Here is a 114,380-nt window from a genome sequence, read left to right as displayed (position 1 = left end):
GGTGCCTAACGATCGTAAACAACTTTTTGCCTGAGCGGATACCCTCCTGAGGACATATTATGGTAGAGGCGCTTTTACTTGGACTGGTGGCGTTTATCGCCCAGTCTGAATATGCATTAGGGACGTCGCTGATTTCCAGACCTATCGTGACCGGACTGTTAACCGGACTGGTGCTGGGCGACATGGAAACCGGAATTGTGATGGGCGCGACGCTGGAGTTGGCGTTTATCGGTTCCTTTTCGGTGGGCGCGTCGCTGCCGCCGGATGTGGTCACTGGCGGTATTTTAGGTGTGGCCTTTGCGATTAATTCCGGCGCCGGGGCGGAAACCGCGCTGTTATTAGGTTTGCCTATCGCGACACTGGCGTTAATTGTGAAAAATATCTATAACGGAATGTTTATTCCGTTGCTCTGTCATAAAGCCGATGCTTACGCTGAGGTAGGGGATACCCGGGGCATTGAGCGTATGCATTTAATCTCCGGCATTGGGCTGTCGCTGACGTTGGGGATTATCGTCACGGTCTCTTATTTAGCGGGCGTGAATATGGTTAAAGGTTTTCTGGATGCCATTCCAGAGTTTATTAAACATGGATTAAGCGTTGCCACCGGTATTATTCCCGCGCTGGGTTTTGCCATGCTGGCGCGCTTATTAATTAATAAAAAGGTCGCCCCCTATTTTTTCCTCGGTTTTGTTTTAATGGCGTATTTAAAAATTCCGGTGACGGGTATTGCGATTCTTGGCGCGATCGTCGCCGTCGTGATGGTCAATATGCCGAAATTTGCGGCCTCGCAACCGGCACCTGCGCAAGGAGCGTCTCATGACGATGAAGATGATTTCTGATAAAGACCGCCAGCAGGCGGAAACCACTGGTCTGGTCACCGCGCGTGATTTACGCCGCGTCTTCTGGCGGTCATTCCAGATGGAGTTTTCCTGGAACTATGAACGACAAATGAACCTGGCGTTCGTCTATACGCTCATTCCGGTATTAAAGAAACTGTATAGCCGAAAAGAAGATCTTGCCGAAGCGCTAAAACGCCATCTGGCTTTCTTTAATACCACGCCGCACATTGTGACGTTGATCCTCGGAATTACCGTGGCGATGGAGGAGAAAAATAGCCAGCAGAAAGAGATGGACGCCAGTTCTATCGATAACGTCAAAGCGTCGTTAATGGGGCCGCTGGCGGGTATTGGCGACTCTTTTTTCTGGGGAACATTGCGTCTTATCGCCACTGGCATCGGTACCAGTCTGGCGCTGAAAGGCAATATTCTGGGGCCGATTTTATTTCTGCTGGTGTTTAACGTACCGCATATTCTGGCCCGATGGTTCTTTACCCGCTGGGGCTATGTGCTGGGAACCGGCGTACTGCAACGTATTCAGCAAAGCGGAATGATGGAAAGCCTAACCTATGGCGCCTCGATTATCGGTCTGATGGTGGTTGGCGCGATGACGGCCTCCATGATTGATATCACCATTCCCATTACGTTTGGTACGGGAGAGGCGAAAACCCATGTTCAGGACATTATTAACGACATCATGCCTTGTCTGCTGCCGTTAATTAGCTTCGCCATTGTGTACTGGCTGTTAGGGAAAAAAGTGAAACCGTTAACCATCATTGGCGGTATTGCGCTGGTGGGAATTTTCGGTTCCTGGATAGGGTTATTTTAAGAGGGATACACAATGTCACCAACCATGCTGACCTATATTAACGAAGAGTCTGACGTCCTGGCGAATATTATTCTCCGCCATCGCCAGTCGCTGGAAGAAGTATCGCGGTTCGCCAGCCAAAAAACGTTACGACGAATCCTGATATTAGCCACCGGATCGTCATTGAATGCCGCCTTTTGCGCCCGTTATTTCTTTGAGCGCTGCGGTATCTCTATCGATATTAAAGAGCCGTACACCTTTAGTCATTATGAGAATAGCGATCCGCAAGCCGATATGGTTATTGCTATTTCCCAGAGCGGGAAAAGCGCTTCTACCCTGGAGGCGATGCGTAAAGTTCAGGCGCAGGGACGTCCGGTATTCGCTCTGACCGCCGATCCGCAAAGCCCTTTTGGCAAGGCCAGCGATTATCCACTGGATATTCTGACCGGGATTGAGTCCGTCGGCTTTGTTACCCGTGGATTTAGCGCGACGGTACTGAATCTGTTGCTTATCGCGTTGTTAATTGCCCGTCAGCAGCAGCGACTGACGGAATCGCAGGTCGAGGAGTATGTGGCGCAGCTTCAACGCATCGCGGCAACCCTGCCGTTGGTTATCGTGCGTACGGAAGCGTTTATTCACCAGCACCAGTCCGTTTTACGAAACGGGACGCGTTTTGTGGCGATAGGCTACGGCGCGCTGGTTGGGGTGGCAAAAGAGTTGGAAACTAAATTTACCGAGACGGTGCGTGTTCCCTCAAGCGGGTTTGAGCTGGAAGCCTATATGCACGGCCCGTATCTGGAAGCCAATGCGGAACATGTGATGTTCTTCTTTGAGGACCGGCCCGATGCGCGCTCCAGGGCGCTACGGGAGTATATGACGCCTGCGGTCGCCAAAACCTTTACTCTCACGCTGGCGAAGGCGGCGCAGGATGACCAGACGCTTGCGCTGGATGTAGCGGTTGATCACCATTTCTCGCCATTGCTGTTGATTGTGCCGGTACAACTCATGGCGTTTCATATCGCCTCACTGAAAGGCATCGACCTTTCGGTACGCATTTTTGACGATTTCGATCGCGTTTTAAAAAGTAAAATCTGAACAATCAGGAGAAAAGTATGTTGGGTTTTAATCAGGACGAGTACCTGACGAGTGCTCGTGAGATCATCGCTGCGCGCCAGAAGGCAGAACAGGTTGCTGACGAGATTTATCAGGCCGGGTTCAGTTCTTTATTTTTCGCCTCTGTTGGCGGTTCACTGGCGCCAATGATGGCAATTAATGAATTTGCCAAAGAATTAACAACGTTGCCGGTTTATGTTGAGCAGGCGGCAGAATTAATTCATAAAGGAAATAAGCGGCTGAATAAAGACTCCGTGGTTATTACGCTGTCTAAATCCGGTGATACCAAAGAATCGGTGGCGATCGCCGAGTGGTGTAAAGCACAGGGAATACGCGTAGTCGCTATTACCAAAAATGCGGACTCTCCGCTGGCGCAGGCGGCGACATGGCATATTCCGATGCGTCACAAAAATGGCGTGGAATATGAATATATGCTGCTGTACTGGCTGTTTTTCCGCGTGCTGTCGCGCAATAACGAATTCGCCAGTTACGATCGCTTCGCCAGCCAACTGAAAATTCTGCCGGCGAATCTGCTGAAAGCGAAACAAAAATTTGATCCGCAGGCTGATGCTATCGCCAGCCGTTATCATAACAGCGATTATATGATGTGGGTCGGCGGCGCGGAGATGTGGGGCGAGGTCTATCTGTTCTCCATGTGTATCCTGGAAGAGATGCAGTGGAAGCGCACGCGCCCCGTCAGCTCTGCGGAATTTTTCCACGGCGCTCTGGAGCTGCTGGAAAAAGACGTTCCGCTCATTCTGGTGAAAGGGGAAGGGAAATGCCGCGCGCTGGATGAACGCGTTGAGCGCTTCGCCAGTAAGATTACCGATAACCTGGTGGTGATTGATCCGAAAGCGTATGCGCTGGACGGCATTGATGATGAGTTCCGCTGGATCATGGCGCCCTGCGTCGTCTCGACACTGCTGGTTGATCGGCTGGCGGCGCACTTCGAGAAATATACCGGCCACAGTCTGGATATTCGTCGTTACTACCGTCAGTTCGATTATTAACAGAAAGGGGCGTGTAGCATATACAGTGCCTGATGGCGCTTCGCTTATCAGGCCTGTGCGCCAGTTTATTGATAAAGATGATGTGTAGGCCGGGTAAGGCGCAGCCGCCACCCGGCATATATGACATTCTCTTTTAACCCTCAACATTCACCACTTTGATCTCCACCATGCCAATCCCCAATTTGCGCGGCGAATGGCCCAAAATATTACCTTCGTTGGTGGAGACGGGAGCGGGCGGCGCAATGACTAGGGTATTCGCGTCCGTCGGGTTGTTGAAATGCAGCGTGATAGTGGACACATCGTGACCCAGCACCAGCGTCTGTTCTTCGTTGCCTACGCGTACCGGAATCGGCCGATTCGCGTTGTCGCCGAAGGCTTTGGCGGTGATCACCAGATCAAACTTTTTCGGCAGCGGCGCTTTATATTCGATTTTAACCTCATCGCCCAACTGCGCATTTGACCAGCGCCCCCAGGACTCCGGCCGGGAAATGCCGCTAAACTGCTTCACCTCCTCCGGCGCGCCCGCCACGTTAAAGATAAAGCTATCGGCTTTATAACGAATATCGTTATCGACAATCTTTAAAGTATCGACGTTGCCTTTGTAGCGTTCCATATCGATCATCGTGTCTTTAAACGTCGTCTTACCCTGCCACTGCGCTTTATCGACATGCTGTACGGTTTGCTGCCCGCCAAGCTGCCCCTGCGAGACGCACCAGTCGGTGGAGAGCGCCAGCGCCGGCGCCCATAGCTGCGCCATTTTGTAGCAGCGATCGATCCAAACGAAATTATCGCGCGGGGCGAAGTCGGCCAACTGGAACCGCAGCGGAGCGGAGTATTCACTTTCCGGTAACGGTTCAACACGCTTATCCGATACGCGCAGTAGTAACGGCAGGCGGAAGTGGCTGCCGGAAAACGCGATCATGTTTTTGTCCCGATCGATAGTGAACGCTTTTATCTCTTTCGGAAAATTCCACAGGCGAATAATATCCGGCTTCATCGCCAGCACTTTCTCTTTTACATTCAGGAACACTTCCGACAGCGACTGCCCGGAAAGGCTGCTACGTCCCAGACCGATAAAATTATCGCCGCCGAGAATATCCAGCACCGTTGCGCCGTTGTCCATCGTGTTGCGTTTGACCGCCAGCGCCTCCTGCTGCGGTTTATCGCCGCGCAGAATGAAAAACAGATTGTTGCGATCTTGCTTATTCAGGTATTTCCAGGCGGTATTGTTCATCGCCAGATGGTCGGAAGAGACGACGATAACGGTATCTTTAAACCACGGTGACGCTTTGATTTTGTTGATAAACTCGGCGATGTTTTCCTGGCTGCAACTTACGGCTCTAAAGGACTGGTTGGGCTTGCCGTCGTAATCGTAGCGTTTGCGGTTGCAGGTGCGTGAGATAAACCCGTCCGGGTGGTGAGTATCTACGGTCAGCGTAAACAGCGAAAAACGCTGGCCTGAGCGGGAAAGCGCTTCAAATTTCTTCCATGCCTCATCAAGCACCGTATCGTCGTAGAAGCCCCAGTCGTTACGATAAGACGGGTCTGCCACCACCGTTTTCAGCTCTTCAGCGCCGTACAGATGATCAAATCCGTGTGATTTCAGGAACACGTCTTTCCCGGCAAAACGCAGGTTAGCGCCCTGCACGAAATAGTTCTGGTAGCCGGAGTTTTTCAGAATATCGCCGAGGCAGATATTCTGCGGAAAGAAGCTGGACACCGACGCTGAGGCATTGCCCTCAAACGGCGCAAAGAGCGGAATACCACACTGGGAAGCCACCATCCCGGCGATGGTGTAATCCGTTCCCGGCAGTTGCATGGTATGGCTGAAATCCAGCCCTTCATTTTTCAGCGCGCCCAACTCTGGCGTGAGATTGGGGAAAGCGTCATTATCAAAATAGGTCCGTTCCAGGCTCTCGCCGTAGATATAGACCAGATTGAGCTTCGGATTAGGAATGGTTTTTGCTGGTTCTTTATAATAAACGGCAAAATCCGGATCGCCATCGCGCATTTGTGATTTTACCAGTTCGGTGATCTGGCGAAACGCCGGGCTGGCGTCGACAGAACCCAACGCCAGCAGTAACGCCAGCAGGCTGTAACCGACATGATGCGGATGGTGACGGCGGCGGCGTAGTACCCATCCCAGCGCGCCGAATACCGCCACTAACGCCAGGGCAATGCCGATTCCCGGCAGAATATATTTGCCGACTCCCGCTCCCGTCAGACTATTCGTGAGCGTATAAAGCACTGCGTCGTTGATCCCGTCGCCGGTAAAATAGTCGCTGGCATACAGGGTAATATTCAGAATGACAAAAAGTCCCAGCACCGTGAGAGTGGCGGCAAACCACCAGGTGTTACGGCCCGCCTTCCAGGCATATATCAGCACAGAGGCGAGAAACAGAGCGACAGAGAGCAACTCGGACAACTGACGATCCTCAATAAACCAGGCTTATCGCTGGCAGGAAAAAATTTCTAACAATGTAATAGCGATGTCACATTGCTGCAATTCTAATGACTTTACACGGCGCTATTATTTAGAATGAGTTTAGAAAGTTGTTTTTTTGATCGGCATCACTTCCTGACATAGCGGTTAATAACAGGAAAAGACGAAAGGAAAAGTCGGGTTAATGCCGTGCTGGCGGGTAAAGGGCCAAAACACGGCTTTTATCAGGACGTCCCGGCGTGGCGCACGGTCAGAAAAACGCAGTCAGGAAAGGAAATTCAGCCCTTGCTGCAACACCAGATCGCAAGCTTTGGTTTTCACCTTTTCCGCCAGCGGCGTACTGCCGATATTATTGAGGTTCAACTGCTGGCCGTCCTTCGTCTTGAGCAACCCTTGCAGGCCGTTCAGGTAGTTAGTGTCCTGCTCCTGCTGTGTAGTATCCAACCCCAACTTGTTCAGAATCTGATTTTTAACGTTTTCCACGTTGGTAGCGGACGCCAGCTTCTGTTTGGCGCAGTACTGCAAAATTCCGGCGGCATTATTCATATTATCAGCGCTGAGCGACTGGGCGCCGTTGCTGAGCAGACCGGTTAGCGCCGAAAGCGACATCCCGCCCTGCTGTGCGTTCGCGCCCTGAGCGCTTAACTGACTGGCGGCGCTGGAAAGCGAATCCTGCCAGGAGGCGGCGATACCGCTGGTGGAAATCAGTACGCAGGCGACCGCCGCGCAGCACAGAACATGTTTCGCTGTATTCATGGTAATCACCTGTGTTATGCCAGCCAGGCGTTGTATCGCCCTGGCGCACGTTGCAATTTAATACTCTTTACCCGTCACCCGGCTGCGGTAACTGTCCCAGGTAAAATTAACCCATAAACTGTTGCCGAGACGCATACGGTCCATGACGCGTTCGCCAAGCATTTTCGTCATCTCTTCCATATTGCTGTTCGTCAACATGCCGGTGGGACGTTTTGACGAGGAACGACGATCGACAATTTGATTGATGATCACTTTTTCATAGCGGGATTCGGTCTGCACGCCGATCTCGTCGATCACCAGCAGATCAACGTTACTCAGATCGTTAAGCAACTGCTCTTCGCTGGTTTCCCGATTGCTGAACGTGTCTTTCATCGCTGACATAATATCCGCTACGGTGATAATCAGTACCGACTTTCCGCGCAGCAGCAGCTCGTTACAAATAGCCGCGGCGAGATGGTTTTTACCGGTTCCAGGCTTGCCAGAAAAGACAAAGCTGGCGATATTGCCGTCAAATTCATCAACGTACTGTCGGGCTTTGCTTAACGCGTTCATTTGTCCGTCGCACTCAACCCGATAGTTATCAAACGAGCAGTTTTGATGCAGCGGTCGAATGCCGGAACGGTTAAAGGTGCGCTGCATTTTCATTGCCCGGTTTTCCCGCGCCAGCGCCGCCGCCCGGATCTCGCCTTGCTCTTTCTGCCACGCCAGCAGTTCTTCGCCCGTTTTAAACGCCGGCGTAATATGCGCAGGCATCATTTTTTGTAGACGCTGCATCAGGTCGCCAACATTTTTCATCGTTACCCCCTAAAACCTGGTGGAATATGATTGTCAGGTTCGCTGACGCTATTGATGTCGCGCTGCGGCATTCCGCCATTGCTGGAACGGCTGATTTGCACGCTGCGCGCCAGCTTTTGCTGCCACTGGATATGGTGAAAAACCTTACCTTCCGCCTGCCAGTAGGCGATAAACGCCGCCAGCTCTTCTGCGGTGACCGGCTCCCGAAGCGCCACGCCCCAAAGGGCAGCCTGACGCTGAAAATCCGCATCCGGTTGCCAGGCTGGATACATGGCGAATTTTCCGCAGGGAATCGCAACGGGGGCGGCTTCGGGTTCTTCGTAAAATTGCGCGTCTAACGCCACATCGCTTCCCGGACGTGATAACTTTTCTTCAAGCGCCAGCAGTTCAGCCATGCGTGCAGGCGTCACGGCATAAAAGGCAGGCGCATTATTAGCGAATACCGCCACTGCGCCGCCCGTTGACTTCGCCAGCACAGCATGATGATCGTGTAAAAGGACGTCAATACCGATGACGTCCGACGTTAAAATTCTGGAAGACATAATGTTTCTCAATATGGAACAACAACCGAGAAGGGCGACTGTTTTTATAGTACCACACAGACCCGTAAGAACAGCAGGAGGCGTTCCACCGATCACACGCGGGGGCGTTTGCGGTACAGCCATAATCCCGGTACAGAGAGGCCAATTGAGAGCGCGCCAACAATGGAAGAGGCTTTCAGAAAATTGGTTAGCAGCGTAATCATCATTGGTTCGCTATAGCCCAGATGGCTAATTTTTACTGCGGAAATCATCGCGGTATAGGCGGAAATCCCCGGAAACATCGGGATCACGGCCGCGACGGTAAACACTTTAGGGTGAGCGAGATACCAGCGTGACCACTGAATACCAATACTGCCGACCAGCAGCGAAGCCATAAACGTCGACCATTCGATATTAAAGCCAGCGCTCATCATCAGCATACGCGAGCCATGACCCAGCGCCCCCAGTAGCGCGCACCACGGAAGTGCCCGGTGGGGAACATTAAAGACCATCGCAAACCCGACGGCGGGGATCGCAGACAAGATCATGTCCTGCATTAGCGCCAGTAAAAAGTCGATTATACCCATCCTCGTAGCCCCCATACTGTCATTGACATCACTACGCCCACACAGGTGGCCAGTGTCAACAGGCTGGCGATAGCCCAGCGCGCCAGCCCGGTATTAATATGTCCTTTAAACATATCTGCGACGGAATTAATCAGCGGAAAGCCCGGCACCAGTAGCAGTACGCTCGCCGCCATGGCGATAGTGGGCGTTTGGCTAAAGGCGGGGAGGGTGAGCATCAGCCCGGAAATCGTGGTAGCGACAAAGGCGGTAATGCAAAAATTGATCTGCGGATGTAAATGCCGCTGCGCCAGCATCTGGCGAATATACATGGCTATCATACTGGCGAAAAAGGTGATAACCGCGCCATCCCAGCCGCCATTATTCAACTTACAAAAGCAGGAGCAGGAAAGACCGACCATAAACGCCACCAGCCAGCGCGGATAACGCAGCGGGCGGAGCTGGCTAAAACGTTTTTCCACGCCTTTGCAATCCAGCAGACGATGTTCCGCGAGGATAACGATATGCTGAACCTCCGTGACGACGTGCATATTAATGCCGCGATCCTGGTTTTTACGTGTCGATGTCAGACATTGTCCGTCTTTAATGGTCGTCAGGACAATGGCGTTAGAGGAGATCGCGCTTTCGACGCTATCCATACCGAGCGCCAAACCGAGGCGGGTGGAAAGCTCATCAACCAGTGCGCTTTCCGCCCCGTGCTGCAATAAAAACAGCCCGCATTGAATACATAACCGTGTTACTGCTCGTTGAATTGATTGCTCTTCTTGCATGACTCGTCCTGTCCGAAAAGACATTCTATGCGCCGCCACTATGACAGAGGCTTTCTTTTTAACACGAAGCGCAGGCATGGTGGCGTTGGTTAAGATCAATTTCTTGTTGATAAAAACGTCAACCGCCAGGCGCAACGCATAAGTTTCCTGAGACGTGCGCTTCGTCACAGGCAGGATATCCTTATGGGCGACGGTTCTCGTATGTCCGTTTCCAGAATAGAGACATTATGCCAGCCTGGCCGTTCATTTTTGAATCAATTACGTGGTGAATTTTATCAACGATATGCATTAATCGTTTTACAACAATGGCGTGAGCAGCAGGTGTAAAAATAGGCGTGACTTAGTGTAATTTGCAGATATTACATGGATTTTATGGGTGACAGTCAGTATTGTTGGGCTTTTATTTCAGGATTCAGCAATATGAATGAAGGACGAACTCATATTTTAAATTTATTAATATGATGAGTTTCGTTAGAATTACTAATGTGCAAATTTAGTTAATTTAATTGTCTTGCTTCTGGTTTTATGAGTAACTATGCGATAGTGATTTTATGTTTTTGTGCTATGTGGATTGTAGCGCAATCAATGTTATATTTTTAAAAATAAAACAAGGATAATTAATCCACTCGGCTTATATTTCTTTGCGCTCATTGTTAATAGTATTTTTATTAATGGGACAATGAAAAGGGGCGGCGTGGGTGCGGAGGAATTATGCTGCCAGGATGCTGCAAAAATGGACTTATTATCAGTAAAACCCCCCTTATACAGGAAGGCCTTAAAGGGGCTATAACAGGTAATTTCCCCGATTATAAACTGGCGTATTGCCGTACGATAGAAGAGCTAACGCTGCTACAACTACGTCGAAGTAATTTAGTTATTGCTGATTTAGCAGTTAACAATGCCTCTCCCCGTGCTATCTGCGAATATTTTTATAGCTTACTCTCGCAATATCGCGACATACATTGGGTATTTCTGGTTCCTAAATCCAGCTATCCACATGCGGTTGATCTCCTGATGGGCCCCGTCAGCACCTTGCTTTCAGACGAAGAGCCAATCGAGAATCTTATTAGCGTTATCCATGCGGGAAACGCTCGTTCAGAAAGAATAAGCAAAACGTTATTATCGCCTCAGGTACCGTCTGAAATTCAGCAGTCCCACGACAGGCCGATTGTCCTTACGCTGTCTGAACGAAAAGTATTACGCCTTTTAGGAAAAGGGTGGGGCATTAACCAAATTGCGGCATTACTTAAAAAAAGTAATAAAACAATTAGCGCCCAAAAAAATAGCGCCATGCGACGCTTATCAATACACAGTAATGCAGAGATGTATGCATGGATAAACAGTTCTCAGGGAGCCAGAGAATTGAACCTACCTTCGGTATATGGAGAAACCATGGAATGGAAAACAGAATCAGCAAGAGAAATGTTGCGCTCGTAGAAAAATGCGTGATGAGCACCATTGGTATTAAAGGGCTATTTGATGCAATGCCGGATTGCCGACATACGCTTCATATTTTTTCAAAACCATCCGCGTTTTATAAGGCTGCGCTAAAGACGCCGTTTTCTGCCGTTATTTTTTCTCTTTCTGCGTTAAGAACTGAACGCCGGACAGGATTATCCAGCCTGACGGAACTGGCGATAAATTATCCCCATATGCGGCGTCTGGTGATTGCAGATGATGATGCTGAAGCCCGCTTAATCAGCGCGCTATCCCCGCTGCCGCTGGATGGGGTCATCAGCAAAGCGTCGCCGTTGGATGTTTTACAGGATGCCTTATTTACATCGCTTAATAGCGCCCGGCGGACAACGGAGCGTACAGATAATCTTTGGGAACTTCACCAGAATTGTATGCTTAGTCCAACCGAGCGGGAGATTCTGCGTTTTATGTCGAACGGCTACTCAATGCCGCAAATTGCCGTCCAGTTAGAACGTAACATTAAGACTATCCGGGCGCATAAGTTTAATGTGATGTCCAAGCTGGGCGTGAGTTCTGATGCCGGGTTACTCGATGCGGCGGATATTCTGTTATATCTGCGCGCCGGAGATGCTACCGCGCTCCAGCATCGGGTATAGCCCGCGCCGGATGCGCCGTGCTTGTTCGGGGAATCCGGGGGTCAGGCACGTTATTGGCACACGTCTACCCAGGTCGCCGATGTCAGTTCAGCCATTCTTTCCGGCGCGATGCGTACTGCGCTGTGCGTGGCGCCTGCGGCAGGCAATACTTCGTTATACCCCTTCAGAGAGATGTCGCAATAAACGGGCAGCGGGTGCTCCAGCCCAAAGGGACATACGCCGCCGACAGGATGTCCGGTTGCATTGACCACTTCATCGCTGCTCAACATACGGGCTTTTGCGCCGAAAGTGCTTTTAAGCTTCTTATTATCCAGGCGGGCATCGCCTTTGGCGACCACCAGGATAATAGTGTCTTTTACTTTAAGCGAGAGCGTTTTAGCTATCTGCCCTGGCTCTACATTGTGCGCTTTGGCTGCCAGTTCGACAGTCGCTGTACTTTGATTTAATTCGATAATTTCAATATCGGGAGCATGATCGGCCAGAAATTGCCGTACAGATTGCAGACTCATTCTTCTCTCCTGAGACCTTACCAATAGCCACGGTAGACCCAAAAATGGCAAAACGTAATTTGGCATACGGAGAGCGCAGCTGTAAATATAATAATGTGACAGGCCAGCAGCAGTAAGCCGTGACGATAACTGAAGGTAACGTAAAGCGGTTTACTTTAGCGTGCAGTCGCCGCACTGCTGTACATCAGGTAAGCGGTAACGTTGACAGCAGGTTCTGCGTACCAGAAGACCGTCGCGCATTACGACGGTCCGCCACAGCGGGTTATCCTGACCGTCGGATAGCTGCTTTTCAAAAAAACAGCGCTGGCGTAGCGTTGCCAGCAGAGCTTCGCCAAGCAGCGGTTTCATCTCAGTCAGATACCAGTTGATTAAATAACCGGTATTGCTCCAGATAAGTTTCGCGTTGATGTCGCCAGTCGCCTCCAGCGCCTGAATGACCGGCTGTAGTGCGGAGACTACCAGCGTTTCCATTCGTTCTTCCGGGGAATGCCCCGTTGCCAGGTTATCCTGATGCACATCAAGCCAGAAACACGCGGCGCGCCCGGTTTCATGAAATTCAACGTGAATATGTTCTGCGGAGACATCGATAGCGCGCGCTTGCGTCAGTAATGCCAGCATCTGCGGCGGCGCCATCAGCCCGATATACCATTGCGCCCACAGGGAGATTAACGGCTTATTTTCACGTGGCAGGCCTGGCGTGTGGCGATAGATGTGATCGGAATAGGCGGCCAGCAATGAACGAAACGTCGCGGGGCGCGTCCACTGGGCAAGAGTCATCGCCGTTGGCGGCGGCGTTTCATCCAGCCGAATAAAGTCCAACAGGTGCTCACGGGTAGAGGCGATCGTCTCGCGTACTGCGTCCGCCAGCGAGGCGTCTTCCGGCTGGGGAGCGGCTCGCCAGATAATATCGTCAGCAATCGGTGCGGAACGGTAGGCCATAGCGCAGTTTAATGATGTTAATCTAAATGATAATGATTGCTAATCCTATCGATAGCGATAAACGATGGCAAGCGGTTTATGGTTAACGCTGTTGGCGTAGCACGATTACGCCAGCAGGATTCATAGGGCGCGCATGTCGTCGCTGACCAGAATGTGGTTACGTCCAAGATGCTTGGCTTCGTAGAGCGCTTTATCCGCTTTTTCGATAGCGTTTCCGATATTGCGATCCGTCAGGGGCGCAATGCCTATACTGACAGTGACATTGGTGGCGACGCTTTCGTTAAACATATGCGGGATTTTAAGATCGTATACTTCCTGTCGGATACGTTCTGCGGTAGCGCGGGCTTGCTGTGGTTCGGCGGTGGTCAGCAACACCAGAAATTCTTCCCCGCCAAAACGGCAGACGACATCGCGCGATCGCACGGCGTCCCGAATTGCCGCTGAGACGCGAATTAACGCCTGATCGCCCATCATATGACCGTAGTGATCGTTATACGCTTTGAAATGATCGATATCCAATAGCAGAACGTAGTGCTCATGGCTGCCCGGCGCCTGTAACGTATCCAGCCGATTTTGCAGGCCACGGCGGTTATATAAGCCGGTTAATGGATCAAGCATACTCAGGCCATTGAGGGTTTCCCGCTCGGCCAGCAGCTTAAACATGAGCTGTTGGGCAAAATTATCGTAGCGTTTCTGGATAACATGTTGAATAGCGATTCCCACCATTGGCAGGGCCAGCAAATAGAGAATTCGCAAACCTTGTTCATTACCGTTCAGCCACAGGCAGACCGCGACTGGCGGTAGCGAATAGAGCGTAAACGCGACGATATTCGCGGCAAAGGCTATCGAGCCGATAAACAGAACGCTAAGCAGGGAAATCAGTAAAAAAGAGAAATCATAATGGCCTAACGCCGGATACTTTAGCGCAATATGCGCCGCCCATATTCCCCCAAAGAGTAGGGAGATAAAGGGGAGATTAATTCTTTTTTGCCCATATTTCCCATGCCATATCAACAGTAATACGCTCAGGACCACTATCCCGATCATTGGCGTGCAAAATACATTGATCTGATAAAGGGGGAAAACGAGAGTAAATAGCGCCGACACGGCGTTGAGAAACAAGAAAAGACGTAAAGAAAACTGATACTTCTTAATACGAAGCGACCGCCAGGATGGTGTTGTCATGGGTAATTGTCGTTATTTATCGGTGATATACACGGAATCGGGCGCCAACATGAAAATAACGTATGAGAAAAGGTCGCCTAAAGCGAGGTGTTGTTGTTTTTACGTTAACAGTCGGACAATTTATCACCTTACTGAATACGTGTCATCAACCGTTAAGTAAAACTCATCTCTTTAGCTTTCTCCCTGGCTGACAAATGAGAAAATATATCATATGATATTGGTTATCATTATCAATTCCAGAGGTGAAACCATGTTGCAGCGGACGTTAGGCAGCGGATGGGGCGTGTTATTGCCTGGAGTGATTATCGTTGGACTGGCGTTTATCGGCCTGTCAGCTTATGCGCTGAAGCTGTTGATTGTATCAGGATTGCTACTGTCTGCGCTGATGTTGTATCACAAACAATTACGGCATTTTGTATTGCTGCCATCGTGTATGGCGCTTATTGGCGGCATGATGTTGGCAATGATGAACTGGAATCAGGGATGAAAATGAAGAGACAAAGGAAGGATAAGATAATTGGTGCGAGGGGGGGGACTTGAACCCCCACGTCCGTAAGGACACTAACACCTGAAGCTAGCGCGTCTACCAATTCCGCCACCTTCGCATACCATCGATTCTTGAAAAGAATCACTACCACGGAGGCGCATTCTAGTGGTTTTCAGCTATTCGTCAATAGTTAATTGCATGGGACAGATTGATTGCTGCAAAAATGGGCGCGAGACGTAGGTTGGATAAGACGCCTGGCGTCGCCATCCGGCACATGCAACCAGATGGCGCTGCGCTTATCAGGCCAACTATTTCTTCGCCTGACGGGTCATCACGGTACGATAAACCTTAAAGCGCCCGGTTTGCGCGATGACTTCATGGAAGCCAAAAGTCTCATCCAGAATCTTAGGATAGGGCAGAAAGGCGTTCGCCACGATGCGTAACTCTCCGCCGCTGTTCAGATGGCGCACTGCGCCACGAATGAGCGTTTGCGCCGCATCGAGGCTGGTTTGCATTCCGTCGTGGAACGGTGGGTTGGAGATGATCATGTCAAAACGTCCTTTGACTTCCGAAAAGACGTTGCTGGCGAATACCTCGCCTTCAAGGCCATTAGCGGCAAGCGTGGCGCGGCTGGCTTCCACCGCCGGAGCGCTGACGTCACACAGCGTCAGGCGCACTTTCGGAGAATGGCTGGCCAGCGCGGCGGAAAGCACGCCAGCGCCGCAGCCGACATCCAGCACTTTACCTTTGGTGTGCGGCGTCAGCGTAGATAGCAGCAGTTGGCTACCAACATCTAGTCCGTCGCGGCTGAATACGCCCGGCAACGTTTTGATGGTCAGCCCGTCGATGTTGTACTCGGCCCACCAGGATTCAAGACTAAACTGCGGCTGCTTTTCCAGACGACCATGGTAAAGGCCGCAACGTCGCGCGCTATCTACTTTGTTCAGCGGAGCATAGTCCGCCAGCATCGGTTCGGCGCTACGCACGCCGCTGCGGTTTTCCCCCACGACGAAAACATCGACGCCCGACGGCATCAGCGACAAAATATTCATCAACTGGAACTGCGCTTCGGGTTTATTTTTCGGCCAGTAGTAGATCAGCGTATCGCAGTCAGCGACATCGCTGGCTTGCGCGACCAGGCTAAAACGGACGTTATCGCCCATCTGGCGGCTTAACGCCTGCCAGTGGTGAAACTGTTGCGTATACGCGCGGCTGGCGGCGCATTCAAAGCGCGCGGGCAGGTCATCCTGCAAATCTCCGGCAAAAAGAATACGGCTTTGTTCGAAATCATCACTGTGGCGCAGCAAGACTTCACTTGCCGGGGTAAAAGCAGACATGGAATGCTCCTTAATTCAGACTGGCGGCGATTATAGTAGTTTGATGGCGGAGATTCGACAGATTTGCTATATTTGCGCCCCTGATTACAGGAGCGTTTCGCTATGACATCCCGACGAGACTGGCAGTTACAGCAACTGGGTATTACGCAGTGGGCGCTGCGACGTCCTGGCGCGCTACAAGGCGAGATTGCGATTTCCCTTCCCGCGCACGTTCGTCTGATCGTGGTTGCAGAGGAATTACCCGCGCTGAACGAGCCGCTAATGCGCGATATTTTACGCGCGTTGACCGTGAGTCCCGATCAGGTTTTATCCCTGGCGCCTGAGCGCGTCGCCATGCTGCCGCAGGGCAGCCGTTGTAATAGCTGGCGGTTAGGAACTGACGCGCCGCTCCAACTCGAAGGCGCTCAGGTCACGACGCCGGCGTTTAATGAACTCCGGGCAAACCCGGCGGCACGCGCCGCACTATGGCAACAAATCTGCGAACATGAACACGATTTCTATCCTCAGCACGACCGATCTCCCCGCAGCCTGGCAGATTGAGCAACGCGCTCATGCGTTTCCGTGGAGCGAAAAAACGTTTTTCGGCAACCAGGGCGAACGGTATCTCAACCTTAAGCTGACCGCTGATGACAGAATGGCCGCGTTTGCCATTACACAGGTGGTGCTGGACGAAGCGACGCTGTTCAATATTGCCGTCGATCCGGATTTTCAGCGTCGGGGGCTGGGGCGTATGCTGCTTGAGCATCTGATTGATGAGCTGGAAAAGCGCGGTGTTGTAACGCTATGGCTGGAGGTACGCGCCTCTAACGCTGCCGCCATCGCGCTGTATGAAAGTCTGGGGTTTAACGAGGCGACGATTCGCCGCAATTACTATCCCACGGCACAAGGGCATGAGGACGCCATCATCATGGCGTTACCGATAAGCATGTAATAACAGAGGCAAGGTGTAATGATGAAGTGGGACTGGATTTTCTTTGATGCCGATGAAACGCTGTTTACGTTTGATTCTTTCACCGGCTTACAGCGGATGTTCCTTGACTATAGCGTCACCTTTACCGCTGAGGATTTCCAGGATTACCAGGCCGTGAATAAGCCGCTATGGGTGGATTATCAGAACGGCGCGATTACCTTATTACAATTGCAGCACGCGCGTTTTCAAAGTTGGGCTGAACGGCTAAACGTTGCGCCGGGGCTGCTGAATGACGCTTTTATTAGTGCGATGGCGGAGATCTGTTCTCCTTTGCCGGGCGCCGTTTCGCTACTTAATGCGATTCGCGGGCAGGCTAAAATCGGTATTATTACTAACGGTTTTACCGCGCTACAACAAACTCGTCTGGAGCGCACCGGGCTGCGCGAGTATTTCGATCTGCTGGTGATTTCCGAGCAGGTTGGCGTCGCGAAGCCCGATCCGAAAATCTTTAACTACGCCCTGGAGCAGGCGGGGAATCCTGACCGCTCGCGCGTATTAATGGTTGGCGATACCGCGGAATCCGATATTCTTGGCGGCATTAACGCCGGGCTGTCGACCTGCTGGCTTAACGCGCATCATCGCGAGCAGCCCGCGGGTATTCATCCAACCTGGACTGTGGCGTCATTAAGCGAACTGGAGCAGCTCCTGTGTAAACACTGATTGCCTCCCCCTGGTTGATGGGTAAAATAGCCGCATTTTTCGTATTCAACATGCGTGGTCAAACGCCGCGCTTACTCAAGAAGATTTGACTATGACGTTGTCTCCTTATTTGCAAGAGGTGGCCAAACGCCGCACTTTTGCCATTATTTCTCACCCGGACGCCGGTAAAACCACCATTACCGAAAAAGTGTTGCTGTTCGGACAGGCGATTCAGACTGCCGGTACGGTAAAAGGCCGTGGCTCCAGCCAACATGCAAAATCTGACTGGATGGAGATGGAAAAACAGCGTGGTATCTCTATCACCACCTCGGTGATGCAGTTCCCGTATCACGACTGTCTGGTGAACCTGCTGGACACCCCGGGGCACGAAGACTTCTCCGAAGATACCTACCGTACCCTGACGGCGGTGGACTGCTGTCTGATGGTGATCGACGCCGCAAAAGGCGTTGAGGACAGGACTCGTAAGCTGATGGAAGTTACCCGTCTGCGTGATACGCCAATCCTGACCTTTATGAACAAACTCGACCGTGATATCCGCGACCCGATGGAGCTGCTGGATGAAGTCGAGAATGAGCTGAAAATCGGCTGCGCGCCGATCACCTGGCCGATTGGATGCGGGAAGCTGTTTAAGGGCGTTTATCACCTTTATAAAGATGAAACTTATCTTTATCAGACCGGTAAGGGCCACACCATTCAGGAAGTGCGCATCGTTAAAGGGCTGAATAACCCGGATCTGGACGCCGCCGTCGGTGAAGACCTGGCGCAGCAGCTGCGCGACGAGCTGGAACTGGTGCAGGGCGCGTCTAACGAGTTTGATGAAGAGCTGTTCCTGGCAGGGGAAATTACCCCGGTATTTTTCGGTACCGCGCTGGGTAACTTTGGCGTTGACCATATGCTGGATGGTTTAGTGGCGTGGGCGCCCGCGCCGATGCCGCGTCAAACCGATACCCGCACAGTGGAAGCCTCGGAAGAGAAGTTCACCGGTTTTGTCTTTAAAATTCAGGCCAATATGGACCCGAAACACCGCGACCGCGTGGCGTTTATGCGCGTGGTTTCCGGTAAGTATGAGAAGGGCATGAAGCTACGCCAGGTCCGTACCGGCAAAGATGTGGTGATTTCCGACGCGTTAACTTTTATGGCGGGCGACCGTTCGCACGTTGAAGAAGCGTACCCGGGCGATATTTTGGGTCTGCATAACCACGGCACCATTCAGATTGGCGATACCTTCACTCAGGGCGAGATGATGAAGTTTACCGGTATCCCGAACTTTGCGCCGGAACTGTTCCGTCGTATTCGCCTGAAAGATCCGCTCAAGCAGAAGCAGCTACTGAAAGGGCTGGTGCAGCTTTCTGAAGAGGGGGCGGTGCAGGTATTCCGTCCCATCTCCAACAACGATCTGATTGTCGGCGCCGTGGGCGTTTTGCAGTTTGACGTTGTTGTCGCGCGCCTGAAAAGCGAATACAACGTTGAGGCGATTTATGAATCCGTCAACGTGGCGACGGCGCGCTGGGTGGAAAGCGCCGATGCGAAGAAATTCGAAGAGTTTAAGCGTAAGAATGAAACGCAGCTGGCGCTGGATGGCGGCGACAACCTCACCTATATCGCCCCCACGATGGTTAACCTGAACCTGACCCAGGAACGTTACCCTGACGTTCAGTTCCGTAAAACGCGCGAACACTGATCCCTTTCCGGGCGCGGCATCCGCCGCGCCTTCGTACTTTCCCTGCCTTTTTAACCGCTTACGGAATGTTCTTAAATCCCGCGTTTTTTCTCCGATCTGCCTGTTTTTTATACGCACCGACAAGCGATTTTAAAATTGTGATCTATATTTAACAAAGTGATGACATAAATGTCGGCTTTAATGCCTGTTCAATGCGTGAATATGAGAGCTTAAAGCTGAGATTTGTTTCAGTCACGATATTAATAACTGAAACGGAAGGGTGGCAGGCGACGCGTCGTTACAAATTCACGAATGTGATGCCAGTCATTGACTTCAGAAACCGGTGAGTTTCACCGCATTCAGCAATGCAACCTCGTGTTGCCTGAGCTCAAATTACGAGCAAACTATACAGGACAAAATCGATGACTATGACAAGACTGAAGATTTCTAAAACTCTGCTGGCCGTAATGTTGACCTCTGCCGTTGCGACAGGTTCTGCCTTTGCAGAAAACGCAACAACGGACAAGGCGCAAAGCGGAACCGAAACCGCAGGGCAAAAAGTCGATAGCTCTATGAATAAAGTCGGTAACTTCATGGATGACAGCGCTATCACTGCGAAAGTAAAAGCTGCGCTGGTAGACCATGACAATATTAAAAGCACCGATATTTCTGTCGAAACCAATCAGAAAGTCGTCACCCTGAGCGGCTTTGTAGAAAGCCAGGCGCAGGCTGAAGCCGCCGTGAAAGTGGCGAAAGGCGTAGAAGGCGTGACCTCCGTTAGCGACAAACTTCACGTTCGCGACAATAAAGAAGGTTCCGTGAAAGGTTATGCCGGCGATACGGCCACGACCAGTGAAGTCAAAGCCAAGTTGCTGGCGGACGATCTCGTCCCTTCCCGTAAAGTAAAAGTGGAAACGACCGATGGCGTCGTACAGCTCTCCGGTACTGTTGAAACTCAGGAACAAAGCGACCGCGCTGAAAGCATCGCGAAAGCCGTTGATGGCGTAAAAAGTGTTAAAAACGATCTGAAAGTTCAGTAATTCGTCGTAATTCGTCCTCCCGACGTTTGTCGGGAGGCGTAATGTGCACCACACTAAAAATATCGCGAATGAGTAGCCTGAGCGCTCATATTTAGCGGTCGACATTAACTATGGTAAAGGAGAGGCTTATGTTTCGTTGGGGCATTATATTTCTGGTTATCGCGTTAATTGCCGCCGCATTGGGTTTTGGTGGACTGGCTGGTACGGCTGCCGGCGCGGCGAAAATCGTCTTCGTCGTCGGGATCGTGCTCTTCCTGGTCAGCCTGTTCATGGGCCGTAAACGACCCTAGCAGGCAGCTGTAAAGATATATTGCTATCAAGCCAGTCCAGCGGACTGGCTTTTACGGTTTTAGCCGTTAACGTTTTGCGTTACCTTGTCAGCCTGGAAAAAAATGAAAAACAGGAAGGCAGAGGTGGGCCAGCGAATACCGGTTACGCTCGGCAATATTGCGCCGTTATCATTAACACCGTTCCGGCCAGGCCGTATGGCGCTGGTCTGCGAGGGCGGGGGGCAGCGGGGCATCTTTACCGCAGGCGTGCTGGATGAGTTTATGCGTGCGCAGTTTAATCCTTTCCATCTCTACTTCGGCACATCAGCCGGTGCGCAAAATCTCTCGGCGTATCTCTGCAACCAGCCCGGCTACGGGCGTAAAGTCATTATGCGCTATACCACCAGGCGCGAATTTTTTGATCCGCTGCGATTTGTACGCGGAGGAAACCTTATTGACCTCGACTGGCTGGTGGAATCCACCGCCGCCCGAATGCCGCTGCAGATGGATACCGCAGCGCGCCTGTTCGACAGCGGAAAATCCTTTTATATGTGCGCCTGCCGGGGGGATGATTACACGCCGGGCTATTTCTCGCCGACAAAACAAAACTGGCTTGATATCATTCGCGCCTCCAGCGCCATACCGGGTTTCTACCGTACCGGCGTTACGTTAGAGGGCATCAACTATCTGGACGGTGGCATTAGCGACGCCATTCCGGTTCAGGAGGCGGCAAAGCGGGGGGCGAAAACCATTGTGGTGATCCGCACCGTACCCTCGCAAATGTATTACACGCCGCAGTGGTTTAAGCGTATGGAGCGCTGGCTGGGGGAGAGCAGTCTACAGCCGTTGGTCAACCTGGTGCAGCATCATGAAACGTCCTACAGCGCGATCCAACAATTTATTGAAAAGCCGCCGGGTAAGCTGCGGATCATTGAAATTTATCCGCCGAAACCGCTGCACAGCATGGCGCTGGGCAGCCGTATCCCGGCGCTGCGTGAGGATTACAAAACCGGGCAATTATGCGGGCGTTATTTCCTTGCCACCGTTGGTAAATTGCTCGCCGCAACGCCGCCTCTCCTGCGCCATACGTCGCGGATTGCCGTGCCGGAAACGGTGGTCGTGCCTCCGGCGCCGGTGGCCAATGATACGCATGTGGCGGAGGTCATTAGCGCGCCGCAGGCAAACGACACCACATTTACCGACGAGGATCTGGCGTGAGCTGGCGCTTTATTGATACGCATTGCCATTTTGATTTCCCGCCCTTTACGGGCGATGAGCGCGCCAGTATTCAGCGTGCCGGTGAGGCGGGCGTTGAAAAAATCATCGTGCCGGCGACCGAGGCGGCTCACTTTTCCCGCGTGCTGGCGCTGGCGGCGCGTTTCCCGTCGCTTTATGCTGCGCTGGGATTGCACCCCATTGTGATTGAGCGTCATGCCGATGACGATCCTGATAAGCTGCAACAGGCGCTGGCGCAACAACAGAACGTCGTGGCGGTAGGCGAGATCGGTCTCGATCTTTATCGCGACGATCCGCAGTTCGCCAGGCAAGAGCGATTTTTAGACGCGCAGCTGCAACTGGCAAAACGCTACGATCTGCCGGTGATCCTGCACTCGCGGCGTACGCATGACAAACTGGCGATGCACTTAAAGCGCCAGGATCTGCCGCGAACCGGTGTGGTGCATGGTTTTGCCGGCAGTCTGCAACAGGCCGAACGCTTTGTGCGACTGGGCTATAAAATCGGCGTCGGCGGCACCATCACCTACCCGCGCGCCAGTAAAACCCGTGATGTTATGGCGCGGTTGCCGCTGGACGCGCTGTTGCTGGAGACCGATGCGCCGGATATGCCGCTAAAGGGGTTTCAGGGGCAGCCGAATCGCCCGGAGCAGGCGGCGCGAGTATTTGATGCGCTCTGCGAATTACGTCCGGAGCCCGCAGAGGTGATAGCCGATACGCTGTATCGCAATACCATTACCTTGTTTCGGCTCTGAGGGCATCGCAGCCGCCGTCCGGCAGGCGACGCTTACAAATATAGCGCCGGCAAAATCAGCTTCGCCACCCCACGCGCGCGCAATCCGTCTGCCAGCCGTTCCACCTCTTGCGGCGTCGCGCCTGGCCAGGCTTTCGCTTCGCCATAGACGCCATGCGCATGAAAGGCATTCAAACGCACCGGAACCTCGCCCAGCGAAGTAATAAACGCCGCCAGTGAATCGATATGCGCCGCATAGTCCACCTGACCCGGGATAACCAGCAACCGCAGCTCCGCCAGTTTTCCCCGCGCAGCAAGAAAGCGGATACTGCGCTTAATATGCGTGTTATCACGTCCGGTCAGACGGTGATGACACTCGCTCTTCCAGGCTTTCAGATCGAGCATTACGCCGTCGCAAACCGGCAGTAGTTTTTGCCAGCCGGTCTCGCTTAACTGACCATTACTGTCCACCAGGCAGGTCAGCCGTTGTAACTGCGGATCGGCTTTGATCGCCGTAAATAGCGCCACAATAAACGGTAATTGCGTGGTCGCCTCTCCGCCGCTGACGGTAATACCTTCAATAAACAGCGATGCTTTACGAATATGACGCAGCACATCGTCAACGCTCATGGTCTGCGCCATTGGCGTTGCCCGCTGTGGGCACATTTTCAGGCAGGTATCGCACTGCTCGCAGACGTCCGACCGCCATACCACTTTCCCGCCATCAACGCTGAGGGCGTGATGCGGACACTGCGATACGCATTCCCCGCAGTCGTTACAGCGACCCATCGTCCACGGGTTATGGCAATTCTTGCAGCGCAAATTGCAGCCCTGTAAGAATAATGCCAGGCGGCTGCCTGGCCCATCGACGCAGGAAAACGCAATGATCTTACTGACTAAAGCGCATCTGTTGTTCATGGCTGACTACGCGTGGCTGTCGTTCCAGGATGCGGGTATTACGTGCGGCTTCTTCTCCCAGCCAGGTGGTATTCGTGCGCGAGCCTTCGGCGCGAAATTTCGCCAGATCCGACAGGCGCACCATATAACCGGTGACGCGCACCAGATCGTTGCCGCTGACATTGGCGGTAAATTCCCGCATCCCGGCTTTGAACGCGCCAAGACAAAGCTGGACCAACGCCTGCGGATTACGCTTGATGGTTTCGTCCAGCGTCAGAATGTCGCTGATCCCGGCATGATAAAAGGCATGGTGCGGTGCGACGGTTTGCAAATGGGTGATAGGGTCCGGTTCATCGCCATACGGCAGACGCGCGCCCGGCGTAGTGCCGATATCGGAACTTATGCCAGACTGGGCATGGAGCAGCGCCCGTTGCTTCCAGCCATACTTCACTGGCGTATTTTCGACGAAATCCGCCAGTTGGGCGCTGATACGGTAGCCCAGCTCGTTCGCCGTTTCATTCTTGCCGTAACGGGCGTTCAGGCCCGCGTTTTCGCACAGCAGATTCACGGCTTCCGCCAGCCCGTACATACCGAACATCGGCGCAAAACGTTCGGGATCGATCAAACCTTCCTGTACAAGAAAGCTATTCTCAAAGAAATGTGACTTTTCATAGAGGAATTCACATCGTGAATTAATGATGGCGATCTGCTGTCGGCAGTAGTGCGGTAGCGTACGTGAAAAGAAGTCATCGACAGACGTACTGCGTTCTGCCACGGCTTTCAGGTTGAGACGTACCAGCGTACTGCCGCCGCCGCCAAGCGGTAGCGAGTTATAACAACTGACGATGCCATAATGGCCTTTTGTGAAAATTTTATCATTTACAGGGCCGTTGGAAATGTGTGGCTTACTGCATTCGCAAATGTTTTTGGCGACTTCCAGCAGCAGATCGTCCGGCGTAATTTCCGCATCGTAGATAAACGTCAGGTTAGGCGCCACCTGCTTTAGCTCGGCATCAGCGCGCAAAATCGCTCGTGTGACAGGCGTATCGGCAGGGCCAATATTGGCATGCATAAAGGCGTCTGGCAGCGTTCTGTCGAGATAACGCCAGAAACGTTTTATTCGAATATCGATCGCATCTTGTGTTAGAATTCTAACATACGGTTGCAGCAACGCATCAAGCTGGCCGAGATAAACCGGCATGGACGTCACGGAAGGTACGTGATGATACAGAATGGTGAGTAGGGATAACGCATCATCCAGATCTTTCGCGCCTTCCAGTTCCAGCCACTGTGAACCGTTAGCCAGAAATCGGGCGTAATCGGGCAACACGTAGCGCGGTTTGAAGGGGACGTGCCCCTCAAACATATCGCAAATGACGCCTTCATCCAGCGCCTGGCGGGCATCTTCCGGCAGGGTGGGATAAGGCAGGGCGTTTTCAGCTTCCAGCGCCAGAAAATGGCGTTTTTGTTCAGGCGTGAGCACCGGGCTGGTCACAATTTGCTGGCAACGCTGCTGGAGCGCAGTTTCGCATGAGGCAGGCATCTTCGTTTCCTCTTTATGCCGGGACGATGCGCTATTGTAGAAAATGGCGGCAAACCGACTTTGATCCTGATGCGCTTATCGCTCGAAGAACAGACGGTGACGGCGGGATAATTTGATTCAGATCTCATTACAGTAATGCAAATTTGTACGTAGTTTTCATTAACTGTGATGTATATCGAAGTGTAATCGCGAGTGAATGTTAGAATATTAACAGACTCGCAAGGTGAAATTTTATACGGCAATGCCGTTGGAGAATGTCATGACTGATTTAAAAGCAAGCAGCCTGCGTGCGCTCAAACTGATGGATCTGACCACTCTGAACGATGACGACACCAATGAAAAAGTGATCGCGTTGTGTCATCAGGCAAAAACCCCGGTCGGGAATACGGCGGCGATTTGTATTTACCCGCGTTTTATCCCGATTGCGCGTAAAACTCTGAAAGAACAAGGTACGCCGGACATCCGCATTGCAACGGTGACTAACTTCCCGCATGGCAATGATGACATCGATATTGCGCTGGCGGAAACCCGTGCGGCGATCGCCTACGGCGCTGACGAAGTGGACGTGGTATTCCCGTACCGTGCGTTGATCGCCGGTAACGAGCAGGTGGGTTTTGACCTGGTAAAAGCCTGTAAAGACGCTTGTGCCGCAGCAAACGTATTGCTGAAAGTGATTATCGAAACCGGCGAGCTGAAAGAAGAGGCGCTGATTCGTAAAGCCTCTGAAATCTCCATTAAAGCCGGTGCGGATTTCATCAAAACCTCTACCGGTAAAGTGCCGGTAAACGCTACGCCGGAAAGCGCGCGCATCATGATGGAAGTGATCCGCGACATGGGCGTTTCCAAAACCGTTGGCTTCAAACCGGCGGGCGGCGTACGTACGGCGGAAGACGCGCAGAAATTCCTCGCGATTGCAGACGAACTGTTTGGCGCTGACTGGGCAGATTCTCGTCACTACCGCTTTGGCGCATCCAGCCTGCTGGCAAGCCTGCTGAAAGCGCTGGGTCACGGCGACGGTAAGAGCGCCAGCAGCTACTAAGCTCTGATTTGCCGGATGGCGCTGCGCTTATCCGGCCTACAAATCCAGGCCTGTAGGCCGGATAAGGCGTTAACCGCCATCCGGCGATGTAAGCCTTCTACTCTTTTCCCTCAGGAGGGTACCGTGTTTCTCGCACAAGAAATTATTCGTAAAAAGCGTGATGGTCATGCGTTGAGTGACGAAGAAATTCGTTTCTTTATCAATGGTATTCGTGACAATACTATCTCTGAAGGGCAGATTGCCGCCCTGGCGATGACCATCTTCTTCCACGATATGACCATGCCGGAGCGTGTTTCGCTGACCATGGCGATGCGGGATTCCGGTACTGTCCTTGACTGGAAAAGCCTGAATCTCAATGGCCCGATTGTCGATAAGCATTCGACCGGTGGCGTAGGGGACGTGACGTCTCTGATGCTGGGGCCAATGGTAGCGGCCTGCGGCGGTTATGTACCGATGATCTCCGGTCGCGGCCTCGGACATACCGGCGGTACGCTCGATAAACTGGAAGCGATCCCGGGCTTCGACATCTTCCCGGACGACAACCGTTTCCGCGAAATTATTCAAGACGTGGGTGTGGCGATTATTGGGCAAACCAGCTCGCTTGCACCGGCGGACAAACGTTTTTACGCCACCCGCGATATTACCGCGACGGTGGACTCTATTCCGCTGATCACTGGTTCCATCCTCGCCAAGAAACTGGCCGAAGGGCTGGATGCGCTGGTAATGGACGTAAAAGTCGGCAGCGGCGCGTTTATGCCAACCTATGAACTTTCTGAAGCCCTTGCTGAAGCGATTGTCGGCGTGGCAAACGGCGCGGGAGTTCGCACTACGGCGTTGTTAACCGATATGAACCAGGTGCTGGCTTCGAGCGCCGGTAACGCGGTGGAAGTGCGTGAAGCCGTGCAGTTCCTGACCGGTGAATACCGCAATCCGCGCTTGTTTGACGTTACCATGGCGCTATGCGTGGAGATGCTGATCTCCGGTCAGCTGGCGAAAGACGACGCCGAAGCGCGTGCCAAACTGCAGGCGGTGCTGGATAACGGTAAAGCGGCAGAAGTCTTTGGTCGTATGGTGGCCGCGCAGAAAGGGCCGAGCGATTTCGTTGAGAACTACGATAAATACCTGCCGACTGCCATGTTGAGCAAAGCGGTATATGCTGATACCGAAGGGTTTATCAGCGCAATGGATACGCGTGCGCTGGGGATGGCGGTCGTCTCGATGGGCGGTGGGCGTCGTCAGGCGTCTGATACCATTGATTACAGCGTTGGCTTTACCGACATGGCCCGTCTGGGCGACAGCATCGACGGGCAGCGCCCGCTGGCGGTGATTCATGCCAAAGACGAAACCAGTTGGCAGGAAGCGGCGAAGGCCGTCAAAGCGGCAATTATCCTTGACGATAAAGCGCCAGCAAGCACACCTTCGGTCTATCGTCGAATTACTGAATAGTTGTATACTGATCTGATCAATTATTTTTGAAGCACTAAGTACGGAGAAGATATGAAACGTGCATTTATTATGGTGCTGGACTCATTCGGCATCGGCGCTACTGAAGACGCGGATCGTTTTGGCGACGTAGGTTCCGACACTCTGGGCCACATCGCAGAAGCTTGCGCCAAAGGCGAAGCTGACAATGGCCGTAAGGGCCCGTTGAATCTGCCTAACCTGACTCGTCTGGGGCTGGTGAAAGCGCATGAAGGCTCTACCGGTAAAATTGCCGCTGGCATGGACGGCAACGCGGACGTTATTGGCGCATACGCATGGGCGCACGAACTGTCTTCCGGCAAAGATACGCCGTCCGGCCACTGGGAAATCGCTGGCGTGCCGGTGCTGTTCGACTGGGGCTATTTCAGCGATCACGAAAACAGCTTCCCGCAGGAACTGCTGGATAAGCTGGTAAAACGCGCCAACCTGCCGGGCTATCTCGGTAACTGCCACTCTTCCGGCACCGTTATTCTGGACCAGCTCGGCGAAGAGCACATGAAAACCGGCAAGCCGATTTTCTACACCTCCGCTGACTCCGTGTTCCAGATTGCCTGCCACGAAGAGACCTTTGGCCTGGATAAACTCTACGAGCTGTGCGAAATCGCCCGTGAAGAGCTGACCGAAGGCGGCTACAACATTGGCCGCGTGATCGCGCGTCCGTTTATCGGCGACAAGGCCGGTAACTTCCAGCGTACCGGCAACCGTCACGACCTGGCCGTAGAACCGCCAGCGCCGACCGTGCTGCAGAAACTGGTCGATGAAAAACAGGGCCACGTGGTGTCCGTCGGTAAGATTGCCGACATCTACGCCAACTGCGGCATCACTAAGAAAGTGAAAGCGACCGGTCTGGACGCGCTGTTCGACGCGACCCTCAAAGAGATGAAAGAAGCGGGCGATAAAACCATCGTCTTCACTAACTTCGTCGACTTCGACTCTTCCTGGGGCCACCGTCGCGACATCGCGGGCTACGCCGCAGGTCTGGAGCTGTTTGACCGCCGTCTGCCGGAGCTGATGGAGCTGGTGGGTGAAGATGACATTCTGATCCTGACCGCTGACCACGGCTGTGACCCGAGCTGGACCGGTACTGACCATACCCGTGAGCACATTCCGGTGCTGATCTACGGTCCAAAAGTCAAACCGGGCTCTTTAGGTCACCGTGAAACCTTTGCGGATATCGGCCAGACGCTGGCGACCTACTTTGGTACATCGCCGATGGACTACGGTAAAAACATGCTGTGATACCCGTTGTCTTTCGCGCTGTAGATGCGTTGACTTCATTCGCTCACCCCGGTCACATAGTTCATCTATGCTCCCGGGGATTCACGAATTCGTCGCCTTCCTACAACGCGAAATCCTTAGGGTATTTCACTGTTTTTACAGACGTTTTGTAGGCCTGATAAGGCGTAGCCGCCATCAGGCAATAACAACAAATTTAAAGGGAACTGAAGATGGCAACTCCACATATTAATGCAGAAATGGGTGATTTCGCTGACGTCGTATTGATGCCGGGCGACCCGCTGCGCGCGAAGCACATTGCTGAGACTTTCCTCGAAGATGTTCGCGAAGTGAACAACGTTCGCGGCATGTTAGGTTTCACCGGGACTTACAAAGGCCGTAAGATCTCCGTGATGGGCCACGGTATGGGTATCCCATCCTGCTCCATCTACACCAAAGAGCTGATCACCGATTTCGGCGTGAAGAAAATCATTCGCGTCGGCTCCTGCGGCGCTGTGCGTATGGACGTCAAACTGCGCGACGTGGTGATCGGTATGGGTGCCTGCACCGACTCCAAAGTGAACCGTATCCGTTTTAAAGATCATGACTTCGCGGCTATTGCTGACTTCGACATGGTACGTAACGCAGTTGATGCGGCAAAAGCGCTGGGCGTTGACGCGCGCGTGGGCAACCTGTTCTCTGCAGACCTGTTCTACTCTCCGGACGGCGAAATGTTCGACGTGATGGAAAAATACGGCGTACTGGGCGTAGAGATGGAAGCGGCGGGCATCTACGGCGTTGCGGCTGAGTTTGGCGCGAAAGCGCTGACTATCTGCACCGTGTCCGACCACATCCGTACCCACGAGCAGACCACTGCCGCTGAACGTCAGACGACCTTCAACGACATGATCAAAATCGCGCTGGAATCCGTACTGCTGGGCGATAAAGAGTAAGATTGTGAAGGGGGCCAGAGCAGGCCCCCTTCATCGTTTATTTCGTCAGCACTTCCCACTGTAAATTGCTTTCTAGCATGACCGTATCGGTAGAATGTGTAAATTGATTATCGTTCAAGACAGGTGTTAATGTCAGCATGACGTTCATCATTTTCCCACTGACCTGCTGGTTATTATCCATCGCGATAATACCGTTGTTATTATGTAGCAACAGACTATCCAGGGCACTGTCATTGGGAGCAAAGCTCACTCTATCAAGGGTGCTGGCAATAGGATAACTTTTACCATCTACTATCATCTGACTAACACGTACGACGAGACCACCGTTATTTCCAAAATAAAATCGTCCCTTTTCCCCCGCAGAGGCCTGCACAAAAAGAGCAATATTCTGGCTTTTTGGGCAACTCACACTAACGTGAATCTCCTGTGAAGACATTTGATTCCAGCCTTGCTGAGAATTGACGATATCATCTTGCTTAAGCCAGCCAAAGCTGACGTTTGGCGAAGAGAACGTTATTTGGCAGTCATCGTCGGCACGGGCTGATGGAGGGAGTAGTGCGGTGAAGATACAACATATAGCAATCCTCAACCATTTGCTGTTGGATTTCATTGACAGACTCCCTTTGCCGTTTCATAAAATGCCTCTTTATCCTGGATTTTCTGCAGCGTGTAGTTGATGCGACACAGACGATTCATATTATCATCAGCGGCATATAACGCAGGATTATCCGCAACATCGGTGATAAATACGCGTCCGCTGTCGACAGCGCTGACCAAATAGTTATTTTTTTCATCTACAATGCTGGTGCCTTTAGGTAGCCATGAGCCGTCCGGACGCTTTACTGCCAGCATCACACGGCGTGTATTCAGCACGTTGAAATCCAGTACCCGAAAAGCGCTGTGCGCGACGGTAATATTCTTAATACCGTTTGCCAGTTCCATACTCTTTGGTAGCGTATTCGCATTAACCTCTACGCGGGATTTCCGCCATTCAGTTAGCCCCGGAATGACGGCCTGCCCCCAGTGGTCAGTCCAGATTCGCCCCTGTGGCGTGGCGATTTCAATGCCGCTTTCTGGTTCACTCAGGCGTGCGATAGCAAAGGTATTTTTGATGGTGTAAGGCGAGAACGTTATGCCATGTTCGTGTGCAGCGATGCCCCCGCTGAAGGTTGCGTTATAGTTGCGGTAATTATCGCCATCAGTGCCGCCGCCCACGCTGAGTTGAGTGTAATGGAGATTGCTATTGAGATTACCGTTGAAGCTATTTTGCTGGTTTTTTGCATCACGATCCGCAGAAATATAGTAATGGGTATCTTTACTCAGCGAACCATTATTTTGTAGCCCGTAGGTTGTTTTATCACCTTGATTACGCATATAAGCGCCGACGCGCTGCTCACCTAGTGGAATGCTGATGTTGATGTAAAACATATCATCATCATTACTGCCGTTATGATTCTCATCATCCTGATTAACAGCGTGCTGCCAGTTAGCGGTAATTGAGGCATATTTAAATGTTTTGCCCCAGGAAGCCATTATACTGCGAGAGTCGTTGTCATTATCCGTAGCCTGATAAGTGTAATAACCCAGAGAGAAGGTACCTAACAGATTATGGTTCCAGGCGATATTAGCACTGGAGCTGCTTTGGTATTCGTAAGCATCTTTATTGAGCGCATCCGTTAACTCTCGATATCCGTCGCTGTAACGGGCGGTACTGACGTCAAGGCTAATTTCCCCGGGCAGCGCCATGCTGGCGCGTAGTTCACTTTTCGCACCCTGCAGAGATTCGCCAAAGGACGCTTTACTGCCCAGCATTGAGCCGGAAAACGTCCATTTGTTGGTTGGAAGCCATTGCAGCATACCTCCTGCCGCTTGATAGTCTTGTGCCAGTACGCCAGACGCCTGCGCCAGCCAGTTTTCACTCAGTTTCCAACCATCGCTGATGTTATAGATCCAGGGGAGAGAATAGTCGCTGGTGGTATCACGTACGCGCCCTATGGACATTGTCAAGCCTGCGGGCGTGAGTTCGCGTAAATTAAAGGATACTGCCGGCACCGTGAAGGTTGTCGTTGAGCCATCGGTTTCAACGACGCTGACGTTAAGGTCGGTATTGCTGCGTATGATGGGGACATTTTCAAGGGTAAATGCCCCAGCGTTCACTGGTGCGGTATAAATAATCTGTCCGGACTGACGAACTTCAACGCGAGCCTGGTGGGTTCGGGCAATACCGTTAATGGTTACGCCTTGTGTATCCTGTGCCAGCCCTTGTTCAGGGATAAGCTGTACGCCGTTGATCGGCGCGCCACTGAATAGACTGGAGTTGACGTTGATCTGCCCAACTTGCGCACGCATTTTTTGTGCCTGAAATACGTGCTCCGCATAGGTATATAGACTATCGGTACGGTATTCTCCATCATTATTCGTCAGCATGTAGCGGCTGCGCAGCGTCCATTCCGCGAAGTTTAAGCCAGCTTCAAGGTTTGCCTGGGCATAGTTTCGGCTATCGCTACCTGATGACTCGCTGCGACTGGCGTACAGGTTATAGTTAAATAACCCGGCGGTGCCGCCTTTAATCACGTTGTTTAGCGAGAGTAAGTTATTATCCAGAGCCTGCGCCGGAACAAAAAGCTCCAGCGATTCACTGTTTGGCAGTGGGGTAATAATCGCTGAGGGATAATCTTCTTGTAGGCTATGGCATGTTTCTTTGGCGCTGATATTAAGCGGTACGAGCCCGCTGGCGCTGAGGAAATCGTCATCCACGCAAAGCTGGCCTTCTGAGTCGAAACGCGCGACCAACGACCCTCTATTTACGCCATTGATCTTTACCATGACGGTGTGGCTGCCTGGTAGAAAACGCGGCGCACGGGAAAAATATTGTGCCACGTTGGGGCTAATGCCTCTGGAGGTGAGAATACCCATGTCAAAATTCAGCTCCTCCGCCAGAGCCGAAAACGTCGTGGTCGCCAGTGAGCAATAAAGCGCAGTTTTGATGTATAGCGGCAGTTTTAAATACTTCACGTGCTAGCTCTCATCACGGCACCAGCGGTGAGGTAAAGCTGGGGACTTCAATGCCGTAACGGCTGGCAGGGTAAAAACGTACGGATGTATCAGCAGCAAGGGGCGTTTTTATACTGACGTTCAATGTTTCGCCGGGCAGAATATAGGTTTTTTTAATCGTGCCTTCGCCCCCGGAAGGTAAGAAGGTAATATTTTGGGCTAAACGTACAACGTAGGGAGACGGATTTTTGACGTTGATTGTTTGTCCGTTTCTGGACCAGGTTAATAATTTCCAGGCATCAGTAACGACCGGTAGATTTTTAGGACGAATTAATACCGGCAAATCCTGGCGTAGATTAAAACCTATTTTCATTCCCTTATTGGTAGATTTCGGAGGAATACCTTCAAACGTGACGCGTTTATAGTGCTCGACGGTGAGCGGTTCCGTGCTTTCCATAATAAAGCGTAGTTGCTGCTGCTGGCCTGCTTCAACGCGAACAACCGGTTGAGTGACATCCAGTTTCACACCATTGTCGTCAGGTAAATCAACGACGGTGGTATATAACAAAGCCGGATTGCTGTCGGTGTTTTTAACATTCATTACGCCGCTGTGTGTGGATTCTTCAATCACCAGTAGCGTAGTTTCCGGTACCATGCCGGCAGCGTTAGCCTGTGAAAAGAGTGCTGAAAAAACAAAGGGGACGCTGAGTAATAATAATGGAAGTTTAGTCACTGCTGGCATCAGAATTAGTCCTTTAATTTTAATCTGTCTCCCCATAATAAGGGAGACAGATCAATAACCTTTTTATACGGTCTGGATCAGAGATATTTAAGCGTGATGGTTGCCTGACCATCCAGAACAGTATCATCAGTAATGGCCAGCGTTGCAGTATCCTGAATGGCCAGTGAGGTTTTCAGCGGGAAAATGGCAAGAGTATACGGAACTGGTTCGGTGGTGCCTTTTGTAGCAACGGTAAACATTTCCATATTGCCGTTTTTGATAATCCCGGTGGTGGACTTCTGCCAGACTGGGCTATCAACGGTTCCTGAGATAGCGTCAGATTTTACACCATCAGCGGTAACGTTCGCGGTATCGGTATAAATAGAGAACGCGCCGATTTTTACACCTTCGGTTGTTTTGCCAACGCCGTAGGACATTGTGGTATCAGATACTATACCATTAGTCATATTGCCATTGGCTATGGAGATAACGGATGCGCCTGGGTGGGTGTCCGCACGGTCATCGGTAATAGTCCAGGCTGCTTTGGTTGCAGATGGACAAGAGATACTCAGAGAGACATCTTTAGTGCCCAGTTGGTTTACATCGGTTGCGGAAAGTGTGGCGAGGCGGATAGTACCGTAATCAACCACGCCGCCGTCGCTGAGTTCTGGGGTACAACCGCCAACAATCAGTTGACCGGTGACTTTTAATACGGCGGTGGTGTCAGCATTCACGCTGGTTGTAGCAAAGGCTGCTGCAATTGCAGTAATAAGCAAAATTTTTTTCATTATAGTTCCATTAAAGAGGTGTTGAATATTCCATGTGAATGCTGGAGTTACAGATATACGAGTGTAAAGGTCGCCTGACCATCAAGCGTGGTGTTATCGGTAATAGCCAGTGTGTCCGTTCCCTGTATAGCGGCAGCTACGCGTATAGGAAATGTTGCAATGGTAAAAGCGGCGGGGCCATTTTCATCGCCGACACTATATGTAGTGATATTTGGAAATGTATTTGTAAGCGCAACGAATTCGTTTCCTGTGATAGCCCACAAATCTGGATTATTACTACTTGACGCTACCATTTTCGTCTGAATTCCATCGGCGGTCGCATTATTCAAGTCCATAGAGAGGCCGAATGAACCAATGTTGATACCACCTGCTGTTTTACCCAGACCTAGCTGATAGTTTGGTATTCTATTGTTCTGATGTCTAAATGTTGCGTCATCGATAGTCAATGATGTTACCGAATCGGCATGATTATCGGTAGCGGTCCAGCCAACTTTTGCCGGTGCAAGACACTGAATCGTGAGTGTTATATCTTTGTATCCCAGTTGATTCGTCTCAGTTGGCAGCAGATCGCTAACGGCCTTAGTACCGAAATCTACAACCCCACCATCACTTAACTCTGGTATACATGCGCCGTTGGTTAAAACGCCAGTCAGTTTTAATACAGCAGTGGATTCAACCGCTTGCGCTGAAGTTGATAATCCTATTACGACAGAGGTCGCTATTAATAATTTTTTCATCAGTAATCCCTAACGATTAAGTATATTTCCAAAGAACATGTAATGCGCGCCGGGATTCTATGAAGAGAATGATAGGTTGTAAATTTAATAAAATTAAATCTTGCTTAAGAAAAACTTTAATCATCATTGGTGATGATAAAAGGTTTATAATTCGCTGGGTTTATGAAGTGCGGGGGAATAATATTAATTTTAAAGATTATAGTAGTTGGCGAGTGTGTTTTAACTATTTGTGCTATTCGCTCATTTTTCAGAATATGTTGTTATGTTTAAATAATATCAGAGACACATTCATCTCTCTGATATTATTCATTTAGCGCACTGCTCCGGCAATCCACGCCGATAATTCCCGCAGTTCTTTTTCCTGCTCCGGGAAATCAACCAGTAACGCTTCGCACGCCTGTTGCAGCATATCCGCGCGGTACAAACACCCTTGCAGTCGCCCCGCCAGCGCTTCCAGCGGTGCCGGGTTCAGGCTATCGGTAAACACCTGCGCACGGGTGATATGACCTTTCTCGACGTCAAAATGCAGCTCGACGCCGCCCCAGGTGAAGCGTTCGTCCAGCAGATGGCTGAACGCCGGTGCCTGGCCGAAATTCCACTCCCAACTGCTCTGGCGCGCAAAGGTTTCGGCAAAATTCGGCAGATCCGGCGTTTTATCCGGTGAAATCACTTCCGCGTCGACACGTTCGCCGTAATGAGCGAAAAAGGCTTCCGTGACCGCCTGGCAGACCTGTTGATGGGTGATACCCGGTAATAGCTCGGTAAGATTAGCCACGCGGGAGCGAACGGAGGTAATCCCTTTCGCCGCAAGTTTCTTTTTATCGGGATTCAGATAGTTCGCCAGACGGCTGAGGTCGGCGTTCAATAGCAGCGTACCGTGATGGAAACCGCGATCTTTGGTTTCGCGATAGGCTGAACCGGAGACTTTGCGATCGCCGTCCGGCGTTTTTACGACCAGATCGTTGCGTCCCGAAGCATCGGCCATGACCCCCAGTGAATTCAGCGCCGCGAGCACAATATGGGTGGAGATGGTTTTATCGTATTCCGGTTTACCGGCCATAAAGGTAAAACAGGTATTACCGAGGTCATGGAATACCGCGCCGCCGCCGCTGCTACGGCGGGCCAGACGGACGTTATCTTCTTCCATACGCCGCGTATTACACTCTTTCCACGGGTTTTGCGCGCGTCCAATGACCACCGTATCCGCGTTGCGCCACAGGAACAGCACGCGCTGGGTGGCGGGCATCTGGCGGAAAATGCACTCCTCGACCGCCAGGTTAAACCAGGGATCGTAAGAGTCAGAAATAAGCAGGCGTAATGTAGTCATGGTGGTTTTCCTTACCTTTATTAAGCCGTCATTTTACTCTTTTTCCTCACGCTCTTCCTCTTCCGGAACAGGCTTGCTGGCCGTTAACAGGAAGGGGGACTGCTGCCAGCGGGTGCGTTTACCTTGTAGCAAGGTGCGCGTCAGCACCACGCCTATCGCCAGCGAGAGTAGCAGCATCAGGCGTAGAATGTTGGTGGTGTTATCGACCTGCTTTGCTTCGGTGGCCAGCGTGTGGGTATCCAGCGTCAGACGCAGGTAGCCCAATGGGCCGTTTTTGCCCTGGATAGGCTCGACAATTTGTTGGTTAAAATAGCTGCCCGCTTTTTTGCCATCCAGCGCCAGCCTGTCGCGCACGTTGACGCTTTCGCCAGCGCGAGTAATAAGATCGCCCTGTTCATCATAGACGCCGGCATCCAGAATACGGCTCTCTTGCGTGAGCTGACGCAGCACGGCATTGATGCGATTTTCATCCGGTGTTTCGCTGCGCATCAGCGGGGCGATGTTGAGCGTCACCTGGCGCGCCAGCGTGCGGGCCAGCTCTTCCAGCTGCGGATTGCGCTGTCGCTGGTGGTTTTGACTAAACCAGGACGCGCCCTGCATAAGCGCGACGAGCAGTGTGAGACAGAACAATACAATGACTGCACGATGCAGCCGAAATTTCAGTTTTGCGCGAGCCATATTCCACCTGCTGAAAATTTGAGGCTTAATGTTGCCAGAAGCGATGGTTACAAGGTAGCCTCATGCGTTATTTTCCGCGGGGCGGTTACCGGCCTGAACGATTTACAGGAGCTTTAATGCCTAACATTACCTGGTGCGATCTGCCTGAAGATGTCTCTTTATGGCCTGGTTTGCCTCTTTCTTTAAGCGGCGACGAGGTGATGCCTCTGGATTACCATGCAGGCCGCAGCGGTTGGCTGCTGTATGGGCGCGGGCTGGATAAGCAGCGTTTAACTCAATATCAGACCAAACTGGGCGCCGCAATGGTGATTGTCGCCGCCTGGTGCGTGGAGGATTATCAGGTCATTCGTCTGGCGGGGTCGCTGACGCCGCGTGCGACGCGGCTGGCGCATGAGGCGCAGCTGGATGTCGCGCCGCTGGGTAAAATTCCGCATCTGCGCACGCCGGGGCTGCTGGTGATGGATATGGATTCCACGGCGATCCAGATTGAGTGTATCGATGAAATCGCTAAGCTGGCTGGTACCGGTGAGAAGGTGGCTGAAGTGACGGAGCGCGCGATGCGCGGCGAGCTTGATTTTACCGCCAGCCTGCGTAGCCGCGTGGCGACGCTGAAAGGCGCGGATGCCGATATTTTGCGCCAGGTGCGCGGGAATCTGCCGCTAATGCCAGGATTAACGCAGTTGGTGCTAAAACTGGAAGCGCTTGGCTGGAAAATCGCTATCGCCTCCGGCGGCTTCACTTTCTTCGCCGACTATCTGCGTGACCAGCTACGTCTGACGGCGGCGGTCGCCAATGAGCTGGAGATCATGGACGGTAAATTTACCGGTCACGTTATCGGCGATATTGTGGATGCTGAGTATAAAGCCAATACCTTGCTTCGTCTGGCGCAAGAGCATGATATCCCGCTGGCGCAGACGGTGGCGATTGGCGACGGCGCTAACGATCTGCCAATGATCAAAGCGGCAGGGTTAGGTATTGCCTTCCATGCCAAGCCAAAAGTAAACGAAAAGACGGAGATTACGATCCGCCACGCTGACCTGATGGGCGTGTTTTGCATTCTCTCCGGCAGCATGAACCAGAAATGATTAACCTGCCCAATGGCAAGGCGACCGTAGGCCGGATAAGCGTCAGCGCCATCCGGCAACAGCGTTAACGAAAGAGGTAAAACGTGGCAAAAGCTCCAAAACGCGCCTTTGTTTGTAATGAATGTGGTGCCGATTACCCGCGCTGGCAGGGGCAATGCAGCGCCTGCCATGCCTGGAACACCATTACCGAGGTGCGCCTTGCCGCATCGCCGACGGTGGCGCGTAACGAACGTCTGAGCGGATACGCCGGCAGTGCGGGCGTATCAAAAGTGCAGAAACTGTCTGACATCAGTCTTGAGGAACTGCCGCGCTTTTCTACCGGTTTTAAAGAGTTTGACCGCGTGCTGGGCGGCGGGGTGGTACCCGGCAGCGCCATTTTGATTGGCGGTAACCCCGGCGCGGGCAAATCAACGTTGCTGCTGCAAACGCTGTGCAAGCTTGCCGAGCAGATGAAAACGCTGTACGTCACCGGCGAAGAGTCGCTACAGCAGGTGGCGATGCGCGCGCATCGGCTTGGCCTGCCGACGGCGAATCTGAATATGCTGTCGGAAACCAGCATCGAACAAATTTGCCTGATTGCCGAAGAAGAACAGCCGAAACTGATGGTGATCGACTCCATACAGGTGATGCATATGGCGGACATCCAGTCGTCGCCGGGCAGTGTCGCTCAGGTCCGCGAAACGGCAGCCTACCTGACGCGCTTCGCCAAAACGCGCGGCGTGGCGATCGTGATGGTCGGCCACGTCACCAAAGACGGGTCGCTGGCGGGGCCGAAAGTGCTGGAACACTGTATCGATTGCTCAGTATTGCTCGACGGCGACGCCGATTCTCGTTTCCGCACGCTGCGCAGCCACAAAAACCGCTTTGGCGCAGTCAATGAGCTGGGCGTCTTCGCCATGACCGAACAGGGGTTGCGCGAAGTGAGCAATCCGTCCGCCATCTTTTTAAGCCGTGGCGATGAGGTCACTTCCGGCAGTTCAGTGATGGTCGTCTGGGAAGGTACGCGACCGTTGCTGGTGGAGATTCAGGCGCTGGTCGATCACTCGATGATGGCGAACCCCAGGCGCGTGGCGGTCGGTCTGGAACAAAACCGTCTGGCAATCCTGCTGGCGGTGCTGCACCGACACGGCGGTCTGCAAATGTCGGATCAGGACGTCTTCGTCAACGTGGTCGGCGGCGTGAAAGTCACCGAAACCAGCGCGGATCTGGCTTTACTGCTGGCGATGGTCTCCAGCCTGCGTGACAGGCCGTTGCCGCAGGATCTGGTGGTGTTTGGCGAAGTGGGGCTGGCAGGCGAGATTCGTCCGGTGCCGAGCGGGCAGGAGCGTATTTCCGAGGCGGCGAAACACGGTTTTCGTCGGGCGATTGTGCCTGCCGCCAACGTACCGAAAAAGCCGCCGGAAGGAATGCAGGTGTTCGGTGTTAAAAAGCTCGCAGATGCGTTAAGCGTGTTTGACGACTTATAATTCGCTGTATGCAGCGATGTTGTATAATTTGCCGGATGGCGATGCAATGCGTCTTATCCGGCCTACGGATTGATACGGATTGATGTTGTAGGCCTGATAAGCGAAGCGCCATCAGGCAGTGTTATGCGATTTTTCCAGCAGGAGGCTCTTGTGTCATCGTTCGACTATCTCAAAACCGCGATTAAGCAGCAAGGTTGCACTCTGCAACAGGTGGCTGACGCCAGCGGTATGACCAAGGGGTATCTGAGTCAGTTACTTAACGCCAAAATCAAAAGCCCCAGCGCGCAAAAACTGGAGGCGCTACACCGTTTTCTCGGGCTGGAGTTTCCCCGCCGACAGAAAAACATTGGCGTGGTGTTCGGTAAATTTTATCCATTGCATACCGGACACATCTACTTGATCCAGCGGGCCTGTAGCCAGGTGGATGAGCTGCACATCATTATGGGATATGACGATACGCGCGACCGCGGGCTGTTTGAGGATAGCGCCATGTCGCAGCAGCCCACCGTGTCGGATCGCCTGCGCTGGTTATTGCAAACCTTCAAATACCAAAAAAATATTCGCATCCACGCCTTTAATGAAGAGGGGATGGAGCCTTATCCGCATGGCTGGGACGTCTGGAGCAACGGCATTAAAGCGTTTATGGCAGAGAAGGGAATACAGCCGAGCTGGATCTACACTTCCGAAGAGGCTGATGCGCCGCAGTATCTTGAGCATTTAGGGATTGAGACGGTGCTGGTCGATCCTGAACGCACGTTTATGAATATCAGCGGGGCGCAAATCCGCGAAAATCCGTTTCGTTACTGGGAATATATTCCTACCGAAGTGAAGCCGTTTTTCGTGCGTACCGTCGCTATACTGGGCGGGGAATCAAGCGGCAAGTCTACGCTGGTCAATAAGCTCGCCAATATTTTTAATACCACCAGCGCCTGGGAATATGGCCGCGACTATGTCTTTTCGCATCTGGGCGGCGATGAGATGGCGTTACAGTATTCCGATTACGATAAAATCGCGCTGGGTCATGCACAATATATTGATTTTGCAGTGAAATATGCGAATAAAGTGGCGTTTATCGATACCGATTTCGTCACCACCCAGGCATTTTGCAAAAAATACGAAGGGCGCGAGCATCCCTTTGTCCAGGCGCTGATCGACGAGTATCGCTTCGACCTGGTGATTTTGCTGGAGAATAATACGCCGTGGGTAGCTGACGGACTGCGAAGTCTGGGCAGTTCAGTGGATCGCAAAGCGTTCCAGAACCTGCTGGTCGAGATGCTGAAAGAGAACAACATTGAGTTCGTTCACGTTAAAGAGGCTGATTACGATGGCCGCTTTTTGCGCTGTGTGGAACTGGTGAAAGAGATGATGGGCGAGCAGGGATAAGAACCAATGCCTGATGCGACGCTTACCGCGTCTTATCAGGCCTACAGTTTCACAACGTACTGGAATCGCTGGGTTTGTAGGCCGGGTAAGCGCAAGCGCCACCCGGCATTCAGACATTTATTTGGCAATACGCTTGTACTTGATACGCTTCGGCTCCAGCGCCTCGGCGCCCAGCGTGCGTTTCTTGTACTCTTCGTATTCGGTAAAGTTACCTTCGAAGAATTCCACCTTACCTTCATCCTGATAATCCAGAATGTGGGTGGCGATACGGTCAAGGAACCAACGGTCGTGCGAGATAACCATCGCGCAGCCAGGGAACTCCAGCAGGGCGTTTTCCAGCGCGCGCAGGGTTTCGATATCCAGGTCGTTCGTCGGTTCGTCGAGCAGCAGGACGTTGCCGCCCACCTGCAGCAGCTTCGCCAGGTGCAAACGACCGCGCTCACCGCCGGACAGTTCGCCAACGCGTTTGCCCTGATCGACGCCTTTGAAGTTGAAGCGGCCTACATAGGCGCGGCTTGGCATTTCAGTGTTGCCGATCTTCATGATATCCAGCCCGCCGGACACTTCTTCCCAGACGGTTTTGCTGTTGTCCATCGCGTCGCGGAACTGATCGACCGAGGCCAGCTTGACGGTTTCACCCAGCGTAATGGTGCCGCTATCAGGCTGCTCCTGACCGGACATCATGCGGAACAGGGTCGATTTACCCGCGCCGTTTGGCCCGATGATCCCGACGATAGCGCCTTTCGGCACCGAGAAGCTCAGGTCATCGATCAGTACGCGGTCGCCGTAGGATTTACGCAGGTTGCTGACTTCAATGACTTTGTCGCCCAGACGCGGTCCTGGTGGAATAAACAGTTCGTTGGTTTCGTTACGTTTCTGATACTCAACGCTGTTCAGTTCTTCAAAGCGAGCCAGACGCGCCTTACCTTTCGACTGACGGCCTTTCGCGCCCTGACGCACCCACTCCAGCTCTTTCTCAATGGATTTACGGCGAGCTGCTTCCTGAGACGCTTCCTGCGCCAGACGCTGATCTTTCTGCTCCAGCCAGGAGGAGTAGTTGCCTTCCCACGGAATACCTTCGCCGCGGTCAAGTTCCAGAATCCAACCGGCGACGTTATCGAGGAAGTAACGGTCGTGGGTAATCGCCACGACCGTGCCTTCGAAGTCGTGCAGGAAACGTTCCAGCCATGCAACAGATTCGGCATCCAGGTGGTTGGTGGGTTCGTCGAGCAGCAGCATATCCGGCTTTTCCAGCAACAGACGGCACAGCGCCACGCGACGGCGCTCGCCGCCGGACAGTTTTTCGACTTTGGCATCCCAGTCCGGCAGACGCAGGGCGTCAGCTGCGCGCTCAAGCTGCACGTTCAGGTTATGACCGTCGTGCGCCTGGATAATCTCTTCAAGCCGGCCTTGCTCTGCGGCCAGCTTGTCGAAGTCGGCATCCGGATCGGCGTACAGCGCGTACACTTCATCCAGACGTTTGAGGGCGTTAACCACTTCCGAAACGGCCTCTTCAATCGACTCGCGTACCGTGTGTTCCGGGTTTAGCTGAGGTTCCTGCGGCAGGTAGCCAATCTTAATGCCGGGCTGCGGGCGCGCTTCGCCCTCGATATCTTTATCGAGACCCGCCATGATGCGCAGCAGGGTAGACTTACCGGCGCCGTTAAGGCCCAGCACGCCGATTTTGGCGCCAGGGAAGAAGCTCAGCGAGATGTTTTTCAGAATATGACGTTTCGGCGGAACCACTTTGCCGACACGATGCATGGTATAAACGAATTGAGCCACGTTGGACTTCGCCTCTATGTTTATCGTGATGGTGAATAGATGTCAAAGGCGAAGTGTAGCCTTTTTCCCTGCCTAAGCCCAGCCAGCAGATCGCACTCGCAATAAAAGTAAAAAAGTGTCCGTAACGTGGCGCAAATGGCTATGACTGGTTAGCATAAATTCATTACGCGGCATGATGCTGCATTGGATAACAATTGAGGAAGTGCTTGTGGATAGAGCCAAACCATTTGTCTGGCGTCTCGTCGCCGCCAGCGTATGCCTGCTGACCTTTTGTCACCTCGCGCGGGCCGACTCACTGGAAGAGCAGCGTAACCGCTATGCGCAGATTAAGCAGGCCTGGGACAACCGCCAGATGGATGTGGTAGAGCAGATGATGCCGGGTCTGAAAGATTATCCGCTCTACCCGTATCTGGAATACCGTAAGATCACCGACGATTTGATGAACCAACCGGCGATTGCTGTCACGCAGTTTGTGCGCGCCAATCCTACGCTTCCGCCTGCGCGTACGCTGCAATCACGCTTCGTCAATGAGCTGGCGCGTCGTGAAGACTGGCGCGGCTTGCTGGCGTTTAGCCCGGAGAAACCCGGCACCACGGAAGCGCAATGTAACTATTACTACGCGAAATGGAGTACCGGGCAAACGGAAGCGGCCTGGCAGGGCGCGAAAGACCTTTGGCTGACCGGCAAAAGTCAGCCGAATGCCTGCGATAAACTTTTCAGCGTTTGGCGGGCCTCCGGCAAGCAAGACCCGCTGGCGTATCTGGAACGTATTCGGCTGGCGATGAAAGCCGGGAATACGGGGTTGGTTACGGTGCTGGCCGGACAGATGCCGGCGGAATATCAAACGATCGCCTCAGCGATCATTACCCTGGCTAATGACCCTAATAACGTGTTGACCTTCGCACGCACCACCGGCGCCACCGATTTTACCCGCCAGATGGCGGAAGTCGCGTTTGCCAGCGTCGCCCGCCAGGACGCGGAAAATGCGCGTCTGATGATCCCCTCGCTGGTACAGGCGCAGAAACTTAATGAGGAACAAACGCAGGCGCTGCGCGATATCGTTGCCTGGCGACTGATGGGCAACGATGTGACCGATGCGCAGGCGAAATGGCGCGATGACGCGATTATGCGCTCGCAATCGACGTCGCTTATCGAGCGGCGCGTGCGTATGGCGCTGGGGATGGGCGATCGTCGCGGTCTCAATACCTGGCTTGCCCGACTGCCAATGGAGGCGAAAGAGAAAGACGAGTGGCGTTACTGGCAGGCGGATTTATTGCTGGAGCGCGGTCGTGACGCCGAAGCGAAAGAGATCCTTCATGCTTTAATGCAGAAGCGCGGTTTTTATCCGATGGTCGCGGCGCAGCGTTTAGGCGAAGAGTACACGCTTAAAATCGATAAAGCGCCCGCCAACGTAAACAGCGCGTTGACGCAGGGGCCTGAGATGGCGCGTGTACGGGAGCTGATGTACTGGAACCTGGATAACACGGCGCGCAGCGAATGGGCGAATCTGGTAAAAAGCCGTAGTAAATCTGAACAGGCGCAGCTGGCGCGCTATGCGTTTAACCAGCACTGGTGGGATCTGAGCGTACAGGCGACGATCGCCGGAAAACTGTGGGATCATCTGGAGGAGCGTTTCCCGCTGGCGTATAACGATCTTTTTACCCGCTATACCCGCGGAAAAGATATCTCACAAAGCTATGCCATGGCGATTGCCCGCCAGGAGAGCGCCTGGAACCCGAAAGTAAAATCGCCGGTAGGGGCCAGCGGCTTAATGCAGATTATGCCGGGAACGGCCACCCATACGGTGAAAATGTTTTCGATTCCGGACTACCGCGGCCCCGGTCAACTGCTGGAGCCGGAGACCAACATCAACATTGGCACCAGCTATTTGCAGTATGTCTATCAGCAGTTTGGTAATAACCGTATTTTCGCCTCGGCGGCGTATAACGCCGGGCCGGGACGCGTGCGCACCTGGCTTGGCAATAGCGCCGGGCGTATCGATGCCGTAGCGTTTGTCGAAAGCATTCCCTTTTCGGAAACGCGCGGCTACGTGAAAAACGTTCTGGCCTATGACGCTTACTATCGCCACTTTATGGGGCAGAAAGAGGCCTTAATGAGCGACTCTGAGTGGCAGCGGCGGTATTAATGCAGACGGGTTATGTTATCATTTGTACTCGTGTAACAGTACAAACGGCGGTATAACATGACCCAGCATTCCCCTTATTCATCGGCTATCGCCGAACAACGTAATCAGGAGTGGCTTCGTTTTGTGGAGTTACTCCGTCAGGCATATGCAGAGGATCTGCATCTGCCTTTATTACAACTGATGCTTACGCCGGACGAGCGTGAAGCGCTGGGAACGCGCGTGCGCATTATTGAGGAGTTGCTGCGTGGCGAAATGAGCCAGCGCGAGTTGAAAACCGAGCTGGGGGCGGGCATCGCCACCATCACGCGCGGGTCAAACAGCCTGAAATCCGCGCCGGTTGAACTGCGTCATTGGCTTGAGAATGTACTGCTGAAAAACGCCTGATTTGCTCGTAGGCCGGATAAGGCGAAGCGGCCATCCGGCGACATCGCCGCGAAATGCCTGATGGCGCTGTGCTTATCAGGCCTACAACATAGCGCAAATAATTATCGATACACCGCGTTATGAAACGGGCTTAACGCCAGGATCACCGCCTGGTAGTAAACGCTGGAGCGCGTTAATTTTCCGGCGGTAAATACGCCAATGGCGCCCTCTTTGCGACCAATCTCGTCAATACCTGTGTACTGCGACATCACCGGGCCAAGCGCTTCCCCCTGGTGGACTCTGTCGAGAATGACGGCGGGCAGCGGCAGCGTGGCCGATCGCGCTTCACCGCGCTGAACGCCGTTATCAATCACCACCCAACTGAAGGTGGCGTCATCGTCAATTCCGGCTTCAATGGCTACCCAGAAATCAGCTTGTGGATGCAGGCGTCGCGCATTATCCACGCGATTTCGTGCGCCAGCACGCGTTTCCTCGCTTCCGAAGGGCTGCTCCGGTACGCCGCTCTCGACGGCGACGGGCGTAATATGGCACGATCCTTCGCCGAAAATCTCTTCAAATGCCTGTAGAATTGCCTGAATTTTGGCAGGATTGGTGGTCGCAGAGATAACCTGGTGCATAATTAAGCTCAGTTTTAAAAATTTATCGCAGTATAACGGAAAAAAAACATGTTACAGGTATACCTTGTTCGCCACGGTGAAACGCAGTGGAACGCCGAGCGACGTATTCAGGGCCAATCGGACAGTCCCCTGACAGCAAAAGGCGAGCAGCAGGCCATGCAGGTAGGAGAACGCGCCCGCAGCCTCGGCATCACCCATATCATCAGCAGCGATTTAGGCCGCACAAAACGCACGGCGGAGATTATCGCCCAGGCGTGCGGGTGTGATATCACCTTTGACTCCCGCCTGCGCGAGCTGGATATGGGCGTGCTGGAAAAGCGCCAGATCGATTCGCTGACGGAAGAAGAAGAGGGCTGGCGTCGTCAGTTAGTCAACGGCACGCAGGATGGCCGCATTCCCGGTGGGGAATCAATGCAGGAGTTGAGCGATCGCGTTCATGCCGCGCTGGCGTCCTGTCTGGAGCTACCGCAGGGCAGCCGACCTTTATTGGTCAGTCACGGTATCGCGTTGGGCTGTCTGGTCAGTACTATACTGGGACTACCCGCCTGGGCGGAACGCCGGTTACGTTTGCGCAACTGCTCTATTTCCCGCATCGATTACCAGGAAAGTCAGTGGCTGGCGTCTGGGTGGGTGGTAGAAACCGCAGGGGACGTTTCGCATCTGGACGCCCCTGCATTGGATGAGCTACAGCGTTAACGACGAATCGGGATCAGAAATTCGCAGCGCAGGTTGATAGGGCGATCGCCGGTTTTGGTATCTTCTGACGGGTAGTATCGCTCTATATCCTGTCCTTTACGACGGGTCAGATTCAGCATTGGCATACAGGTGCCGTAAACGGTCAGGATAAAATCCTGCACGCCGGTTCCTAACCCTTCATAGGTGAACATGACGTATTCACCGCCCTGCAACAGCACGGGATGCGCCGACTGAACATAGCCATCGGCCTGCTCTTGCGGCAGTGCGGTGGTATAGAATACTTCCTGCTCATCGTCTTTCTCCATGCTGGGGCGCGTTTCATTAAGCCCATAAAGCACTGGCGGAATAGTTGGCGAATGACCGAGGAAATCATGCCAGAATTGCACGCGCATTTCGTGGCGGAAGTCGGAAATCTGTTCCAGCGAGCAGGAATAGCTCTGCGTGACGCCAAGGAGCGGCGTATCTTCCAGCGTAACGAACTGATGTTCCGGCACGGTAAACTCGCCCAGCCGTAATGGCGGGCGAATGCCAAAGGCGCTCCATTCCGAGGAGCGACGATACAGCGCTGGCGTCTGGGAAAACTGTTTCTTAAAGGCGCGCGTAAAGGTTTGCTGAGAATCGAAGCGGTACTGAAGAGCAATATCCAGAATTGGACGCGCGGTCAAACGCAGCGCCACTGCTGATTTCGATAAACGACGGGCGCGGATGTAAGCGCCAATGGCGTGGCCCGTCACGTCCTTAAACATTCTCTGCAGGTGCCACTTGGAATAGCCTGCTTTTGCCGCCACATTGTCAAGTGACAGCGGCTGATCCAGATGACCTTCCAGCCAGATTAACAGGTCGCGAATTATGCCAGCCTGATCCATAAAATATCCCCATCCTTTCAACAACGAGCACCCGATATCAGGTAAGAGGATAATAGCATTTTTTGTTCTTTTAGCATTCAGTGTTTTTTTTGAGCTTAAATGCTTTTTTTAGGCAACGTGACAGGTAATTATTCTAATCCTGTGATCTATAACCATTTTATTTTAGAATGTCTAATAATTACGCAACGTAACTTTTATGAATGGTAACAATATGAAATACAAGAGCTTAGTACTTTTCTCAATTTTGTTGCTGCTGGGGCAGAGCGCCCGCGCGGAACAAATTGGTTCAGTCGATACGGTATTTAAAATGTTCGGTCCTGACCATAAAATCGTGGTGGAAGCTTTTGACGATCCTGATGTCAAAAACGTGACGTGCTATGTTAGCCGGGCGAAAACGGGCGGCATAAAAGGCGGATTGGGGCTGGCGGAAGATACGTCTGACGCCGCTATCTCTTGCCAGCAGGTCGGGCCTATTGAACTGAGCGACAAAATTAAGAACGGCAAGGCGCAGGGAGAGGTGGTTTTCAAAAAACGCACCTCATTGATATTTAAGTCATTGCAGGTCGTGCGTTTCTATGATGAGAAACGCAACACGCTGGCGTATCTGGCCTACTCCGACAAAGTAGTCGACGGGTCGCCGAAGAACGCCATCAGCGCGGTGCCGGTCATGCCGTGGCGACAATAACAGGGAAAGCGTATGCAGCAACCGCAGGTCTGGTTAGTCGAGGATGAACAGGGAATCGCCGATACGCTCATCTACACCCTGCAACTGGAAGGGTTTACCGTTGAGCTATTCGCTCGCGGGCTGCCCGCGCTGGAAAAAGCGCGTCAGCAACGGCCGGATGCGGTGATTCTCGATGTGGGACTACCGGATATCAGCGGCTTTGAGCTGTGTCGGCAGTTGCTGGAACGCCATCCTGCGCTGCCGATTCTTTTCCTGACTGCCCGTAGCGATGAAGTGGATCGATTGCTTGGTCTGGAGATCGGCGCAGATGATTATGTCGCCAAGCCGTTCTCGCCGCGCGAAGTGAGCGCCCGCGTGCGCACGCTGCTGCGCCGGGTGAAAAAGTTTGCTGCGCCGTCGCCGGTGGTGCGTACCGGACATTTTGAACTCAATGAACCGGCGGCGCAGATCGCCTGGTTTGGTACGCCGCTCTCGCTGACGCGTTATGAGTTTCTGCTCCTTAAAACCCTGCTGCTGTCGCCGGAGCGCGTGTACTCGCGCCAGCAATTGATGGATATTGTTTGGTCTGATGCCCAGGAGACCTTCGATCGGACGGTCGATACACACATCAAAACCCTGCGCGCTAAGCTACGCGCGATCAACCCGGATCTCTCGCCAATTAACACGCATCGTGGAATGGGATACAGCCTGAGGAGCGTCTGATGCGCATCGGAATGCGTTTGCTGCTGGGCTACTTTCTTATTGTCGCCGTCGCCGCCGTGTTTGTGCTGTCTATCTTCGTTCAGGAGATAAAGCCGGGCGTCCGCCGCGCGACGGAAGGGACGCTGATTGACACCGCGACGCTGCTGGCGGCGCTGGCCCGCGACGATCTCCTTTCCGGCAACCCGACTGACGGCCAGTTGGCGAAGGCATTCGCCCAGCTGCAACATCGCCCGTTTCGCGCCAATATCAGCGGGATCGTCAAAGTGCGCAATGAATACCATGTCTACATGACGGATGCGCAGGGGAAGGTGTTGTTTGATTCGGAAAACAAAGCGGTGGGGCAGGATTATTCTCGCTGGAATGACGTCTGGCTTACGCTGCGCGGACAGTATGGCGCCCGCAGCACGGCAAAAGATGCTGCCGATCCCAATAGCACCGTGATGTACGTAGCCGCGCCGATAATCAGCGATGGACGGATTATCGGCGTCCTGTCTGTAGGTAAACCGAATGCGGCAATGGCGCCGGTGATTAAGCGCAGCGAACGGCGCATTCTGTGGGCCAGCGCCGTTTTACTGGGGATTGCGCTGGCGATTGGCGCGGGGATGGTCTGGTGGATTAACCGCTCCATCGCCCGGTTGACGCGCTATGCGGATTCTGTCACCGAAAACCGTCCGCTTGCGTTACCTGCATTAGGCAGCAGCGAGCTGCGTAAACTGGCGCAGGCGCTGGAGAGTATGCGCATTAAGCTGGAAGGCAAGAATGACATTGAGCAGTACGTGTATGCGTTGACTCATGAGCTGAAAAGTCCGCTGGCGGCGATACGCGGCGCGGCGGAGATTCTGCATGAAGGACCGCCCGCGGAAGTGATTACCCGCTTTACAGAGAATATACTGGCGCAAAATATGCGAATGCAGGCGCTGGTAGAGACCCTGCTGCGCCAGGCGCGGCTGGAAAACCGACAGGATATCCCTCTCGCGCCGGTTGCTGTTGATGAGCTATTTACGCAGCTTAGCGAGGCGCGCAGTATTCAGTTGGCGGCAAAAAAGATCACGCTTACTCTACGGCCTTCCTCGCTGGTTGTCGTCGCCGACGCGGAGCTTCTGGCGCAGGCGCTGGGCAATGTATTGGACAATGCCATCGACTTTACGCCTGAAAATGGCGTTATCACATTAAGCGCTCAGCCGATGGGGGAGAAAGCGATCCTGCAGGTGACGGATTCCGGCTGTGGTATTCCTGATTTTGCGCTGCCGCGCATTTTCGACCGATTCTATTCGTTGCCCCGTGAAAACGGGCGTAAAAGCAGCGGGCTTGGGCTGGCGTTTGTCAGCGAGGCGGCGCGACTCCTCAACGGTGAGGTGACGTTGTGCAATCGTCCCGAAGGCGGCGTGCTGGCCTCGTTGACACTTCACCGTCACTTCACATAACTTCAAATTCTCCCCACATCGCGTTCTTACACTGCTGGCATTGCAAAGGAGAACGCTATGTTGAAATCCCCCCTGTTGTGGAAAATGATTACGTTAGGCGGCGCCATGATCCTGCTGTTAATTCCCCTGATGATGGTACGGCACACCATCGTGGAACGTGCTGATTATCGAAGCCATGTAGAAGCTGCTATTCGTCAGAGTACCAGCGGCCCACAAAAGGTTGTCGGCCCGCTGGTGGCGGTTCCGGTGACAGAGCTCTATACCGTGCTGGAAGAAGAGAAAGAGGTCCAGTATAAGCGCAGCTATCTCTATTTTTGGCTGCCGGAGTCGCTATTGGTTGAAGGCAATCAAAACGTTGAAGCGCGAAAAATAGGTATTTATCAGGGGCAGGTGTGGCATACCGATATGGCGATAAAGGCGGAGTTTGATGTGGCCCGTCTGCATGAGCTGAACAGACCGAACATTACCCTTGGAAAGCCCTTTATCGTCGTGGGCGTCGGCGATGCGCGCGGTATCAGCGCAGTAAAAGCGCCGCAGGTGAATGGTGAAACGCTCACTGTAGAACCGGGGACCGGCTTACCGGAAAGTAGAGAGGGCATTCATATCCCGCTGCCGGACAGTCAGTGGGCGACGCGCAACCTGACGTTGGCGATGTCGCTAAATTTAAGCGGAACCGGCAGCTTTTCACTGGTTCCCGTCGGGCGTAGCAGTGAAATGACCCTGACCAGCAACTGGCCGCACCCAAATTTTGTGGGGGATTTTCTTCCCGGTAAACGCGAAATCAGCGGTTCAGGATTTCAGGCCCAGTGGCAAACCAGCCGGTTTGCCACGAATCTCGGCGAACGGTTTGCTGATGCGCAAAAGGTAGATTGGGACAACTTACCGGCGTTTAGCGTCGCTGTATCGACGCCAGCCGATCAGTATTAACTGACGGACAGAGCGACGAAATATGCCATTTTATTGATTACGCTAACGTTTATGGCTTTCTTTGTCTTCGAAACCCTGACGGGACAGCGGTTACACCCGATGCAGTATCTGCTGGTGGGGTTATCGCTGGTGATGTTCTACCTGCTGTTGCTGGCACTGTCGGAACATATCGGTTTCACGCCAGCCTGGATCGCCGCAAGCCTGGTGGGCGCGTTGATGAATAGCGTTTATTTGCAGGCGGTGCTGAAAGGATGGCGCAATAGCGTGCTGTTTACGTTAGCGTTATTGGCGCTGGATGGCGTGATGTGGGGATTGCTGCGTTCGGAAGATAGCTCGTTGCTTCTGGGTACCGGCGTTCTGCTACTGGCGCTTGGCGGCGTGATGTTCCTGACGCGCCATCTGGACTGGTATTCGCTCTCTTGTCAGCAACGTAAGTCATTACCGCCAGTAAAAGATGACGAATTACGTTTGTGGAAATAAATCTAACGGGCGCGCGCGTTAACGTTTTCCCGCGCAGCGCCAGAAACTGTGATGCCGTTAGTTATAGGTCAGGTTTAATGTTGCCGTGGCATTCGCTTGCCCGGCCGTTACCGTGGCGGCGGTTTTATAGTAGCGCGCGCTAATTTTCAGGGTGGTGGACATATTCATGGTTCCGCCGTTAACCGTCTGGCTGCCATCGGCATTGGTGGTAATAGCGTGAGTAAAGAGATCAATTTTTTGATTGATTGGCAAACTGTCGGTAAAGAAACCGGCGTCCGGCGCCTGAATACCCAACTGTACGCCAACGCCGGTTGCGCTGGTTGGCGCGCTTGCATTGCTCAGCTGGATGACTGAATTATCAGGATTGTTTCCGCTGGCCGGTTGGGCGCTTAACGATGCGGAAATAGCGGTGCCTTGTTCGCAGGTCAATAAGATATCCTGCTCGCCTGTGCCCGCGGTTTGACTGTTAGCGAAACTGCCTAAATTGACGCTGCCTAAATCAACGGTGATGGCAGGTGTTTCTACCCGACATCCCATCGCTTTCATAATCAATTGCGTATTCCCCAAATACAGATGGGTCAGGATATCGCCGCCGGAGTCTTCTGTTGCGCTATCGCGAAAAGATACGCGCGCCAGTGGACTTTGGAATGTCGCGGTACCGGAGGTGATCGGACCGCCTAAGGCGACCAGTTCAACATTGTAGGCGGGAGCCATCGCATGGTGTGTTTTATTGCCATCGCCATTATGGTAGGTATTATCGATTGGCATGACATTATCGTAAGGGCCAGCATTCGTTTGGGTTTTAATCGCAATGCCCACGCCGGAAATCCCGGTGCTAAATACCGGCGTGTTGTTCCCGTCATTCGCATTGATTGTCGCCGATGTATTTGACTGCGCGCTACCGGGTTCATATAAAAAACCGACCTTATAATCGCGACTACAGCCATCCATTGTGACTTCGGAGGTGGAAACCCAGCCCGATTGCCACAACACTTCGCCTGCGGTATAGGCGTGGCTATCCACCACAAGCTGCGACGGCGGGGTGATAGTGATCGCGCCTTCATTACCGGAACGTTTACAGGAGGCGTAACCATGACTGGAATACGCGAACAGCAGAATAAGCGCCAGATATAACCTTCTCATGAAAAATTCCTGCTTTTATACCAGGTGAAATAGAAAGATGTTATTGCCATGCGATAGTGATCGTCACAACGGACGTGAAATCCCCTGCCGTGACTTTTCCATACGGGGTATACATCCTTGCGGCGACAGGCAAATTGGCTTCATGGGTATTACTGTTGATATCCACCGTGTAAGTGACGTTGTTGGCCAGATTGACCAGACTTTTGCCGTCCAGGTTAAAAAGCTGTAATCCTAAATCCTGCGCCGGATTGGCCGCGCTGTTTGCATAAATTGCAGAAGCATAATTTGGATCGGGATAAGGTACGCCGTTAAATGAAATCGCGGCTTTTGTGGTCGTTGCCGGGCAATTCGTCATTTTTATGGTGAAAGGAATGGTGGCGGTATTGCCACCGGCCACAGCGATATCCGCCCGGGCATATTGCCCAAGAGAGATCGTGTCGGGGACCGTCACGGTACACGGATCGGCATAAATTAATCCCGTAACGTTAATGTCTACGGCATCTGCGGTATTGTATGCCGCGCTGATCGAGGGCGACCATAATGCCAGACCCGTGAACGTTAACAGGGCGGTTAATGCAGCAAATCTGTTCATATTCATCTTTTATCCCACCAGAATCACTGGCATTGCTCGTGTAAGATTTCTACGCCAGAAGCGGAGGGGGAGCTCGGTATACGATAAGAGACCTGACACTGGTCTGCTGCTGTTGGCCCCCACTTCACTAATAACCGCCCTTGTTTTTCCAGTCCGGTTAACCAGGCCTGCCCCGCATCACCAACAAAACTGCTGTGATTGTCTGGTTTTGTTAAAGACGAGACGGTCGCGCCAAAAGGAACAGGCAGATTGTTTATGCGGGTTAATACCATCAATGCCTTGTAACCAATATTGGTTTTATATTCAGCCCTGACCACCGCGCCACGGGTAGGCACCAGCGTTTTACTGGTATCAATGAGCTCAATATTTTTTCTAATGCCCGTCGTATCTAAAGACACTTCATTACGATGGTAAGGCGAAGCATAAGGTACGACGGCATAGCCCCGAAAATCGGTGTCCACGCCCGTTTCGTTATTCACGGGGACACCCGCTGCGCCAGGGGCTTTAACCAATATGATGGTGTCGTCCATTGGCTGGGATAGTGTCAGGCCATTTCGATGTAACAGTACGCCGCCCTGAACGCCATAATTCAGGCGACGCATATGATTATCGTAGCTATATCCGCCGTTAATATCCGCATACGTCCCGTTATAGGTTGCGCTCACATTACCGCTGGTGGCTTTCTCTTGAGAGGAATAACCTTCCTGAACGCTCCATGAGAGATTTTTCTGTGCCAGCGCTGTTCCGTTTAAACCGACAGTATGCGTGGTATCGCCGTCTTTCGCGGAGTTCATATTGTAGGTGGCATACGTTGACGGCATAAAAGCATCTAACGGAATACTAATATTGATTGAAATTTGCTGGTCATTACTGTCTTCCGTATCGTCGTCTTCATCCTGAGAATTATCGGCGTTCAGCGTATAAGAATAGTTAATGCCATAGCTTACGTTATGCCATGTGTTGTTATAGCCAATACCTAATGATGTGGTATGAGTGTCATTCCAGTAATCTTCATTATATAAAGTGAGTGAAATGGAACCGTAGATAATGTCTTGCGACAACGACAGGTCGGTGCGATTACGTACATGATCATAGTGACTATTATCGCTATAGGTATCCAGCACATCCTCAAGAGCGTAGTAATCTTTGGTCGAATAACGGTAACCGGCGACAGTGAAATTGGTGCCTGTTGACTGAATATCTTTGCTGTAACGAATACGCCAGGATTGTCCGGTAAGCGTATCGCTAACCACATCGCCTGCTTTAATTTTTGACCATGAGTTGGTGACGTCTAGAGACAATGCGCCCAGATCGCCAAGGTTTAAGCCTGTCCCGATGAGCGCCGCATGATAAATATCATTGCTCAGCGTACTCTCTATTCCGCCATAGGCGGTTATGCCGCCTGCTAATCCGTATAAGGCCGTCAGTTCTGCGAAATTCTGTTGCGCGGAATGCGAATCTGATGAACGCGTGCGGCCTACCGTCAGGTCGTATTTCAGGTGGCCTTCACGCTGTAATACCGGAACGCTGGCGTAGGGCACAATGAAATGCTGTTCAGAACCATCGGATTCTTTGATGGTGACGTACAGGTCGCCCGAACCGCCGGTTGGATAAAGATCGTTGATGGCGAATGGACCCGCCGGAACGTTAGTTTTGTAGATGGTATAACCGTTTTGTTCAACGGTTACCTGCGCGCTGCTTTTGGCCACCCCGCGAATGACCGGGGCGAACCCTTTCATACTGTCCGGCAACATATCGTCATCAGAAGAGATCTGTACGCCCTTAAATGAAATACTGTCAAAGACGTCCGCGGGCGTGTTATTTTCCCCGGCGATCAGCTGTCCTTTTAAAAATTCGATATCGCGAGAAACATAGGTGTAGGCAGAATCCCAGCTATTTTGCCCATCGCTATCATGATTCCAGGTTGAGTAGTTACGAAAACGCCATGCGCCAATGTTAATACCTGGGCGCAGGTTAGCGTATTCGCTATTTTCCGTCCGGTTTTCATCAATATCGTGATCCTGCGATCCGGTAAAACTGTAATTCAGCAAAAAAGCATTAATGCCTTCATCCCATTCGCTGGTAGGGACGAATTCTCGCGGGTCGGCGATCAACGCGATTTGAGGGATCGCTAAATCCAGCCGGTTACCGATGACATTAAACTTTGCTACAGCACCAGCCAGCAGACTAAGATCGGTACACCCGTTTGGGTCATTTTGAAGCTCGGGGAAGTTTTCTGTTTTTACGCCCCACTGCTTGAGTTGTGCAACGCTAAGACACGGCTGTAGGGAGAGCTTATTATCTGCTGATTTTTTATTTTTAAAGGCAATATTTTTTGTTTCAACACTGGCGTTATTAATATAAATATCAACATTATAGGTGCCTTCTGCCTGCCCCCCCTTTTCGAAAACCGATAGATCGACATTCTCCACGCCCGGTTCATCATTTTCCAACGATAATGGATTAAAATGATCATGCGCTAACGCTGGTTTTATGGAACAGCATATAAAGAGAAACGATAACGCTAATTGAGAACGGGGCTCTACTCTGGAGAATTGCACAGTAAAAGTCCTGAAAGGGTAAAAGTAAAGTGAAGTCGTTAATGGCTAGAATGAACCGGAATGCGGCTCTAAACTCATCCCATAATCGCTGATTAATCGCCACGTTACCGTGCCATGAGGGGCGGCAGTAGAACTCAATTTAAATGACGCCGATGATTTTGGCGGAACGAAGGTCGCTGATTTCACTTCATGGCTGTTAAGCGTCACACTGGCAAAGTTCATATAATAGGGAGTGGGGTTATTTACGGTAATAACATCACCTGCCGTCTGCCATTTTAATTGTTGGCTCTGGCTATCAGGCGTTGATTTTGTTAATGCTGGCGGTCGATATATAAGCTTTATTTGGGTATTAATGGAGATTTCCACGCGGTTCGCGGAGGCATTATCATCAATAGAAGGAATACCCTTAATATTGAGCCAGTACATAGACTCCCGATCTGCAGGTAGGGGGGCGCCAGAGCGAATAACCCGAATACTGTTCTTTTGCCCGGCATCAAGGCGAAAAAGAGGCGGGGTGATAATAAACGCCTGCTTATTTGTGACCTGGGGATCGGCAACCGATAACCATGACTGAACAAGATTCGCTTTGCTGTCTTTATTCTCTACATTGATTGACGACTCATCATTATTGCCGTCGAAAACCAGTCGGGTTCCGCCAACAACAATGCTGGCATGGGCAACATGGCTTGTCAGTAATACGACCAACACGGATTTCTTTATGTGTTTCATTTTTTACTCTGTAAAGATGTTTTACGCTATGGACTGGCATCCTGCCTGTCCATATCAGGATGAGAATGCCTTACTGATACGAAACGGTATACGTAACCTGAGTGCTAACATCTCCACCGGTTACGGTTGCGGAACCATCGTTTGCCATGGCGGCGTAATAGGTAAAGTCTGCTGTCGAGCCGTCGGTTGGCAGGTTTACTGCGGCATCATCCGTGTTATCTGTCACATCGCTATGTGAAGCGTTCTGAATAGAAATACCGACACCCGCGGCGCCCGTTTCCGATCCTTCGTCCGCGTTTTTGAAGTACGTTGGGTTAGAATCATCTGTTGCGCCGTGGAAGCGGAACATGGCCTGGGTTGGTACGCCAGTCCCTGCTTCCGGGCAGCTAACCAGGCTTACGGTAAACGGCACGTAATCGGTTGTGGCGCCTTTTTCCGCGATGCGTTCTTTGCTGTAATTACCTAAATCAATGGTGGTATCCGTGGAGCCATTAACCTGAACCGTACACGCCTGATCGTAAATTTTGCCATTGAACGTAATCGTGTTCTGGGCAAATACCGGTGTGGATGCTACGGCAGTTAACATTGCCAGGATGATAATTTTCTTATTAAACATATTAATTGTTGCCTGATTCTATTCGCTGAAAAATAAAGATAGCTATATAAAATAAAATATTATATTTTACTCTGTATGCGCTTCTTTCTGTTCTGTAGATAAGCAGGCGGCTATTCTACGTATATCAACTATGAACTCAATAAAAATTCTGATGCAATATTGAACGGCAGTCCAGTTTCGGACCCGGTAACAAAGTTTAATAAAATACCACTAAAGAAGTATGGTTGATGACTGGATTTATAGAGCAAGATCTCTTTTTTGATAATAGTTATTATTTCCTGGAGGGTTTATTTAACTCTATATTGCTTTATTTTTAAGAATATACGACGCTTGTCCGTTTAAAATGAAACCGGCAGGTTTCGAAGCTCTAACAGTCTTCCATGCAGTATTTTTATATAGTCCCCTGCTTTTAGTTCTGAAAGTACCTGCATGATACGGCTGCGTGAAAGCCCGGTTCTCTGCTGTATGAAGTTCTGTGCGTTGATCTCAAATCGTGAGCTTTCAGGATACGACCACAGTTCAAGTAACAGCGCTTTTATCTGGCTATAGGCGTCCTGCCCGATAAGGTTTCTGTCACGGTTAGTCATGAAAGCAATGCGGTACATCAGGATGTTCGAAATGTCACGCCAGAGATGCTTTTCATCGGCTATTTCCACAAAATCTTTTACTGGGACAGGATAATATTCACAGGTGGTTTCGGCGATAAAAAAGACGTCTGAATTCTCTTCTAACTGGTATAAGTCAGCATAGGCATCTACAAGGCCTAAAATCATTGGTGAGACACCGCAGCCCATTACAATGCTGTCGATACGCCGACATACTTTAATAGCGCCTTTAGTGATTAACAGGATGTGGGATTGATTATCAATCTTGATATCCAGTGTTTTACCGGCCGTAATAGTGACAGGGGAGATGTTTTGAATAACGTGCCGATGAATATTTAAAATGGCTTGCAGGTTTTTTTCTTTCCCTGTGGGACGATACACATTCCCGCCGTTTAACTGCTTCATATCTTCCCCATTATTATGGCTGATAAAGTGGTTGACTATTAAAAGGTAAAGATAAATTTAATATTCACTTAAAATTATAATTAAGTAAATTAAAATAGCCAACAAGAATATTTAAGTCAATGTATTCACCTTATCAATGCATGAGCGACAACGCTGTTTGTAAGGTTAACCATAGTAAATGTGATGATTTTATTTGCAATCATTTTATGACAGCTATCATAGGTACAGTGCTTAACGAGCGCGTAGAGCGTACAGGATAGCGAAGCGATGAACATCGCTGTTGGAGGATACGAATGAGAGAAAAGTACAAAATGCAGGCGGGCGGCGTTTTACTGAGCGAAATCGCCGCCTGCCGGAACTCCTCCCGGCGGGAGCCATAAGCGGTTAGCGATACTGGACGATCAGGCTTTGAATCTCCGGATGATCTTTTAACGACACGTGCCGTACCGTGGCGATTCCATTCATCAACGAAATAGCGTTTCCAGACGGTGTGGCGACTGTCTGCAAATGGGGGATATTATTCCGCAAACATGATACCTCGATATTGCGATCGTGAGGCGCAAGATTACAACCATATTCGACAATCTGACCTTTGAAATGAATAACGCCTGCGGAGACCGGCGCGGTAGCAGCCAGCGCGGCTGATGAAGCTGACATCGCTGCACAAAACAGGTAGCAGCATAATGGTGATTTTTTCATCCTTTGAAACCTCACGTCCTGTGAGCATCCCCTTATTTTTTGGGGACCAACAAATCCCGTGTATTACTCTTTAATGTTAATACACAAACTACCTTAACTTTCGCAAGCTGAGATAAACAGCGCTATATGACAATTTTTATGTAAAAGAGTACGTCATAACGGCAGGTCAGGAGGGAAAGCGGGGCCGCTTAGGGGAAGGGGAGCATAAGAAACAGCCAGTAAGAATAACTTACCGGCTGTTTTTACAGTTTGGCGCCTGGGCCGAATTAATCCTGCAGGTCGCCGCAGAAGCGATAACCTTCGCCGTGAATGGTGGCGATGATTTCCGGCGTATCCGGCGTGGATTCGAAATGCTTACGAATACGACGAATGGTAACGTCAACAGTACGGTCATGCGGCTTCAGCTCGCGCCCGGTCATTTTCTTCAACAGCTCTGCGCGCGACTGAATTTTGCCAGGGTTTTCGCAGAAGTGAAGCATCGCGCGGAACTCGCTGCGCGGTAGTTTATACTGCTCGCCGTCCGGGCCGATCAGTGAACGACTGTTGATATCCAGTTCCCAACCGTTGAACTTGTAGCTTTCAACGCTACGACGCTCTTCGCTGACGGTACCCAGGTTCATGGTACGGGACAGCAGGTTGCGGGCACGGATGGTCAATTCGCGTGGGTTAAACGGTTTGGTGATGTAATCATCCGCGCCGATTTCGAGGCCGAGAATTTTGTCGACTTCATTATCGCGGCCCGTCAGGAACATCAGCGCAACGTTAGCCTGTTCACGCAGTTCACGCGCTAACAGGAGACCGTTTTTCCCTGGAAGATTGATATCCATGATCACCAGGTTGATGTCATATTCAGAGAGGATCTGATGCATTTCCGCGCCATCTGTCGCTTCGAATACATCATAGCCTTCCGCTTCGAAAATACTTTTCAACGTGTTGCGTGTTACCAACTCGTCTTCAACGATAAGAATGTGCGGGGTCTGCATGTTTGCTACCTAAATTGCCAACTAAATCGAAACAGGAAGTACAAAAGTCCCTGACCTGCCTGATGCATGTCGCAAATTAACATGATCGGCGTAACATGACTAAAGTACGTAATTGCGTTCTTGATGCACTTTCCATCAACGTCAACAACATCATTAGCTTGGTCGTGGGTACTTTCCCTCTGGACCCGACAGTGTCAAAAACGGCTGTCATCCTAACCATTTTAACAGCAACATAACAGGCTAAGACGTACCGGACACCTAATAAAACTACGCTTCGTTGACATATATCAAGTTCAATTGTAGCACGTTAACAGTTTGATGAAATCATCGTAGCTAAATGCTAGCTTTCATCACAAATTTGCAATATTCCAACTAGTTACGTAAGCCAACTAATAAATGCGATGAATCCAAAGAGCAGGATCTATTTTAAATTAAATTATCCTAAATAAACAGCAGGATAACGATGTTCTGTTAACATAAACAGCAATAGTACAGATACGCAATAGTGTAGCGTCTTTTACGAAATCAAAAATGCTTTTTCAGTGATATCCGTTAAAATTTTGTAAATTTGCGAAGCGTAATATGCTTACAAACGCCAGCTAATTTCCTGTAAATTAGTCAAAAAGAGTAATGAAATGCGTGTAACAATCGTTCTTGTCGCTCCCGCCAGAGCGGAAAATATCGGCGCAGCCGCCCGGGCTATGAAGACCATGGGATTTACTGACCTGCGTATTGTCGACAGCCAGGCGCACCTGGAGCCCGCTACCCGTTGGGTCGCACATGGATCTGGAGATATTATTGATAATATTGAGGTTTTCCACACCCTTGCCGACGCGCTCCACGATGTGGATTTTACCGTCGCGACGACAGCCCGCAGCCGGGCAAAATTTCATTACTACGCTTCGCCCGCTGAACTGGTTCCCTTATTACAGGAAAAATCACGCTGGATGCGTCATGCCGCGCTGGTTTTTGGCCGTGAGGATTCCGGTTTGACCAATGACGAGCTGGCGCTGGCGGATGTATTGACCGGCGTGCCGATGGCGGCGGATTACCCTTCGCTCAATCTGGGTCAGGCAGTCATGGTGTATTGCTATCAATTAGCAGGTTTAATGCAACAGACCACTGAATCCGTTGATATTGCTGATGAATCGCAGTTACAGGCGTTACGCGCGCGCCTTTTACGTCTGTTAACGACTCTGGAGGCGGCCGATGACCACAAATTAACCGACTGGCTACAACAGCGAATCGGCCTGCTGGGACAGCGAGATACGGTAATGTTGCACCGTTTGGTTCATGATATTGAAAAAAAACTAACAAAATAACGTGCTGTAATTTTTAAAATAATAAGAGATTACGTCTGGTTGCAAGAGATCATAACAGGGGGAATTGGTTGAAAATAAATATATCGCCAGCAGCACATGAACAAGTTTCGGAATGTGATCAATTTAAAAATTTATTGACTTAGGCGGGCAGATACTTTAACCAATATAGGAATACAAGACAGACAAATAAAAATGACAGAGTACACAACATCCATGAACCGCATCAGCACCACCACCATTACCACCATCACCATTACCACAGGTAACGGTGCGGGCTGACGCGTACAGGAAACACAGAAAAAAGCCCGCACCTGAACAGTGCGGGCTTTTTTTTCGACCAGAGATCACGAGGTAACAACCATGCGAGTGTTGAAGTTCGGCGGTACATCAGTGGCAAATGCAGAACGTTTTCTGCGTGTTGCCGATATTCTGGAAAGCAATGCCAGGCAAGGGCAGGTAGCGACCGTACTTTCCGCCCCCGCGAAAATTACCAACCATCTGGTGGCGATGATTGAAAAAGCTATCGGCGGTCAGGATGCTTTGCCGAATATCAGCGATGCCGAACGTATTTTTTCTGACCTGCTCGCAGGACTTGCCAGCGCGCAGCCGGGATTCCCGCTTGCACGGTTGAAAATGGTTGTCGAACAAGAATTCGCTCAGATCAAACATGTTCTGCATGGTATCAGCCTGCTGGGTCAGTGCCCGGATAGCATCAACGCCGCGCTGATTTGCCGTGGCGAAAAAATGTCGATCGCGATTATGGCGGGACTCCTGGAGGCGCGTGGACATCGCGTCACGGTGATCGATCCGGTAGAAAAATTGCTGGCGGTGGGCCATTACCTTGAATCTACCGTCGATATCGCGGAATCGACTCGCCGTATCGCCGCCAGCCAGATCCCAGCTGATCACATGATCCTGATGGCGGGCTTTACCGCCGGTAATGAAAAGGGTGAACTGGTGGTGCTGGGCCGTAATGGTTCCGACTATTCCGCCGCCGTGCTGGCCGCCTGTTTACGCGCTGACTGCTGTGAAATCTGGACTGACGTCGATGGCGTGTATACCTGTGACCCGCGTCAGGTGCCGGACGCCAGGCTGCTGAAATCGATGTCCTACCAGGAAGCGATGGAACTCTCTTACTTCGGCGCCAAAGTCCTTCACCCTCGCACCATTACGCCTATCGCCCAGTTCCAGATCCCCTGTCTGATTAAAAATACCGGCAATCCGCAGGCGCCAGGAACGCTGATCGGCGCGTCCAGCGACGATGATAATCTGCCGGTTAAAGGGATCTCTAACCTTAACAACATGGCGATGTTTAGCGTCTCCGGCCCGGGAATGAAAGGGATGATTGGGATGGCGGCGCGTGTTTTCGCCGCCATGTCTCGCGCCGGGATCTCGGTGGTGCTCATTACCCAGTCCTCCTCTGAGTACAGCATCAGCTTCTGTGTGCCGCAGAGTGATTGCGCGCGTGCCCGCCGTGCGATGCAGGATGAGTTCTATCTGGAGCTGAAAGAGGGGCTGCTGGAGCCGCTGGCGGTTACTGAGCGGTTGGCGATTATCTCTGTTGTCGGCGACGGTATGCGCACGCTACGCGGCATTTCAGCGAAATTCTTCGCCGCGCTGGCGCGGGCCAATATCAATATCGTGGCGATCGCTCAGGGATCTTCTGAGCGTTCCATTTCTGTGGTGGTGAATAACGACGATGCCACCACCGGCGTGCGGGTAACGCACCAGATGCTGTTCAATACCGATCAGGTGATTGAAGTGTTTGTCATTGGCGTCGGCGGCGTCGGCGGCGCGCTACTGGAACAGCTTAAACGTCAGCAAACCTGGCTGAAGAACAAGCACATCGATCTACGCGTGTGCGGCGTGGCGAACTCAAAGGCGTTGCTAACCAATGTGCATGGCCTGAATCTGGACAACTGGCAGGCGGAACTGGCGCAAGCGAACGCGCCGTTCAATCTGGGACGCTTAATTCGCCTGGTGAAAGAATATCATCTACTCAATCCGGTGATTGTTGATTGTACCTCCAGTCAGGCGGTGGCCGACCAGTATGCCGACTTCCTGCGTGAAGGATTCCATGTGGTGACGCCAAACAAGAAAGCGAACACCTCGTCGATGGACTACTACCATCAGCTACGTTTCGCCGCCGCGCAATCACGGCGCAAATTCTTGTATGACACCAACGTCGGTGCCGGTTTGCCGGTGATCGAAAACCTGCAAAATCTGCTGAATGCGGGTGATGAACTGCAAAAATTTTCCGGCATTCTTTCCGGGTCGCTCTCTTTTATTTTCGGTAAACTGGAAGAGGGGATGAGTCTCTCACAGGCGACCGCGCTGGCGCGCGAGATGGGCTATACCGAACCCGATCCGCGCGACGATCTTTCCGGTATGGATGTGGCGCGTAAACTGTTGATCCTTGCCCGCGAGACGGGTCGCGAGCTGGAGCTTTCCGATATCGTGATTGAACCGGTGTTGCCGGACGAGTTTGACGCCTCCGGCGATGTGACCACCTTTATGGCGCATCTGCCGCAGCTTGACGATGCGTTTGCCGCCCGTGTGGCAAAAGCTCGTGATGAAGGTAAGGTATTGCGCTATGTGGGCAATATCGAAGAGGATGGCGTGTGCCGCGTGAAGATTGCCGAAGTTGATGGTAACGATCCGCTCTTCAAAGTGAAAAACGGTGAAAACGCACTGGCGTTCTACAGCCACTATTATCAGCCCTTGCCGTTGGTGCTGCGCGGCTACGGCGCAGGCAATGATGTGACGGCGGCGGGCGTGTTTGCCGATCTGTTACGGACCCTCTCATGGAAGTTAGGAGTTTAACATGGTGAAAGTGTATGCCCCGGCTTCCAGCGCGAACATGAGCGTCGGTTTCGACGTGTTGGGCGCGGCCGTCACACCCGTTGACGGCACGTTGCTGGGCGATGTGGTATCCGTTGAAGCAGCGGACCATTTCCGTCTGCATAACCTGGGGCGATTTGCCGATAAACTGCCGCCGGAGCCGCGTGAAAACATTGTTTATCAGTGCTGGGAACGTTTTTGCCAGGCATTGGGGAAAACCATCCCGGTGGCGATGACGCTGGAAAAAAATATGCCGATTGGTTCCGGGTTAGGGTCCAGCGCCTGTTCCGTCGTTGCTGCGCTGGTCGCGATGAATGAGCACTGCGGCAAACCGTTAAACGACACGCGTCTGTTGGCGCTGATGGGCGAGCTGGAAGGCCGTATCTCCGGCAGCATCCATTACGATAACGTCGCGCCGTGCTTTCTTGGCGGTATGCAACTGATGATTGAAGAAAACGGCATTATTAGTCAGCAGGTGCCGGGCTTTGATGAGTGGCTATGGGTACTGGCTTATCCGGGCATTAAAGTTTCCACCGCAGAAGCACGGGCCATTTTGCCTGCGCAGTATCGCCGTCAGGATTGCATTGCGCATGGACGGCATCTGGCCGGTTTTATTCACGCCTGTTACTCGCGGCAGCCGCAGCTTGCCGCCGCGCTGATGAAAGATGTTATTGCCGAACCATACCGCGCGCGTTTACTGCCGGGCTTTAGCCAGGCGCGGCAGGCGGTATCGGAGATCGGCGCGCTGGCGAGCGGGATTTCCGGGTCGGGGCCGACGCTGTTTGCGCTATGCGATAAACCGGAGACGGCGCAGCGCGTCGCGGACTGGCTGAGCAAACATTATCTGCAAAATCAGGAAGGCTTCGTTCATATTTGCCGGCTGGATACGGCGGGCGCACGAGTAGTGGGATAATCAATGAAACTCTATAATCTGAAAGACCATAATGAGCAGGTCAGCTTTGCGCAGGCCGTCACGCAAGGACTGGGCAAACAGCAGGGACTTTTTTTTCCGCACGATCTGCCGGAGTTTAGCCTGACGGAAATTGATGAGATGCTCAACCAGGACTTTGTCAGCCGTAGCGCAAAGATCCTCTCGGCATTTATTGGCGATGAAATACCGCAGCAAATTCTGGAAGAGCGCGTCCGCGCGGCGTTTGCGTTCCCGGCGCCGGTAGCGCAGGTAGAAAGCGATGTCGGTTGCCTGGAGCTATTCCATGGTCCGACGCTGGCCTTTAAAGACTTCGGCGGGCGTTTTATGGCGCAAATGCTGACGCATATCAGCGGCGACAAACCGGTGACGATTCTGACCGCAACGTCAGGCGATACCGGCGCGGCGGTGGCTCACGCGTTCTATGGCCTGGAAAATGTGCGGGTCGTTATTCTCTACCCGCGCGGTAAAATCAGTCCATTGCAGGAAAAACTGTTCTGTACGCTGGGCGGCAACATTGAAACCGTGGCGATCGACGGCGATTTCGACGCTTGCCAGGCGCTGGTGAAACAGGCATTTGATGACGAAGAACTGAAAACGGCGCTGGGGCTGAATTCGGCTAATTCAATTAATATCAGCCGCCTGTTGGCGCAAATTTGCTACTACTTTGAAGCCGTGGCGCAACTGCCGCAGGGGGCGCGTAACCAACTGGTAATCTCCGTACCCAGCGGCAACTTTGGCGATTTGACGGCAGGACTGCTGGCGAAGTCGTTAGGCCTACCGGTGAAACGTTTTATCGCCGCCACCAACGTCAACGACACGGTGCCGCGTTTTCTGCATGACGGGAAGTGGGCGCCGAAAGCGACGCAGGCGACCCTCTCGAATGCGATGGATGTCAGCCAGCCGAATAACTGGCCGCGTGTGGAGGAGCTATTCCGCCGTAAAATCTGGCGCCTGACTGAGCTGGGCTATGCGGCGGTGGATGACACTACGACACAGCAGACGATGCGCGAGCTGAAAGCGAAAGGTTATATCTCGGAACCTCATGCGGCGGTGGCGTATCGGGCATTACGCGACCAGTTAAACCCTGGCGAGTATGGCTTGTTTCTCGGAACGGCGCATCCGGCGAAGTTTAAAGAAAGCGTGGAGTCCATTCTGGGAGAAACGCTGGCATTGCCTGAAGCGCTCGCCGAACGCGCCGATCTGCCGCTGCTTTCACATCATCTGCCTGCGGATTTTGCCGCCCTGCGTAAGCTGATGATGACCCGCCAGTAACCATTGCGCCCGGTGGCGCTGTCGCTTACCGGGCCTATGGGGTGGTGTCGATTTGTAGGCCGGATAAGGCGTAACCGCCATCCGGCGATGCCGTTACTGCTCGTAGCGTTTAAAGACCAGCTCGTCTTTTGTGGAGGTTTCTTCATCAAAGAAATACCCTTCACGGTCAAACGCGGTAAGCTGTTCCGGCTTCGTTAAGCGGTTTTCAATAATAAAACGGCTCATCAGTCCGCGCGCTTTTTTGGCGTAGAAGCTTACCACCTTAAACTTGCCGTTTTTCTCATCAAGGAACACGGGCTTAATCAGTTCGGCATTCAGTTTCTTCGGCTTCACCGATTTAAAATATTCCTCGGAGGCCAGATTCACCACCACCCGATCGCCCTGCGCCTCAAGCGCTTCGTTGAGCTTATCGGTAATGATATCGCCCCAGAATTGATAAAGATCTTTGCCGCGCGGATTCTCCAGGCGAATCCCCATCTCCAGACGATAAGGCTGCATTAAATCCAGCGGGCGCAATACGCCATACAAGCCAGAGAGCATACGCAGATGTTGTTGAGCAAAATCAAAATCCGCGTCGTTGAACGTTTCCGCCTGTAGGCCGGTATAAACATCGCCTTTGAACGCCAGAATCGCCTGGCGTGCATTATCCGGCGTAAAATGAGGCTGCCAGTCATGAAAACGCGTGGCGTTGAGATCCGCCAGTTTGTCGCTAATTCCCATCAGCCTGGAAATTTGCGGCGCCGAAAGCTGGCGGGCCTGTTGAATAAGCTGCTGGCTGTGATCCAACAGCTCCGGCTGGGTATAGCGGGTCGTGGCCAGCGGGCTTTGATAATCAAGCGTTTTTGCAGGTGAAATCAGAATCAGCATATCCAGTCCTTGCAGGGAATTTTCTGCGACTTTAGCAAAAAAACGCCGCAGAGTTGACCGATGGTTGCGATTGTCGGCTTAATCGCGCGATGCCGCATCCCAGGTATCTGGCGCCAGTTGTGGTTCGATATCCGGGAAGCGCCGCGGATCGAACTGCGGTCTTACGCCCAGTTTCCGTTGTCGCAGATAATCGCTGGCGAGGGTATACACCACCGGTGAGAGCAACAAAATCGCCGTCAGATTGGTAATGGCCATACAGGCCATGATCATGTCAGCGAGCTGCCATATCAGCGGAAAACTGATAAGCGTACCGGCGATAACCATGCCAAGCGTCGCAAGGCGTAATAGCCAGATGGCCTTTGCGTTATGTAACCGCAGAAAAAACAGATTGTTTTCAGCGTAAATATAGTTGGCGACGATAGAACTGAACGCGAACAGAATGACGATAAGCGCGACAAAACTGGCGCCCCATTCACCGGTCAACGAAACCATTGCATGTTGGAGAAGCTGAATGCCTTCTGTTGACGAATGGGATGCGTGATTCCCCTCCAGCAGGATAATCATCGCGCTGGCGGTACAGATGATAATGGTGTCGCTGAATACGCCAATCATTTGCACAATCCCCTGCGCGACAGGATGAGGTGGATACGACGTTGCCGCTGCGGCTGCATTAGGCGTTGACCCCATTCCCGCTTCATTCGAGAACATCCCACGCTGAAAACCGCTGGTAATAGCCTGGGTGAGCGTATATCCGGCTGCGCCTGCCGCGGCTTCCTGCCAGCCAAATGCGCTTTTGACTATCGAGGCGATAACGCCAGGCATTTGCTCAATATGCCAGAGGCAAATGAATACGCTGCCGGCGACCCACAATAACGCGATGAGGGGAATCAGCCATTGCATCAGGCGGGCGACGCCTTTTATGCCGCGGATGATAATTAACAGGGCACAGAACGCCAGAGCAATGCCGGAGATAAGCGGCGGAATGTTGAAGGCGAAATGGAGCGCGCGTGAGACGGCATTCGCCTGCACGCTATTAAAAATCAACCCGTAGGCGACGAGCAGAAAGAGGGCGAAAACCACGCCCATCCAGCGCATTCCCAGCCCGCGCGCCATATACCACGCCGGGCCGCCGCGGAACTGGCCTGTCGGGTCACGTTCTTTATAAAGCTGGGCAAGCGAACACTCGGCGAAGGAGGTCGCCATACCAATGATGGCCGAGACCCACATCCAGAATACCGCGCCGGGACCGCCTGCGGCGATAGCCAGCGCCACGCCGGCCAGATTACCGCTGCCAATCCGCGCCGCGAGGCTGGTACACAGCGCCTGAAATGACGTCAGGCCGCCTGGCTGCGGGCTAAGGCTGCCTTTCAGACTGCGGCTAAAATGGCGAATATAACGAAATTGAATGAATCCGGTACGCCAGGTAAACCAACATCCTGCGCCGAGCAGCAGGTAAATCATTACCGAGCCCCAGAGTATTTCGTTAATAAAACTGAAAAACTCAGGCATTAACGTCCCTCTTGTTGATGCCGTCACGCTTTGATGATCCTGTATAAGCGTGACCCATGATGTAGATGACCTTGTCAGACTAATATTAACGGCAGTTTACCATAAATACGGCGGTATCCTTTAATTGCGCATCAACCGTCGGCAGATACGCAAACAGTGCACAAGGGCAGCCAGGTGCATGTAGGCGGTTGCGCTGTGAGTGCGTCGTGTTATCATCAGGGTAGACCGGTTACATCCCCTAACAAGCTGTTTAAAGAGAAACTCTATCATGACGGACAAATTGACCTCCCTTCGTCAGTTCACCACCGTAGTGGCTGATACCGGAGATATCGCGGCAATGAAACTGTATCAGCCGCAGGATGCTACAACTAACCCTTCTCTCATTCTTAACGCAGCGCAAATCCCGGAATATCGTAAGCTGATTGACGATGCTGTCGCCTGGGCGAAACAGCAGAGCAGCGACCGCGCGCAGCAGGTTGTTGACGCGACCGATAAGCTGGCGGTGAATATTGGCCTGGAGATCCTGAAGCTGGTGCCGGGGCGTATTTCTACCGAAGTTGACGCGCGTCTGTCTTATGACACTGAAGCGTCTATCGCCAAAGCAAAACGTATCATTAAACTCTACAATGATGCGGGTATCAGCAACGATCGTATCCTGATCAAGCTGGCGTCCACCTGGCAGGGCATTCGCGCAGCCGAACAGCTGGAAAAAGAAGGCATCAACTGTAACCTGACGCTGCTGTTCTCCTTCGCGCAGGCGCGTGCGTGCGCCGAAGCGGGCGTCTACCTGATCTCGCCGTTCGTAGGTCGTATTCTTGACTGGTATAAAGCCAATACCGACAAGAAAGACTATGCGCCAGCTGAAGATCCGGGCGTGGTTTCCGTAACGGAAATCTACGAGTACTACAAACAGCATGGTTACGAAACCGTCGTTATGGGCGCAAGCTTCCGTAACGTAGGCGAAATTCTGGAGCTGGCGGGCTGCGACCGTCTGACTATCGCGCCGGCATTGCTGAAAGAACTGGCGGAAAGCGAAGGGGCGATTGAGCGTAAGCTCTCTTTCTCCGGCGAAGTCAAAGCGCGTCCGGAACGCATTACCGAAGCCGAGTTCCTGTGGCAGCATCACCAGGATCCGATGGCGGTTGACAAACTGGCGGATGGTATCCGTAAGTTTGCGGTAGACCAGGAAAAACTGGAAAAAATGATCGGCGATCTGCTGTAATCATTAACGCGTGGCCCTGATATGGGTCACGCTACCTCTTCTGAAACCTGTCTGTCCTTCCCTTCGCAGTGTATCATTCTGTTTAACGAGACTGTTTTAACGGAATAATTATGGATACCTTACGTATTGGCTTAGTTTCTATCTCCGACCGCGCTTCAAGCGGCGTTTACCAGGATAAAGGCATTCCTGCGCTTGAGGAGTGGCTCGCTTCTGCACTGACCACGCCTTTCGAGGTCCAACGGCGCTTAATTCCTGATGAACAGGAAATTATCGAGCAAACGTTGTGTGAACTGGTCGATGAGATGAGCTGTCATCTGGTGCTGACCACTGGCGGTACCGGTCCGGCACGTCGCGACGTCACGCCGGACGCGACCCTTGCCATCGCTGACCGTGAAATGCCTGGTTTTGGCGAGCAGATGCGCCAGATCAGCCTGCGCTTTGTGCCGACAGCCATTCTTTCCCGCCAGGTGGGCGTTATCCGTAAACAGGCGTTAATTCTTAATCTGCCTGGACAGCCAAAATCGATCAAAGAAACGCTGGAAGGCGTAAAAGCGGACGATGGCAGCGTTAGCGTGCCGGGCATTTTTGCGAGCGTGCCGTATTGCATACAGCTGCTTGACGGGCCGTATGTCGAAACCGCGCCGGAAGTGGTTGCCGCTTTCCGTCCGAAGAGCGCCAGACGTGAGAATATGTCATCCTGACCGGAAGATACTGATAGTAGGGTTATTCCTCCCGGTGCGGGAGGAATAAAAGAGATTTAGTGCGCTTCGCCGATTGGCAGAATAGTGCGGCCAAATTGCTCGTTTAGCACTTCACCCATCGCCAGATAAATAGCGCTGGCACCGCAAACCAGACCAACCCAGCCTGCGATATGGATAATTGCTTCGTTACCGGTGATATTGCCGACCGCCAGCAGAGCGAACAGTACGGTCAGGCTCAGGAAAACAAATTGCAGCGCGCGGGCGGCTTTCAGCGTACCAAAGAACATAAACAGCGTGAACACGCCCCACAGACCTAAATAAGCGCCGAGTAGCTGAGCGTCAGGCGCATCCGTCAGGCCCATTTTCGGCATCAGCAGGATAGCGACCAGCGTCAGCCAGAACGAACCGTAAGAGGTAAAGGCCGTTAAACCAAAGGTATTGCCTTTTTTGTACTCCAGCAGACCGGCAAAAATTTGCGCGATACCGCCGTAGAAAATCCCCATCGCCAGAATAATACCGTCCAGGGCGAAAAAACCGGCATTGTGCAGGTTAAGCAGAATGGTGGTCATGCCGAAGCCCATCAGGCCCAGCGGTGCCGGATTAGCCAACTTAGTGTTGCCCATAATTCCTCAAAATCATCATAATTGAATGGTGAAATAGTTTCCCAAAATAACGAGTTCCGTATTCGGGGCGCGGCATAATAATCAGGGGGAAGAGGACTGTCTATGATCTAATAAGGGAGAAAAGAAAATATTTCCCCCTGTGAGGGCATTCACGCCTGAACGGCTGCCATCATTCGTCGCAGGCAGGCTATTTGCAACACCGCCGGAATAGTCACGCGATACGCGCTGCCGCTCATCGCTTTGACGCCGTTTAACGCCGCGCCGACCGGGCCGCCAAGACCTGCGCCGCGCAGTAATCCGTGACCCAGGATGCTCATTGCGGCATGGGTACGCAAAATGCGGGTAAGCTGGGTGGAGAGCAGGTGGGAGACCCCTTTTGCCAGACTGCGATCTTTCATGAGCAGCGGCAGCAGTTCTTCCAGTTCAGAAACTTTGGCGTCTACGGCTTGCAGAAATTCCTGCTTATGCGCCGCGTCCATCTTCTGCCAGGTATGACGTAAAAAATGCTCCAGCAGTTGCTGTTCTATTTCAAACGTCGACATGCTTTTATCTGCTTTGAGTTTTAGCCGTTTTGCGACATCCAGCAGAATCGCGCGGTACTGTTTTCCGTGTCCGCGCAATTTGTTGGCGATACTGTCGCCACCGTAATGCTGAAACTCGCCGGCAATGAGCTGCCAGTTACGGCGGTGTTGCTCCGGGTGACCTTCCATCGCTTTGAACAGCTCGTTATGACTAAGGACGCTCGACAAGCGAGCTTTGCCCTTTTCGTTATGCGTCAGCAAACGGGCGAAATCGGCGAGTTGTTCTTCGCTACAATGCTGAAGAAAGTCTAAATCCTCGTCGTGTAAATAGGTGACGTTCATTTTCAGTCTGGCTTTTGGAATAGAAATAACAGCGATTAATCGTCGCCAATGACTTTAAGTCTCGCCATATCGGAAGAATTTACCGTATGACCTGAGAAGGTAATCTTTGATACGCAGCGTTTGTTGTCGTTATCGCTATTAATATTGATCCAGCCCGTCGTCTGGCCCTCTTTGATTGAGGAAGGGACGTTCAGGTTTTGGCTGGCGCTACGCGCAGTTTTAAAATAGACGGATGCGCCGCTAAGTTCGATGTCGCCGTGATCCGCCGTGAGTTGAATGCGCTTCACGATGCGGCAGACGGGAATTTTCAGCGCGAGATCGTTCGTTTCATTTCTGGGCATGGCAATAACACCCAGTATTTTATGGTCGTTCGCGTGCGCGACGCTACTTAACGCCAGGCCGAAAAGCAGGCCGGCGGAAATCGTTAACACAGATCGCATGGAATTTCTCTTTGACGGGTTCAATAAGCAATTACCGTCTATCATACTCTGCTCATGGCAACGATTCAGTTTTGTAATCTTTTCTTTTTATTACAATTTTTCCGTGAATGGTATTCGTTGTTTAATTTATTTCATGAATATTTATCTGTCTGGTTTTCCATCGCGCCCTCTCGTCACTAAAAAATTTTTTCATCTCCCCCTTGATGACGTGGGTTACGACCCCATCTTGTAGTCAACCGCAGTGGTGAGTCTGAAAAAAAACGATTCAGGGTAGTTGAAACCGCACGTTTCGCCCTTATTACAGATTCACAACCACATGATGACCGAATTTTTAGTGGAGACGTTTAGATGGGTAAAATTATTGGTATCGACCTGGGTACTACCAACTCTTGTGTAGCGATTATGGATGGAACGCAGGCACGCGTGCTGGAGAACGCCGAGGGCGATCGCACTACGCCTTCTATCATTGCTTATACCCAGGATGGTGAAACTCTGGTTGGTCAGCCGGCTAAACGTCAGGCAGTGACAAACCCGCAAAACACCCTGTTTGCGATTAAACGCCTGATTGGCCGCCGCTTCCAGGACGAAGAAGTTCAACGTGACGTTTCTATCATGCCGTACAAAATCATCGGCGCTGACAACGGCGACGCATGGCTTGATGTGAAAGGTCAGAAAATGGCGCCGCCGCAGATTTCTGCCGAAGTGCTGAAGAAAATGAAGAAAACGGCTGAAGATTATCTGGGCGAACCGGTAACTGAAGCGGTTATCACCGTACCGGCTTACTTTAACGATGCGCAGCGTCAGGCTACCAAAGATGCTGGTCGTATCGCGGGGCTGGAAGTTAAACGTATCATCAACGAACCGACTGCCGCAGCGCTGGCTTACGGTCTGGATAAAGAAGTCGGCAACCGTACTATCGCGGTTTACGACCTCGGTGGTGGTACTTTCGATATCTCTATTATCGAAATCGACGAAGTTGATGGCGAAAAAACCTTTGAAGTTCTGGCAACCAACGGTGATACCCACCTGGGTGGTGAAGACTTCGATACCCGCCTGATCAACTACCTCGTTGACGAGTTTAAGAAAGATCAGGGCATTGACCTGCGTAACGATCCGCTGGCAATGCAGCGCCTGAAAGAAGCCGCAGAAAAAGCCAAAATCGAGCTGTCTTCTGCGCAGCAGACCGACGTGAACCTGCCGTACATTACCGCAGATGCCACCGGTCCGAAACACATGAACATCAAAGTGACTCGTGCGAAACTGGAAAGCCTGGTTGAAGATCTGGTGAACCGTTCTATCGAGCCGCTGAAAGTCGCACTGCAGGACGCTGGCCTGTCCGTGTCTGATATCAACGACGTGATCCTCGTTGGCGGCCAGACTCGTATGCCAATGGTGCAGAAAAAAGTGGCTGAGTTCTTTGGTAAAGAGCCGCGTAAAGACGTTAACCCGGACGAAGCTGTGGCTATCGGCGCAGCGGTTCAGGGCGGCGTTCTGACCGGCGACGTGAAAGACGTACTGCTGCTGGACGTTACCCCGCTGTCTCTGGGTATCGAAACGATGGGTGGCGTGATGACTCCGCTTATCACCAAAAACACCACCATCCCGACCAAGCACAGCCAGGTGTTCTCTACTGCGGAAGACAACCAGTCTGCGGTAACCATCCATGTGCTGCAGGGTGAGCGTAAACGTGCGTCTGATAACAAATCTCTGGGTCAGTTCAACCTGGATGGTATCAACCCGGCGCCGCGCGGTATGCCGCAGATCGAAGTTACCTTCGATATCGATGCTGACGGTATCCTGCACGTCTCCGCGAAAGATAAAAATAGCGGTAAAGAGCAGAAGATCACCATCAAGGCATCTTCTGGTCTGAACGAGGAAGAAATTCAGAAAATGGTTCGCGATGCAGAAGCGAACGCTGAATCCGACCGTAAGTTCGAAGAGCTGGTTCAGACCCGTAACCAGGGCGACCATCTGCTGCACAGCACCCGTAAGCAGGTTGAAGAAGCAGGCGATAAACTGCCGGCTGATGACAAAACCGCTATCGAGTCTGCCCTGAGCGCGCTGGAAACTGCCCTGAAAGGCGAAGATAAAGCCGCTATCGAAGCGAAAATGCAGGAACTGGCGCAGGTTTCCCAGAAACTGATGGAAATCGCTCAGCAGCAACATGCGCAGCAGCAGGCTGGCTCCGCTGACGCTTCTGCAAACAACGCGAAAGATGACGACGTTGTCGACGCTGAGTTTGAAGAAGTAAAAGATAAAAAATAATCGCCCTTTGAACGGGTAATTACTGGCACGGGCGAAGAGGTTTCCTCTCCGCCCGTGTATGCATGTTAAGGGCAGATAAAAAGAGATGGCGAAAAGAGATTACTACGAGATTTTAGGCGTTTCCAAAACAGCGGAAGAGCGTGAAATCAAAAAGGCGTATAAGCGCCTGGCCATGAAATATCATCCGGACCGCAATCAGGGTGATAAAGAGGCCGAAGCTAAATTTAAAGAGATTAAAGAAGCCTATGAAGTGCTGACCGATGCGCAAAAACGCGCAGCCTACGATCAGTATGGTCACGCCGCGTTTGAACAAGGCGGTATGGGCGGCGGATTTGGCGGCGGCTTTAATGGCGGCGCTGATTTCAGTGATATTTTTGGTGACGTTTTTGGCGATATCTTTGGCGGCGGGCGTGGTCGCCAACGTGCGGCGCGTGGGGCTGATTTGCGTTATAACATGGATCTCACCCTGGAAGAAGCGGTGCGTGGCGTGACCAAAGAGATCCGTATTCCGACGCTGGAGGAGTGCGACGTTTGCCACGGCAGCGGCGCGAAAGCTGGTACGCAACCGCAAACCTGTCCGACCTGTCATGGTTCTGGTCAGGTACAGATGCGCCAGGGATTCTTTGCTGTACAGCAGACCTGCCCACACTGTCAGGGACGCGGTACGCTGATCAAAGATCCGTGCCATAAATGCCACGGTCATGGGCGTGTTGAAAAGAGTAAAACTCTGTCCGTTAAAATCCCGGCGGGCGTGGATACCGGCGATCGTATTCGTCTGGCAGGCGAGGGCGAAGCGGGCGAGCATGGCGCACCGGCAGGCGACTTGTACGTTCAGGTCCAGGTGAAACAACACCCTATTTTCGAGCGTGAAGGCAATAATCTTTATTGCGAAGTGCCGATCAACTTTGCGATGGCGGCGCTGGGCGGTGAAATTGAAGTGCCGACGTTAGATGGTCGCGTGATGCTGAAAGTACCGAGCGAAACACAAACGGGCAAGTTGTTCCGTATGCGCGGCAAAGGCGTGAAGTCCGTACGCGGTGGCGCGCAGGGCGATTTGCTGTGCCGTGTGGTGGTTGAAACGCCGGTCGGTCTGAGCGAAAAACAGAAGCAATTGCTAAAAGATCTTCAGGAAAGTTTTGGCGGCCCGACGGGAGAGAAAAACAGCCCGCGTTCAAAAAGCTTCTTTGACGGCGTGAAAAAATTCTTTGACGATTTGACTCGCTAATCTTTTTCCCGTTGTATTTTTCTTCAGCCCGGGTGTTTATCCGGGCTTTTTTCTGCCTGTACGCGCCCAGGCCTCTGTTAAACGCATCGTATCCTCTCATTTGTTGATATTTTGTTTTTACTGATAAACAAATTGATGTTAATCAGCAGTTTTGTATACGCTTATTCTTTAAAAAAACGTGATGTGATGACATTAACGATTGCTTTTTTAGATGCTGTGAATTGATTTATCTTGAGTATTATCTATATTGCTTTTTTTAGTTTCCGGAGGCAGACAGCGAATGGGATCGAAAGGTGCCAACAAGAGCTTTGATTATAATTTAATCAAAATTCTTGACGCTGTTATTTTGTCAGGAAATGCGGCTATGGCGGCAAAAAAGCTAGGCATTACACCGGCTGCCGTCTCTATGGCGTTAAAGCGCCTGCAGAGTTATTACCCGGAAGAACTGTTTAGCAGAGGGAAAGGCGGGCTCATCCCCACAGCTAAGGCTGTCGACATTCACCAAAATTTCAGTCAGGTGATGAAACTGGTGGATGACACATTTCTCTGTAATAGCAAAAAAGATGAAGCGTTCCAGATAACGTTATTAGGCAGTGATATTGTTGAAAGCTATTATCTTTCTCAGCTCTATAACAGCGATATTTTTGACCGTATTTTGATAAATCATTTCTCTGTCAGAAATATGAATCGGGAGCGTATCAGCGAACTTCTGTTTACTGCGCAAGGCGATCTGTTGATTGGTGCCGAACCTTTGCTGGAGTCCGGCATAGAGAATCAAATTATTGATAGTTTTAAATCATTTGTTTGTATCTGTAGCAGTAAACACATGCTGAGTACCCTCTCACAGCTATCGCTACATCATTTTTATTCTTCGCGTCATGCGTTATATCAGCCGGGGATGGGGGCTTCAGTGATATATCATGATAGCGAGTTATTTAAGGATGAGCTTTACTATACTGGCAGGCGTATTGTCGGCTATCGCAGTGATTCGCTTAACGGTTTGATGAGCATGATCGAACGAACCTCATTGATTGCATTGATGCCTTTGAAATTAGCGCTTTTTTATAAAAATCATCGTAAATATGACATTAAATTTATTCAGCCTCCGCCCGAACTGGCTTTGAAGTCAGTTCAGGTCTATGCATCCTGGAATAAAAATAGTAGAAATATATCGACGATTAATGAGATGGTAAGTATGTTACAAACGCTTTCCTCCTTCCGTCGCTAATACACCTCATTTTTACTCTTTGATTTAATATGGTTTTAAATGATGTGCTTTGATTTTTACCCTTCTGACAGGGCGCTTACACTCCTTGTGTTAATTATTCATTTATAATGATTTCGGAGTGTTAAAATGTCTATTCCCAACCATGTGTCGACAACAGAAGTTGTGCTATTGGAGCTAGAGATCTTACTCACTATTATTTCGATTGGCGCGTGGGGAGGCTTTGTCAGCTATCTTTTACGCAAAGATAAGACAGAATATAATAGTTCTCATGAAAGTATAAAATATTGCTTAACGCAGATCGTGATTTCCTGCTTCACCAGTTTCTTGTTAAGCGCGATTGCAATCGAAAAAGAATGCAGTTTCAACATTGTTCTGTTGGCGGCAGGCTTAGGCGGTGTTTTCGCGAGTCCGATCTTAAAAATTCTTGGGCGGCGGATTAAAAAAATTATCGAAGGAAATAATTCAGATTAATTATCATTCGCAGTATCAGGCTCATCCGTGAGCCTTTTACGCGTCTTTTTTCAGCCGGGTCTAGGTCACTCTATTCTTGATCCAGCCATAAATAAATTGTTCGTTATTGTGGTTTTTTTCAGCAACGTTTAAGTAGTACGTGCCCTGACTGCAATTGAGGGCTTTCACCAAAACGGCTTCCCCTTCCTGGCCTCGCCAGGCCAAATAATGTTCGAGAGCGGCAAGCGTCCGCGGGCCAATATTGCCATCCACATGAATATCCGGGTAGCGTTTACCTTCGTGATTAAAGACGTTCAACCAGCGTTGCAGCCACGCGCTGGGGTGGTAAGCGCCTATGTTGACTGCCGCATCGCACAGCTCGAAGGAGACTGGCCACGATAGCGTCGAGATGACATCAAAGCCTGGTTTTATCCAGTAATCCTCTTCGAGAATCGCGTAGGCTTCAGCGCGGGTCAGATCCCGCATATCGCCAGCGTAGCCATGCGCTCGCGCCGTGGCTTCGGTAATGCCCCAATGGGTGGCGCCGCCTTTATCTTTAGGGTTAAATACGTAACCGCCTTCAAGCGCAATAATTCCATCTATAATTGGATTCATCTTCCCTTTCCTTCGCTTAGTGAATATGCAGATACATGAGAGAACCTAACGTTACTGAAAATACGGTCGTCAGGGCGGCGATGGTTTGCCGTACAATCTGTTTTTTTCTTCCCTTTGTTTCGCTATCCGTCGCGATAATGGCGATATCACTATTAACTTTGAGGCCTTGTCTTGGAATGGTAATAAAAAGATCGTTAATACCAAGCGCTTTAAGGTCACGTCTGATTAAATAGAGAATCTGCGTTAGATTTGCATCATTAACATAGTGGCTTCGACTTCCCCATAACGCGGTGGTTATTTTTTGTCGCTCGATAATCTCCAGATGAGCATTCTCGATGATGAAACTGAGACATTTGGCTCTCATCGCAGTCATTTTAATAACCTGTGAATTTGAGACCGTCCTCAGTTCATATTTACCTTCATTGTAAATGCAGTTGCTATTAATGATATAAGTTTTCATAACGTCTTCCTTTAGAAATGTACATCCTGGTTGTCTGTGGTGACTATATTGTATGAGAAATGTCTTAATCCAATAAATGTCACTGGTTTTATTGTATTGTCATTGTCTATAGCGAGTGTAATCACATTATTTCATTGTAATTAAATGATATTTAATTACATGATAAATGATATTTACTATGTTCTCACCAGAACGGACTAAGCGGGCGCTGAGAGGTGTTGTTTTCTCTTCGGTAGACGGTGTTGTTAACCTCATTTTTATGATTTTTATATCATCTAAAAAGATGATGTTTTGTGATTAGCTATTTTTTATGCCTGTAACGATTATGGACCCCGCAGAACGAGCTGCGACAATTTTGAAACGTAAAAGGAAATTTGAAAATGGCTACAAGCAAACTGATTCAAGGCGATACAATTACTGAAACTACTCATGCAGCGAATGGTTTTAACCCTGCAACAAGCGATGATAAAATAAGCTATACTTCCGCTCGTGTTGCGAAACCGGTATACAATAAATATAAAAATTCCACGACTAAACCGAAGGTATTCGGTTATTACACCGACTGGTCACAGTATGACAGCCGTCTGCAAGGCAATATGTCCCAACCGGGCCGTGGTTATGATTTAACCAACGTTTCACCGACGGCTTATGACAAACTGATTTTCGGCTTTGTTGGCATCACCGGTTTCAGAAAAATTGATAAAGAAAACCGCGATGTCGTAGCAGAAGCGGCAGCACAGTGCGGCAAAGTGAAATATGAGCCGACCTTCCTCGATCCGTGGGGCGATTTCCAGTCTTATATCAACCTGGGTTTTGAAACCAGCGGCTGGGATGTTGATCCGAAAACCGTGACCCAGGCTAACGCCAAAGGTATGCTGGGTGCGCTGCGTGATATGCAGGCAAAAGCGAAAGCCGCAGGTCACACGCTGGCGCTCTCCATGAGTATCGGTGGCTGGAGCATGAGTAACGGGTTCCACGAAACCGCCGCTTCTGACTCTTCTCGTAAAATCTTCGCCAAAGGAGTGGTGAAACTGTTCAAACAGTTCCCGATGTTCAGCGAAGTGGATATTGACTGGGAATACCCGAACGATGAAGGGGCGGGCAACCCGTTTGGTCCGGAAGATGGCGCTAACTACGCGCTGCTGATTGCCGAACTGCGCAAACAGCTGGATTCCGCTGGTCTGAGCAATGTGAAGATCTCTATCGCTGCTTCCGCGGTGACCACGATTTTTGATCACGCTAAAGTAAAAGATCTGCTGGCTGCCGGCCTGTATGGCATCAACCTGATGACCTATGATTTCTTCGGTACGCCGTGGGCGGAAACGCTGGGCCACCACACCAACCGCAGTTAATCACCCGGCTACTGGCGGGGCATCATTATACGGTCAATCTGCAGCCTGCGATGATTAATAACCGCTTTATATCGGCACCCATACAGCTTACGGGTTTTATCCCTGCCGCGGCACAGGTTGCCGAGGTTGCTGTCGCTTACCAGCAGGCAGCGATCGACACGGCGAGTTTCGTGACGGTGGATGCCACTCTACTGGGCCTGCCTGATAGCGTCGCGCCGCAGCGTTATCTGTTCAGCAGCGGTAAATATCAATACTCATTAATGCTGGAGAGCGGCAGCGATCGGCAGACGTTGGCATTACGCTTTGCGCCCGGGCTGTATGATGTTCAGACGGACGATATTTTCATCGACAGCGTGCCGTGGCGTTGTGAACAGGCCGGGCCGCTACGGTTATTGCAAAAGGTCAACCATGTGGCGCTGGAGTTTCTGCCCGGCGTGACGCTACAGGTAAAAGGTTGGCCTGATTACCTTGCTCATGGCGGCGTGACGGTTAACGCGCCAGAGACGGTTTCTCTTTATCGCGATATACCGTTTAGCGCGTTGTTTAAATACGATGGTTTTGACGGCGGCGGCGATCCGGTTCCGGCCGCGGAGGTTGACGTGAACGGGGATGGTTTTCTGGATTACGCGACGTTACCGATCCATAAAACCGTTGCGCTGGTGCGCCAGATAGAAAAAGAAGCCGGGCGTAGCGTCATGCCGGTAATGGTTATTTATACCGCGAATGCCAGCGGCGGTAGCGCCCTGGCGGATTTACAGGATGCGCAAAAGCTACGTAACCATTTTGGTAACTTTATTACCCAGTGTCTGGCGGCGCAGTCATACAAAGATGAGACGCATCCTGTCCCGGCCACCTTTGTGCTTAACCCGGATTTTCTCGGGGCGCTACAGCAAGGACCGTATGGCTATACCGTAGTACGGCAAAAAAACAGTGTGCCGGTGAATGCCCAACTGGCGACGGCGATACAAGCATTACTGGCGATGGCTGGCTTTATCGCGCCTTCGTTGCCGACGTTTAGCGACGATCTCTACGGCTATATTCAGGCGGTGAACTATCTTGTTCGTCAGTTTGCCCCGGACGTGGCTTTTGGCTGGCAGACGAATGTCTGGGCGACAGGAACGGCGGACTGGGTGCTGCGCGATACCGCTGATCCGGTAGCTGAAGGGCAGGCGATCGCCGAATTTATTCATGAACTGGGCGTTTACAGCGGAGAATATGCGCCGGACTTTATTGCGTTTGATAAATTTGAGCGTGACTGTTTCAGTCCTGATGCGCTTGCCCACTATGGCTGGAATGCGACATGCTGGCTTAATTACCTGGCGATGGTCAAACAGGTGACGAAAGCGCTGCTGACGCCCGCCATGCTGTGGCAAATCCCAGGCGGCCATATGCCTACAGTAGAAGAGGGCGTCAGTAAAATCAGCGCTGCGCACTTTGCATCCGGCGGAACCTTTTTTATGGGGGACGCCCGCATTGGCAGCGATCCTGACACGCTCTCTTTGCAGCTACTCAATACGGCCTTAAATAGCGCGACTTACGGCGTCCCGACCGTCGGCGACTTTTTACGTAAAGATAAAGGGTATGACTGGGGCCAGATGCAGGCGCTGAACCTACCGGACTTTAACGTCTTTTCGATCTTATGGGGCGGTGGTTCTACTATCAGTATTACGACAATCCATTCTAACGGTGAAGACGGCGGCTGGCTGGCGGATAAAATGGTAGAGTATTATGCTGCTCCACGCTATTTCAGATAATATCACTGATTATTTGCATTAATCTGGACTATTAGTTTGAGATTCGAAGGCGCGCTCTTTCGAATCTCTTTTCTTGCGCCCCCTGACCTCCCATTCTTTATGCGTAATTCGTTATTAATTTTCTGTAATCATTTTGTATTAAGAATTGTCTTAATCTTAAAAATATTGCGTATTAGTGCCTTGTGAATACAGAAATACTGCATAGCGATGTTATTTATTATTAATTTAAGTACTTTTTGAGAGGTTATACTGTGGCGCTACATTGAGTAGATAACCGTTAATGAAAAAATGATGAACGACGCTTTTGCTAAAGATAATAATGAGAATTCATTACACTCTTTTCTTTTTTCTCAGCAGGCTAAACCTCACGCGGCGATTGATGCCTTATTTTCGGCATTGTTGCCATTTGGTCAACCGTTTACGCTGGGTATCGGCGATGAGTTTTATTTACAGGCAAATGATGAACACTACATTGTATTACTGGAGTCTGGCGTTGTTTCTTTCTGTCATAATGACAAACGACTCCATATATCTTCATCGTTTGCGCCATCGGTCGTGGGTATGGTTGACAGCTATGGCGCTACCTATAATGTCCCCGCGCGACCGGAACACTTTTTGCTCGCAGAAACGGTTTGTACCGGTAGATTTGTTCGCCTGCCGGATTTTATAAAAATCGCCGATGAATGCGATTTATGGCACGACGTGGCCCGTTGTCTGGCTTACCGTCTGATGGTGATGAGCGCGCGCGATCGTGAATTAGTCGGCGTCGATTCTTATCTGAAAGTTCGGGCGCTGCTGACTGAAATCTGGGCTTATCCACAGGCCTACCGGGAAAGCATTATCGTGTTGAATTTTATTCAACGACGTACCGGGATATCGCGCAGTCGGACCATGAAGATTCTGTCTGAACTAAAAAAAGGCGGGTATATCCATATTGATAATGGGCGGCTGACGGCGCTCGGAAAACTGCCAGTGGCGTATTAATGTACTATATGCAACGATATATTTACATATCTCGACTGAATTTGCCTGTTATCGTTAATAGAATGTTTTATTGAAGGTTGTTATGAAGGCTATTTTTAAAAAGTCAATACTGCTAAAGGAGATAGGCCGAACGACTGGTGTAAAGTTAATATAAAACAATAAGTTATGCTTAGTCCTATAAAACCAAATGTCGATGATTGCAACTTGCCGTTGGCTTGCTAATAATTAATAACATCGTTATCTCATTATAACGTAAAGATTAACTCACGACGTTGAGTGGCTGTTTTATTGCTTCTGACATTTATATCAGAACAAGAAGACACTTTTTTTCGCATAAGAAAAAGTCGTGATATTGCTGTGAAAAAATATCAGCAGCCGTTTCGTTAAAAAAATCTGATTACCCTCATTTTTATATTTAAAAGGAGCTTGAATGAAAAAGCCTGTACTAGCATTAATGGTCTCTGCAATTGCCTTTGGCGGAATGTTGTCCACCGCGCAAGCGGATACTACAACCGTCACTGGCGGTACGGTAAATTTTGTCGGACAGGTCGTTGACGCCGCCTGTTCTGTTTCCGCTGACTCTGTCGATCAGACCGTGACATTAGGCCAGGTTCGCGCCAGTAAATTAACCGAGGCCGGTATGGTGGCGAATCAAAAAGAAGATTTCACCATTAAACTGGAAGACTGCGATACTCAGACCAGCCAGAATGCGGCGGTGATTTTTAATGGCCAGCAGGACGCAAACCAGCCGGGTTCGCTGGCGAATACCGCTGGGGCAGGTTCGGCGACGAATGTGGCATTACAACTTTATGGACCAGATGGCCAGGCGCTGAATATCGGTGAATCGTCCAGTACTGTTACCTTGAACGATGGCGAAAACGTTATTCCGCTTAGCGTGGATTATATCGCTACCGGTACGGCGACTGCCGGTAATGTTACCGCGACGGCGACATTTAGCATGGTTTATTCCTGATTCCTTATCGGGATTTTTTTCTCGTCTGTTGGGAGGCGAGAAAGGGGAGTTACGCGCGTCACTGCGCGTAACAAACCGACGGCATCAGGATATTACGCAGATGAAAAAAAACGTACCGATTTTCCTTCGATTATTGCTACTGCTGTCGGCGGCCGGCCTGTCGTTTGCCGCGCAGGCGGGAGGCATTGCGCTGGGCGCGACCAGGGTGATTTATCCGCAGGGAAGTAAGCAAACCTCCTTGCCGATTATTAATTCTTCTGCCAGCAATGTTTTTTTAATTCAGTCATGGGTCGCCAATGCCGATGGTTCACGCTCGACGGATTTTATCATCACGCCGCCTCTCTTTGTGATCCAGCCTAAAAAAGAAAATATATTACGTATTATGTATGTCGGGCCGTCATTACCGACCGATCGCGAAAGCGTATTTTATTTAAACAGTAAAGCGATACCCTCTGTCGATAAAAATAAATTGACCGGCAACTCCCTGCAAATTGCGACGCAAAGCGTGATTAAGCTATTTATCCGCCCGAAAAATCTGGCGGAGGCGCCAGCTCATGCCCCGTCGACGCTTCGCTGCCGTAACGAGCGCGGCCAGCTAACGATTACTAACCCTTCGCCGTACTACGTTTCGATGGTTGAACTGTACAGCGCGGGGAAAAAACTGCCGAATACTATGGTACCGCCGAAAGGCGCGATCACTCTCCCAGCGACGCCCGGCCAGGTATCTTTGCGCACGGTAAACGATTTTGGCGCAACGACGCCAGCACGCGTTTGTCCAGCTTCATGATGTTATGCGTAATCAGCTTTTCATGACGCGATATTACTCCAGCGTAGCTAAACCCGTATTAACCCCGCTGGCGTTGGCTATCGCACTGGCGCCTGCGCCGGGGTGGGCGGAAAACTATTTCAACCCGGCATTTCTGTCTGACGACCCGTCTGCGGTGGCCGACTTATCGACCTTTTCCCGTAATGCCCAGGCGGCGGGAATGTATCGCGTTGACGTTTACCTGAACAATACGTTTCTCGCGACCAGAGACATAGCCTTCCAGGCGGTGAAAACGACGGGAAAAAGCGCGCCCACCGATGACAGCGGATTACGCGCCTGCCTGACGCCTGAAATGCTTAAAAATATGGGGGTAAACACCGGGGCGTTTCCACTGTTGGCGAAGGCGGCGGCGGGAAGTTGCCCGGATCTCGCCAGTGCGATACCGGCCGCCCGGACCCGCTTTGATTTTGCGCAGCAACGTCTCGACATTAGCATCCCGCAGGCGGCGATGGTTGCCAGCGCCAGAGGCTATATCCCACCGCAATACTGGGATGAAGGTATTAACGCGTTGCTATTGAATTACACCTTTACCGGCGCGAATAGTCAGGATCGGAGCCCAGGCGGCAGTGCGGAGAACAGCTATTTTCTTGGATTGAATAGCGGCCTTAATCTGGGGGCCTGGCGGTTACGCGACTACTCCACATGGAACGCGAATAGCGGCGACCAGAATAGCGACAGCGACTGGCAGCACATCAGTACCTATCTGGAACGTGATGTGGTCTTTTTGCAGGGAGAACTGACGGCAGGCGATAGTTATACCCCCTCCGCATTATTCGATAGCCTTCCTTTTCGCGGGCTACAACTGGCGTCTGACGACAATATGTTGCCAGACAGCATGAAGGGCTTCGCGCCGACCATTCACGGCATTGCCAGAAGCAACGCGCAAGTGACCATTCGGCAAAACGGCTACATCATCAATCAGCGCTATGTGCCGCCCGGGGCATTTACTATTAATGATCTCTATCCTACCGCCGCCAGCGGCGATTTGACTGTGGAAGTCAAAGAGTCCGACGGTTCTATTAATCGCTATAACGTGCCCTATTCCGCCGTGCCGATTCTACAACGAGAAGGGCGGCTGAAGTATGCGGCGACGGTGGCGGAGTATCGTAGCGATAGTAGTCAAAAAGAGAAGGTGAAATTCAGTCAGGCGACCTTGATATGGGGGTTACCGCATGGTTTTACGCTGTATGGCGGAACACAACTTTCCAGTCATTATCACGCGCTGGCGATCGGCAGCGGCGCAAATCTGGGCGACTGGGGCGCGGTGTCGCTGGATGTCACCCAGGCTACCAGTACGCTGGCGGATAATAACACCTACCAGGGGCAATCGCTGCGTTTCCTGTATGCCAAATCGCTTGCACAGTCAGGAACCAATTTACAGCTTATGGGCTATCGCTATTCAACCTCGGGCTTTTATACGCTGGATGATACCACGTGGAAACGGATGAGCGGCTATGACGATGACAGTCGGACTGACAGCGATAAAAGCAGGCCGGAATGGGCGGATTATTACAATCTTTATTATACCAGGAGGGGGAAAGTACAACTCGATATCAATCAACAGCTAGGCGGGTTGGGATCGCTTTTTATTACCGGCAGTCAGCAAAGTTACTGGCACACTGATGAAAAGGATTCTTTGTTGCAGGTGGGATACAGCGATACGCTGGCGGGTATTGCATGGAGTGTTTCTTATAACAATAACAAATCCGCAGGCGATGCGGAGCGCGATCAAATTTTCGCGCTGAATATCTCGGTGCCGCTAAGTCAATGGCTGCAACACGATGATGAGGTTACGCGCCATCACAATGTTTACGCTACCTTTAGCACCAGTACGGATAAACAGCATAACGTTACGCAGAATACGGGCCTTAGCGGCACACTGCTGGACGAAAACAATCTTAGTTACAACATACAGCAAGGTTATCAGAATCACGGTATTGGCGAAAGCGGCTCCGCCAGCCTGGAATACGATGGGGCGAAAGGCAACGCCAACATTGGCTATAACGTTAGCGATAACGGCGATTACCAGCAGGTGAATTATGGCCTGAGCGGCGGCTTGGTGGCGCACGCGCATGGAGTGACGCTAAGCCAGCCGCTGGGCAATACCAATATTTTGATTGCCGCGCCGGGCGCAGCCAACGTCGGCGTTGTCGACCAGCCGGGTATTCATACGGACGCGCGTGGCTATGCGGTGGTGCCGTATGCGACAACATATCGCCAAAACCGTATGGCGCTGGACGTTAACGCGATGGCTGATGATGTCGATATTGATGACGCGGTGACTCGCGTTGTGCCGACCGAAGGCGCGCTGGTTCTGGCCCGCTTTAAAGCGCGAGTCGGCGCGCGTGCCCTGGTAACGCTGAATCATAACGGTAAGCCTGTACCCTTTGGCGCAACGGTGACGGTGAATGATCGCCATGCGGAGGCGATTGTTGACGAGGCCGGGGAAGTCTATCTTTCCGGGTTATCAGCGCAAGGCGTTCTGCACGTTCGCTGGGGGAACCTGCCGGATCAACAGTGCGTCGCGTCCTATCATCTCTCTTCCTCCCGTCAGATTCTGAGTCGACAACATGCGGAGTGTCATTAAATGAAAATACCTCTTTTATTTGCTCTGCTGGCGGGAAGTGTCGTATCGCAGTACGCAATCGCAGACGTGTGTAAAAACGTTAACGGTGTACCTTCCAGTATTAATTACGATTTAACGACCACTCTGACGGCAGAACAAAACCAGGTGGGAAAGACGGTTCAACTGGAAAAAAGCCAGGAAGTTAATGTACAGGCGGTGTGTCCCGCCGGCGCGGCGACCAATAGCCAGACTTATCGCTCCTATGTGTCGCAATATCCGGTCGTAGAAACGAGCGGTAACTGGAAATATTTAAAGCTGGACCCGGACTATCTTGAAGGCGGAATGCGAATTGAGGATTCTGCGGTGGGCGATATCTATCCGCCGATGAACAATGTCCTGATGGGATATGATGAAAATGTGAAAGCGGGTCAACCGTTTTACGTTCGTGACTCAAATCTGGAGTTTCAGCTCAAAATTGTTAAACCGTTCGTCGGCACGGTGAATATTAGTCCTAAGACTATGTTCAATGTTTATGTCATGACCGCCGCAGGCGATCCGCTGACAGATGTCGTATACAGCATTCTTTATAGTGGAACGGTGACCGTACCGCAAAGCTGCGAAATCAACGCCGGACAAACGATTCTGGTGAATTTCGGCGCATTGTACAGTGGCAATTTCAACCATGCAGGCCAAAAGCCGGAGGGGGTACGAGCGAAAAAATTTAGCGTACCGGTAAAGTGCAGCGGCCTGGATTCGCAGGTCAATTTAACGATGCGCCTTATCGCTACGCCGGATAGCCACGTTCCCCAGGCTATCGCTTCGGATAATGCGGATGTCGGCGTAGTGGTCGAAACCGATGAAGGAAACGCGCTTATCCCCAATGATGCACAGAGCGTCGCGCCTTTTATCACCGATAGCGCCGGACGCGCTAACATCACATTGCAGGCCTACCCGGTAAGTACAACAGGCGAAACGCCAGCGGAAGGGGCGTTTACCGCGCTGGCCAGCCTGCGAGTGGACTTTGACTAAATGAACAGATCACACTGCGCTCTTTTTGCCATGGGACTGATGCTGTGTCCACAAATCAATGCCAGCGCTGACGACCTCGCTTATAACCTCGAATTTACCGGCACTATTGTGGCGCAAACCTGCGACATAGATATTTCCAGTCTCAGTCAAAGTATTGATTTAGGGCAGTTTGCGGTCGGCGATTTTCCTTCGACGGGAACAACGACAAAATTTAAGCCCTTTAATATCAACCTCAAGAATTGTTCCCGAGGAATTGCCGGGGCGAAGATCTGGTTTACCGGCGAACCCGATCCGGACAATCCCGCGCTACTGGCGATAACCGATACCGGAATGGGAAGCGGAAACATGTTAGCAAGCGGGGTTGGGGTGGAAATTCTGAATGATGATCAGGATACCATCAGTATCAATAATGCCGACTCGGTGGTCTATCCGTTGAAAGCCGGACGCAACACGCTGTCTTTTTATATTCGCTATAAATCGACCCGGCCTACGGTCACGTCCGGGAACGCGACGGCGGTCATGTATTTCGATATGCAGTATGAATGAGGAGCCATCGTAATTATGCGTAACGATATCCTGTACGGCATCGGGATGCTGTTGGCGGCATCCGGCGTCCAGGCGCATGATGGCCGGGTCTATGTCTCCGGAACCATCACGGACAATACGTGTTCGCTCTCTCCAGACTCGGAAAATATTAACGTGGCGATGGGCGCGGTTTCTCAACGGCAGTTTTATCGCGCAGGCGACGGTTCCGCATGGCAACCTTTTGCTATCGATTTACAAAACTGCGGCAGCACTGCCAGCGGCGTAACGGTCAGTTTTAGCGGTGCGGGGGACAGCCGTAATACGGATTTATTGGCGCTTACCGCAGGGGAAAGCGACGCTTCAGGCATTGGGATTGCGCTTTATGATCAAAATAAAACCTTAATCCCACTGGGGCAGGAGAGTGATGTAGTGACGCTCAGTCCGGGCCAGGCGTCGGCGCATCTGCAATTTTACGCGCGTTATCTTGCCGATGGCGGCACGGTAACGCCCGGGGATGCCAATGCCTCCGCAACCTTCATTCTTGCCTATGAATAAGTTCTTTTTACGCTGCGCAATATATTGGTGCTTGCTTCCCATATCATGGGCGCAGGCTGGCGTGGTGATTGGCGGTACTCGCTTTATCTATCATGCGGACGCCCCGGCATTAAGCGTACCGGTAAGTAACCATTCAGAAGCGTCCTGGTTAATTGATACGCATATTTTACCTGGCGGCCGCTGGCCCGGAACCAAAAACGAAGGGAATATCACGCCCTTCGTGGTCACGCCGCCATTATTTATGCTTTCAGCGCGCCAGGAAAACACGCTGCGGGTGGTTTATACCGGCGAACCGCTACCCGCCGACAGGGAAAGTCTGTTTACCTTGAGTATCGCCGCTATTCCCTCCGGTAAACCGGAAGCGAACCGTGTACAAATGGCGTTTCGTTCGGCTTTAAAATTGCTCTATCGCCCTGAGGGACTCGCCGGCAATCCGCAGCAGGCCTACCGGCATCTGATCTGGTCGCTTACCCCTGATGGCGCGACGGTACGCAATCCGACACCCTATTACGTTACGCTCTTTTTATTACGCGCTAACGAGCGCGCCCAGGACAACGCCGGGGTCGTGGTTCCCTTTGCAACGCGTCAAACGGACTGGTGCCGGCACACGGTTCGCTGCACTGTGCGCTGGCAAAGTATTAATGACTATGGGCGGGTAATGCCAGCGCAAACCGTGGATCTGACGCGTATTCATTAACCTATTTTTCAGGCGTCTCCCGATAGCGGGAGGCTTTCCGATCTTATCGAACGAGACTTTTATTATGTATTATCACGCGTTAAAACTTTCCCGACTGGCGATGTTGACGTTGGCAGGCGTTGCCGTATCCGCCTCGGCAATCGCCGCCGATTCTGCCCCGACGTCGCAAATTGGCCCGACGGCGGAAGCCTACATCGTCAGTCATCCGGATAAAGTGGGAGAGGTGGTGGCAACGTATTTGGCCGAACATCCGGAATTTTTGGTCGCCGCCAGCGAGACATTGCATCAGCGTCAGCAGATTGCGCAACAACAGGCATATGTTCAACTGGCATTACAGTATCGTGCTGAGTTGCTCAGTAGCAGCAGTCCTTCCGTTGGGCCCAACGAGGCAAAAGCGGCGGTGGTGATGTTCTTTGATTACCAGTGCTCGTGGTGTAGCAAAATGGCGCCAGTGGTCGAAAACCTGATTAAGGCGAACCCGGATACCCGGTTTATTTTCAAAGAGTTTCCTATTTTTTCCTCCCGCTGGCCGGTATCCGGACTGGCGGCCAGAGTCGGCGAACAGGTATGGCTTACCCAGGGCGGGGCGAAATATCTCGACTGGCATAATGCGCTTTATGCCACAGGGAAGGTGGAAGGCGCGTTAACGGAACACGATGTCTATACCCTGGCGCAACATTATCTAACGCCGACGCAGTTGGCCGCCGTAAAAGAAGCGCAAAGCAGCGGTGCAGTACATGATGCGCTCCTCACTAACCAGGCACTGGCGCAGCATATGGATTTTAGCGGCACGCCTGCTTTTGTCGTCATGCCTCAGACGCAAAACGGTGATGTAAAACGGGTGACCGTGATCCCGGGAAGCACGACTCAGGATATGTTGCAAATGGCGATTCAGAAAGCGAAGGGATAGTGTTCACTTGTCGGGAAGCGAAAGCTTCTCGTTATTAACCGCCACCAGAAGTGCAGGAAGGCTTATTATGCATGTCAGACACTATGTGGTGCCCGCGTTGTGGTTGCCGCTCATGGTTATCGGTGCGGCGCAGGCGGGAAGCCAGATACGGTTTCAGGGAACGGTTGTTGAAGCAGGATGCTGGAATGAGACGGGGGTACTGGAAGTGCGTTGCCATCGGCAGGACGGTATTGAGCGCCATATTATCGTGGAGAATATGACTACGTCGATCGCTTCACCGTATGCGATGGTGGAACCTCATTACCTGGATGAGGACAAACAGCTGGCGCTGCTGCGGATTATTTATGACTGAACATAGTATGCACATCTGAAGGAGGCATAATAACGGTGGTTAAGTGCTCCGTTGCTTAAAAACAGAGATGATAACCACCGAAAATATCCGCTTAGTGATCGCCTTATCTTCTCGTACAGCGCTAGAGGCGTATTGGAAGATAAAATAAGGCGAGCATCGCCAGAAATATAGAAATGATTACTGCGATGATATTTTTATGTCGGTATGGTTTTTTACAGGTATAGGGCTGGGGAAGGTCGCTTGTATCAATAACGATCTTTTCATTTATTTTTATACCATGCCTCGGTAAGGTCATAAGTAATTCCTGTAAACCTATTTTTAAGATTGGGGCGTAATAGATAAATTGGCTGTGTCAGGTTAGTATCGCTGATAAATTTGCCCCGTTCCCCCCAAACGGCGTACGCAACACCTTCACGGATAATCAATTCATGATGTGCGTTTTCTATTAAATAGCTCAGGCGCCGGGCCCGCATAAATGCTATTTTGAACGCTGCATTACTGCTCAAAGACGTGATTTTTCTTAATCATTTATTGTAAATAAACTCATTATTTATTTTATGCTGTCTCATGATTACTCCATTTGTGCTTTCAGGCCATGATATCCCACTTGTTCCGTATAGTCAGCATCGTTGCAACGTGTCCGCTATGCTATGAGCAAGGATAGGTTGGGGCGACAGGCCTGAGAAATCAACTGTCATTAAATTGGCTAAATTGTTTAAGTGAAATAAATGTTATTGTTTTTGTGTTCTTTTTATAAGCATGTTGATCCTGTTTTATCAATATTTAATGAGGTATGCATATAACGCGTCGTTTAAGGATTCTTAAACCATTTTTTTGAGCGACAAATAATATGTGTGTCATTATTTTTTATTCAATTGATGAGAATTGTCTGTTGTGATTCATTAATTTGAAAATGCGGTTGGTCACAAAAAAGGACATAAAAATAATATTTTGCTGCCGTTTATGTTTAATTTTATTAAGTGTTGCTATGATTTTAGGTTAAGCATTTTTTATGTGCTTGAATGATAATTTATGTTACCTGGTGTAACGTTTATTTCGGCCTATTGGTCGGTCTTATGGATGCTATAGGATATAGGTAAAAAGAACTAAATAAATATTCGATGATGACTTGCTTTCTCAGGGTGAAATTTTATGAGTTAATAGCGGTATAAAATATTTTTATGATTTTTTTGTTATTGCGCTATACGTAGTGACTATGCTGCACATCTTCAGAATATTACGTTGGACGGGCAGAGAAATTGCCTCTGCATTGCAGAAGTCTCATAACGTATAGTCTGGAGATCATTATGTACGTAAATTAACAGTCCTCACTCGTCATGCCTGTACCAAGAGCGCTGATGAATCAGAAAATTGATACCGATAACGCGATGGTGCAAAACCATAACGCCATATACCAACAGCTCCTCGACCAAATTCGTGAGGACAATACATATAAACATGCCGTTATTACCCTTAATCCTTATGGCACCGCGCCGTTAAGCCTTTATCCTGGTGTCTGAGTTGAAAGCAGCGAACCGGGTATCGTGGAGTTTCTGGTTTTTGACAACGGTAATTACCGTTCCCGCGAAGATAATATCAATCTGCCGCCATCGGATAACGACCGCATGAGAGTTGTTTTATTTATTGATGTCGTCAACACGCATGGTGTGATCCGGAACGATATTATTGATATGTTCCATATAATCAGCAATTTCCTGCGAGGTTTACAGCCCTTTAATGCCTTTGACATTTTTACCTTTCGTGAAGTCAAATCCGCCACGGCCTTTACCGATAAAGGAATCCAGTGCGACGGTACTGAATGTACTGTCTGCGACCTGTTTACCTTTGATATCAAATTTGACAATACGCTGTACCAGCGGTTTTGTGTTGTAGTGTTTGAATTTGGCCGTTTTCGACACATGCTGCATGCCGTTCTTCGGATCGGCTGCATGAGACATCATCGCCTTCAGAGCGTTACCGCTAATTTCCACGCTCATTACGTCGTTAGTAAAAGGATACATACTTAGAACATCACCGATCAGGTAATCATCGTCATATCAATAATGGTGTGATGGAGGGCACCGTTGTAGTGATGGCTGAGCTGGCAGGTTTTCAGGTATTGCTTACAGCGATAGAGTTGCACTCCTGAGGGGGAAATGACCGTTTCGGATCCCTCCCTGAGTTACGGAACAGCGGGGCAAATCACATCAATCTTTGTTATCAGTTATCCAAAAGGTAAAGCTTAGTACAACACTAAATCTGCGGTATGACCTAAAAAGATGAAGTGTTGATTTAATAATAAACATTGAGTTATTTTTTATAAAAAAACATTTCTCGACACATTATTTTTAAATAATTTTATCCTGCGTGATGTGAGATTTATATCACTATTCTATAACTAGATTTGGTTAAACTTTGACACCGGAGTAAAACATATTCATTGATGAATAAAATATAACCATGGGAAATATATTCAATGTCTCTGATAAAGCGAACAGTATTATTTAGTCTCTTACTTACAATATCTACTGTTTTTAGCCATTCTGTACATGCACTGGAATATAAGAATTCATTTGGATCAATTAATGCCGGTTATGCTGACTGGAATAGTGGATTCGTCAATGTACATCGTGGGGAGGTGTGGAAAGTAACTGCTGACTTTGGTGTCAACTTCAAAGAGGCAGAATTCTATTCATTTATTGAAAGCAACGTGTTAAATCACGCTGTTGCTGGAAGAAATCATACTGTTTCTGCCATGACTCATGTACGACTCTTTGATTCAGATTATACTTTCTTCGGCAAGATATATGGTCAATGGGATAACTCATGGGGCGATGACCTCGATATGTTTTATGGAGCGGGGTATTTAGGTTGGAGCGGGAGTTGGGGGTTCTTCAAACCCTATATTGGTCTGCATAATCAATCTGGTGATTATGTCTCGCAGAAATATGGGCAGACAAGCGGCTGGAATGGCTATGTTATTGGCTGGACTGCAGCCTATAATTTTAATTTATTTGGTGAAGATTTTGTTTTATCTGACTGGAATGAAATCGAACTAGATAGAAATGACGCTTATACGGAGCAGCAATTCGGTCGAAATGGATTAAATGGTGGATTAACACTGGCATGGAAATTTTATCCCCGCTGGAAAGCTACTGTGACATATCGTTATTTCGCGAACAAACTAGGTTATGACGGATATGGAGACCAGATGATTTATATGGTCGGATATTCATTTTAAATAAAATCAAAGGAGTTGAAATGAAAAAAACAGTCATTGCCAGCATGATTGGACTGGCGCTTTGTGCGACAAGTACGATATCTGTCGTGCACGCGGCTGCCGAAAAACGCCCGAACTTGGTTTTTATTGTGGCAGATGATCTTGGCTATGGTGATTTGGCGACTTACGGTCACCAGATAGTGAAAACCCCGAATATTGACCGCCTGGCGAAAGAAGGGGTCAAATTCACTGAATACTATGCGCCGGCTCCTTTGTGTTCTCCTTCCCGCGCCGGGATGTTAACAGGCCGTATGCCCTTCCGCACCGGTGTACGCTCCTGGATCCCTGAAGGTACTAATGTTTCTATTGGACGTAACGAATTGACCATAGCCAATCTGCTGAAACAGCAGGGTTACGATACCGCGATGATGGGTAAACTGCATCTCAACGCCGGGGGCGATCGTACCGATCAGCCGCAGCCGAAAGAGTTAGGTTTTGATTACTCGCTGGTGAACCCGGCTGGCTTTGTGACCGATGCTACGCTGGATAATGCCAAAGAGCGCCCGCGTTACGGCGTCGTTCACCCAACCGGCTGGATGCGTAACGGCAAACATATTGATCGTGCCGATAGCATCAGCGGCGAATTTGTCAGTTCTGAAGTGGTGAACTGGCTAGATAACAAGAAAGACGACAAACCGTTCTTCTTATACGTTGCCTTTACGGAAGTTCACAGCCCGCTGGCCTCGCCGAAAAAATACCTCGATATGTATTCACAATACATGAGCGAATACCAGAAGCAGCATCCCGATCTGTTCTACGGCGACTGGGCGGATAAACCGTGGCGCGGTACCGGTGAATATTACGCCAATATCAGCTATATGGATGCGCAAGTCGGTAAAGTACTGGATAAAATTAAAGCGATGGGGGAAGAAGATAATACCATTGTCATCTTCACCAGTGATAACGGCCCGGTGACGCGTGAAGCGCGTAAAGTCTACGAGCTGAACCTCGCAGGCGAGACTGACGGTCTGCGCGGACGTAAAGATAACCTGTGGGAAGGCGGTATTCGCGTTCCGGCAATTATCAAATACGGTAAACACATTCCACAGGGCGTCGTTACCGATACGCCGGTGTATGGTCTGGACTGGATGCCGACGCTGGCGAACATGATGGATTTCAAACTGCCGACTGATCGTACATACGACGGGCAATCGCTGGTTCCGCTGTTGGAGCAGAAAACGTTAAAACGTAATAAGCCGCTGATCTTCGGTATTGATATGCCGTTCCAGGATGATCCGACCGATGAGTGGGCGATCCGCGACGGTGACTGGAAAATGATCATCGATCGTGAAAATAAACCTAAATACCTCTATAACCTGAAAAAAGATCGGTTCGAAACGCTGAACCAAATTGGCAAACAGCCTGAAATTGAAAAACAGCTGTATGGCAAGTTCCTGAAAATGAAACAGGACATCGATAACGACTCATTAATGAAAGCCCGTGGCGACAAACCAACGCCGGTGACCTGGGGCTAAAAGGATAATTATAAAAAATTAAGTATGCCACTTAGGGCTCTGCCCGCCTGATTCAGCGCCCTCGTGCTGAGTCAGGTTCTTTTATTTTAGGGATACGGAAAATATGCAACGGAAAAGCTGTCAGGTAATGATCAAACCGACCGGGTCGGTGTGTAATCTTGATTGTAAATATTGCTTCTATCTGGAAAAGGAAATGCTCTATCCCGATAGAAAAAACCATTACAAGATGACGGAAGAAACGCTAGCGTTGTTTGTGCAACAGCATATTGCGGCGCAGGACGTAGATGAAGTGATTTTTGCGTGGCAGGGTGGGGAACCGACGCTGATGGGGCTGCCATTTTACCGCCAGGCGGTAGCGCTCCAGCAACGTTATGCTAATGGAAAAGCCATCGTTAATACTTTTCAGACCAATGGCATTCTGATTGATGATGAATGGGCAAGATTCTTCAGGGCGCATGACTTTCTGGTTGGTATTTCGATTGATGGCGATGCGGCGCTGCACGACGAATGGCGGGTAACTCGCGCAGGGCAACCTACCCATCATAAAGTTGAACAGGCGATAAAATGCCTGGCGAGTCATGGCGTTGAATTTAATACTCTCACGGTGGTGAGTCAGAGCAATATGCTACACCCGCAGCGGGTTTATGCGTATCTGAAATCTATCGGCAGCCGCTATATGCAGTTTATTCCGCTAGTGGAAAGAGCGGCAAATAAAGACGGAATGCTGGCGCATCCGCAGGACGAGAAAACCGCAGTAACCCCCTGGTCAGTGGACGGATTACAGTTTGGAAAGTTCCTGAATGCCATTTTTGATATCTGGATCCGCGAAGATATTGGTGATATCGGCATTCAACTCTTTGAACAAACGCTGGCGGCATGGTGTGGACTCCCCCCTCAGGTTTGCGTTTTTGCGCCCGTTTGCGGTAGCGCTTTTGCAATGGAAATGAATGGCGATGTGTATAACTGCGATCATTTCGTTTACCCGCAATATAAGCTCGGCAATATTAACGGCACGCCGCTGCGTCAGATGAATAATAGCGCGCAAAACCAGCAGTTTGGTCTCGATAAAAGCCGCACGATGGCGCAGGAATGCCATACCTGCCCGTGGCAATTCGCCTGTTATGGCGGTTGCCCTAAACACCGCTTTTTGCCTTCGGCTTGCGGACCGATGAAGCAAAACTATCTTTGTGCCGGCTATCAGTGCTTTTTCTCTCATACCGCGCCGATGATGAAAGCGATGAAAACCCTTTACGTAAATAACCTGTCACCGGCGGAGATCCGGTCTGTTTTTTTTAAGTAATGCTCAAGGAGGAACGCATGTTTGCCAATATTAATGTGGACTGCTGTAAAACGCCGGGATGTAAAAATCTGGGCGTGTTGAACAGTCCGGATTATGTCCGCCAGGGAAAAGATGTTCTTTGTCGGGAATGTGGTTTCCTGTTTCCTGTTATTTCCGCTGGGGCGTTAAATCTTTTTCGCCACACGGTAAACCGGGGATGGAAAGGCCTGGTCAAACAGTGTCCTGCCTGCGGCAGCACCTCATTAAAGAAATACGGCTTCTCGACTCAGGGAGAACACCGCATGGCGTGTAGTCAGTGTCGGAAAACGTTCATCGTCCCCGAAAAGGCAAAAAGCGATTGCCGACAGGACGAGCTGGCAACCCTAATTGAGGAAGGGACATCGCTTGCCGGGATCCGCTCACAGCTGAAATTAGACAGCACAGGCCTTAACCGGGCGCTGTTTAAACTATCCCGTAATGCAAACCTTGCGGAGCGATGCCAGCAGTTTCCGGCCTTCGATATCGCACTCAGCACCCGCGCTTTCCGGGTGAACTATAACGGTGGAGACAGCAGCCTGTATGTTCTGGTGACGGCAGAAGAACAAAGCGGAAGGGTGGTGGCGATTTCGTCAAATTATTCAGCACAGCCGCTGGATAAAGCCTGGCAGTATCAGTCGTATTATGAAGAACGGCTACCTCCGGGAACACTGGCGCATATGGTGCAACGTAAGGAAGCGATTACAGCGCGCCGCGAAACTTTATTTGATATCGATTACGGTCCGGCCTCGTTATATAAGAATGACTCCGGAATGATCGTAAAGCCGGTGTTGCCTGCCTACCGCCATTTTGAACTGGTGCGGATGCTGACGGACGAACGCACCTTAAACGTTCAGCATTACCTCGATCATGAATGCTTTATTCTGGGGGGATGCATGATGGCGAACATGCCGCATGTCCATCAGGGCCGTTGCCATATTTCATTTGTCAAAGAACGCGGTACGACGCCGCTGCAAAAAGATATTCCGCCACGCCTGTTTTTAAGCGGCGGTATCCGTAACAATGTCTGGCGTACTTTTTCTACCCGCGATTATGCTATGGCGGTGTGTAATCTCACCGGTAATAAAAAAATCACCCAGCAACGCTATGCTACGTTACAAGGCGCGACGGCGTTCATTAATTATTTGTATGCGCATCCTTTTTTGGCGCAGCTTAATCGTCTGTCACCGGCAAATGTGACGGCAACGCTGGATTATCTGAAGTATGAATATAATCAATCCCGTAAGGTCGGATAACGCATCGCATGCCGTGTGATAGAGCTGAGTCGATGGCTTTTGATTATCAGCACAACCCTCTCCAGCGTATCTATTTCGTTGTTCCAGCAAGGAACGACAACGATATACTGGAGAGATCATGGGGCCGTTCAAACATCAAAAGAATACGCTTCCTGCCCCGTGTCTTGCCGTCAATCAGAGGATTGATAAGCAAAATGCGATGGTGCTCAACCATACGGCGATTTATGAGCACAGCCTCAGCCAGATTACAGAAAGTAATACAGTACAAAATGCGCTGATTATTCTTAATCCGTTTATGGCCGCGCCATCTCTTGCCAGCCTGGCGAGAGCGATATTATCGATCCGCAGGCGGGCAGCGAGGCGATGGGGCTGCTAATTTTCCAGGAGATTGCGCCTACGGAGAAAACCGTGCTTTTTGAAGCGACTATGACGTCAGGTTACTACAAAAACGCGGAAACGAACGGGGAAGGCTATCGCTACGATATTACCAGTTTCCGGGTGTATAAAATGGATCTGTACGCGTAGCGGTCTATCATCAATGACTGACTGCACTAAAAAAGTCCGGCGTAAGTCGGACTTCATTTCGTAAAAAACGAGCTATTCATCATATATAATCTAATTTTAACGATGAGTCAGGCGAGGTAAGATAGTAGATTCGAAGAATTCACCTGATTGAGAGAATAAAAAGTGAAACATCTGCACCGATTTTTTAGCAGCGATGCCTCTGGGGGCATCATTCTCATCATCGCCGCTGCGCTGGCTATGCTGATGGCCAATATGGGCGCGACCAGTGGATGGTATCATGATTTTCTGGAGACGCCGGTTCAGCTACGGGTTGGGGCGCTTGAGATCAACAAAAACATGCTGTTGTGGATCAACGATGCGCTGATGGCCGTGTTTTTCCTGTTGATTGGCCTGGAAGTTAAGCGCGAACTGATGCAAGGCTCGTTAGCCAGTCTGCGCCAGGCCGCTTTTCCGGTGATTGCCGCCATCGGCGGGATGATTGTACCGGCATTGCTCTATCTGGCCTTTAACTACTCCGATCCGGTCACTCGCGAGGGCTGGGCTATTCCTGCCGCGACGGATATCGCCTTTGCGCTGGGCGTGCTGGCGCTGTTGGGCAGCCGGGTTCCGCTGGCGCTGAAAATATTCCTGATGGCGCTGGCGATCATCGATGATCTCGGCGCCATCGTTATTATCGCACTGTTTTATACCAGCGATCTTTCTATCGTCTCGCTGGGCGTAGCGGCGTTCGCGATTGCCGTGCTGGCGCTGCTGAACCTGTGCGGCGTCAGACGGACTGGGGTATATATTCTGGTCGGGGCAGTGCTGTGGACGGCGGTACTGAAGTCCGGCGTTCACGCGACGCTGGCAGGCGTCATTGTCGGCTTCTTTATTCCGCTGAAAGAAAAACACGGTCGCTCGCCGGCCAAGCGTCTGGAGCATGTTCTGCACCCGTGGGTCGCGTACCTGATCCTGCCGCTCTTCGCTTTTGCGAATGCCGGCGTTTCTCTTCAGGGCGTCACGATTGACGGTCTGACCTCCATGCTGCCGTTGGGAATTATTGCCGGTCTGCTGATTGGTAAGCCGCTGGGGATTAGCCTGTTTTGCTGGCTGGCGCTGCGTTTCAAGCTGGCGCATCTGCCGCAAGGGACCACTTATCAGCAAATCATGGCGGTCGGCATTTTGTGTGGCATTGGCTTTACGATGTCCATCTTTATCGCCAGCCTGGCATTTGGCAATGTCGATCCGGAACTTATTAACTGGGCGAAATTGGGCATTTTGATTGGTTCATTGCTCTCCGCAGTGGTGGGGTATAGCTGGTTGCGCGCGCGTTTGAACGCGCCGGCATAACCAGTACGAAGGAAAGGGGGAGCGATGAATCGCTCCCTTGCGACATTGAACAGGGAGAGGAATGAGCATGTCTCATATTAACTACAACCATCTTTATTACTTCTGGCATGTCTATAAAGAAGGTTCTGTCGTGGGTGCCGCAGAGGCGCTTTTTCTGACGCCGCAAACCATTACGGGTCAAATTAAAGCCCTGGAAGAGCGTTTACAGGGGAAGCTATTTAAACGTAAGGGACGCGGTCTTGAGCCCAGCGAACTGGGCGAGCTGGTTTTTCGCTATGCGGACAAAATGTTTACGCTAAGCCAGGAGATGCTGGATATCGTCAATTACCGCAAAGAATCAAACCTGTTGTTTGATGTCGGCGTCGCCGATGCTTTATCCAAGCGTCTGGTCAGCAGCGTTCTGGATGCGGCGGTGGTGGTGGACGAACCCATACATCTGCGTTGCTTTGAGTCGACGCACGAAATGTTGCTCGAACAGCTCAGCCAGCACAAGCTGGATATGATTATCTCCGACTGCCCGATAGATTCCACGCAGCAGGAGGGGCTATTCTCAGTCAAAATCGGCGAATGCAGCGTCAGTTTCTGGTGTACGAATCCGCTTCCTGAAAAAGCGTTCCCTGCCTGCCTGGAAGAGCGACGGTTGCTGGTGCCGGGACGTCGCTCAATGCTGGGGCGTAAGTTGTTGAACTGGTTTAATTCGCAGGGGTTGCAGGTTGAGATCCTCGGTGAATTTGATGACGCGGCCTTAATGAAGGCGTTTGGCGCGACGCACGATGCGATTTTTGTGGCGCCGAGCCTTTATTCACTGGATTTTTATGCCGATGAGTCGGTAATAGAGATTGGGCGCGTGGAGAATGTCATGGAAGAATATCATGCGATTTTTGCCGAGAGAATGATCCAGCATCCGGCGGTGCAGCGTATTTGCAATGCGGACTACTCGGCATTGTTTAAACTACAGTAGACATACCTACCGTAATACTTCCGGCTGCGGAACTAGCCCGCAGCCGGAATCATTCTACAAGTTCAGCAGGCTACGGTACTGCCCACCTTCGCGGATAAACACCGGAATTCTGTTCAGTGGCGTAGCGTAATGCAGCGTCTGCCCTCCTGAATAGCTTTCACCGGTCGCAAGATCCGTCCATGTTTCCCCTTCTGGTAGCCAGACATCACGCTCGCGCATACCTTCATGCATGACGGGGGCGATCAGCAGGTCAGGACCAAAACAATACTGGTCGGTGATTGCCCAACTTGTTTCCTGTTCGGGGAATTCAAAGAACAGGGGGCGCATCACTGGCGAATTGTGCTTATGGGTTTCCTCCATCAGCGCTTTGATATAGGGCTTGAGTTTTTCTCGCAACGCCAGGCAACCTGTCAGTACGTCGCATACTTCCTCACCGTAGCTCCAGACCTCGTTCGGCGCACCTGTAGGGCACTGGGCGATACCATCCCGGTACGGTTGTGCAGGTAAAATCTGCGGATCGCGGTTGCCGTGCAGACGCATCACCGGGCTAAAGACGCCCCACTGAAACCAGCGAATCAGCAATTCATGGAATTTCGGGTCGTGAATATTACCGCCATGGAAACCGCCGATATCCGTCGTCCACCACGGTATCCCCGCGATTCCCATATTGAGTCCGGCGGCAAACTGGTTGCGCAGCGATCTAAACGAGGAGTGAATATCACCTGACCAGACCAGTGCGCCGTACTTCTGACTGCCGGCCCAGGCGCAGCGTAGCAGGTTGATAACCTGGTCTTCGCCATCGGCTTTCATGCCGTCAAAAAAGGTTTTAGCGTACATACGTGGGTAGATATTGCCCACTTCCAGTACCGGCCCGGCATGGTAGCGATAGTTGTCGTAGTCGTAAACGCTGAACTCAGGTTCGGCTTCATCTAACCAGAATAACTTCACGCCTTTATCGTAATAGTTGCGTTTGGCTTTGCCCCAGACGTAGTCGCGCGCGCCCGGATGAGTCGCATCAAAGTAAGTGGTATTGCCGAGGAAATCCATATTGATCGGCAAGCCACGTTCCGTTTGTACCAGCCAGCCGTTTTCGCGCATCTCCCGATAGCTTTCGGTACGGTTATCTACCGTCGGCCAGACGGAGACCATCAGCTCAATTCCCAGCGATTTCAGCTCGGCAATCATGGCATCAGGATCGGGCCAGTCGCGCGCATCGAACATCCAGTCACCCTGATTCGGCCAGTGAAAGAAGTCGATAACGATCACTGAGATAGGCAGATTGCGACGCTTATATTCGCGGGCGACCTCCAGCAGCTCTTCCTGCGTGCGATAACGGAGTTTGCACTGCCAGAAGCCCATGGCGTAGTCCGGCATCATCGGCGGTGTGCCGGTAGCCAGCGCGTAAGCCCGGCTAATTTCTGCCGGGGTATCGCCAGCCGTGATCCAGTAGTCCAGCTGTTCGCTGACCTGCGCTTCCCATTCGGTAACGTTTTGGGCAAAGGTTACGCGTCCGACTGCCGGATTGTTCCATAAAAATCCGTAGCCCAGACTGGAGAGCATAAACGGTACTGAGGCCTGGGAGTTACGTTGCGCCAGCTCAAGCACGCATCCTTTGAGATCCAGGTTGGCCTGTTGATACTGCCCCATACCATAAATTTTTTCCCCTTCGGTGGCTTCGAAGCGGGCTTTCAGTGAATATTTCCCACCCTGAATCGGGCGGAACTCGCGTCCCTCAAGGTTGAGTGCGCTGACGTACTGGCCGTGAGATGATTCATCCTCGCCAATTTCGCCCCGCAGGCGCCAGAACTCCTGCAACAGGGGTTTGTGTGGATGGCGGTAAAAGGTAACTTGTCCTTTTTGATTGACGATAGCGATAATTTTGCCGTTGGTCAGCGTTGCCTGGTGGTGCTCATAATCAATGTGGCACTGACTTTCTGCGACTGGCTCAGTCAATGCCCAGTCTTCATTTCTCATTACCGGCAGATGACGGCCGCTGCGTACGCGCAGGCTGTTCTCGCCCCAGGGTTCAATCCATAAATAGCGATCGTTTTGCTGCCAGACCAGACGACGCGGGTCTTGTTGCATAAATGGCATGGTGGTGCCTCCCATATTCGAGGGTGAAGGTAAAGAACGTTATGAGTTGATGGTTTCCAGATCGTGGCGAATCTTCTCTTCCATCGCTTCGTATTTGCGAAAGAAAAGTAGTGGGATCGCTGCGAGCGCGAAGAGTAGGGCGGGTGCCCAGATAAAGGCCCAGATAATTCCCTCCAGACCCGCAGCACTCTGGACATGGTTGGGGACATAGCCAAAACTGTTCATGATCCAGGCGGCGAAAGCGGTGCCGAGGCCACTACCCATCTTGATGCAGAAGGTGCTGCCGAAGGCGATAAGAATGCCGGTAGCCTTAATACCGGTCTTCCAGGCACCGAAATCGACGGCGAACCCCAGCATGGCAAACGGCATTGAGCAGGCGATACCGCTGCCGATATTGCCGAGTATCCAGGCGGCGATGAGGAAAGTAATGTTGTCCGCTGCCAGCCACATCATGACGCCGCCAAACGTGGCGACCAGCAGACCGCCTACCCATATCCAGGTTTTAGCCAGGTATTTGCTAAAGAAGGGGATAGCGATGATAAACAGGATCTGAATCGTCGCCAGGCTGTTAATCAGCGGTACCAGATCTTTACGGTCGAGGTTGTAGGTCAGATAATAGACAATGGTCGTGTTGCGCTGCTGTAGGGCAATCCAGAAGATCAGATTAGCCAGCACCATCAGGATCCACGGCCAGTTACCTTTCATCGCCGCGAAACTTTTTTTCATCGGCAACTTAGGTTCATGCTGTATTTTATCCGTATCCATTTCACGAATGTTTTTAAACGCAAAGAGCGTTAGCGCGCAGGATATAATGGCAAATGTAATTGCCGTATAAATAAAACCAGCGTGATCATCACCGTTACCTAAAAAAGCGACTAACGGCAAGGCGGTCGCGTTCATTAATAAAACCCCAATTTGCCCACCGGTCATTCGCCAGGAATTTAAAACCAGTCTTTCCTTGGGAGATAAGGTCATCAGGGGTAATATTGCACTGAGTGGTGTATTAAGTCCGGTAAATAGAATGCTGGCAATCATATAAGATATTGCTGCATAGATGGCTTTTCCTGTCATACTGATATCAGGAGACCAAAATGACAGCGCGCTGAATACCGCAAAAGGCAGCGGTAACCATAAAAACCAGGGACGACATTTACCGTAGCGTGAACGCGTTTTATCGATGATGATCCCCCATATGGGGGCGTCTATGCCATCGATAATACGCGCCAGCAGCAGGATAACGCCTGCTACGGCAAGGCTAATGCCCGCAACGTCTGTGTAGAAATATAAAATGTACGTTGAACCGAAGCAGTACAGCAGATTACCCGCCACATCCAAAGAGCCATAGCTAATACGCTGTAGTAAAGACAATGATGCTGACCCGGAAGGCTGGGTATCCTCAATGACAGAACTCATAATGATAACTCCGATATTGGTACGATACGCCCAGAAAAACAACCTCTACTTTCTAAGCAAGTTTTGAATATTATTTTTATGTCGTTTTTGAATTTAACCTCAGATTAAAATGAGTAAGTAAGGTGTACATGAAAAGTAGTTAACCCGACGGCATCAATCAATTATCAAATCTTACATCAGGATTGCGTTTATTAGTTTTTGAATGAGCGATGTTTCTATTTGCTAAGGTGGTCACAGTTTTTTTAATAATGAAATAAAAAAAGGAAAACAGTGAAAGAAAATAACTTTCAAGTATTACGTGACGTGGCTAAGGGAGGAGTAGCTGAAAAAAGAGGCTGGTTAGTAAGAGCGTTAACGAGTGAGATCGGCGCCAGCGGTTGACGAGAAAAACGGCAGATAGCAGGCATAAAAAAACCCGCTTTACGCGGGTTTTTTTACAAAGCTGATAACAAGCAGGCGATTAAGCCAGTTTGTTGATCTGTGCAGTCAGGTTAGCTTTATGACGTGCAGCTTTGTTTTTGTGGATCAGACCTTTAGCAGCCTGACGGTCCACGATCGGTTGCATTTCGTTAAATGCTTTCAGTGCAGCAGCTTTGTCGCCAGCTTCGATAGCTGCGTATACTTTCTTGATGAAAGTACGCATCATAGAGCGACGGCTTGCGTTGTGCTTACGAGCCTTTTCAGACTGAACGGCGCGCTTCTTAGCTGATTTGATATTAGCCAAGGTCCAACTCCCAAATGTGTTCTATATGGACAATTCAAAGGCCGAGGAATATGCCCTTTTAGCCTTCTTTTGTCAATGGATTTGTGCAAATAAGCGCCGTTTAAATTGCAGCACTCGTTGCGTAGTGATGGCGCAGGATTCTACCAGCTTGCGTGCTGTGAATACAGCCTTTCCATGAGAAAAATTGCATTAAGCGGCGGGTTTTGGGGCGGAGTTTGCCGCATGGCGATGAAAAGCATCTTCTTTATGTTTCCTCAGGGCAATAGTCGGTTAACCTTGACCGCTGTACAAGGTATACTCTTGCGATTTTCACTGTTTTGAGTCAGACATGAAGCTGATACGCGGCATACATAATCTCAGTCAGGCCCCGCATGGGTGTGTGCTGACCATTGGTAATTTCGACGGCGTACATCGAGGGCATCGCGCTCTACTGCAGGGTTTGCAGGAAGAAGGACGCAGACGCGGTCTGCCGGTGGTGGTCATGATTTTCGAACCGCAGCCGCTGGAGCTGTTCGCGACGGATAAAGCGCCCGCTCGCCTGACGCGCCTGCGTGAAAAACTGCATTACCTTGCGCAGTGCGGCGTGGACTATGTGCTGTGCGTGAAATTCGATCGCCGCTTTGCCGCTTTGACGGCGCAAACGTTTATCAGCGAACTGCTGGTGGAGCGACTTGGCGTGCAATTTCTTGCCGTCGGCGATGATTTCCGCTTTGGTGCTAGCCGCGCGGGCGATTTCTTGTTATTACAGAAGGCGGGGGCGGAGTATGGTTTTGCGGTTTCCAGCACCCAAACCTTTTGTGAAGGCGGCGTGCGTATCAGTAGTACCGCAGTGAGACAGGCGCTGGCGGAAGATAACCTGGCGCTTGCCGAAAGCCTGCTGGGACATCCCTTTACTATTTCCGGGCGTGTCGTTCATGGCGACGAGCTGGGACGTACCATTGGCTTCCCGACGGCGAACTTACCGCTGCGCCGTCAGGTCTCCCCGGTAAAAGGGGTCTATGCGGTGGAAGTCACCGGGCTTGGCGATAAGCCGTTACCCGGCGTAGCGAACATTGGCACTCGTCCAACGGTGGCTGGCGTGCGTCAACAACTGGAAGTGCACCTGCTGGACGTTGTAATGGACCTCTACGGTCGCCATATAGATGTAATACTGCGTAAAAAGATACGTAATGAGCAGCGATTTGCGTCGCTTGATGAGCTAAAAGCGCAAATCGCACGCGATGAGTTAACGGCCCGCAAGTTTTTTGGGCTAGCCGGGCAGGTGTAATCCTGACGGTGTTTATCAAACCGAAATACGGAACCGAGAATCTGATGAGTGACTATAAATCGACCCTGAATTTGCCGGAAACAGGGTTCCCGATGCGCGGCGACCTCGCCAAGCGTGAACCGGGAATGCTGGCGCGTTGGACCGATGATGATCTGTACGGCATCATTCGTGCGGCCAAAAAAGGCAAAAAAACCTTCATTCTGCATGATGGCCCTCCATATGCGAATGGCAGCATTCATATTGGTCACTCAGTTAACAAGATTCTGAAAGACATTATCGTGAAGTCCAAAGGACTGTCGGGATTTGACTCGCCTTACGTGCCGGGCTGGGACTGTCACGGTCTGCCTATCGAGCTGAAAGTCGAGCAGGAGTTCGGTAAGCCGGGCGAGAAATTCACTGCCGCTGAATTCCGCGCCAAGTGCCGCGAATATGCCGCTACGCAGGTTGACGGCCAGCGTAAAGACTTCATTCGTCTGGGCGTGTTGGGCGACTGGTCGCATCCGTACCTGACCATGGACTTCAAAACCGAAGCTAACATCATCCGCGCGCTGGGCAGAATTATCAAAAACGGTCATCTGCACAAAGGCGCTAAGCCGGTGCACTGGTGCGTTGACTGCCGTTCCGCGCTGGCGGAAGCGGAAGTTGAATATTACGACAAAACGTCGCCGTCTATCGACGTGGCGTTCCGCGCCGTCGATCAGGATGCGGTGAAAGCGAAGTTTGGTTTGCCGGGCGTGAGCGGCCCGATCTCGTTGGTCATCTGGACCACCACGCCGTGGACTCTGCCGGCTAACCGCGCCATCTCCCTGGCGCCGGACTTTGATTATGCGCTGGTGCAGATTGACGGACAGGCGGTGATTCTGGCGAAAGATCTGGTTGAAAGCGTCATGCAGCGTATTGGCGCGGCTGAATACACCATTCTCGGTACCGTAAAAGGCGCGGAGCTGGAACTGCTGCGCTTTACCCATCCGTTTATGGGCTTTGACGTGCCGGCGATCCTCGGCGATCACGTCACCCTGGACGCAGGTACCGGCGCGGTACATACCGCCCCTGGTCACGGCCCGGATGACTACGTGATCGGTCAAAAGTATGGCCTGGAAACGGCTAACCCGGTTGGGCCGGACGGCGCTTACCTGCCAGGCACATATCCAACGCTTGACGGTGTTAACGTCTTCAAAGCGAACGATATCGTTATTGAACTGCTGAAAGAAAAAGGCGCGCTACTGCATGTCGAAAAAATGCAGCACAGCTATCCGTGCTGTTGGCGTCACAAAACGCCGATCATTTTCCGCGCGACCCCGCAGTGGTTCGTCAGCATGGATAAAGAAGGGCTTCGTCAACAGTCCCTGAAAGAGATCAAAGGCGTTCAGTGGATCCCGGACTGGGGTCAGGCGCGTATTGAATCAATGGTCGCTAACCGTCCTGACTGGTGTATCTCACGTCAGCGTACCTGGGGCGTACCGATGTCGCTGTTCGTGCATAAAGAAACGCAGGAGCTGCTGCCGATTGAGCGTACTCTGGCGGCGATGGAAGAGGTGGCGAAACGCGTCGAAGTTGACGGTATCCAGGCATGGTGGGATCTCGACCCGAAAGAGATCCTCGGCGAAGATGCTGATCAATACGAGAAAGTTCCGGATACGTTGGACGTTTGGTTTGATTCGGGTTCCACCAGTTACTCCGTGGTTGACGCACGTCCGGAATTCGCCGGTCACGCTGCCGATATGTATCTGGAAGGCTCTGACCAGCATCGCGGCTGGTTTATGTCCTCCCTGATGATTAGCGTGGCGATGAAAGGCAAAGCGCCATACCGCCAGGTACTGACTCACGGCTTCACCGTCGATGGTCAGGGGCGCAAAATGTCCAAGTCCATCGGTAACACCGTATCGCCGCAGGATGTGATGAATAAACTGGGCGCGGATATCCTGCGTCTGTGGGTGGCGTCTACTGACTATACCGGCGAAATGGCGGTCTCTGACGAGATCCTCAAACGCGCCGCCGACAGCTATCGTCGTATCCGTAATACCGCGCGCTTCCTGCTGGCGAACCTCAATGGCTTCAATCCGGCCACCGATATGGTCAAACCGGAAGAGATGGTGGTGCTGGACAGGTGGGCGGTGGGCTGCGCGAAAACGGCGCAGCAAGAGATTCTGAAGGCATACGAAGCTTACGACTTCCATGAAGTGGTACAGCGCCTGATGCGCTTCTGCTCCGTTGAAATGGGCTCGTTCTACCTCGACATCATCAAAGACCGCCAGTACACCGCGAAGGCTGATAGCGTCGCGCGTCGTAGCTGCCAGACTGCGCTGTATCATATCGCAGAAGCTCTGGTTCGCTGGATGGCGCCGATCATGTCCTTCACGGCTGATGAAATCTGGGGCTACCTGCCGGGCGAGCGTGAAAAATATGTCTTCACCGGCGAATGGTACGACGGGTTGTTTGGCCTGGAAGAGAATGAAGAATTTAATGACGCATTCTGGGACGATGTCCGCTATATCAAGGACCAGGTCAACAAAGAGCTGGAAAATCAGAAAGCCAATGGCATCAAATCGAACCTGGAAGCAAAAGTGACGCTGAAATATGCTGACGATGCTAACGGTACGATTAAGAAGCTGAAACTGTTGGGTGAAGAGGTCAGATTTATCTTCATTACTTCCCAGTTCGTGATTTCTGAACAAGCGGGGGGTATTGATGATGAAAATATTCAGTACAATGCTGGTAATACGACAGTTCAGGCAGTGGTAACGCGTGCCGAGGGTGATAAGTGTCCGCGCTGCTGGCACTACACTACTGATGTCGGCAAGGTGGCGGAACATGCAGATATCTGCGGACGCTGTGTCAGCAACATCGCCGGTAATGGCGAACAACGTAAATTTGCCTGATGAGTAAACCACTCTGTTCAACAGGACTACGCTGGCTATGGCTGGTAGTAGTCGTGCTGATTATCGATTTGGGCAGCAAATACCTGATCCTCCAGAATTTCGCTCTGGGGGATACGGTAGGGCTGTTCCCGTCGCTTAATCTGCATTATGCGCGTAACTACGGCGCGGCTTTTAGCTTCCTGGCGGATAGCGGCGGCTGGCAGCGCTGGTTCTTTGCCGGGATTGCGATAGGGATCTGCGTAATTCTTTTGGTGATGATGTATCGCTCGAAAGCAACGCAGAAGCTGAATAACATCGCTTATGCGTTAATCATCGGCGGCGCGCTGGGGAATTTGTTCGATCGTCTGTGGCACGGCTTCGTTGTCGATATGATCGATTTTTACGTCGGCGACTGGCATTTCGCGACGTTCAACCTTGCCGATAGCGCGATCTGTATCGGTGCTGCGCTGATAGTACTGGAAGGCTTTTTGCCGAAGCCGACAGCGAAAGAACAGGCATAAGCGTAAATACCGGGTGGCGCTTATCCGGTTTTGTAGGCCTGATAAGCGCAGCGCCATCAGGCAAACGTGGTGCCGGATGGCGGTGAAAACGCCTTATCCGGCCTACGGTTTTATCGTTCTTTGTGCCTCCGGGCAAAACACGTGAGCAATTTGCATGTCTAAATCCGTACAGAGCAACAGCGCGATCCTCGTTCACTTCACCCTGAAACTGGATGATGGCTCAACGGCGGAATCTACCCGCAATAACGGCAAGCCAGCCCTGTTCCGTCTTGGCGATACCTCGCTTTCCGAAGGTCTGGAGCAGCAGCTTCTGGGGTTGAAAGAAGGGGAAAAGAAAGCGTTTTCGCTGGAGCCTGACGCCGCGTTTGGCGTCCCCAGTCCGGACTTGATCCAGTATTTCTCGCGCCGTGAGTTTATGGCGGCGGGCGAACCGGAAGTCGGGGCGATTATGCTTTTTACCGCAATGGATGGCAGCGAAATGCCTGGCGTGATTCGCGAAATCAACGGCGACTCGATTACCGTTGATTTTAACCATCCGCTGGCCGGGCATACCGTTCACTTTGATATTGAAGTGCTGGAAATCGATCCGGCGCTGGAGGCATAAACATGCAGATCCTGTTGGCCAACCCACGCGGTTTTTGCGCCGGGGTAGACCGCGCTATCAGCATTGTTGAAAATGCGCTCGCTATTTACGGCGCGCCAATTTACGTTCGGCACGAAGTCGTGCATAACCGCTATGTAGTGGACAGCCTGCGCCAGCGCGGGGCGATCTTTATAGAGCAAATTAGCGAAGTGCCGGATGGCGCCATTCTGATCTTCTCCGCTCATGGGGTTTCCCAGGCGGTGCGTAACGAGGCGAAAAGCCGCGATCTTACCGTTTTTGACGCCACCTGCCCGCTGGTGACGAAAGTCCATATGGAAGTGGCGCGCGCCAGCCGTCGCGGTGAAGAATCTATTCTCATCGGCCACGCCGGGCACCCGGAAGTGGAAGGCACCATGGGCCAGTACAGCAACCCGGAAGGGGGGATGTACCTGGTTGAGTCGCCAGAGGACGTCTGGACGCTGAATGTCAAAAATGAAGGCAAGCTCTCCTTCATGACGCAAACCACGCTTTCCGTGGACGATACGTCCGATGTGATTGATGCGCTGCGTAAACGCTTTCCGAAAATCGTCGGCCCGCGCAAAGACGATATTTGCTATGCCACTACTAATCGTCAGGAAGCAGTGCGGGCGCTGGCGGAGCAGGCTGACGTGGTGCTGGTGGTCGGCTCGAAAAACTCTTCTAACTCTAACCGGCTGGCGGAACTGGCCCAACGGATGGGAAGAACCGCGTTTCTTATCGACGATGCGGCGGATATCCAGGAGGCATGGGTGAAAGAAGCCGCCTGCGTCGGCGTCACCGCTGGCGCTTCCGCGCCGGATATTCTGGTGCAGAATGTTATTGCGCGTCTGCGCGAGTTTGGCGGCGGCGAAGCTGTCACGCTTGAGGGGCGCGAAGAAAATATTGTTTTCGAAGTGCCGAAAGAACTGCGTGTGGATGTTCGTGAGGTCGAATAAGATTTCATAATTCAGAAATCTGCCTGATGACGCTACGCTGACCAGATCTTAAGAATTTCTTTTGATATTCAATGTGCGACAGGAAAAATAAGGCGTAGTTGTCATCCGTTGCTAATGCCCCACCTTTTTGCTATTCATCTGAAAAACCAGCACAATCGTTGCTGGTTTTTGGGTTGTAATGCCTACAGGGATAAGGGAAATGGGCAAAATAAAATATGGATTGCCAACGTTACTCGCCATCGGCTTTTGGATGGACGTGGCAAGCGCCACGGTGCTGGAGCTACCCGCCTGGGAGCGAAACTATACCGGGACTATCGCGGGGAAATCGGTAAACGTTAATATCACCCGATTTGGTAACACGCTTTATGGGTATTACTGCTATGAACCTTGCAATCAGCACAAGGCAGCGATTGCTCTACGCGGCTCACTCCAGGATAAAGAGGTACATCTTGAAGAACGCGTAAAGGCGCTTTCGGGTTACTGGAATGCGGAAATCTCCAGCAGTGAGATTAAAGGCGAATGGACGTCCGCAGATAAAAAACGACATTTTCCTGTTGCCCTTATCTACCTCAAACCTAAAAACTCCCCTGATATTGTGCTGGTCACGAACACGAATGATGCAGGGGGTTACGACCCTTCCAAAGAGATTGATTGCGGCAATACGCCGGCCATTTCGGCGATAAAATTATACCGTGATGGTAAACTCATACAGACCTTAGATACCGCCTCGGTGGGCACTTGTAGCTCGTTTATGCCTCAATGGGGGGATGTCAATTTTGATGGCTACCCGGATCTGTCGATTGTAACAGAGCTACTTGCAGGGCCGGATGCTCCAGTACAAACATGGCTCTATGACCCCGCCAAACAGCGTTATGTTGATGCGCCAGCGTCTTATCAGGAAATCACTTCATCAGAGATCGATGCTGAACATAAACAGATTGTCAGCTATTGGCGCGGCGGTTGCTGCAGTCATGGCGTCAATGTGTATCGCTGGAAAGGAAAAACGATTGAACTGATCGATCGCGGTGAAAGCTATTTTCAGCCTGTGATCAGTAAAGACAAAATGTATAACTGCTACATGATACCTTCCTACGCTGATGGGCGTATTATTTATCCGCTAGTACGTAAAAATGGTCATTTGACGCCGCCTTTTAGCCTTGATGAGACGTGTCAGCCTTTTTGGCTAACCGGTAATGTTCGTACCGTGATTCAGGCAGAAAAACCCGGCGCTGAGCCCGAATCGCTTGAGATTCAGTGGCAGGAAAACAAAGCATCGCCAGGGCGTTTTTGCCCATTAGTTCCGTTTGTCGAAGGTAATAAGCTAAGTCCGCGTCTGGTGACGGATGACGATGTGCCTGATACCTGTATCAGTCGCGCTGAGTACGAAGATATAAAACAATAGGTCAGGAGAGCGTTAATGGCAGCATCCCTACACATTATTCTTGATACCGATCCAGGCATTGATGACGCCGCCGCGATTGCCGCTGCGCTGTTTGCCCCCGAGCTGGATCTGCAACTGATGACCACCGTTGCCGGCAACGTTTCGGTCGAAAAAACCACCCGTAACGGCTTACAGCTCCTGCATTTCTGGGACGCCGATGTGCCACTTGCCCAGGGGGCCGCGACGCCGCTGCTGCGTCCGTTACGCGATGCGGCATACGTCCACGGCGAATCCGGTATGGAAGGCTATGATTTTGTCGACCATCAGCGCCAACCGTTGGCGAAGCCTGCGTTTATCGCTATCCGGGATGTGTTGATGAACGCCCCGGAGCCCATGACATTGGTGGCGATTGGGCCATTGACCAATATTGCGTTGCTACTGATGCACTATCCGGAGTGCCGCTTCAACATTCACCAGCTGGTGATTATGGGCGGTTCCGCAGGGCGCGGCAATTTTACGCCTAATGCTGAATTTAACATTGCTGTCGATCCGGAAGCCGCCGCCCACGTATTTCGTAGCGGCATTGAGATTGTGATGTGTGGGCTGGACGTCACCAATCAGGCCGTGTTGACGCCGGAGTATCTGGCTACGCTTCCTGCGCTTAATAAAACCGGCGGCATGCTGCATGCATTGTTCAGCCATTACCGCAGCGGCAGTATGCAAAGCGGTCTGCGGATGCACGATCTCTGCGCTATCGCCTGGCTGGTGCGTCCGGAGCTTTTTACCCTGCAATCCTGTTTTGTGGCCGTAGAAACGCAGGGGCAATATACCGCAGGTACCACGGTGGTGGATATTGAAGGGCGTCTGGGGCAGCCCGCCAACGCGCAGGTGGCGCTGGCGCTGGATGTGGACGGTTTTCGTCAGTGGGTGGCTGAGGTGTTTGCCTGTGCGCCGTAATTACATGTTGGCGCCATAATCTCATAC

108 protein-coding genes, 1 tRNA gene, 6 pseudogenes and 1 other annotated feature (2 of these 116 only partly in view) are annotated in these 114,380 nt (G+C 51.4%); of the genes and pseudogenes, 71 read left to right on the top strand and 44 right to left on the bottom strand.

Annotated elements, in window-relative coordinates; translation table 11 throughout:
* The 5 genes in view from ACLJRE_RS11420 to ACLJRE_RS11400 are tightly spaced (at most 25 nt apart) and all read left to right on the top strand, a layout consistent with a single transcriptional unit that may run on beyond the window.
* Positions 1–34, top strand: the final stretch of a protein-coding gene (locus tag ACLJRE_RS11420) for a PTS sugar transporter subunit IIB (protein ID WP_410957391.1). 428 nt of this gene lie to the left of the window's left edge; the window shows 34 of its 462 coding nt (coding positions 429–462); its start codon lies beyond the left edge, outside the window; its stop codon occupies positions 32–34.
* Between the two features lie 25 nt (positions 35–59).
* Positions 60–839, top strand: a complete 780-nt coding sequence (locus ACLJRE_RS11415) for a PTS mannose/fructose/sorbose/N-acetylgalactosamine transporter subunit IIC (protein ID WP_000228866.1) — start codon at positions 60–62, stop codon at positions 837–839.
* Complete coding sequence (locus ACLJRE_RS11410; protein ID WP_000178065.1) at positions 817–1,665, top strand: PTS system mannose/fructose/sorbose family transporter subunit IID; 849 nt, start codon at positions 817–819, stop codon at positions 1,663–1,665. Before ACLJRE_RS11415 ends, ACLJRE_RS11410 begins: the two co-directional genes overlap by 23 nt.
* A gap of 12 nt (positions 1,666–1,677) precedes the next feature.
* Complete coding sequence (locus ACLJRE_RS11405; protein ID WP_000075417.1) at positions 1,678–2,739, top strand: SIS domain-containing protein; 1,062 nt, start codon at positions 1,678–1,680, stop codon at positions 2,737–2,739.
* A 17-nt stretch (positions 2,740–2,756) separates the two neighbouring features.
* Entirely contained in the window at positions 2,757–3,767 is a 1,011-nt protein-coding gene (locus tag ACLJRE_RS11400; RefSeq protein WP_410957389.1) for an SIS domain-containing protein, read from the top strand.
* A 133-nt stretch (positions 3,768–3,900) separates the two neighbouring features.
* On the opposite strand, the gene opgB is transcribed toward ACLJRE_RS11400, so the two are convergent.
* From opgB to ACLJRE_RS11370, 6 genes are all read right to left on the bottom strand, one after another.
* A complete protein-coding gene (gene opgB / locus ACLJRE_RS11395; protein ID WP_023212766.1) occupies positions 3,901–6,192 on the bottom strand; it encodes a phosphatidylglycerol--membrane-oligosaccharide glycerophosphotransferase in 2,292 nt (763 codons plus the stop codon).
* A gap of 282 nt (positions 6,193–6,474) precedes the next feature.
* The gene (locus ACLJRE_RS11390) at positions 6,475–6,966 is read right to left on the bottom strand and encodes a DUF2501 domain-containing protein (protein ID WP_001090316.1); all 492 of its coding nucleotides are present in this window, start codon (positions 6,964–6,966) and stop codon (positions 6,475–6,477) included.
* 57 nt (positions 6,967–7,023) lie between these two features.
* Positions 7,024–7,761 carry a DNA replication protein DnaC gene (gene dnaC, locus ACLJRE_RS11385; RefSeq protein ID WP_000799924.1) on the bottom strand — a complete coding sequence of 246 codons (738 nt, stop codon included), beginning with the start codon at positions 7,759–7,761 and terminating at the stop codon, positions 7,024–7,026.
* A gap of 2 nt (positions 7,762–7,763) precedes the next feature.
* Entirely contained in the window at positions 7,764–8,303 is a 540-nt protein-coding gene (gene dnaT, locus ACLJRE_RS11380) for a primosomal protein DnaT (protein ID WP_000098578.1), read from the bottom strand.
* A gap of 92 nt (positions 8,304–8,395) precedes the next feature.
* A complete protein-coding gene (locus tag ACLJRE_RS11375; RefSeq protein WP_000511329.1) occupies positions 8,396–8,869 on the bottom strand; it encodes a threonine/serine exporter in 474 nt (157 codons plus the stop codon).
* Complete coding sequence (locus ACLJRE_RS11370; protein ID WP_001665630.1) at positions 8,860–9,636, bottom strand: threonine/serine exporter ThrE family protein; 777 nt, start codon at positions 9,634–9,636, stop codon at positions 8,860–8,862. The genes ACLJRE_RS11375 and ACLJRE_RS11370 overlap by 10 nt, the downstream gene beginning before the upstream one ends.
* 711 nt (positions 9,637–10,347) lie before the next feature.
* Here ACLJRE_RS11370 and ACLJRE_RS11365 point away from each other — a divergent pair.
* Together ACLJRE_RS11365 and bglJ are read left to right on the top strand one after the other, a co-directional pair.
* Positions 10,348–11,073, top strand: coding sequence for a response regulator transcription factor (locus ACLJRE_RS11365; protein ID WP_000936659.1), 726 nt, complete (start codon positions 10,348–10,350; stop codon positions 11,071–11,073).
* A complete protein-coding gene (gene bglJ / locus ACLJRE_RS11360) occupies positions 11,034–11,708 on the top strand; it encodes a DNA-binding transcriptional activator BglJ (RefSeq protein WP_000431546.1) in 675 nt (224 codons plus the stop codon). The genes ACLJRE_RS11365 and bglJ overlap by 40 nt, the downstream gene beginning before the upstream one ends.
* Before the next feature lie 50 nt (positions 11,709–11,758).
* Here the strand turns inward: bglJ and ACLJRE_RS11355 are convergent, their stop codons facing one another.
* The 3 genes from ACLJRE_RS11355 to ACLJRE_RS11345 form a co-directional block, all read right to left on the bottom strand.
* The gene (locus tag ACLJRE_RS11355) at positions 11,759–12,217 is read right to left on the bottom strand and encodes a YbaK/EbsC family protein (protein ID WP_000058269.1); all 459 of its coding nucleotides are present in this window, start codon (positions 12,215–12,217) and stop codon (positions 11,759–11,761) included.
* A gap of 150 nt (positions 12,218–12,367) precedes the next feature.
* Positions 12,368–13,156, bottom strand: coding sequence for a siderophore-iron reductase FhuF (gene fhuF / locus ACLJRE_RS11350; protein ID WP_000331530.1), 789 nt, complete (start codon positions 13,154–13,156; stop codon positions 12,368–12,370).
* 120 nt (positions 13,157–13,276) lie between these two features.
* The gene (locus ACLJRE_RS11345; RefSeq protein ID WP_000211209.1) at positions 13,277–14,341 is read right to left on the bottom strand and encodes a GGDEF domain-containing protein; all 1,065 of its coding nucleotides are present in this window, start codon (positions 14,339–14,341) and stop codon (positions 13,277–13,279) included.
* 250 nt (positions 14,342–14,591) lie between these two features.
* Here ACLJRE_RS11345 and ACLJRE_RS11340 point away from each other — a divergent pair, with 250 nt between their 5' ends.
* Positions 14,592–14,828, top strand: a complete 237-nt coding sequence (locus ACLJRE_RS11340; protein WP_000941879.1) for a DUF1435 domain-containing protein — start codon at positions 14,592–14,594, stop codon at positions 14,826–14,828.
* Positions 14,829–14,859: 31 nt separating this feature from the next.
* Here the strand turns inward: ACLJRE_RS11340 and ACLJRE_RS11335 are convergent.
* Positions 14,860–14,946 (bottom strand) — tRNA-Leu (locus ACLJRE_RS11335).
* Between the two features lie 190 nt (positions 14,947–15,136).
* Complete coding sequence (gene rsmC / locus ACLJRE_RS11330) at positions 15,137–16,165, bottom strand: 16S rRNA (guanine(1207)-N(2))-methyltransferase RsmC (RefSeq protein WP_001272285.1); 1,029 nt, start codon at positions 16,163–16,165, stop codon at positions 15,137–15,139.
* Between the two features lie 102 nt (positions 16,166–16,267).
* On the opposite strand from rsmC, the gene ACLJRE_RS11325 reads away from it, so the two are divergent.
* From ACLJRE_RS11325 to ACLJRE_RS11290, 8 genes are all read left to right on the top strand, one after another.
* Entirely contained in the window at positions 16,268–16,705 is a 438-nt protein-coding gene (locus tag ACLJRE_RS11325; protein WP_000204003.1) for a DNA polymerase III subunit psi, read from the top strand.
* Positions 16,650–17,096: a ribosomal protein S18-alanine N-acetyltransferase gene (gene rimI, locus ACLJRE_RS11320; protein ID WP_001092435.1), complete on the top strand. Its 447-nt coding sequence runs from the start codon at positions 16,650–16,652 to the stop codon at positions 17,094–17,096. The genes ACLJRE_RS11325 and rimI overlap by 56 nt, the downstream gene beginning before the upstream one ends.
* Positions 17,097–17,117: 21 nt before the next feature.
* Positions 17,118–17,795 (top strand): pyrimidine 5'-nucleotidase, encoded by a 678-nt coding sequence (yjjG, locus tag ACLJRE_RS11315; RefSeq protein WP_410957401.1) that lies wholly within the window; start codon positions 17,118–17,120, stop codon positions 17,793–17,795.
* Positions 17,796–17,886: 91 nt separating this feature from the next.
* Positions 17,887–19,476: a peptide chain release factor 3 gene (gene prfC / locus ACLJRE_RS11310; RefSeq protein WP_000175965.1), complete on the top strand. Its 1,590-nt coding sequence runs from the start codon at positions 17,887–17,889 to the stop codon at positions 19,474–19,476.
* 401 nt (positions 19,477–19,877) lie between these two features.
* On the top strand, positions 19,878–20,495 hold the full coding sequence (gene osmY / locus ACLJRE_RS11305; RefSeq protein WP_000178963.1) for a molecular chaperone OsmY: 618 nt from the start codon (positions 19,878–19,880) through the stop codon (positions 20,493–20,495).
* 128 nt (positions 20,496–20,623) lie between these two features.
* On the top strand, positions 20,624–20,785 hold the full coding sequence (locus tag ACLJRE_RS11300; RefSeq protein ID WP_000490276.1) for a DUF1328 domain-containing protein: 162 nt from the start codon (positions 20,624–20,626) through the stop codon (positions 20,783–20,785).
* A 123-nt stretch (positions 20,786–20,908) separates the two neighbouring features.
* The gene (locus ACLJRE_RS11295) at positions 20,909–21,982 is read left to right on the top strand and encodes a patatin family protein (RefSeq protein ID WP_000531540.1); all 1,074 of its coding nucleotides are present in this window, start codon (positions 20,909–20,911) and stop codon (positions 21,980–21,982) included.
* Entirely contained in the window at positions 21,979–22,752 is a 774-nt protein-coding gene (locus ACLJRE_RS11290) for a metal-dependent hydrolase (RefSeq protein WP_023212765.1), read from the top strand. Before ACLJRE_RS11295 ends, ACLJRE_RS11290 begins: the two co-directional genes overlap by 4 nt.
* A gap of 32 nt (positions 22,753–22,784) precedes the next feature.
* Here ACLJRE_RS11290 and ACLJRE_RS11285 read toward each other — a convergent pair whose 3' ends face one another.
* Together ACLJRE_RS11285 and ACLJRE_RS11280 are read right to left on the bottom strand one after the other, a co-directional pair.
* Positions 22,785–23,648 carry a YjjW family glycine radical enzyme activase gene (locus ACLJRE_RS11285; RefSeq protein WP_023212764.1) on the bottom strand — a complete coding sequence of 288 codons (864 nt, stop codon included), beginning with the start codon at positions 23,646–23,648 and terminating at the stop codon, positions 22,785–22,787.
* Positions 23,620–25,170 (bottom strand): YjjI family glycine radical enzyme, encoded by a 1,551-nt coding sequence (locus ACLJRE_RS11280; protein WP_023212763.1) that lies wholly within the window; start codon positions 25,168–25,170, stop codon positions 23,620–23,622. Before ACLJRE_RS11280 ends, ACLJRE_RS11285 begins: the two co-directional genes overlap by 29 nt.
* Before the next feature lie 259 nt (positions 25,171–25,429).
* Between ACLJRE_RS11280 and deoC the strand changes: the two genes are divergently transcribed.
* From deoC to deoD, 4 genes are all read left to right on the top strand, one after another.
* Positions 25,430–26,209, top strand: coding sequence for a deoxyribose-phosphate aldolase (gene deoC / locus ACLJRE_RS11275; RefSeq protein ID WP_001519713.1), 780 nt, complete (start codon positions 25,430–25,432; stop codon positions 26,207–26,209).
* 123 nt (positions 26,210–26,332) lie between these two features.
* Complete coding sequence (deoA, locus tag ACLJRE_RS11270) at positions 26,333–27,655, top strand: thymidine phosphorylase (RefSeq protein ID WP_000477840.1); 1,323 nt, start codon at positions 26,333–26,335, stop codon at positions 27,653–27,655.
* A gap of 51 nt (positions 27,656–27,706) precedes the next feature.
* The gene (gene deoB / locus ACLJRE_RS11265; RefSeq protein ID WP_000816454.1) at positions 27,707–28,930 is read left to right on the top strand and encodes a phosphopentomutase; all 1,224 of its coding nucleotides are present in this window, start codon (positions 27,707–27,709) and stop codon (positions 28,928–28,930) included.
* Between the two features lie 209 nt (positions 28,931–29,139).
* The gene (gene deoD / locus ACLJRE_RS11260) at positions 29,140–29,859 is read left to right on the top strand and encodes a purine-nucleoside phosphorylase (RefSeq protein WP_000224864.1); all 720 of its coding nucleotides are present in this window, start codon (positions 29,140–29,142) and stop codon (positions 29,857–29,859) included.
* Positions 29,860–29,896: 37 nt separating this feature from the next.
* Here deoD and ACLJRE_RS11255 read toward each other — a convergent pair whose 3' ends face one another.
* The 7 genes from ACLJRE_RS11255 to ACLJRE_RS11225 form a co-directional block, all read right to left on the bottom strand.
* A complete protein-coding gene (locus ACLJRE_RS11255; RefSeq protein WP_023212762.1) occupies positions 29,897–30,469 on the bottom strand; it encodes a hypothetical protein in 573 nt (190 codons plus the stop codon).
* Positions 30,466–32,874, bottom strand: coding sequence for a fimbrial biogenesis outer membrane usher protein (locus ACLJRE_RS11250; RefSeq protein WP_015406150.1), 2,409 nt, complete (start codon positions 32,872–32,874; stop codon positions 30,466–30,468). The genes ACLJRE_RS11255 and ACLJRE_RS11250 overlap by 4 nt, the downstream gene beginning before the upstream one ends.
* A 13-nt stretch (positions 32,875–32,887) precedes the next feature.
* A complete protein-coding gene (gene stjC / locus ACLJRE_RS11245; RefSeq protein ID WP_001112028.1) occupies positions 32,888–33,595 on the bottom strand; it encodes a fimbrial biogenesis chaperone StjC in 708 nt (235 codons plus the stop codon).
* Positions 33,596–33,672: 77 nt separating this feature from the next.
* Positions 33,673–34,362, bottom strand: a complete 690-nt coding sequence (locus ACLJRE_RS11240; RefSeq protein WP_000722272.1) for a DUF1120 domain-containing protein — start codon at positions 34,360–34,362, stop codon at positions 33,673–33,675.
* A gap of 47 nt (positions 34,363–34,409) precedes the next feature.
* Positions 34,410–35,099 carry a DUF1120 domain-containing protein gene (locus tag ACLJRE_RS11235; RefSeq protein ID WP_000734712.1) on the bottom strand — a complete coding sequence of 230 codons (690 nt, stop codon included), beginning with the start codon at positions 35,097–35,099 and terminating at the stop codon, positions 34,410–34,412.
* Positions 35,100–35,409: 310 nt separating this feature from the next.
* A complete protein-coding gene (lplA, locus tag ACLJRE_RS11230; RefSeq protein ID WP_001647421.1) occupies positions 35,410–36,426 on the bottom strand; it encodes a lipoate--protein ligase LplA in 1,017 nt (338 codons plus the stop codon).
* 33 nt (positions 36,427–36,459) lie between these two features.
* Positions 36,460–37,104, bottom strand: a complete 645-nt coding sequence (locus ACLJRE_RS11225) for a YtjB family periplasmic protein (protein ID WP_000090067.1) — start codon at positions 37,102–37,104, stop codon at positions 36,460–36,462.
* A 116-nt stretch (positions 37,105–37,220) separates the two neighbouring features.
* Between ACLJRE_RS11225 and serB the strand changes: the two genes are divergently transcribed.
* The 3 genes from serB (at position 37,221) to nadR (ending at position 41,038) form a co-directional block, all read left to right on the top strand.
* Complete coding sequence (gene serB / locus ACLJRE_RS11220) at positions 37,221–38,189, top strand: phosphoserine phosphatase (RefSeq protein ID WP_001132983.1); 969 nt, start codon at positions 37,221–37,223, stop codon at positions 38,187–38,189.
* A gap of 83 nt (positions 38,190–38,272) precedes the next feature.
* Positions 38,273–39,655 (top strand): DNA repair protein RadA, encoded by a 1,383-nt coding sequence (radA, locus tag ACLJRE_RS11215; protein WP_001029710.1) that lies wholly within the window; start codon positions 38,273–38,275, stop codon positions 39,653–39,655.
* A gap of 150 nt (positions 39,656–39,805) precedes the next feature.
* Positions 39,806–41,038: a multifunctional transcriptional regulator/nicotinamide-nucleotide adenylyltransferase/ribosylnicotinamide kinase NadR gene (gene nadR / locus ACLJRE_RS11210; protein ID WP_000093829.1), complete on the top strand. Its 1,233-nt coding sequence runs from the start codon at positions 39,806–39,808 to the stop codon at positions 41,036–41,038.
* Between the two features lie 117 nt (positions 41,039–41,155).
* Here nadR and ettA read toward each other — a convergent pair whose 3' ends face one another.
* On the bottom strand, positions 41,156–42,823 hold the full coding sequence (gene ettA / locus ACLJRE_RS11205) for an energy-dependent translational throttle protein EttA (protein ID WP_000046773.1): 1,668 nt from the start codon (positions 42,821–42,823) through the stop codon (positions 41,156–41,158).
* 208 nt (positions 42,824–43,031) lie between these two features.
* Between ettA and sltY the strand changes: the two genes are divergently transcribed.
* Positions 43,032–44,969 carry a murein transglycosylase gene (sltY, locus tag ACLJRE_RS11200; protein WP_000373272.1) on the top strand — a complete coding sequence of 646 codons (1,938 nt, stop codon included), beginning with the start codon at positions 43,032–43,034 and terminating at the stop codon, positions 44,967–44,969.
* A gap of 57 nt (positions 44,970–45,026) precedes the next feature.
* Complete coding sequence (gene trpR / locus ACLJRE_RS11195; protein WP_000192003.1) at positions 45,027–45,353, top strand: trp operon repressor; 327 nt, start codon at positions 45,027–45,029, stop codon at positions 45,351–45,353.
* A 101-nt stretch (positions 45,354–45,454) separates the two neighbouring features.
* Here trpR and yjjX read toward each other — a convergent pair whose 3' ends face one another.
* Complete coding sequence (yjjX, locus tag ACLJRE_RS11190; RefSeq protein ID WP_000554308.1) at positions 45,455–45,970, bottom strand: inosine/xanthosine triphosphatase; 516 nt, start codon at positions 45,968–45,970, stop codon at positions 45,455–45,457.
* Positions 45,971–46,018: 48 nt separating this feature from the next.
* Here yjjX and gpmB point away from each other — a divergent pair, with 48 nt between their 5' ends.
* Positions 46,019–46,666: a 2,3-diphosphoglycerate-dependent phosphoglycerate mutase GpmB gene (gpmB, locus tag ACLJRE_RS11185; RefSeq protein ID WP_000942363.1), complete on the top strand. Its 648-nt coding sequence runs from the start codon at positions 46,019–46,021 to the stop codon at positions 46,664–46,666.
* On the opposite strand, the gene robA is transcribed toward gpmB, so the two are convergent.
* A complete protein-coding gene (gene robA, locus ACLJRE_RS11180) occupies positions 46,663–47,532 on the bottom strand; it encodes an MDR efflux pump AcrAB transcriptional activator RobA (RefSeq protein WP_000371685.1) in 870 nt (289 codons plus the stop codon). The genes gpmB and robA overlap by 4 nt on opposite strands.
* A 211-nt stretch (positions 47,533–47,743) precedes the next feature.
* Between robA and creA the strand changes: the two genes are divergently transcribed.
* From creA to creD, 4 genes and pseudogenes are all read left to right on the top strand, one after another.
* Positions 47,744–48,217: a protein CreA gene (creA, locus tag ACLJRE_RS11175; protein ID WP_000875811.1), complete on the top strand. Its 474-nt coding sequence runs from the start codon at positions 47,744–47,746 to the stop codon at positions 48,215–48,217.
* Positions 48,218–48,229: 12 nt separating this feature from the next.
* Positions 48,230–48,919 carry a two-component system response regulator CreB gene (creB, locus tag ACLJRE_RS11170; RefSeq protein WP_001187046.1) on the top strand — a complete coding sequence of 230 codons (690 nt, stop codon included), beginning with the start codon at positions 48,230–48,232 and terminating at the stop codon, positions 48,917–48,919.
* The gene (gene creC / locus ACLJRE_RS11165; protein WP_001219520.1) at positions 48,919–50,343 is read left to right on the top strand and encodes a two-component system sensor histidine kinase CreC; all 1,425 of its coding nucleotides are present in this window, start codon (positions 48,919–48,921) and stop codon (positions 50,341–50,343) included. The genes creB and creC overlap by 1 nt, the downstream gene beginning before the upstream one ends.
* A 57-nt stretch (positions 50,344–50,400) precedes the next feature.
* Positions 50,401–51,750 (top strand): annotated as a pseudogene (gene creD / locus ACLJRE_RS11160) (cell envelope integrity protein CreD).
* 57 nt (positions 51,751–51,807) lie between these two features.
* Here the strand turns inward: creD and sthE are convergent.
* The 8 genes from sthE to arcA form a co-directional block, all read right to left on the bottom strand.
* Complete coding sequence (gene sthE / locus ACLJRE_RS11155) at positions 51,808–52,893, bottom strand: fimbrial major subunit SthE (RefSeq protein WP_001253772.1); 1,086 nt, start codon at positions 52,891–52,893, stop codon at positions 51,808–51,810.
* A gap of 40 nt (positions 52,894–52,933) precedes the next feature.
* Positions 52,934–53,491 (bottom strand): fimbrial protein, encoded by a 558-nt coding sequence (locus ACLJRE_RS11150; RefSeq protein WP_001056991.1) that lies wholly within the window; start codon positions 53,489–53,491, stop codon positions 52,934–52,936.
* 17 nt (positions 53,492–53,508) lie between these two features.
* On the bottom strand, positions 53,509–56,046 hold the full coding sequence (locus ACLJRE_RS11145; protein WP_001160698.1) for a fimbrial outer membrane usher protein: 2,538 nt from the start codon (positions 56,044–56,046) through the stop codon (positions 53,509–53,511).
* Positions 56,047–56,091: 45 nt separating this feature from the next.
* Positions 56,092–56,775, bottom strand: coding sequence for a fimbrial biogenesis chaperone SthA (sthA, locus tag ACLJRE_RS11140; RefSeq protein WP_000680523.1), 684 nt, complete (start codon positions 56,773–56,775; stop codon positions 56,092–56,094).
* A gap of 70 nt (positions 56,776–56,845) precedes the next feature.
* A complete protein-coding gene (locus tag ACLJRE_RS11135) occupies positions 56,846–57,391 on the bottom strand; it encodes a fimbrial protein (protein ID WP_000482239.1) in 546 nt (181 codons plus the stop codon).
* Between the two features lie 338 nt (positions 57,392–57,729).
* Positions 57,730–58,401, bottom strand: coding sequence for a winged helix-turn-helix transcriptional regulator (locus ACLJRE_RS11130; protein WP_000811635.1), 672 nt, complete (start codon positions 58,399–58,401; stop codon positions 57,730–57,732).
* Positions 58,402–58,785: 384 nt separating this feature from the next.
* Positions 58,786–59,100: a hypothetical protein gene (locus ACLJRE_RS11125; protein WP_000749515.1), complete on the bottom strand. Its 315-nt coding sequence runs from the start codon at positions 59,098–59,100 to the stop codon at positions 58,786–58,788.
* A gap of 266 nt (positions 59,101–59,366) precedes the next feature.
* Positions 59,367–60,083, bottom strand: a complete 717-nt coding sequence (gene arcA, locus ACLJRE_RS11120) for a two-component system response regulator ArcA (protein ID WP_001194359.1) — start codon at positions 60,081–60,083, stop codon at positions 59,367–59,369.
* Positions 60,084–60,178: 95 nt separating this feature from the next.
* Here arcA and yjjY point away from each other — a divergent pair, with 95 nt between their 5' ends.
* The 6 genes from yjjY (at position 60,179) to thrC (ending at position 66,449) form a co-directional block, all read left to right on the top strand.
* Positions 60,179–60,319 (top strand): protein YjjY, encoded by a 141-nt coding sequence (yjjY, locus tag ACLJRE_RS11115; RefSeq protein WP_001541509.1) that lies wholly within the window; start codon positions 60,179–60,181, stop codon positions 60,317–60,319.
* A gap of 399 nt (positions 60,320–60,718) precedes the next feature.
* On the top strand, positions 60,719–61,405 hold the full coding sequence (locus ACLJRE_RS11110; protein WP_001266769.1) for a tRNA/rRNA methyltransferase: 687 nt from the start codon (positions 60,719–60,721) through the stop codon (positions 61,403–61,405).
* 213 nt (positions 61,406–61,618) lie between these two features.
* On the top strand, positions 61,619–61,684 hold the full coding sequence (thrL, locus tag ACLJRE_RS11105; RefSeq protein ID WP_001575544.1) for a thr operon leader peptide: 66 nt from the start codon (positions 61,619–61,621) through the stop codon (positions 61,682–61,684).
* Positions 61,620–61,740: a sequence feature (Thr leader region), on the top strand. (Overlaps the previous gene by 65 nt.)
* Before the next feature lie 25 nt (positions 61,741–61,765).
* Positions 61,766–64,228 carry a bifunctional aspartate kinase/homoserine dehydrogenase I gene (gene thrA / locus ACLJRE_RS11100; RefSeq protein WP_023212758.1) on the top strand — a complete coding sequence of 821 codons (2,463 nt, stop codon included), beginning with the start codon at positions 61,766–61,768 and terminating at the stop codon, positions 64,226–64,228.
* Between the two features lies 1 nt (position 64,229).
* Positions 64,230–65,159, top strand: coding sequence for a homoserine kinase (gene thrB / locus ACLJRE_RS11095; RefSeq protein ID WP_000241685.1), 930 nt, complete (start codon positions 64,230–64,232; stop codon positions 65,157–65,159).
* A gap of 3 nt (positions 65,160–65,162) precedes the next feature.
* On the top strand, positions 65,163–66,449 hold the full coding sequence (thrC, locus tag ACLJRE_RS11090) for a threonine synthase (protein WP_000781105.1): 1,287 nt from the start codon (positions 65,163–65,165) through the stop codon (positions 66,447–66,449).
* Between the two features lie 93 nt (positions 66,450–66,542).
* Here the strand turns inward: thrC and yaaA are convergent, their stop codons facing one another.
* Both yaaA and ACLJRE_RS11080 read right to left on the bottom strand, forming a co-directional pair.
* Complete coding sequence (gene yaaA, locus ACLJRE_RS11085; protein WP_000906174.1) at positions 66,543–67,316, bottom strand: peroxide stress protein YaaA; 774 nt, start codon at positions 67,314–67,316, stop codon at positions 66,543–66,545.
* Between the two features lie 78 nt (positions 67,317–67,394).
* On the bottom strand, positions 67,395–68,825 hold the full coding sequence (locus ACLJRE_RS11080) for an alanine/glycine:cation symporter family protein (protein ID WP_023212757.1): 1,431 nt from the start codon (positions 68,823–68,825) through the stop codon (positions 67,395–67,397).
* Between the two features lie 268 nt (positions 68,826–69,093).
* Here ACLJRE_RS11080 and tal point away from each other — a divergent pair, with 268 nt between their 5' ends.
* Complete coding sequence (gene tal / locus ACLJRE_RS11075) at positions 69,094–70,047, top strand: transaldolase (protein ID WP_000130175.1); 954 nt, start codon at positions 69,094–69,096, stop codon at positions 70,045–70,047.
* Positions 70,048–70,157: 110 nt separating this feature from the next.
* The gene (gene mog / locus ACLJRE_RS11070; protein ID WP_000380373.1) at positions 70,158–70,748 is read left to right on the top strand and encodes a molybdopterin adenylyltransferase; all 591 of its coding nucleotides are present in this window, start codon (positions 70,158–70,160) and stop codon (positions 70,746–70,748) included.
* A 56-nt stretch (positions 70,749–70,804) separates the two neighbouring features.
* Here mog and satP read toward each other — a convergent pair whose 3' ends face one another.
* From satP to ACLJRE_RS11055, 3 genes are all read right to left on the bottom strand, one after another.
* The gene (satP, locus tag ACLJRE_RS11065) at positions 70,805–71,371 is read right to left on the bottom strand and encodes an acetate uptake transporter (RefSeq protein WP_000528525.1); all 567 of its coding nucleotides are present in this window, start codon (positions 71,369–71,371) and stop codon (positions 70,805–70,807) included.
* Positions 71,372–71,520: 149 nt separating this feature from the next.
* Positions 71,521–72,234 (bottom strand): acidic protein MsyB, encoded by a 714-nt coding sequence (msyB, locus tag ACLJRE_RS11060; RefSeq protein ID WP_001103477.1) that lies wholly within the window; start codon positions 72,232–72,234, stop codon positions 71,521–71,523.
* Between the two features lie 35 nt (positions 72,235–72,269).
* A complete protein-coding gene (locus ACLJRE_RS11055) occupies positions 72,270–72,674 on the bottom strand; it encodes a DUF2541 family protein (protein WP_001258082.1) in 405 nt (134 codons plus the stop codon).
* A 348-nt stretch (positions 72,675–73,022) separates the two neighbouring features.
* On the opposite strand from ACLJRE_RS11055, the gene dnaK reads away from it, so the two are divergent.
* The 4 genes from dnaK (at position 73,023) to ACLJRE_RS11035 (ending at position 77,863) form a co-directional block, all read left to right on the top strand.
* On the top strand, positions 73,023–74,939 hold the full coding sequence (gene dnaK / locus ACLJRE_RS11050; RefSeq protein ID WP_000516126.1) for a molecular chaperone DnaK: 1,917 nt from the start codon (positions 73,023–73,025) through the stop codon (positions 74,937–74,939).
* Between the two features lie 85 nt (positions 74,940–75,024).
* Positions 75,025–76,164, top strand: a complete 1,140-nt coding sequence (gene dnaJ, locus ACLJRE_RS11045; RefSeq protein WP_001119009.1) for a molecular chaperone DnaJ — start codon at positions 75,025–75,027, stop codon at positions 76,162–76,164.
* Between the two features lie 280 nt (positions 76,165–76,444).
* On the top strand, positions 76,445–77,392 hold the full coding sequence (locus ACLJRE_RS11040; protein WP_000534916.1) for a LysR family transcriptional regulator: 948 nt from the start codon (positions 76,445–76,447) through the stop codon (positions 77,390–77,392).
* A gap of 126 nt (positions 77,393–77,518) precedes the next feature.
* On the top strand, positions 77,519–77,863 hold the full coding sequence (locus ACLJRE_RS11035) for a phage holin family protein (RefSeq protein WP_000026889.1): 345 nt from the start codon (positions 77,519–77,521) through the stop codon (positions 77,861–77,863).
* A gap of 60 nt (positions 77,864–77,923) precedes the next feature.
* Here ACLJRE_RS11035 and ACLJRE_RS11030 read toward each other — a convergent pair whose 3' ends face one another.
* Complete coding sequence (locus tag ACLJRE_RS11030) at positions 77,924–78,457, bottom strand: glycoside hydrolase family 108 protein (protein WP_001068134.1); 534 nt, start codon at positions 78,455–78,457, stop codon at positions 77,924–77,926.
* A 16-nt stretch (positions 78,458–78,473) separates the two neighbouring features.
* On the bottom strand, positions 78,474–78,917 hold the full coding sequence (locus ACLJRE_RS11025) for a transcriptional regulator (RefSeq protein WP_000860681.1): 444 nt from the start codon (positions 78,915–78,917) through the stop codon (positions 78,474–78,476).
* A 380-nt stretch (positions 78,918–79,297) separates the two neighbouring features.
* Between ACLJRE_RS11025 and ACLJRE_RS11020 the strand changes: the two are divergent.
* From ACLJRE_RS11020 to ACLJRE_RS10965, 12 genes and pseudogenes are all read left to right on the top strand, one after another.
* Positions 79,298–80,263 (top strand): annotated as a pseudogene (locus ACLJRE_RS11020) (glycosyl hydrolase family 18 protein); the annotation flags it as partial.
* Positions 80,254–82,023: pseudogene (locus tag ACLJRE_RS11015) on the top strand (chitinase); the annotation flags it as partial. The pseudogenes ACLJRE_RS11020 and ACLJRE_RS11015, both read left to right, overlap by 10 nt.
* 288 nt (positions 82,024–82,311) lie before the next feature.
* Positions 82,312–83,007 (top strand): winged helix-turn-helix transcriptional regulator, encoded by a 696-nt coding sequence (locus ACLJRE_RS11010; RefSeq protein WP_000980522.1) that lies wholly within the window; start codon positions 82,312–82,314, stop codon positions 83,005–83,007.
* 430 nt (positions 83,008–83,437) lie between these two features.
* Positions 83,438–83,980, top strand: coding sequence for a fimbrial protein BcfA (locus ACLJRE_RS11005; RefSeq protein ID WP_000743357.1), 543 nt, complete (start codon positions 83,438–83,440; stop codon positions 83,978–83,980).
* A 100-nt stretch (positions 83,981–84,080) separates the two neighbouring features.
* A complete protein-coding gene (gene bcfB, locus ACLJRE_RS11000) occupies positions 84,081–84,767 on the top strand; it encodes a fimbrial biogenesis chaperone BcfB (protein ID WP_000742551.1) in 687 nt (228 codons plus the stop codon).
* A 4-nt stretch (positions 84,768–84,771) separates the two neighbouring features.
* Positions 84,772–87,393 carry a fimbrial usher BcfC gene (bcfC, locus tag ACLJRE_RS10995; protein ID WP_001245846.1) on the top strand — a complete coding sequence of 874 codons (2,622 nt, stop codon included), beginning with the start codon at positions 84,772–84,774 and terminating at the stop codon, positions 87,391–87,393.
* Positions 87,394–88,401: a fimbrial protein BcfD gene (locus ACLJRE_RS10990; RefSeq protein WP_000701255.1), complete on the top strand. Its 1,008-nt coding sequence runs from the start codon at positions 87,394–87,396 to the stop codon at positions 88,399–88,401.
* The gene (locus ACLJRE_RS10985) at positions 88,402–88,947 is read left to right on the top strand and encodes a fimbrial protein BcfE (protein WP_001082038.1); all 546 of its coding nucleotides are present in this window, start codon (positions 88,402–88,404) and stop codon (positions 88,945–88,947) included.
* A gap of 15 nt (positions 88,948–88,962) precedes the next feature.
* Positions 88,963–89,481 (top strand): fimbrial protein BcfF, encoded by a 519-nt coding sequence (locus tag ACLJRE_RS10980; protein WP_001243228.1) that lies wholly within the window; start codon positions 88,963–88,965, stop codon positions 89,479–89,481.
* Entirely contained in the window at positions 89,447–90,178 is a 732-nt protein-coding gene (gene bcfG, locus ACLJRE_RS10975) for a fimbrial chaperone BcfG (protein ID WP_001135024.1), read from the top strand. The genes ACLJRE_RS10980 and bcfG overlap by 35 nt, the downstream gene beginning before the upstream one ends.
* 64 nt (positions 90,179–90,242) lie before the next feature.
* Complete coding sequence (locus tag ACLJRE_RS10970) at positions 90,243–91,088, top strand: DsbA family protein (protein ID WP_000291393.1); 846 nt, start codon at positions 90,243–90,245, stop codon at positions 91,086–91,088.
* Positions 91,089–91,155: 67 nt separating this feature from the next.
* Entirely contained in the window at positions 91,156–91,440 is a 285-nt protein-coding gene (locus ACLJRE_RS10965; protein WP_000558466.1) for a hypothetical protein, read from the top strand.
* A gap of 121 nt (positions 91,441–91,561) precedes the next feature.
* Here ACLJRE_RS10965 and ACLJRE_RS10960 read toward each other — a convergent pair.
* Positions 91,562–91,955 (bottom strand): annotated as a pseudogene (locus ACLJRE_RS10960) (transcriptional regulator).
* A gap of 822 nt (positions 91,956–92,777) precedes the next feature.
* Between ACLJRE_RS10960 and ACLJRE_RS10955 the strand changes: the two are divergent.
* Positions 92,778–92,957, top strand: a pseudogene (locus ACLJRE_RS10955) (arylsulfatase); the annotation flags it as partial.
* Between the two features lie 207 nt (positions 92,958–93,164).
* Here the strand turns inward: ACLJRE_RS10955 and ACLJRE_RS10950 are convergent.
* Positions 93,165–93,461, bottom strand: a complete 297-nt coding sequence (locus ACLJRE_RS10950) for a 5'-nucleotidase C-terminal domain-containing protein (protein WP_001542932.1) — start codon at positions 93,459–93,461, stop codon at positions 93,165–93,167.
* A 455-nt stretch (positions 93,462–93,916) separates the two neighbouring features.
* Between ACLJRE_RS10950 and ACLJRE_RS10945 the strand changes: the two genes are divergently transcribed.
* The 8 genes and pseudogenes from ACLJRE_RS10945 (at position 93,917) to nhaR (ending at position 101,581) form a co-directional block, all read left to right on the top strand.
* The gene (locus ACLJRE_RS10945; protein WP_000052612.1) at positions 93,917–94,681 is read left to right on the top strand and encodes an outer membrane protein OmpK; all 765 of its coding nucleotides are present in this window, start codon (positions 93,917–93,919) and stop codon (positions 94,679–94,681) included.
* A gap of 20 nt (positions 94,682–94,701) precedes the next feature.
* Positions 94,702–96,195: a sulfatase gene (locus ACLJRE_RS10940; RefSeq protein WP_000754364.1), complete on the top strand. Its 1,494-nt coding sequence runs from the start codon at positions 94,702–94,704 to the stop codon at positions 96,193–96,195.
* Positions 96,196–96,298: 103 nt separating this feature from the next.
* Positions 96,299–97,495: an anaerobic sulfatase maturase gene (locus ACLJRE_RS10935; protein ID WP_001189143.1), complete on the top strand. Its 1,197-nt coding sequence runs from the start codon at positions 96,299–96,301 to the stop codon at positions 97,493–97,495.
* 17 nt (positions 97,496–97,512) lie between these two features.
* The gene (locus ACLJRE_RS10930; protein ID WP_023212753.1) at positions 97,513–98,766 is read left to right on the top strand and encodes a transposase; all 1,254 of its coding nucleotides are present in this window, start codon (positions 97,513–97,515) and stop codon (positions 98,764–98,766) included.
* 118 nt (positions 98,767–98,884) lie between these two features.
* Positions 98,885–99,142, top strand: coding sequence for a hypothetical protein (locus ACLJRE_RS10925; protein WP_000528981.1), 258 nt, complete (start codon positions 98,885–98,887; stop codon positions 99,140–99,142).
* A pseudogene (locus tag ACLJRE_RS10920) lies at positions 99,064–99,291 on the top strand (arylsulfatase); the annotation flags it as partial. The gene ACLJRE_RS10925 and the pseudogene ACLJRE_RS10920, both read left to right, overlap by 79 nt.
* Before the next feature lie 162 nt (positions 99,292–99,453).
* The gene (gene nhaA / locus ACLJRE_RS10915) at positions 99,454–100,620 is read left to right on the top strand and encodes a Na+/H+ antiporter NhaA (RefSeq protein ID WP_000681340.1); all 1,167 of its coding nucleotides are present in this window, start codon (positions 99,454–99,456) and stop codon (positions 100,618–100,620) included.
* Positions 100,621–100,681: 61 nt separating this feature from the next.
* Complete coding sequence (nhaR, locus tag ACLJRE_RS10910) at positions 100,682–101,581, top strand: transcriptional activator NhaR (RefSeq protein ID WP_000062872.1); 900 nt, start codon at positions 100,682–100,684, stop codon at positions 101,579–101,581.
* Positions 101,582–101,635: 54 nt separating this feature from the next.
* Here nhaR and ACLJRE_RS10905 read toward each other — a convergent pair whose 3' ends face one another.
* The 3 genes from ACLJRE_RS10905 to rpsT form a co-directional block, all read right to left on the bottom strand.
* Positions 101,636–103,675, bottom strand: coding sequence for a TIM-barrel domain-containing protein (locus tag ACLJRE_RS10905; RefSeq protein ID WP_001116450.1), 2,040 nt, complete (start codon positions 103,673–103,675; stop codon positions 101,636–101,638).
* Positions 103,676–103,714: 39 nt separating this feature from the next.
* Positions 103,715–105,088: an MFS transporter gene (locus ACLJRE_RS10900; protein ID WP_023197710.1), complete on the bottom strand. Its 1,374-nt coding sequence runs from the start codon at positions 105,086–105,088 to the stop codon at positions 103,715–103,717.
* A 460-nt stretch (positions 105,089–105,548) separates the two neighbouring features.
* Positions 105,549–105,812: a 30S ribosomal protein S20 gene (gene rpsT / locus ACLJRE_RS10895; RefSeq protein ID WP_001518655.1), complete on the bottom strand. Its 264-nt coding sequence runs from the start codon at positions 105,810–105,812 to the stop codon at positions 105,549–105,551.
* Positions 105,813–105,917: 105 nt separating this feature from the next.
* Between rpsT and ACLJRE_RS10890 the strand changes: the two genes are divergently transcribed.
* The 8 genes from ACLJRE_RS10890 to rihC all read left to right on the top strand — a co-directional run bounded on the left by ACLJRE_RS10890 (position 105,918) and on the right by rihC (position 114,353).
* Positions 105,918–106,133, top strand: a complete 216-nt coding sequence (locus tag ACLJRE_RS10890; RefSeq protein WP_001538903.1) for a DUF2575 family protein — start codon at positions 105,918–105,920, stop codon at positions 106,131–106,133.
* A 7-nt stretch (positions 106,134–106,140) separates the two neighbouring features.
* The gene (gene ribF / locus ACLJRE_RS10885) at positions 106,141–107,079 is read left to right on the top strand and encodes a bifunctional riboflavin kinase/FAD synthetase (protein ID WP_000767311.1); all 939 of its coding nucleotides are present in this window, start codon (positions 106,141–106,143) and stop codon (positions 107,077–107,079) included.
* Between the two features lie 44 nt (positions 107,080–107,123).
* On the top strand, positions 107,124–109,958 hold the full coding sequence (ileS, locus tag ACLJRE_RS10880) for an isoleucine--tRNA ligase (protein WP_001563101.1): 2,835 nt from the start codon (positions 107,124–107,126) through the stop codon (positions 109,956–109,958).
* Positions 109,958–110,458: a signal peptidase II gene (lspA, locus tag ACLJRE_RS10875; RefSeq protein WP_000042736.1), complete on the top strand. Its 501-nt coding sequence runs from the start codon at positions 109,958–109,960 to the stop codon at positions 110,456–110,458. The genes ileS and lspA overlap by 1 nt, the downstream gene beginning before the upstream one ends.
* 154 nt (positions 110,459–110,612) lie before the next feature.
* Complete coding sequence (gene fkpB / locus ACLJRE_RS10870) at positions 110,613–111,062, top strand: FKBP-type peptidyl-prolyl cis-trans isomerase (RefSeq protein ID WP_000047269.1); 450 nt, start codon at positions 110,613–110,615, stop codon at positions 111,060–111,062.
* 2 nt (positions 111,063–111,064) lie between these two features.
* Positions 111,065–112,015, top strand: coding sequence for a 4-hydroxy-3-methylbut-2-enyl diphosphate reductase (gene ispH / locus ACLJRE_RS10865; protein WP_001166428.1), 951 nt, complete (start codon positions 111,065–111,067; stop codon positions 112,013–112,015).
* Between the two features lie 199 nt (positions 112,016–112,214).
* Positions 112,215–113,417 carry an XAC2610-related protein gene (locus ACLJRE_RS10860; RefSeq protein WP_058109056.1) on the top strand — a complete coding sequence of 401 codons (1,203 nt, stop codon included), beginning with the start codon at positions 112,215–112,217 and terminating at the stop codon, positions 113,415–113,417.
* A gap of 15 nt (positions 113,418–113,432) precedes the next feature.
* Positions 113,433–114,353, top strand: coding sequence for a ribonucleoside hydrolase RihC (gene rihC / locus ACLJRE_RS10855; RefSeq protein WP_023212752.1), 921 nt, complete (start codon positions 113,433–113,435; stop codon positions 114,351–114,353).
* A 21-nt stretch (positions 114,354–114,374) separates the two neighbouring features.
* Here rihC and ACLJRE_RS10850 read toward each other — a convergent pair whose 3' ends face one another.
* A protein-coding gene (locus ACLJRE_RS10850) for a response regulator (protein ID WP_000377415.1) crosses the window boundary here: on the bottom strand, positions 114,375–114,380 show its final stretch. Its footprint extends 681 nt past the window's final position; the window shows 6 of its 687 coding nt (coding positions 682–687); its start codon lies beyond the right edge, outside the window — the gene reads right to left on this strand; it ends in the stop codon at positions 114,375–114,377.

It is taken from the genome of Salmonella sp. SAL04157 (assembly GCF_046551635.1).
Taxonomy (GTDB): domain Bacteria; phylum Pseudomonadota; class Gammaproteobacteria; order Enterobacterales; family Enterobacteriaceae; genus Salmonella; species Salmonella enterica.
This window is presented reverse-complemented; position numbering and strand designations above follow the sequence as displayed.

What these genes read in the sequence shown, in the direction of transcription:
- ACLJRE_RS11130 (WP_000811635.1), bottom strand. Translation starts at nt 58,401, where the DNA reads ATGAAGCAGTTAAACGGCGGGAATGTGTATCGTCCCACAGGGAAAGAA.
- fkpB (WP_000047269.1), top strand. Translation starts at nt 110,613, where the DNA reads ATGTCTAAATCCGTACAGAGCAACAGCGCGATCCTCGTTCACTTCACC.
- trpR (WP_000192003.1), top strand. Translation starts at nt 45,027, where the DNA reads ATGACCCAGCATTCCCCTTATTCATCGGCTATCGCCGAACAACGTAAT.
- ACLJRE_RS11030 (WP_001068134.1), bottom strand. Translation starts at nt 78,457, where the DNA reads ATGAATCCAATTATAGATGGAATTATTGCGCTTGAAGGCGGTTACGTA.
- satP (WP_000528525.1), bottom strand. Translation starts at nt 71,371, where the DNA reads ATGGGCAACACTAAGTTGGCTAATCCGGCACCGCTGGGCCTGATGGGC.
- bcfG (WP_001135024.1), top strand. Translation starts at nt 89,447, where the DNA reads ATGCCTCCGCAACCTTCATTCTTGCCTATGAATAAGTTCTTTTTACGC.
- osmY (WP_000178963.1), top strand. Translation starts at nt 19,878, where the DNA reads ATGACTATGACAAGACTGAAGATTTCTAAAACTCTGCTGGCCGTAATG.
- serB (WP_001132983.1), top strand. Translation starts at nt 37,221, where the DNA reads ATGCCTAACATTACCTGGTGCGATCTGCCTGAAGATGTCTCTTTATGG.
- dnaC (WP_000799924.1), bottom strand. Translation starts at nt 7,761, where the DNA reads ATGAAAAATGTTGGCGACCTGATGCAGCGTCTACAAAAAATGATGCCT.
- ACLJRE_RS10900 (WP_023197710.1), bottom strand. Translation starts at nt 105,088, where the DNA reads ATGAGTTCTGTCATTGAGGATACCCAGCCTTCCGGGTCAGCATCATTG.
- ribF (WP_000767311.1), top strand. Translation starts at nt 106,141, where the DNA reads ATGAAGCTGATACGCGGCATACATAATCTCAGTCAGGCCCCGCATGGG.
- prfC (WP_000175965.1), top strand. Translation starts at nt 17,887, where the DNA reads ATGACGTTGTCTCCTTATTTGCAAGAGGTGGCCAAACGCCGCACTTTT.
- ACLJRE_RS10925 (WP_000528981.1), top strand. Translation starts at nt 98,885, where the DNA reads ATGGGGCCGTTCAAACATCAAAAGAATACGCTTCCTGCCCCGTGTCTT.
- ACLJRE_RS10945 (WP_000052612.1), top strand. Translation starts at nt 93,917, where the DNA reads ATGTCTCTGATAAAGCGAACAGTATTATTTAGTCTCTTACTTACAATA.
- arcA (WP_001194359.1), bottom strand. Translation starts at nt 60,083, where the DNA reads ATGCAGACCCCGCACATTCTTATCGTTGAAGACGAGTTGGTAACACGC.
- ACLJRE_RS11240 (WP_000722272.1), bottom strand. Translation starts at nt 34,362, where the DNA reads ATGAAAAAAATTTTGCTTATTACTGCAATTGCAGCAGCCTTTGCTACA.
- ACLJRE_RS10985 (WP_001082038.1), top strand. Translation starts at nt 88,402, where the DNA reads ATGAACAGATCACACTGCGCTCTTTTTGCCATGGGACTGATGCTGTGT.
- ACLJRE_RS11255 (WP_023212762.1), bottom strand. Translation starts at nt 30,469, where the DNA reads ATGAAATCCAACAGCAAATGGTTGAGGATTGCTATATGTTGTATCTTC.
- yjjG (WP_410957401.1), top strand. Translation starts at nt 17,118, where the DNA reads ATGAAGTGGGACTGGATTTTCTTTGATGCCGATGAAACGCTGTTTACG.
- ACLJRE_RS11150 (WP_001056991.1), bottom strand. Translation starts at nt 53,491, where the DNA reads ATGAATATGAACAGATTTGCTGCATTAACCGCCCTGTTAACGTTCACG.
- ACLJRE_RS11410 (WP_000178065.1), top strand. Translation starts at nt 817, where the DNA reads ATGACGATGAAGATGATTTCTGATAAAGACCGCCAGCAGGCGGAAACC.
- ACLJRE_RS11400 (WP_410957389.1), top strand. Translation starts at nt 2,757, where the DNA reads ATGTTGGGTTTTAATCAGGACGAGTACCTGACGAGTGCTCGTGAGATC.
- ACLJRE_RS11285 (WP_023212764.1), bottom strand. Translation starts at nt 23,648, where the DNA reads ATGAACAACAGATGCGCTTTAGTCAGTAAGATCATTGCGTTTTCCTGC.
- ACLJRE_RS11125 (WP_000749515.1), bottom strand. Translation starts at nt 59,100, where the DNA reads ATGAAAAAATCACCATTATGCTGCTACCTGTTTTGTGCAGCGATGTCA.
- ACLJRE_RS11225 (WP_000090067.1), bottom strand. Translation starts at nt 37,104, where the DNA reads ATGGCTCGCGCAAAACTGAAATTTCGGCTGCATCGTGCAGTCATTGTA.
- ACLJRE_RS11405 (WP_000075417.1), top strand. Translation starts at nt 1,678, where the DNA reads ATGTCACCAACCATGCTGACCTATATTAACGAAGAGTCTGACGTCCTG.
- lspA (WP_000042736.1), top strand. Translation starts at nt 109,958, where the DNA reads ATGAGTAAACCACTCTGTTCAACAGGACTACGCTGGCTATGGCTGGTA.
- ACLJRE_RS11375 (WP_000511329.1), bottom strand. Translation starts at nt 8,869, where the DNA reads ATGGGTATAATCGACTTTTTACTGGCGCTAATGCAGGACATGATCTTG.
- gpmB (WP_000942363.1), top strand. Translation starts at nt 46,019, where the DNA reads ATGTTACAGGTATACCTTGTTCGCCACGGTGAAACGCAGTGGAACGCC.
- ACLJRE_RS10990 (WP_000701255.1), top strand. Translation starts at nt 87,394, where the DNA reads ATGAAAATACCTCTTTTATTTGCTCTGCTGGCGGGAAGTGTCGTATCG.
- ACLJRE_RS11280 (WP_023212763.1), bottom strand. Translation starts at nt 25,170, where the DNA reads ATGCCTGCCTCATGCGAAACTGCGCTCCAGCAGCGTTGCCAGCAAATT.
- ACLJRE_RS10935 (WP_001189143.1), top strand. Translation starts at nt 96,299, where the DNA reads ATGCAACGGAAAAGCTGTCAGGTAATGATCAAACCGACCGGGTCGGTG.
- deoC (WP_001519713.1), top strand. Translation starts at nt 25,430, where the DNA reads ATGACTGATTTAAAAGCAAGCAGCCTGCGTGCGCTCAAACTGATGGAT.
- ACLJRE_RS10860 (WP_058109056.1), top strand. Translation starts at nt 112,215, where the DNA reads ATGGGCAAAATAAAATATGGATTGCCAACGTTACTCGCCATCGGCTTT.
- ACLJRE_RS11040 (WP_000534916.1), top strand. Translation starts at nt 76,445, where the DNA reads ATGGGATCGAAAGGTGCCAACAAGAGCTTTGATTATAATTTAATCAAA.
- ACLJRE_RS10930 (WP_023212753.1), top strand. Translation starts at nt 97,513, where the DNA reads ATGTTTGCCAATATTAATGTGGACTGCTGTAAAACGCCGGGATGTAAA.
- ACLJRE_RS11005 (WP_000743357.1), top strand. Translation starts at nt 83,438, where the DNA reads ATGAAAAAGCCTGTACTAGCATTAATGGTCTCTGCAATTGCCTTTGGC.
- ACLJRE_RS11135 (WP_000482239.1), bottom strand. Translation starts at nt 57,391, where the DNA reads ATGTTTAATAAGAAAATTATCATCCTGGCAATGTTAACTGCCGTAGCA.
- dnaK (WP_000516126.1), top strand. Translation starts at nt 73,023, where the DNA reads ATGGGTAAAATTATTGGTATCGACCTGGGTACTACCAACTCTTGTGTA.
- stjC (WP_001112028.1), bottom strand. Translation starts at nt 33,595, where the DNA reads ATGCCAGCAGTGACTAAACTTCCATTATTATTACTCAGCGTCCCCTTT.
- fhuF (WP_000331530.1), bottom strand. Translation starts at nt 13,156, where the DNA reads ATGGCCTACCGTTCCGCACCGATTGCTGACGATATTATCTGGCGAGCC.
- ACLJRE_RS11010 (WP_000980522.1), top strand. Translation starts at nt 82,312, where the DNA reads ATGATGAACGACGCTTTTGCTAAAGATAATAATGAGAATTCATTACAC.
- nhaR (WP_000062872.1), top strand. Translation starts at nt 100,682, where the DNA reads ATGAGCATGTCTCATATTAACTACAACCATCTTTATTACTTCTGGCAT.
- ACLJRE_RS11300 (WP_000490276.1), top strand. Translation starts at nt 20,624, where the DNA reads ATGTTTCGTTGGGGCATTATATTTCTGGTTATCGCGTTAATTGCCGCC.
- ACLJRE_RS11025 (WP_000860681.1), bottom strand. Translation starts at nt 78,917, where the DNA reads ATGAAAACTTATATCATTAATAGCAACTGCATTTACAATGAAGGTAAA.
- thrC (WP_000781105.1), top strand. Translation starts at nt 65,163, where the DNA reads ATGAAACTCTATAATCTGAAAGACCATAATGAGCAGGTCAGCTTTGCG.
- ACLJRE_RS11355 (WP_000058269.1), bottom strand. Translation starts at nt 12,217, where the DNA reads ATGAGTCTGCAATCTGTACGGCAATTTCTGGCCGATCATGCTCCCGAT.
- ACLJRE_RS11390 (WP_001090316.1), bottom strand. Translation starts at nt 6,966, where the DNA reads ATGAATACAGCGAAACATGTTCTGTGCTGCGCGGCGGTCGCCTGCGTA.
- ACLJRE_RS10970 (WP_000291393.1), top strand. Translation starts at nt 90,243, where the DNA reads ATGTATTATCACGCGTTAAAACTTTCCCGACTGGCGATGTTGACGTTG.
- bcfC (WP_001245846.1), top strand. Translation starts at nt 84,772, where the DNA reads ATGCGTAATCAGCTTTTCATGACGCGATATTACTCCAGCGTAGCTAAA.
- creB (WP_001187046.1), top strand. Translation starts at nt 48,230, where the DNA reads ATGCAGCAACCGCAGGTCTGGTTAGTCGAGGATGAACAGGGAATCGCC.
- ACLJRE_RS11080 (WP_023212757.1), bottom strand. Translation starts at nt 68,825, where the DNA reads ATGCCTGAGTTTTTCAGTTTTATTAACGAAATACTCTGGGGCTCGGTA.
- dnaJ (WP_001119009.1), top strand. Translation starts at nt 75,025, where the DNA reads ATGGCGAAAAGAGATTACTACGAGATTTTAGGCGTTTCCAAAACAGCG.
- ACLJRE_RS11035 (WP_000026889.1), top strand. Translation starts at nt 77,519, where the DNA reads ATGTCTATTCCCAACCATGTGTCGACAACAGAAGTTGTGCTATTGGAG.
- ACLJRE_RS11235 (WP_000734712.1), bottom strand. Translation starts at nt 35,099, where the DNA reads ATGAAAAAATTATTAATAGCGACCTCTGTCGTAATAGGATTATCAACT.
- ACLJRE_RS10980 (WP_001243228.1), top strand. Translation starts at nt 88,963, where the DNA reads ATGCGTAACGATATCCTGTACGGCATCGGGATGCTGTTGGCGGCATCC.
- ACLJRE_RS11325 (WP_000204003.1), top strand. Translation starts at nt 16,268, where the DNA reads ATGACATCCCGACGAGACTGGCAGTTACAGCAACTGGGTATTACGCAG.
- ACLJRE_RS10950 (WP_001542932.1), bottom strand. Translation starts at nt 93,461, where the DNA reads ATGTATCCTTTTACTAACGACGTAATGAGCGTGGAAATTAGCGGTAAC.
- robA (WP_000371685.1), bottom strand. Translation starts at nt 47,532, where the DNA reads ATGGATCAGGCTGGCATAATTCGCGACCTGTTAATCTGGCTGGAAGGT.
- mog (WP_000380373.1), top strand. Translation starts at nt 70,158, where the DNA reads ATGGATACCTTACGTATTGGCTTAGTTTCTATCTCCGACCGCGCTTCA.
- creC (WP_001219520.1), top strand. Translation starts at nt 48,919, where the DNA reads ATGCGCATCGGAATGCGTTTGCTGCTGGGCTACTTTCTTATTGTCGCC.
- creA (WP_000875811.1), top strand. Translation starts at nt 47,744, where the DNA reads ATGAAATACAAGAGCTTAGTACTTTTCTCAATTTTGTTGCTGCTGGGG.
- ACLJRE_RS11340 (WP_000941879.1), top strand. Translation starts at nt 14,592, where the DNA reads ATGTTGCAGCGGACGTTAGGCAGCGGATGGGGCGTGTTATTGCCTGGA.
- lplA (WP_001647421.1), bottom strand. Translation starts at nt 36,426, where the DNA reads ATGACTACATTACGCCTGCTTATTTCTGACTCTTACGATCCCTGGTTT.
- bcfB (WP_000742551.1), top strand. Translation starts at nt 84,081, where the DNA reads ATGAAAAAAAACGTACCGATTTTCCTTCGATTATTGCTACTGCTGTCG.
- thrA (WP_023212758.1), top strand. Translation starts at nt 61,766, where the DNA reads ATGCGAGTGTTGAAGTTCGGCGGTACATCAGTGGCAAATGCAGAACGT.
- rsmC (WP_001272285.1), bottom strand. Translation starts at nt 16,165, where the DNA reads ATGTCTGCTTTTACCCCGGCAAGTGAAGTCTTGCTGCGCCACAGTGAT.
- yaaA (WP_000906174.1), bottom strand. Translation starts at nt 67,316, where the DNA reads ATGCTGATTCTGATTTCACCTGCAAAAACGCTTGATTATCAAAGCCCG.
- thrB (WP_000241685.1), top strand. Translation starts at nt 64,230, where the DNA reads ATGGTGAAAGTGTATGCCCCGGCTTCCAGCGCGAACATGAGCGTCGGT.
- deoB (WP_000816454.1), top strand. Translation starts at nt 27,707, where the DNA reads ATGAAACGTGCATTTATTATGGTGCTGGACTCATTCGGCATCGGCGCT.
- ACLJRE_RS11415 (WP_000228866.1), top strand. Translation starts at nt 60, where the DNA reads ATGGTAGAGGCGCTTTTACTTGGACTGGTGGCGTTTATCGCCCAGTCT.
- ACLJRE_RS10905 (WP_001116450.1), bottom strand. Translation starts at nt 103,675, where the DNA reads ATGCCATTTATGCAACAAGACCCGCGTCGTCTGGTCTGGCAGCAAAAC.
- ileS (WP_001563101.1), top strand. Translation starts at nt 107,124, where the DNA reads ATGAGTGACTATAAATCGACCCTGAATTTGCCGGAAACAGGGTTCCCG.
- ispH (WP_001166428.1), top strand. Translation starts at nt 111,065, where the DNA reads ATGCAGATCCTGTTGGCCAACCCACGCGGTTTTTGCGCCGGGGTAGAC.
- deoD (WP_000224864.1), top strand. Translation starts at nt 29,140, where the DNA reads ATGGCAACTCCACATATTAATGCAGAAATGGGTGATTTCGCTGACGTC.
- yjjY (WP_001541509.1), top strand. Translation starts at nt 60,179, where the DNA reads ATGACTAAAGTACGTAATTGCGTTCTTGATGCACTTTCCATCAACGTC.
- sthE (WP_001253772.1), bottom strand. Translation starts at nt 52,893, where the DNA reads ATGAGAAGGTTATATCTGGCGCTTATTCTGCTGTTCGCGTATTCCAGT.
- ACLJRE_RS11055 (WP_001258082.1), bottom strand. Translation starts at nt 72,674, where the DNA reads ATGCGATCTGTGTTAACGATTTCCGCCGGCCTGCTTTTCGGCCTGGCG.
- ACLJRE_RS10940 (WP_000754364.1), top strand. Translation starts at nt 94,702, where the DNA reads ATGAAAAAAACAGTCATTGCCAGCATGATTGGACTGGCGCTTTGTGCG.
- bglJ (WP_000431546.1), top strand. Translation starts at nt 11,034, where the DNA reads ATGGAAAACAGAATCAGCAAGAGAAATGTTGCGCTCGTAGAAAAATGC.
- sthA (WP_000680523.1), bottom strand. Translation starts at nt 56,775, where the DNA reads ATGAAACACATAAAGAAATCCGTGTTGGTCGTATTACTGACAAGCCAT.
- ACLJRE_RS10965 (WP_000558466.1), top strand. Translation starts at nt 91,156, where the DNA reads ATGCATGTCAGACACTATGTGGTGCCCGCGTTGTGGTTGCCGCTCATG.
- ACLJRE_RS11110 (WP_001266769.1), top strand. Translation starts at nt 60,719, where the DNA reads ATGCGTGTAACAATCGTTCTTGTCGCTCCCGCCAGAGCGGAAAATATC.
- ACLJRE_RS11365 (WP_000936659.1), top strand. Translation starts at nt 10,348, where the DNA reads ATGCTGCCAGGATGCTGCAAAAATGGACTTATTATCAGTAAAACCCCC.
- ACLJRE_RS11370 (WP_001665630.1), bottom strand. Translation starts at nt 9,636, where the DNA reads ATGCAAGAAGAGCAATCAATTCAACGAGCAGTAACACGGTTATGTATT.
- dnaT (WP_000098578.1), bottom strand. Translation starts at nt 8,303, where the DNA reads ATGTCTTCCAGAATTTTAACGTCGGACGTCATCGGTATTGACGTCCTT.
- ACLJRE_RS11345 (WP_000211209.1), bottom strand. Translation starts at nt 14,341, where the DNA reads ATGACAACACCATCCTGGCGGTCGCTTCGTATTAAGAAGTATCAGTTT.
- tal (WP_000130175.1), top strand. Translation starts at nt 69,094, where the DNA reads ATGACGGACAAATTGACCTCCCTTCGTCAGTTCACCACCGTAGTGGCT.
- rimI (WP_001092435.1), top strand. Translation starts at nt 16,650, where the DNA reads ATGAACACGATTTCTATCCTCAGCACGACCGATCTCCCCGCAGCCTGG.
- msyB (WP_001103477.1), bottom strand. Translation starts at nt 72,234, where the DNA reads ATGAACGTCACCTATTTACACGACGAGGATTTAGACTTTCTTCAGCAT.
- rihC (WP_023212752.1), top strand. Translation starts at nt 113,433, where the DNA reads ATGGCAGCATCCCTACACATTATTCTTGATACCGATCCAGGCATTGAT.
- yjjX (WP_000554308.1), bottom strand. Translation starts at nt 45,970, where the DNA reads ATGCACCAGGTTATCTCTGCGACCACCAATCCTGCCAAAATTCAGGCA.